This window comes from Mesorhizobium sp. 2RAF45 (assembly GCF_052115225.1).
In the GTDB taxonomy this organism is placed as follows: Bacteria; Pseudomonadota; Alphaproteobacteria; order Rhizobiales; family Rhizobiaceae; genus Mesorhizobium; species Mesorhizobium jarvisii.
Window position 1 is genome coordinate 221,155 of sequence record NZ_JBFRGG010000005.1, and the last position, 111,377, is coordinate 332,531.

Genomic DNA, 111,377 nt, shown 5'->3' on the forward strand with positions numbered 1-111,377 from the left:
CGGTTGCGTCGCCATTGGCGGCGATGGTGCCGACCTGCGCGATCTCGGCCGACGACTTGACCTTCTTGGCTTTCGCCTTGATCTCGACGACAACTGCGGCGACCGCCTGGTCGATGCCGCGCTTCAAGTCCATCGGGTTCATGCCGGCGGCAACCAGCTTGGCGCCTTCGCGCAGGATCGAGGCGGCCAGCACGGTCGCGGTGGTGGTGCCGTCACCGGCGAGGTCGTTGGTCTTCGAGGCCACCTCGCGCACCATCTGCGCGCCCATGTTCTCGAACTTGTCGGCAAGCTCGATTTCCTTGGCGACAGTGACGCCGTCCTTGGTGATGCGTGGCGCGCCATAGGCCTTGTCGATGATGACGTTGCGGCCCTTGGGGCCGAGCGTGACCTTCACCGCATTGGTGAGGATCTCGACGCCGCGCAGCATGCGGTCACGCGCGTCGGTGGCGAATTTGATTTCCTTGGCAGACATTTTTTCAATCCCGTTCGAATTTGGAGTGGACGAACCCCGCGCGGAAGGCGCGGCGCACCAGTCAGGCGGCCTTCTTGGCTTCGACGCTCTTCTCGATGACGCCCATAATGTCGGCTTCCTTCATGATCAGAAGGTCCTCGCCATCGATCTTGACCTCGGTGCCCGACCATTTGCCGAACAGGATCAGGTCGCCGGCCTTGACGTCGAGCGGCACAAGCGCGCCGTTTTCGTCGCGTGCACCGGGTCCGACGGCGATGACTTCGCCTTCCTGCGGCTTTTCCTTGGCATTGTCGGGAATGATGATGCCGCCCTTGGATTTGGTATCGCCTTCGGCGCGCCGGATGACGACGCGGTCGTGGAGTGGCCGAAACTTCATGAAATCTTCTTTCTGGGGCCGGCTTAGGCGGCCGCTTCCCCCATATAGGCGCTTTGGCACTCGATAGATAGGAGTGCCAAAAATTATTCGCGGACCCGATAAATATTGAAAAGTATTATTTCGCCTTGCCGTTTCGTGATATCCGAAGGCTGTCAAATAATTCAAAAAATTGAATTTTGCCGGTCGAGTGCCTATTTATCGGACAAGTTCATTTTCACGATTCCAGCACCAAGGAGATTTATGCGATGGCCGACGGCAACCAGACGATCATGGAAAAAGCTGAAGCCCGCTTCGTCGACAAGCAGAAGAAGACGGCGGAGCGCAACAAGGCAACCGCCGAGTACATGTCCGAGGCGAAGGCCAGGGAGATCAAGACCGCAAAGCTCAGGACATTGCGCCTGGCCAAGGAAGAGGCAGACCGCGTCGCCGAAGCCCTGAACCCGACGCCGAAGAAGAAGCGGGCGACCAAGAAGGCCGCCGCAACGGAGGCAAAAACATGAGCCTGACCTTCCCCAACCGCAGCCGAAGCTATGACGAAGCCGGCAAGCGCATCCGCTTCGTCGGCCATGACGGGATGTTCCAGATTTCCTTCTCGGTCGCCGCCGATGCGATGACCAAGATCCAGCCGCGAACCAGCGCCGATGAAGCGGGCTACCTCGCAACGTTCGACACCGAGAGCAGCGTCATTCGCGATGTTGCGTCGAAGGCCTACGGCCGCACGCGCAAGAGCATGTATGTGCTGACATCAGACGACTTCGGCTGATCAGCCGAGGTCCATGTCCTCGATCATCGTCCGTATCTTCGCGGCTTTTTCGAAATGGTCGAGGCGGTGGGGTCCTGATCCACCATTCCGCTGCTTCCATCAGCAGCTCGGGATCGTCATTCCTGTTGGCGAAAAACGCGTAGAACGACACGCCCACGGCAGGCCCTTTCTCGGAAATCTTGCGGTCGCAGACCTCCAGTATCTTTTGCCTCAGGCTCGCTCTCACGGGAATCCTCTTGGTTTTGGTGTTGCGGGCCTTGGTCCTGTGGGCCGGCGGCCGGAACGTTCAACCCTTGCGCTCCGCCCTCTCCCGACGCCTGATGTCGCCGACATTCATCTGCACGACCATGTCCTCGGCCTCGCGCGGGCTCATGCCAACCATCACCTTTTGCCTGATCACGGCTGGCTGGCCGGTGAACACATCGACGATGGCCCAGCTCTGGGGCAGATCCATGCGCAGCGCGTAGCGGTTTGCCATGATCCTCAGCCCTGCAACATGAAAAACACCGTACCCAGGACCAGAATCGTCCACGCGATCACCGACAGCTTCAGCGCCATGCCGCCATGCGCGGCCACAACCTCCCGCAAGCGCGGCACGATGCCTACCGAGGCGGCTGGCGCCGCCACGACGGCGACGGATGGCTTGACGCCGAGTTTTCCAAAGACCGGCAGCGATGGCGGTTCACGCACGAAAATGACCTCGAATGTCGGGGAAGATCGGAGCGAGCAGGCTCGCGCTCCTGCCATAGCACTCTTTTCGTGAGCGACCTGCATGCCAAATGCAGATGGGTGGTTTTAACGTCGGCCCTACATCTTCGTGGCCATGATCGTCGGATGCGACAATGGCCGCAACCGCGCAAATCGGCCGCGACAAGAGGTCGGGCACCAGGGTCTCGGCGATAAGATTTTTGGAGGCCTCGCCTCGGGATCGAACCGAGGCTTCAGAGATTTGCCGTCTCCAGCGTAGCCGCTCCGCCACGAGGCCATTGCAACCGACCTAACGGGGAAATGCTTGCGGAAACGTTAAGTCCCACGGCTGTTCTGTCGGCACTTTGCAAAATGTCGCCTGGCGTCGCTCTTCGGCAGACTCTGTGGCCCGAAATCCCGAAGGTGCGAGCGGTGCCACTGGGAGGTGAGTATCCAGGTTGCGCGGACAATAAATGACCGACACGCAGTGTGCCGTCAGGCGATTCAGAGCTTCAAATCACAGCCCTATCTCTTTGTTCGCAAACAATTCCAAGGGGAAGCCATCCAGGCCTTCCCTGAAAAACTCAGGCCTTTACGCCGCAGCGCTGCGGCCTTTCCCGCCGGCCTCGGTCTTGAAGATGCGGAACGTGTTGCGCCCTGCCGCCTTTGCGGCGTAGAGCGCGGTGTCGGCCTGCGCGAACAGGTCGCAAGGCGCGCCTTGCCCGGCAAATGCAATGCCGACCGAGGCGCCCAGCCGCAGCGACTGGCCGCGGATCGCGACCGGCTTGCCCATGCTCTCGACGATCTCGCGCGCCACGCCGGAGACGGCAGCCCGGTCGAGATGCGAGCCAAGCAGCACCGCGAACTCGTCGCCGCCGACGCGCGCCACCAGATCTGCCTCGCCGCAGCCTTCGGCGAGGCGCTCGGCCGCCGCCTTCAGGCACTCGTCGCCGACGACATGGCCGAACGTGTCGTTGACCGCCTTGAAGCCGTCGAGATCGATCAGCAGCAGCGCGCCCAGTGGACGGCTGGCATCCACCTGCGCCAGCCGCGCCTGGAAGCGGGCGCGGTTGGCAAGCCCGGTCATGGCGTCGAATTCGGCGAGATAGCGCATCCGGTCCGACTGGATCTTTTCCTCGGTGATGTCCTGCTTCATGCCGAAGATGCGCACCGGCACGCCTTCCTCGCACTCCACGGTCGCGGTGATGCGGATCCATCGGCTGTGGCCGGCGAAGGTGGTGATCTCGGCGTCGAGGGTGAAGCCGCTGCGCTCGGCGATCGCGCGGCTGCGCAAACTGTCCAGCGCCTTGCGCGACTCCGCAGGATAGCACTTGATGATCTCCGAGCGGTCGAGTGCCGTGCCGCGAGGCAGATCGAACAGGTCGTAGACCACATCGGTCCAGTGCAATTGTTCACCGGGCAGGCTGCATTCCCACACGCCGATGCGCGCGGCGACCGAGGCGCGGTCGAAGATCTTGCGGCTGTGCGCCAGCGCAACCTCCTGGCCGGCGATCAGCGCCGCCTGCGCGGCGAGTTCGGCGTTGAGCTTGGAGATGTCGGCATCGCGGCGACGCTCGGCCCGACGCGCATCCTGCCCACCCTCCCCGTTTCGTGCCGAAGCGACGGGCCGCGCCGGACCTTTGGGATTGTAGGGTGTGTCGGACATTGCGGGGCTCTGCTGTCTTGGCGGACAGCCACCATGGCGCAGGAGCGATTAACACTTAGCTGACACTTCCGGAGCGGCAGCGGAATCTCCGGCGAAAATCCGTCGATGCCAAGCTTGCGGTGAAGCGATCGCCGACGTCAACTTTCCCCTTGAACGATCCCCCGATCTGGCTTAGCCTCGACATGAGAAAAGGTTTTTCCAAACAGTTTCGATCGGGCTCGGCCATTGGCCGGGCCTTGTTCCGGCCTGTAAGAGAAAACCTTTTCCCAACTAAGGATCCTCGATGGTATCGGACGATCAGCCTGTTCCGGTTTTCCCCAAGCCCGTCACCTTGCGTGACGTGGCGGCGCGGGCCGGCGTCAGCGTTGCCACCGCATCGAAGGCACTCAACGACCAGGGGCGCATGACCGCCGAGACGCGCGAGCGCATCCGCGAGACGGCGCGCAGCCTGGGCTTCCGCCCCAACAGCCTGGCGCAGAGCCTGCTCAGGCGTCGCTCCTTCACCGTCGGCCTGCTCACCAACGATACTTATGGCCGGTTCTCGCTGCCGCTGATGTCGGGCATTTCGGACGCGCTCGTCGACAATGGCGTCTCGGTTTTCCTGTGCAATGTCGAGGAGGACCCGCGGCTGGGCCAGCTGCATGTCGAGGCCATGCTCGACAAGCGCGTCGACGGCATCATCGCCACGGGAAAACGCATCGACCGCCATCTGCCCGTCGATCTCGCCAATCTGCGCATCCCGGTGATCTATGCCTTCACCCAGCCCGATCCCGACGCCGTCGCCTTCGTCTCGGACGACGCCGGCGGCGCGCGGCTGGCGGTCGAACATTTCTACCGGCTCGGCCGCAGGCGCATCGCCCATGTCAGCGGACCGGCGAGCTTTGCCGTGGTGCACGCCCGCGCCCAGGCCTATCGCGACGTGCTCGCCGAAAACGGGCTGCCGGTCACCGATCCGCTGCTCGGCGCCTGGTCGGAAGCCTGGGGACATGAAGCGGTGGCGCAATTGTTCGACGGCAAAAGCGAACGGCCGGACGCCGTCTTTTGCGGCAACGACCAGATCGCGCGCGGTGTCATCGATGCCTTGCGCGAGCGCGGCCTCGACGTTCCCGGCGATGTCGGCGTCATCGGTTTCGACAATTGGGAGATCGTCGCCGAAGCGACGCGCCCGCCGCTGACCTCGGTCGACATGAACCTGGTCGCCCTCGGGCGCGAGGCCGGGCTGACCCTGCTTTCCCTGGTCGGCGGTCAGCCCGCCGCGCCGGGCATTCGAAAACTGCCGTGCCGGCTGGTGGTGCGTCAGTCCTGCGGCCGCTCACCGGACGGCTGAAAACGAAAGCGCCGCGTGACCGGCGCCAAGCCGCGCACAGCGGCCAACCCTTGGAGGAGGAAAACATGAGGAACCTGATTGCCAAACTGGCCCTGGCCACTGCCGTTCTCGGCAGCGGTCTCGGCACCGCCGCCGCCGACACCGCCAACATATGGGTGCGGGCCGACGGCTCGAATTTCATGCCGCGCATCGTCGACGCCTACAACAAGGCGCATAAGGACCAGATCAAGCTCGACATCATCCCCAATGCCGAGATCATCCCGAAATATGGCGCGGCCGCCGCCGGCGGCACGGCGCCCGACGCGCTGTCGCTCGACCTCATCTACACCCCCTCCTTCGCCGCCGCCGGCCAGCTGGAGGACATCACCGACTGGGCCAAGTCCCTGCCCTATTTCGCCAGCCTGTCGCCGGCGCATGTCAAGACCGGCACCTACAAGGACCACATTTACGGCCTGCCCTTCTCGGCCGACGCCTCGGTGCTGATCTGGAACAAGAAGCTGTTCAAGCAGGCCGGCCTTGACCCTGAAAAAGGCCCCACCAACTGGGCCGAGATCGCCGCCGACGCCGAGAAGGTCAATGCGCTCGGCGGCAACATCAAGGGCTTCTACTTCTCCGGCAATTGCGGCGGCTGCAACATCTTCACCTTCACGCCGCTGATCTGGGCATCTGGTGGCGACATCCTGAGCGCGGACGGCTCCAAGGCGACGCTGGACAGCCCGCAATTGCGCGGCGCCATCGATCTCTACCGCTCGATGGTCAAGAAGGATCTGGTGCCGGCAGGCGCGCAGACCGACACCGGCGCGAACTTCTTTGCCGCCTTCGCCGCCGGCAATATCGGCATCTCGCCCTCCGGCGCCTTCGCCATCGGTGCGCTCAACACCCAGTATCCCAATGTCGATTACGGCGTCACCTTCCTGCCGGGCAAGGATGGCGGCTGGTCGTCCTTCGCCGGCGGCGACAATTTCGTCGTCACCAAGGGCACCAAGAAGCTCGCCGTGGTGAAGGAATTCCTGGATTTCGCCTATTCGCTGGAAGGCCAGACCATCCTCGCCAAATATGGCAGCCTGCCGGTGCGCGGCGACATCGCCAAGGATGCGCTGAAGGATCTCGATCCGCGCTACCAGATCGCCGCCGAGGCCATGGCCAAGGGCAAGACGCCTTATTCGGTGGTGTTCAACGATCTGATCAACTCCGCCAACGGCCCGTGGACGCAGATGATCAACGAGGTCTTCTTCGGCGACGATGTCGATGGCGCCATCGCCAACGCGCAGGAGACCATGCAGTCGATCATCGACCAGGCGCCGCAGAAGTAGCGGCCGCCTGCCGGCCGCCCGCCTTTCTCCCTGGGCGGGTGGCCGGCAATTCCTTACCCTCCCCCTTGTGGGGAGGGTCGCTGCGAAGCAGCGGGGTGGGGGTCAGCGCCAGTCCCGCACCCGGACCTGCGGTCCGACCTCCCCACAAGGGGGAGGTAGGGCGTCCAATTGGATCCGACGTAAGAACAGGCAAAGCATGACCACCATCGCCGCAAGCACCGCCGCCCCGCCCCGCGCCCGAAAACTCGTCGGCGCCGGACGCCGGCAATGGATCGGCCTCATCTATGTCGCGCCGGCCGTGGCGCTGGTCATGGTGTTCTTCGTCATCCCGCTCGGCATGACGGCGTGGATGTCGCTGCACAACTGGCCGCTGATGGGCGAGCATGCCTTCATCGGCCTCGACAATTACTGGGCGATTCTGCGCGACACCAGGTTCTGGAATGCCCTGAAATTCACCGGCTACTACACGGTGATCGTCACCATCGCGATCTTCGCCGTCGCCTTTCCCCTAGCGATCTTCATCGAAAAGCCGCGGCCGCTAACCAACCTCTACCGCACGTTCTTCTTCATGCCGGCGGTGGTTGGTTTCGCTTCGGCGAGCCTGCTCTGGTCATGGCTGCTCAACGTCGATTCCGGCCTGTTCAGCCCGGCCGCCTACGACCTCGGCCTGATCGACAGGAAGTTCAACCTGCTCGCCACCTTCCAGCCGGCCTTCTGGTCGATCATCGCCATGGTGGTGTGGAAAGTCGCCGGCTTCACCATGATCATCCTGATGACCGGCCTGCAATCGATCCCGCAGGACCTGCAGGAGGCCGCCGTGATCGACGGCGCCGGGCCGTTTGCGCGGTTCCGGGCGATCACGCTGCCGCTGATGCGCCGCACGCTGGCGCTGGCGCTGATCCTGTCGGTCGCGGGCTCGATCCTTGCCTTCGACCAGTTCTACATCATCCTGCGCGGCGGGCCGCGCAACCAGACGCTGACGGCGGTCTACTGGATCTTCAACCAGTCCTTCGTGTCGTTCAAGCTGGGCTATGGCGCGGCACTCTCCATGGTGCTGCTGGTCATCCTGGTGGCGCTCAGCCTCATCCAGCTGTGGCTGCTGCGCAAGCCCGAGGGGCTCGACTGATGGCTCAGGCGATTTCAGCCCGGGGCAAGTTTGCCGCCCGCCTCGCCAGGCACTCCACCGGCATCATCGCCTCGGTGTTGTTCGTCGCGCCGATCGTGTGGACGGCGCTGTCGGCCTTCAAGCCGGCGGCCGAGGCGCGCATGCCGCCGCTGCCGCCATGGCCGACCACGGGCTTCTCGCTGGAAAACTATGCCACGCTCAACTCCTTCGGCGACGGGCTCTGGGCCTCGGCGCAAAACAGCATCTATGTCTCGGTGATGACCGTCCTTTTGTCGGTCATCGTCAGCGTGCTGGCCGGCTACGGCTTTTCGCGCTTCCGCTTTCCGTTCAAGGACCTGTTCTTCGTCCTCATCCTGTCGACGATCATGATCCCGTTCCAGTCGATCCTGACGCCGATCTTCCTGGTGCTGACCAAGCTTGGCCTGCACAACACGCTGACCGGCCTGGTCGGCGTCTATGTGACACTGCAATTGCCGTTTTCGATCTTCATGATGCGCAACGCCTTCGACGCCGTGCCGCGCGAAATCGAGGAGGCTGCGCGCATGGACGGCGCCGGCAACGCCACCATGCTTTTGAAGGTGATGCTGCCGCTGGTCTGGCCGGGCGTCGTCACCATCGCGCTGTTCGCCTTCCTCGGCGCCTGGAACGAGTTCCTCGCCGCGCTGGTGCTGATGACCGACCAGTCCAAATTCACGCTGCCGGTGATGATGACGGCACTGCAGTCGGGCCGCTTCGGCGCCATCGACTGGGGCGCCGTGCAGGCGGGCGTCACCGTGATGATGGTGCCGTGCCTCATCCTGTTCCTTGCTTTGCAGCGCTTCTACATCCGCGGCCTGATGGCCGGGGCCGTTAAATAGACAGACTGAATGGAGTGAGTTCATGACCGCATCGCCATCCCCCCGCCCCGCCACGAAGGAAAAGCCGAAACTCGCCTTCCGGCCGCTGCCGGTGCCGCAGGTCGATGTGCACGGCTTCTGGGGCGACCGCGCCGACGCGGTGGCGACCCGCACCGCCGACATCCTTTACGAGCGCTGCGTCGAGGCGCGCATGCTGGAGCAGATCGATCCAGACCGCCCCTCGCCCGGCATCGTCATCCCCTTCCACTCGCCTTCGCCCGATGAAGCGGACCGCCAGGGCGCCGAATTCACCGGCTCGACGGTGACGACGCAGATGTTCTGGGATTCCGATCTCGGCAAGACGATCGAGACCGCAGCCTATTCGCTCTACCGGCGCAAGAACCCCGAACTGGAGAAGAAGATCGACGCCGTCATCGACATGTACGGCAAATTGCAGCAGGAGGACGGCTATCTCTCCAGCTGGTACCAGCGCATCCAGCCCGGCAAGCGCTGGACCAACCTGCGCGACTGCCACGAGCTCTATTGCGCCGGCCACCTGATCGAAGGCGCGGTCGCCTACTACCAGGCGACGGGCAAGCGCAAGCTGCTCGACATTATGTGCCGCTACGCCGACCACATCGCCTCGGTGCTCGGGCCTGAGCCCGGCAAAAAGAAGGGCTATTGCGGCCATGAGGAGATCGAGCTGGCGCTGGTCAAGCTGGCGCGGGTGACGGGCGAGCAGAAATACATGGATCTGGCGAAGTACTTCATCGACCAGCGTGGCCAACAGCCGCATTATTTCGACGAGGAAGCGCGCGCCCGTGGCGCCGACCCCAAGGCCTATCATTTCAAGACCTATGAATACAGCCAGTCGCACAGACCGGTGCGCGAACAGGACAAGGTCGTCGGCCATGCGGTGCGGGCCATGTACCTCTATTCGGGCATGGCCGACATCGCGACCGAATATGGCGACGATAGCCTGCGCGTCGCGCTCGACCGGCTGTGGGACGACCTCACCACGAAAAACCTCTACATCACCGGCGGGCTCGGCCCGTCGGCGCACAATGAGGGCTTCACCAGCGACTACGACCTGCCCAATGAGAGCGCCTATGCCGAGACCTGCGCGGCGGTAGGCCTCGTGTTCTGGGCAAGCCGCATGCTCGGCATGGGGCCGAACGCCCGCTACGCCGACATGATGGAGCGCGCGCTCTACAATGGCTCGATCTCCGGCCTGTCGCTCGACGGCTCGCTGTTCTTCTACGAGAACCCGCTGGAAAGCCGGGGCCGGCACAACAGGTGGAAATGGCACCGCTGCCCCTGCTGCCCGCCCAATGTCGGGCGCATGGTCGCCTCGATCGGCAGCTATTTCTACAGCCTGGCGGACGATGCGCTGGCCGTGCATCTCTACGGCGACTCCACCGCCCGCTTCGACATTGCGGGTACGCCGGTGCAGCTCACGCAGGCGAGCCGCTATCCCTGGGACGGCGCGGTCGAGATCACGGTCGAACCGCAAGCGCCCTTGGAGTTCACGCTGCATCTGCGCATCCCGGCATGGAGCAGCAGCGCGACGCTTGAGATCAATGGCGAGGCGGTCGACCTCGAAGACATGACCAGCGACGGCTATGCCGCGATCCGGCGCAGCTGGAAAAAGGGCGACCGCGTCCGGCTCGACCTCGAAATGCCGATCGAGCGGCTCTACGCCAATCCGGAGGTCCGGCAGGATGCCGGCCGCGTCGCGCTGTCGCGCGGGCCGCTGATCTACTGCGTCGAGGCATCGGACAATGACAGCCGGCTGCATCGCCTGACCCTGCCGCGCACGGCAGGCATCGAGGCGCATGAAGCGCCCGAACTGCTGGGCGGCGTGGTGACGCTTTCAGCCACGGCGCGCGCCGATGCCGGCGACGGCTGGCAGGACGGGCTCTACCGACGTGAGCCGCCGGCCAGCGTCGAGACGCGCCTGACCGCCATCCCCTATTACGCCTGGGACAATCGCGAGCCCGGCGAGATGCTGGTGTGGCTGCGGGACGGCTGAGGCTCTTGTTTTGATGCAATTCCGGACGGAAAACCGCTTCACACTTTTCCTGGAATTGCTCAGGCTCGGCTATGTCCGGCTTGATTGAGCGGCGGCAGCAGGCAGCGCCGCGCTCGGTGCCGCCAGCGGCGCGCTGTTGTCGATATGCGCCCAGGCCGGCCGCTCGAACAGGAACATGCCGAAGCCGACGCGCTGGATGATGAGATAGAGTACGACGGGGCTGATGATCGAGACCATCAGTACCGCCAGGCTGAGCATGCCGGTGTCGGTCAGCAGGCCGCTTGCCAGTGCGGCGCCGCGGAAGAGCGACATCGGAATGGTGAAGGCGACATAGACGACCAGCGAATGTTCGCCGAGCCAGCGCAGCCATTCCATCGAGGCGAATTGCGACAGCACGCCGCCAAGCACGCACAGCGCCACCGCACCGGCGACGGCCAGAGTAAGATGCAGCGGCGGCCACGCCGCCAGCCCCATCTGCATGCCGACCGGTTGCATGGCATAGCCCGGCGAATAGACGAGCAGGCCGTTGACGACAGCCCACAAGAGCAGACCGGCGACGGCCAGCATCGGGCGGGGCTGTGTCCATTCGACGAGCCGGAACACCAGCGGCGCCATGACGAAGCCGACATAGAAGAACACGAAATAGGCCGCGAACTGTTCGACCGCATAGCTGTCCGGATGCGGAGCCCACATCTGCAATGCGCCGGCACACGGGATGACAATCCAGGCGGGCACGCCGAACTGCCGCAAGAGCTTGGCCACAAGGCCGAACACCGCCAGCATGTAGATGAACCACAGCACGCCATAGGGCTGGACGACGGCCATTGCCAGATCGTGCAGCATGCCTGCGGGATCGCGGCTGAAGATGCCGATCTTGAGCCCGATCGAGATGATCGCCCACAGCACGTAGAAATAGAGATAGTGGACGACGCGCCGGTCGATGTAGCGCCGCCACGGCCGGTCGATCACCTGCGACAGGAACAGGCCGGAGATCAGGAAGAATTCCGGCATGCGGAACGGCGTCGCGAAGCCGATGACATAGTGCAGGAAGCCGACGCCGCCAGTGTACTCGCCTGTGTTGTAGGCCGCGTACATCATGACCACGAGGATGATCGAGAGGCCTTTGGCCGTGTCCACCCACGGCATGCGCATCGGGCTGTTCATGGCAAATCCATCCGGGGGCCGGCCAAGGCGGCCAGCCATCATCCGGCGCTATCTAGCACCGTCAAGCTTCCCAGATCGTAAACACGGCTGGTTTGCGGTGTGCGAGGCGATATCAGCAGCTGCCTTCCGGCAGATCCCATGGTCGCGTGGGCGTCGAAATCGCCACAACTTCCAACGCCGGCGCTGCCCCTCACCTGCCTGCCGGCATCCTCTCCCCGTAAACGGGGCGAGGGACGCTGTTGTGGCCGATTTCGCCAATCGCCAGCGTTGCAGAAAATGCGCCGGCGTTGCGGCCAGGCCCTCTCGCCCCGTTTACGGGGAGAGATGTCCGGCAGGACAGTGAGGGGCAGCGCTAACGTCGACCGTAGGATAACTGCCAATGACGCAGTTACTTTCGAGCCTTGGAAGTATTCAGCGCCACGGCGGCCCGCACGAGCGCCTTCAACGCCTCTTCATTGACCTCCTCACCCTTCTGAAAATCGATGGCCCGCCGCGTATTGCCGTCGAGGCTGGAGTTGAACAGGCGCGCGGGATCGGGCAGCGCAGCACCCTTGGCGAAGGTCAGCTTGACGATGCTCTTGTAGGTCTCGCCGGTGCAGATCATGCCGTCATGCTCCCAGACGGGAACCCCGCGCCATTTCCAGGTCTCGATCACATCGGGATCGGCCTGATGGATGAGTGCGCGCAGCCGGGCCAGCATGTCGCCGCGCCAGTCGCCGAGTTCCTTGATCCTGCCGTCGATCAGTTCGGAGGCAGATTTGCTCTCCTGCGATCCGGTCATGCTGTTTCTCCTCAAACCATGAACAACAGCGCGCTCACATGCGCTCGCCAGGCAATTGGCTGGCCTGCTTCACCCAGGCGCTGAATTGCGCCTCGTCGAACGCGCCGTCCTCGTGGATGTCGAGGTAGCGCGTGTCCCGGCTCCGGGATTCGCCCGGCGGCACCGGATCCAGCGACAGGCCGCGAAAGAAGGCCACCTTGATGTATCTGGTGAAGCAATGGAAGCTGACGAACCAACCTTCGCCTTCGACGCCATAGAAGGGCGAATTCCATTTGACTGCCTTATGCACGCCGGGCACGGCGCGCTCGATGAGCGCATCGAGCCGCCCGCCGATCTCGCGCTTCCAGCCCGGCATGGCCGCGATATAGGCCCGCACGGGAGCATCGCCGTAGCCCTTGGCGATCTGCGGATTGCCGCCCGAAAGCAGCTTCGGCTCAGCCTTGGCGGCCGTCGACTTGGCCATGCGCTTCCTCCTATCCGTTGGCCCGCTGTGCGCTACGTCCTTTCGCGACATAGGGCAGCACGAACATATAGAGGCCGCTGAACAGCATAAGGAAGAGCGGCGGCAGTGGCGAATAAACCACCCAGGCGGGCGGCTGTCCAAACGCCATGGTGACGAAATTGGCGACGACGGTCGCCGTGAAGATGATCGACAGCCAGCGATGCGCCTGCCTGATCCATTTGCTCCAGTCCAATTTTACCTCCCGTGAAAATGTGTGAAAACCGGGCGCGCTACCAGCGCGCCAGCTGCGTGATCTGGATGAGATTGCCGCAGCCATCGTTGAGCTTGGCGATGGTCGAGCCGGTCACCTCGGTTGGCGCCATGGCGAAATTGCCGCCGCGCGCCTTGATGCGCTCATGATCGCCCTTGATGTCGTCGGTGAAGAACATCACCGCCGGCTGACCCTGCTCGAACATCGCTTGCTGGTAGGCCTTGGCCGCCGGTTTGTCGTTGAGCGCCAGCTGCAGCTCTGTGCCCTCGGGCTCGTCCGGCGAGGCGACCGTCAGCCAGCGGAACGGCCCCTTGCTGAAATCGGCCTTCTTGGTCAGGCCGAGCACGCCGGTGTAGAAGGCAAGCGCCTTTTCCTGGTCGTCGACATAGATGCTGGTCAGTTTGATCTTCATCGTCTTTCTCCATAGGTTTTGCTGGCGGTGGGCCGCCCGGTGAAGTCAGCTTCGGTTTTTCAAATCGGCCGGTGGATTTCAGTCCGTCCGGTCGAGAAGCTGCTCAAGCTTCTCGAAGAATTGCGGCCAACCCATCTTGGCGCCGCCATAGGCGCGCCGCTGCTCGGGCCGGAAGCCGGATTGTTCCATGCGCAGATGCGTTCCGGTTGGCGTCGGGGTGAGCGTGAAGGTCACCACGCTCCTGAGATCGAAGGCCGGATCCTGGTGCGCAAGGTTCCAGGTGTAGGACAGCGTCTTGTTCGGCTCGACCGCCAGCACCTCGCAGTCGAGCACGCCGCCCCAATCGGCGCTGATGTTGAAGCGGTGGCCGACAGCGGGCTTGAAATCGTTCTTCATCAGCCACTCCTCCATCAGATGCGGTTGCGTCAGCGCGCGCCAAAGTTTTTCCGGCGGATGGGAGATCTGCCGCTCGACGACGACAGTGCGGTTTTCAGTGGCACTATCGTTCACTGGTCCATCCTTTTGAGCAAATCCTCGAGATCATCGAACCGAGCCTCCCAAAACCCGGCCATCTCGCGTGTCCAGTCCATCAGCGGCGCCAGCGCGCCAAGCTGCGCGCTGTAATGCGTCTGGCGACCCTCGTGGCGGTCGCGCACCAGCCCAGCCTGCTTGAGCACGCCCAGATGCTTCGACACGGCCGGCTGCGAGACGCCGGACTGGCTCGTCAGCGCTCCCACCGTCTGCTCGCCCTGGCGGCACAGCCGTTCGAAGATCGCCCGCCTGGTCGGGTCGGCGAGCGTCCTGAAGAGCATGTCATGGGTATCCGGCATGTCAGATCGATAACCCGTTGGCTATTGGTTGACGTATAACCGCAGGGATATATGTTCGTCAAGTGCAAGATTGGACTGGCACAAGACTGGACTGAGCAGAAGATGGAGCACCCTGATGATCCTCGTCACCGGAGCCGCCGGCCATGTCGGACGCGCGGTCGTCTCGAGGCTGGTGTCATCAGGCCACGAGGTGGCCGCGCTGGTCCGCAAGCCTGAGGCCGCGCAAGGGCGCCTGCCCCGGGAAACAGCGCTGCGCGTCGGCGACTATGAGGATGCCTCGGCGCTGAAGACAGCCTTCACCGGCATCGACGAGCTGGTCCTGATTTCAAGCGATGGCGCTGCGGAGGCGGTCATGTGCCATCACGCCAACGCCATCGCGGCCGCAGCGGCCGCCAGTGTCCGCCACATCACCTTCACCAGCATCGTCGATATCGGTGAACCCTCGCCCTTCTACTACGCACCGGTCTACCGTGACGCCGAGCGCCGGCTGGCCACCTGTGGCGTGCCCTCGACCATCCTGCGCTGCGGCCTCTACAGCGATTTCATTCTCGACACCTGGCTTGAGCCCGCCTCGGGGGAATTGGCGCTGCCTGCCGGACAGGGCCTGGTCGCGCCGGTTTCGCGCGACGACGTGGCGGCGGCCGTCGCCGCGGCGGCGGCAAAGACCGACACATCCCGCACCCTCTACACAATCACCGGAGATCGGGCGCAGGGCTTCGACGCGATCGCTGCCTTCTATGCCGAGGCGACAGCACGGCCCCTGCGCTATCGTCCCTGCGCCCTCAGCGACTATCTGGCTTCGGCGTCGGCGCGCCTCGACACCCCCTGGCCACAGGCTTTCGCCACACTATGCGCCTCGATCGCCGAGGGCCGTTACACCTCGACCTCCAGCGATTTCACCACGCTTACGGGTAAGCCGCCGGAAAGCTTTCGGGATTTCCTGGTTCGCACGGTCCCCGGTAGACCCGCGAACGGCTAGACAGCCGCATGGTCGCGCCCAATCTCCTGCGCCACCAGTTCCTGCAACTGCCACAGATTGCGGTCGCGTATGCCGCAGGCGTCGAGGTGGCGGATCGTCTCGAACAGATATTGCGCGCCCGAGCCCCAATGGCCGACGGCCTTGGCCAAAGTCGCCGCGACCGCGGACTTGTCGAGCTTGCCGGCATAGCGCGGATTGGCGGGATCGACGACGAAGCCGAGCGCCTGGCCCACCCCGCTCTCGGTCCTGACTTGCAGCCAGCGCGGCACGTTGACGGCGGGCAGGATGGTCATCTCGCGGCGCAGCAACGCTTCGAGATTGGCGGCAACCGGCTCGGCGATTTCGAACACCATGCCCTGGCATTGGCCCCCGCGGTCGAGCGCCATCATCAGGCCGGGCTGTTCGAGCGTGCCGCGAAAGCGCTGCACCGTGAAGCAGAACGACCGGTGCCAGCCCCGCGCCACCGCGCGTTCGCCACCCCGCACCTCGCCGGCCGGCTTCCACAGCAGCGAGCCATAGGCGAACAGCTTCACCGGTCCGGGCGGCGCCGAGGCCAGGATCTCGTCGCGAAACCGCGCGTAGTCGGCGTCCGTCATGTGGACCATGCCGGGCGTCGGCCCGGCATCCGCGACCACCCGCATGGTCCGCGCCACCAGCGTTTCGGTCAGCGCCATCGGCGCCTTGCGCGGTACGGACTTGCCCGGTGCTGCGGAAATGGCCTTGCTCATTCTTGCGCTCCCAGCCTTGCCGCCATGTTGCCGAAGGCTGGGGGATTCTCAAGGGCGACCGGCGCGAAATCCGCCGGTCAATGCCGGGCGTGCGCGGCACGCGCGCCCGGCAGGTCTGTTCTAGTGCTTGGTGCTCTTGCCGCCGATGGGGATGCGCTTTGCCTTGCTCTGCGCCTTCTCGGACTTCGGCAAGCTCACGGACAGTACGCCGTTGCGGAAGTCGGCGGCGACCTTGTCCTCCGCGACTTCGAAGCCGATCGGGATGCGACGTTCGAAGCGGCCATAGAACCGCTCGGTGAACTGACGCTCCTTGTCGTCGGTCTCGGAGTGTTTTTCGCCGCGCAACGTCAGGACGCCGTCATCGAGCAACACCTCGATGTCCTTCTCCTCCATGCCGGGTATCTCGGCTGTCACGCGGATCTCCTTGTCCGTTTCGGAGATTTCCACGCTGGGCCAACCGGTGCCGGCCAAAGAGAACCTGCCCATGGACGGAAGCCGCGACTCGAAGCCGCGGAACATGTCGTCGACCAGGCGGCTCATCTCGCGATGCAGGCCCATGAACGGGTCCCGATCGCCTTCGCGAAAGAGGGTCGGAGACTGGCTGGTGTCGCGGCTCCACGGCATGAGATCACGAATGGTCATTGCACTTTCTCCTTCTTGATCCTGTTTCTGGCACGTTTGTATGCTGTGGCTGCCATGCTCCGGAGGACAACGCGCCGTCTGAAGCCGGCATCGCTCCCCGCCCCATCTGTGCTGCTTTTTTGGCTCTGCTTCTGGTCCGATCCGCTCAACCTTTGGGAACGCCCTCGCCCGGTCGCGGGTCTCCCGCAATGTCATCGCCTCCGGCACATGATGCCCGAGTTCAACGGTCACAAGACCGCCGCCCATGGAGCTGACGCCCGCGTCTGCACCGGCTCATCTGGCGGCGGCATGGTCGATCTGGGGTTCGTTGCGGAGGGGTCAAGACCTGGTAATGCAAAGTGATCGTCGGCGATGTCGACCGTCATTGCGACTGGTAGAAGGTGCACATCCAGTTGGTCGTCAGCCTCCCTACGACACCAGCGGCATCGGCACCTTCAGCCCGTCGATCAGCGCATCTCGAAACAGCGCGATCGGACGGGCGAGCCGTCCCGCCGGTGGGCGGTGCAGCAGCCAGGCGCGCACTTGCGGTTTGAAGTCGGGGCAGTCGATGACCTCCACCTTATCGCGCCAGCGGCTGTCGGCAAAGGCGCCGGGCGTGACGATGCCGATGCCATGGCCGCGTGCCACCAGCGACATTCTGAGGTCGACGCTGAGCGCCTCTACCCCGACCTGGAACGGCAGTCTGGCCGCCTCGAAACTCTGACGGATGAAGGCACGAAACCCGCAGCCGTTTTCGTTCATCACCCAGGCAAAGCGCGACAGGTCGGCGAGATTCGCCGGCTTCGGCACGCCGAGGCTGGGGGATGCGACCAGCAACACCGATTGCGCGCCGAGATCGTCGCAGACCAGCTCGTCCGGCGGCGCCAGGCCTTCGGCAAGGCACACCGCCACGGCGTCGAGTTCGCTGCGCGCCACCTGCTCCACCAGCCTTGGCGACCAGCCCGAGGTGATGCGCAGCGTCAGTTGCGGAAAGGCGGCGCGCAAAGTGTCGAGCGGCAGCGCAAGTGCCGCGTCGGAGAGATAGGGCATGACGCCCAGGCGGAACTCGCCCTTGACCTCGCCTTGCGGCGACACGCCCGCCCTGAGATCCTCCAGCGAGCGCAGCACGCGCCTTCCATGCTCATAGGCCTCGCGCCCTGACGCCGTCGGCTTCAGCGGCTTCGACTGGCGGTCGAGCAGCGCTGTCGCCAGCCCATCCTCGAGATTCTGGATGCGGCGCGTGACGCCCGGCTGCGTCAGGTTGAGCCTAGCCGAGGCGCCGACGATCGAGCCGGTTTCCACCACGGCGATGAAGGCTTCGAGGTCATGGATGTTCATGCACATCTCGCATAATCATTATCAAATTGATTGAATTGTAGCATGATAATGCTTCGGCATAAAGTCCTCCCATAATATGCAACTTCCTGAGGACTCCATGCCTGATACCAATGATGGCCAGCTGTGCGAGCGGCTGCCCGCCGGCACCATCACCGGCCCGCAGACGCTGCTCTTCGCCGCCTCCACCGGCATCATCGTCACCAATCTGTTCGCGCCGCAGACGCTGGTCGGGCTGATCGGCCGGTCGCTCGGTGCCAGCGCCGCCAGCGTCGGCCTTGTCGCCATGGCCACGCTGCTCGGCTATGCCGCCGGCCTCTTCTTCCTGGTGCCGATGGCAGACCTCGCCGAAAACCGCGCCCTGATCCTGCGCATGCTGGCCGCGGCCGCCCTTGCGGCCGGCGTCGCCGCCTTCGCGCCGACCATAGCCTCGCTGCTGGTCGTCCTGTTTATCCTCGGCGCTGCCTGCTCGGCGATCCAGATCCTGGTGCCGATCGCCGCCTCGATGGCGCCGCCCGGCGAGGCCGGCCGGGTCATCGGCGATGTGATGAGCGGGCTGATGATCGGCATCCTGCTGGCGCGGCCGCTGGCCAGCCTCGTCGCCGACGCGTGGGGTTGGCGCGCCTTCTACGGCCTCAATGCTACCGCGCTCGTCTTGCTCGCCGGCGTGCTCGCCTTCACCTTGCCGCAGCGGCGTCCGGAGGCGAAATCGACCTATGGCGCGCTGATTGCCTCACTGTTCGGGCTGCTGCGCGACGAGCCGGTGCTGCGGCGGCGCGCACTGACCGCGGCGCTGGTGATGGCGGCGTTCAGCCTGTTCTGGACGGCGGTCGCCTTGCGCCTCGCACAGCCGCCCTTCGGCCTTGGCCAGCGCGGCATTGCCCTCTTCGCGCTCGTCGGCGCCGGCGGCGCCGTGGTCACGCCTTTGTTCGGCCGCGCCGGCGACCATGGCTGGACGCGATCCGCCACCATCGTCTGTCACCTCGTGCTGATCGGCGCGATGGCACTCGCCGCCTGGGCCGGCGCCTCTCAGTCCGAAGCGTCATGGCAATCGCTGGCGCTGATGGGCATCAGCGCCGTGCTGCTTGACATCGGCGTCACCGGCGACCAGACGCTCGGCCGCCGTGCCGTCAATCTGCTTCAGCCCGAGGCACGTGGCCGGCTCAACGGCCTGTTCGTCGGCATCTTCTTCATCGGCGGCGCCATCGGCTCCTTGCTGGCCGGAGTTGCCTGGACTTGGGGCGGCTGGACTTGCGTGTGCGCCATCAGCGCAGTCTTTGGCGCCGCCGCCCTGCTGGTCGACTGGATCGGCGGGCCGGAATGACCGGGCGTTCTTACAATCACGCCAGGTGACCCAAGGGAACAATGTTGCCGGCAAACTGTTTTAGTCCTTGCCGGAGGATGCCATGAACGATGCGTCGGCGACGCCCGCGGGTCCCGTCCTTTCATCGACGGAGCGCGTGAACACGCTGTCGCATTTCCATCGCGCCGAAATCGCGCGCATGGCGGGCTGGCGCGATCGGCTCGACAGGACCACGAACTGGGCGATCACCGTGGTGGCAGCGATGCTCTCGGTCTCACTGTCGACGGCCAGCGCCCATCATGGCGTCTTGTTGTTCGCCATGCTGCTGATCCTGCTGCTTTTGTGGATCGAGGCGCGCCGCTACCGCTTCTTCGACTTCTACCGCGCCCGCGTGCGCCAGTTCGAGCGTCACTATTTCGCGCAGATCTTCTCCCCGCAACCCGACTTCGCCTCGGATTGGCTGCTCATCGTCGGCGAAGGCCTGCGCGCGCCGAAATTCCTGCTGTCGCAACGCGCCGCCTTGGCGCGGCGCCTGCGCCGCAATTACATCTACCTCTTCCTGATCCTGCTCTTGGCATGGGTGCTGAAAATATCGACGCCCAGCCTTCAGGTCGGGGGTGCCGGGACCGGCTTCGTCGGCTCGCTCCGCTATGCCGTCGACAGCGCCGCCCTTGGCCCCATTCCTGGCGTGGTGATCGTGGTCGGCGTGGCTGCATTCTATGCCTGGCTGTTCGCCATCGTCCTTTTCGCGTCCGGCGGCGACGGCGAGCTCACCTTCGGTGATGTCCACGTCTGACCTCGATACTTCCAAATGCGGCAACGGGCGGCTGCAACGCAAAGGCCGACCATGCGTTGTCATGGTCAGTCCGCCGCGACGCTTGAGGGAACCCATGAACCGGCAACCGGCAACGACGTCAGGCCGTCTCGCGGCCACCCTCGTGCTGGCTACCCTTGCCCTGGCACCGGCAAGCCGCGCTTTCGCCGCCCAGCCGCCCGGACATGCCTCGGGCATGGGCGGCTCGGCCGAGGGCCTGTTCGTCGCGGAGATCGTGCTTCTCCTGCTGGTCGGCCGCGGCCTCGGCGAAATCTTCCAGCGCTACGGCCAGCCGGCGATCATGGGTCAGCTGATCGGCGGCATTCTGCTCGGCCCCTCGCTGTTCGGCTGGATATGGCCCGACGCCCAGCACCTGATCTTCTCCAGCGATCCGGCGCAGAAGGGCATGATCGATGCGGTGTCCCAGCTCGGCATCCTGCTGCTGCTCCTGCTGACCGGCATGGAGACGGATCTGCGCCTGGTGCGCCGCGTCGGGGCGGCCTGTTTTTCGATCTCGATCACCGGCGTCGTCGTGCCTTTCGCCTTCGGCTTCGCGCTGGCGCATTTCCTGCCGGACTCGTTGCTGCCCGACCCGCGGCAGCGCGTCGTCGCGGGACTGTTCCTCGGCACGGCGCTGTCGATCTCCTCGGTCAAGATCGTCGCCATGGTGGTGCGCGAGATGAACTTCATGCGCCGCAATCTCGGCCAGGTCATCATCTCCTCGGCCATCATCGAGGACACGATCGGCTGGCTGGTCATCGCGATCACCTTCGGCATAGCCACCCATGGCAGCCTGCAGGTCGTGCCGCTCATCACCACCGTGGTCTCGGTGGCGCTGTTCATGGTGTTCTCCTTCACCGTCGGCCGCCGGCTTGTCTTCACGCTGATCCGCTGGAGCAACGACTCTTTCCGCAGCGAACATGCCGTCATCACGGTCATCCTCATCATCATGGGCGTGATGGCGCTGATCACCAACCTGATCGGCGTCCACACGGTGCTCGGCGCCTTCGTCGCCGGCATACTGGTCGGGGAATCGCCGATCCTGTCCGACCACATCGAGAGCCAGCTGCGCGGCGTCATCACCGCGCTGTTCATGCCGGTGTTTTTCGGCATGGCCGGCCTGTCCGCCGACCTCACCGTGCTCACCGATCCGACGCTGGCATTGCTGACGGTGGCACTGGTCGCCATCGCCAGCATCGGCAAGTTCGGCGGCGCCTTCCTCGGCGGCCGGCTGGCCGGCATGTCGCTGAAGGAAGCCACCGCCGTCGGCAGCGCCATGAACGCCCGCGGCTCGACCGAGGTCATCGTCGCCAGCATCGGCCTGTCGATGAACATCCTGTCCCACAATCTGTTCACGATGATCGTCACCATGGCCGTCATCACCACGCTCGCCATGCCGCCCATGCTGCGCTGGGCGCTCGGCCGCCTGCCGGTCGGCCATGCCGAGAAGCAGCGCGTCGAGCGCGAACTGCTCGACGAGCGCGGCTTCGTCTCCAGGCTGGAGCGCCTGCTACTGCTGGTCGACGACAGCCCGGTCGGCAAGTTCACCGCCTATCTCGCAGGCCTGGTCGGCGGCGGCAGCGGCATGCCGACCACACTGCTTCATCTTCAGGACGGCGAGCTCGCCGGGCAGGTCGGCGACAAGGGTTCGGAGCAGGCGTCGAGGGAGGTCAAGAAAGGCGCGGCCAGGAGTGCGAGGGCCGTCAGCAAGGCCGAGGACACGCTTGTCGACAAGGTCCATCTCACCGCCCGCACCGAGCTTCAAGCCAGCGCCGAGACAATCGCCGCGGAAGCCCGCAAGGGCTATGGGCTTCTGCTGGTCGGACTGGAGAACACGCTGACCGACAAAGGCACCTTCAGCGGCGCGCTGAAGGACATCAGCAGTGGTTTCGACGGCCCGCTCTGCCTGGTGCTGAACGGCGCCAAGGCCAATGGAAAGATGTCGGCGCTGCGCGCCGGAACGACGATACTGGTCCCCGTCAACGGCACCGAAGTCGCGCGCCGCGCCGCCGATTTCGCGCTGGCGCTGGCGCGGCCGCACCGGGCCCGCGTCAAGGTGCTCTATGTCTCGCAAGCCAGGCAAGGCAGCGGGCCGGGCACGGTCTCGCACCGGCGGGAGGAAGCCGTGCTCAAGGATGTCGCCGATCTCGCGGACCGCTACGGCGTTGCCGTCGACACCGCGATCCGCACGCGAGCCACGGCGGACAGGGCGATCGCCAGGGAGGTGGCCAAGGGAGCCGCGATGGTGGTCATGGGTGTCACCCAACGGCCGGGCGAAGAGCTGTTCTTCGGCGACACGGCGACAGCCGTGCTCGCCGCGGTCGCCTGCCCGGTCGTGCTGCTGGCCAGCGAACGCGTCAAGCGGGCCGATGCCAATGCCGAGGACGCGGCAGCCGAAATCAGTGGCTGATATTTCGGCCGAGCGATCGGAACCTACAGGCCGAAGAACTGTCGCCCGATCATGTATCCCAGCGCCGCCGCGACGAGCGGAAACAGCGCTGGGGCCACCTTGCCGAAGAAGGAAACCTTCATGTCCTTGGGCGGCACATAACGTGCGTTGCCGAGATTCTTGGTCATTGCGTACCCCGCGCCAAACCAATCAGTTTCGCGCATGCCGTTATCCCAAACCGCTACGCGGTCCCGGCCGGCATGCATTAGCAAACGCTTATTGACAGCATGGCCAAATTAACGGGTTGCAAAGAAATTCGGTAGAATCGCCGACCATTGCGCGGCGAGGCCCTGTATTCCAAGGAAATTTCCGCGCGTCGGGAACCGATCGGCCCCGTCCCGGGTTTTGCAGGTCGGGGCATGCATGGTCACAATCTCATTGAACGCGAGACAGTTCGGCGGCGCGCCGGTGGCGCGAAGTCACGTGGGTGTGACGACCGATGGCGGGCAATCGTTGACGGCGATGCCCGAAATCCTACCGACGACCCGACTGAACCCGAATAAACGCCGACCGATCCACGAGACGCCATGCCAGCGACCAGTACACACGCGATAGGAGATCGTCATCATGCCTTCCTCGCCGGCGGCGGAGAGCTCGGCCGGCTGATCGCGGCTTTCGACTGGGCTCAGACCTCGATCGGACCGATCGAGGTCTGGCCGCAGAGCCTGAAGACGGCGGTCTCGCTGATCCTGCGCTCCAGGGTGCCGATCGTCATGCTGTGGGGTGAGGATGGCGTCATGATCTACAATGACGGCTATTCGGAATTCGCCGGCGGCCGCCATCCGCAATTGCTCGGCTCGAAAGTGCGCGAAGGCTGGCCCGAAGTCGCCGACTTCAACGACAACATCATGAAGGTGTGCCTGGGCGGTGACACGCTGGCCTATCGCGAGCAGGTGCTGACGCTCAACCGCACCGGTAGACCCGAACAGGTCTGGCTCGATCTCGACTATTCGCCGGTGCTCGACGAAAGCGGCGAACCGGCCGGCGTCGTTGCCATCGTCATCGAGACCACCGCCAAGGTTGCCGCCGACCGCTGGCGCGCCGGAGAGCGCGACCGCCAGCGCCAGATGTTCGAACAGGCGCCGGGCTTCATGGCCATGCTGTCTGGCCCGCAGCATGTCGTCGAACTGACCAATGCCGCCTATATGCAGCTCGTCGGCCACCGCGACATCATCGGCCTGCCGATCCGCCAGGCCTTGCCCGAGGTCGAAGGCCAAGGCTTCTTCGAACTGCTCGACCAGGTTTTCAACTCCGGCGAGGCATTCGTCGGCCACGCGCTGAGGGCCGAGTTGCAGCGCACGCCGGGTGCGGCGATCGAAGACCGCTTCATCGACCTCGTCTATCAGCCGGTGCGCAATCCCGCTGGCGAGGTTTTCGGCATCTTCGTGCAAGGTGTCGACGTCACCGACTGGCTGCTTGCCGAACAGGCGCTGCGCCAGAGCGAGACCCAGTTCCGTACCTTCGCCGAGGCGATGCCCAATCACGTCTGGACGGCGACGCCGGAGGGGCTGCTCGACTGGTTCAACCCGCGCGTCTACGATTATTCCGGTGCAACACCGGGCGAGCTCGACGGTCATGACTGGGCCGACATCGTGCACCCCGACGACATCGTCGCGGCCGGTGAAAAGTGGCAGCACGTGCTGGCCGCCGGCACCTTCTACGAAACCGAGTTCCGGCTGCGTCGGCATGACGGCATCTATCGCTGGTTCATTGCCCGCGCCGTCCCGATCCGCGATGCCGATGGCGCCATACTGCGCTGGATCGGCACCAACACCGATATCGACGACCAGAAGCAGGCGGCACAGGCCCTGCTGCAGAGCGAGCGCCGCTTGCAGCTGTCGCAGAATGCCGCCGGCATCGCGGCCCTCGAACTCGACATCGCCAGCGGAACCGTGGTCGGCTCCGAGGGCTTCTGGGGTCTCTGGGGACTGTCGCCGCGCGACAGCGTGCACATCTCGGTGCTGGAAGACATCGTCATTCCGGAGGACAAGGATGTCCGCTCCAACCCGCGTACGCGAGAAGAAGGCACCGCCGTGCCCGCCGTGGAATACCGCATCCGGCGTCCCGACACGGGCGAATTGCGCTGGCTGTCGCGCCACATCGATTTCGTCCATGACGAGACCGGCAAGCCGGTCAAGATGTTCGGCGTCATGCAGGACGTCACCGACCGGCGCGAGGCGCAGGCGCGGCAGGAGCTGCTGACCCACGAGCTCGAACATCGCATCAAGAACATACTGGCGATGGTCGCGGCCATCGCCTCGCAGACGCTGCGCAACACCGATATCGCCACCGCGAGCGCGACGTTCAACGAGCGTTTGCGCGCACTGGCCAATGCCCATGACATACTGAACAAGACCCGCTGGACCAGCGCCTCGATCCGCGAAGTGGTCGACAACACCATCGCCACCTTCCCGCTCGAACAGATCTCGATTTCCGGCCCGGCCCTGCCGATCAACCCGAAGATGGCGCTGACGCTGGCGCTCGCCGTCAACGAGCTGGCCACCAACGCGCTGAAATATGGCGCGCTGTCGACCCCGCAAGGCAAGGTGGTCATCGAATGGTCGCTGCAGCCATCGCACGAGAGTTCGGGCGGCATCAGGCTCATCTGGCGCTGGCGCGAAAGCGGCGGGCCGCCGGTGACGCCGCCGAGCCGGCGCGGTTTCGGCCGGTTCCTGATCGAGCGCGTCTTCGGCACCGACTTCGGCGGATCGGTCAAGATCGACTACCACCGCGACGGCGTCGAATGCGTGCTGAACGCACCTGCACCCCAATTGCCGACAGCACCGTACTGACTACATAAGGCATGCCATGACCATTCAGACGCCTGTCACCGTCCTCGTCGTCGAAGACGAAGCCTTTCTGCTGTTCGCCATCGCCGACGAGCTGCGCGAGGCGGGGTTTGGCGTGCTGGAGGCGAGCAATGCCGACCAGGCGATCCAAATACTGGAAAGCCGTCAGGACATCGCCATCCTGTTCACCGACATCGACATGCCCGGCTCCATGGACGGCCTGCGCTTGTCCGCCGCGGTGCGCGACCGCTGGCCGCCGGTCAAGATCATCATCACCTCAGGCAAGCAACAGCCGACCCGGGACGCCATGCCGAGCGGCGGCGTCTTCCTGCCCAAGCCGTACGCGCCGCAAGCCGTGGCGGCCACCATCCAGGGGCTCCTCGGTTAGGCACAGCGCCTTACTTGTCGGCTTTTTGCGAACGCCCGATCCCGTGCGACGGATAGCTGGCCAAGCCTTACGCCGGCAGCGTCGGCTCGGTGTTCGGCTCCAGCGCCTCTTCCGCCTCATGCTCGTCCGGAAGCACCTCGCCATGCACCCCCAGCGGCCGGCCGATCCAGACCGGATCCACCAGATGGTCGCGCTTGGGGTTCTGCGTATTCGGGTGGATGAGGATGCTCAGGCCGCCATGGTTCAGCATCAGCCACGGAACCAGCGCGCCGAAAATCTCGTTGGCGAAGGAGACCTGGTACATGGCCTGCTCATGCGGGCCGACTTTCCCATCGTGCCAATTGCCCAGGCGCACGCGGAAACGCTCGCCGATGCGCAGACGCAGCCATTCGGCATGCTGCCGTTCGGCCGGCCCGTCGAAATAGATATGAGCATGATAGCTGGCGATCTCGGCAAGTGGTCTTGGACTGTCTTGGGTCATCTCGATACCCTCCCTCGCAGCGTGGCTGCGTTCCGCCATTCAGCCCAAGAACAAGGGTTTAAGCAAGGTCCGCTGCCCGGGGTCGTTTGCGCGGCCGGGAACATGGCTCTCGATAGGCGCTCGAGCGCAGGGGCCGCGAGGTCGGCGCGCTGGAAGGCCTGATCCGCCACCAGCCGGTGCCGGAAAACGACCGCATGACCCAGCGCTACCGAGGGGGGCATTGCGAACCTCGGCCGAGGAACGGCGTCTGCCTTTATTTGCAAGGCAAGCCGTAAACCGCTGAAATCCTTAACACGATTTTCATTCCGCTGTCCTAACCACGATGCCATGGCAAGGCATTTCGAGCGCTTGTTTGCTGGCCCCCCTCCCAAGGGGCAGAGCGAAGCCGTGGCAACGGGGATCCTCCGCGATCAGTTCGCTGATCTGAGGAAAGGAATCTTCATTTCCATGCCTGTGGGCACGGTGCTGTCGGCGCTGGTCCTTCTCGTGCAGTTGCTTTCGCATGGCGGCCTTGACGCGGTGCTGTGGTTCGCGACGGTCAGCATCATCAACGGCGCGCGCCTGGTGCTTGCCGTCTCCCGGCCGAACATTTCCGACGGTGACCCTAGGCGGGTCGGCGCCTGGCTGTCCCTCTACGGCGCATTGGCCCTGCTGTCGGGAATAGCCTGGTCTTTCCTGGCCTTGCTGGCGGACGGATACACCACGGCCCAGGCGCCGCTCTATCTGATCGTGCTCTCGGGGCTGTCGGCGGGCGCGGTCACCTACTCGGCCTCATACGCGCCGGCGCCGATCAATTTCATGACAATGCCGCTCCTGGTCGCCGCCGGATGCGTGGCGGCCAAGGGCGGCATCGAGAATTATGTGCTGGCTTTCACCATCGTGCTTTTCCTCTGCGGAATGGTCAGGAGCGCGCTGATCGGGCAGGCCAGCTTCCGCGAGGCCAGCCGCCTCAAATACGAGGCGACGGAATTAGCCGCCGAGATGGACCGCAATTCCAGGCGCGACCCGCTGACGAACTTGCTCAACCGGTACGGGCTCGAGCAGGCGATCCGTGAGCTCGGGCCTTCCGACGGCCCGTTCGTGACCATGCTGATCGACCTCGACGGCTTCAAATCCGTCAACGACACCTATGGCCACAACATCGGCGACGATCTGCTGGTCAAGGTCGCACGCAGGATCGAGGACCATGCGCCGCAAGGCGCGACGATCGCGCGCATCGGCGGCGACGAGTTCGTGCTCTTGTTCTCCGCCGCGACATCCCGGCAATCGGCCGGCGCGCTCGCCTCCTCCCTCATCGCGGCCATCGCGCAACCGGATCCGCAGTTGAACTCCGTGCGCGTCGGCGCCTCGATCGGCATCTACGTCTCGGAAAAACCGCGGCTGACGGAAATGCTGCTGCGAGCCGATTTCGCGCTCTATGCCGCCAAGCGCAAGGGCAGGAACGAATACTGTCTCTTCGATGCCGGGCTCGACCAGGCGCTGGAGCGCAAGCACTGCATCGAGCGCGACCTGCGCGGCGCCGCCGAGGCCGGCGCGCTCAGCTCATGGTTCCAGCCGCTGGTGCGCCTGGACACCAACGCGGTGGTCGGTTTCGAGGCGCTGCTGCGCTGGCAGCACCCGCTCCATGGCGCGATCGCGCCGCCCGAGATCGTCAACGCGGCGCGCGAGACCGGCCTGCTGCCGCTGCTGACGGAAATGGTGTCCCGCAATTGCTGCGCCATGATCGAGGCCCTGGTGAAGAACGGCCGCGGCGATGTGCGGGTCGCCATGAACCTGTCGCCGCGCGAGCTCGAGGCCGGCAGTGTCGACGACATGATCCTGGACATGCTGAAGGCGAGGAACCTGCCGACGGCGATGCTGGAGATCGAGATCACCGAGGAAGCGCCGGTCGACCGCGAACGGGTCGACGAAAAGATCGGCCGCCTCGCCGACGCCGGCATCTCGATCGTGCTCGACGATTTCGGCACCGGCTTTTCGACCCTGGTGGCGCTGAAGGACAGCCGCATCAGCAAGATCAAGATCGACAAGCATTTCGTGCGCGACCTGGCCAAGTCCGTCGAGGACCAGGCGCTGGTCAAGACGGTCATCGATCTCGGCCGCACGCTGGGCATAGAGGTCATGGCCGAGGGGGTCGAGACGGACGCCGACCGCCTGATCCTGCGCTCGCTCGACTGCATGGTCGCGCAAGGCTTTCTCTTCTCGCCCGCCCTCCCCGCGCCCGAGGCGCTTGCCTACGAAGCGGCCTATTCCAGCCAGACGCTGGCGGCGGAAGCGCTGTTCGACCCCGCCGCAAGACGCCTGAGCGGCGCGGCCTGACCTCGCGTGCCGCAACACCGCTCGCGGCGCGAGGCTTTCGGCCCCGCGCACATCGTGTAGTCTGACGGTCTCCTCGGGGGACATGACACGATGAACACAGCCGAAACCCTGCCCTATCTGTCGTCGGCGGTTCTCGATCGCCTGGCGATCTCCACGCCTGAAATCGTCGACGAGATCGAACGCCAGATCGTCGGCCAGCGGCGGGGCGAAGTCTGGTGCGCGCCGAAGGCCGCCGTGTGGCCGGGCGACGACCGCTACTTCATGGCCACGCTCGGCGTCGCCACCGTGCCGCCGGTTCTGGCCACCAAGTCGCTGGTGGTGAACCCGCGCAACGCCGCGCGCGGACTGGCCACGATCAACTCGCTGATCACCCTGCTCGACGCCGAGACGGGCCTGCCGCTGGCCCTGGTCGACGGCAATTGGGTGACGGCCAAGCGCACGGCGGGCCTCAGCGCCGTCGCCGCCAGGCGCATGGCAAGGCACGATGCGTCGTCCATCGCCTTCATCGGCTGCGGGGTGCAAGCGCGCGGCCACCTCGAAGCGTTCGCCGACCTCTTTCCGCTGCGCGAAATCCGCGCCTTCGGCCGCGGCAAAAGCAATCGCGACGCGCTTTGCGAAATGGCGCGGTCGCGGGGCCTGGAAGCAATCCCCTGCGACACGGCAAGGGCCGCGGTGGAGGGCGCCGACATGGTGGTGTCGACGGTGACCCTGGTGCCCGAACCCGAACCGTTCCTCGACGCCAACTGGCTGAAACCGGGAAGCTTCACCGCCATCACCGACCTCGCTTTGCCCTGGCTGCCGGCAACGATGCGCCGCCTCGACCGCATCGTCGTCGACGATCTGGAGCAGGAGAAGCAGATGCCCAAACCCATGGTCGACGCAGCGCTCGTCGCCGGCGACCTGACGGGCCTGGTCTGCGGCGACTTTGCGGGGCGGGAGGGACCGGGCGAGGCCACGGCGTTCGTGTTCCGGGGGATGGCCGTGGGGGATTTGGCGGTGGCGGGGCTGGCGTTTATGCGGGCGCAGGCGGCGGGGGTGGTCTGCTAGGAAATGGATAGGATCTCGAGTTCGCGCTGCCCGAGCTGGGCAACATCGCCAACGCTTTTGCCGATCAGCGCGATCGCGACCGGCGAACCATGCGAGATGGAAGCTTGCGCCGGGTTGGCCTCATCCTCACCGACGATGCGGAAGGTCTGGGTGCGGCCATCATCGCGCGCGAAGGTAACGGTGTGCCCGAAGGTGATCACGTCATGAGACGTCGGCACCGGCATGAGCTGAGCCGTACGCACGCGTTCGGCATAATAGGTGACATCGCGAACCGGAACCGCCGACTGCCGCCGCCTCTCATTGGCATCCTCCAGCGCGCTGGCCGCCTCCAGCACCTGCCGGGCGCGAGCCAATTCATCATGCAGCATCTTGAGACCCGCCTCGGTGACGAGGTTAATCCGATCGGAAATAGGGCGAGCCGGCAGGATGGTTTCGGACGCCGCCTCCGCACTTTCCTCCTTGGCAAAGGCTACGCTCAATGGGGAGTAACTCCGTGTGGGATGGTGATGGCTACGGATAGACCATGGGCGAAGATAAAGCTTCAACATTCGACGGCGGGCTTTGGGGGAATGTCCACCAAGGGTCGAGTTTCCCTCCCGTGCCTCCAATGCAGGAGCCGGATGGCCCTCTTGCCGCCAAAAGCTGCCGGACGGCAATGCGCCTCAAGTCGGTCTTAAAGGTGAACTCGTCTCCGCCCAGAAGCAGACGTCGTGGATGGCCATGCTGTCGGTAGTAGCCGCGCCATCAGCGGACATTCGACTTGAGGCAACAAATGTTGGATCTAGGCCCGAGCGAGCTATCACGCGTCCAGTGTTGACCAGGAATGAAGCTACGCCAAACCAGCGCGACGGGCGCCTTCTCTGATCGCAGCAATGGCGACAGGATTGGTAACCGGATAGGTGCTGATGAACACCTCAGCCGTGAAGGTCGGGAATTCGTCCTTTAATCGCGCATTGATCCTGGCGACCTGACGCGTTTCATTGAGCATTGCATGAGCCATTGCCAGAAATAGAAGTGTGGCGGGTGAGTCTGGCGCAGATTGACGTAACGCGACCAGCGATTCCCGGTGAAGGCCAAGAACGTAGCTGCATCGCGCAAGCATTCCATAATACCAGGGAACATAAGGATTTAGCCGGACCGCTCGCTTGGCCAATTCGTAGCCCCGCTTCGGATCGCTTCCAACAAGAGCAAGGCTACCTGCAAGAAAGGCAAGTGAGTCAGCGTCATTCGGAGCCGCCGCCAACACTCGGTCATGCTCTTCGACGGCAGCTTCGATATCGCCCTGCAATGCGCGAAGATCAGCAAGCATTATGCGGGCGTAGATATCGGCCGGATCGAGCGCCAGCGCTTGCTTGACACATTTGCTCCAGCTCTCGATCGAGCCGGAAACGTCGTCGGTAAACCCGTTGATGGCGTCCACAGCATGCGCAAGTGCCAACGCGGTCCAGGCTCTTGCAAGACCCGGATCGAGTTCGATTGCGCGCGCCAGCAGTCGTATCGCCTCCTTGTTCGACTCACGGGTGAAAAGGTGTTTCTGCTCGAGCCCAAGCAGGTAGCAATCATAAGCCTGCAAACTTGCTGGTGGCTTCCGCCGAGCCGCATCGCGTCGCAGATTTGCGAGCTGACCGTGACAAGTTGCAAGGACATTGATGACGTTCTCGGTCACGCTGTCCAGCATCGCAAACAGGTTGTTCGCGGACCGATCGTAACGCACGGTCCAGACATCGACCCCTGTGTGGGCGTCGACGAGTTGGACGCGGATGCGCACCATCTGCCCGTCCACTTGAAAACTTCCCTCGATCACATAGTCCGCATTCAACTCTCGTCCGAGGTCTCGCACGTCAACATGCCTTCCCTTGTAGGAAAGCATTGTCTGACAGGCGATCACCGCAAGGTCGCGGTAACGGGCGAGATCAACTATGAGGTCCGCCGACAAACCATCGGCGATACGGGTCCAGCGTTCTTCTCCACTTAGATTGTCGAACGGGAGAACCCCGACGACTGGTGGGCCTGACTCGTCAGTCGAAAGGCTTCCGGGTAGTGCCTGGCTGAGGTCCTGCTGGCGGTGATCGGCAAGGAACGCAGCAAGCGTCACTTTGCTGCGAACATCGAGCTTCCGATAAACGGCCGAGAGATGGGTCCGGACCGTGGTCGGCGCTATGAACAGCGTTTCACCGATTTCGCGATAGGTCATTCCCTCCGCGAACTTTGCCGCGACCACCAACTCCCGATCCGACAAGCCGGCGAGAGGATTGCCTACGGCGCGAAGCATCGTTCCAATTTCCTTCCGCTGCCGACCTGCGGCCAGAACCCGATGACCTTACGTCAGGGTGAAAATACTACAGATGCGACATCGAAAATACTGCATTTGCACGATTCCATCCGACGGGTCAGCATCCTAGCCTCCGCAGGTCGGCAGGATGAGGTCGCTTGGCAGGCCTTGGTCGATTTCAGAACACGGAGTCCTCCATGACAAAGTTGTCTGTCTTGACCGCAGTACTGGTGCTGTCGGTGTCGGCGAGGCCATGCTTGTCCGAAGGCACCCAAACTAACGGCAAACTGATCTCCGAAGAAGCGGTGAAAGCTGCTAGCGCTGAACTGTATTCCGACATCCTCGTGCGAGCATGCAGGAACGGATGGCGGTATCCGCGCAGCTATATCGAAATCGGATTCAGCCGCCACCTGGCGGAGCTGAAACTGCAGCTTGTCGATCAGGGTTACACTGTCGTACCCGACATGACCACGAATGATCCGCAGGTCTACGGAACGATATCGGGGGCCAAACGCCGTCTGGTTGGCTCGCGCCAATTCAGCTGTTCCCACCCATATTGGCGCGATGAATGACCTTCCCACCCGACGATATGGAATCCGAAAGGCTGGTTTCAGTCCGTAGACCGTCATGGAGCGAACGTCCGAATCCGGTCAGATCCTGACGATGCCCACGCCGCCCATTAATGTCCGCTCACGAAAATTCGCAGCCTGAAGCTGCCAGTCTGCTAGCGGCCCCTGACAAGACGTTCAAATGCCAAGCGATGTCAGCGAGCCGCGCCCCCTCACCCCCCAGCCAACCTCGGCAGCAAAAAAATCTCCGCCCCCGGCGGCAGCTTCTTCGACCACGTATCGCGATAGATCGTCCCATCGATCGCCACCGCAATGCCGCGATCGATCCACGGTTCAAACCCGGGATACTGTTCAGCCAGTTTCCTGAACAGTTCCCTGATGTCCTTGGCCTCGACCTCGACCTTGCTCTTGCCGCCGGCGAGCTGGCCGAGCGCGCCCCAGAGGGTGACTTCGACCAGATTTAACCTCCCCGTTCCGCCTCGATGGCCGCCAGGATGCGTGGCGGCGACATCGGGATGTGGGTCATGCGCACGCCGGCGGCGTTCGACACCGCGTTGGCGATCGCCGCCAGCGGCGGCACGATCGAGGTTTCGCCGACGCCGCGCACGCCATAGGGGTGGTTGGGGTTGGGGATTTCCAGGATCTGCGTGTCGATCATCGGCAGGTCGGAGCACACCGGGATGCGGTAGTCGAGGAAGCCGGCGTTCTGCAGCCTTCCGTCCTTGCCGTAAATATACTCCTCGTTGAGCGCCCAGCCGATGCCTTGCGCGGCACCGCCCTGGTACTGGCCCTCGACATAGGTCGGGTGCACCGCCTTGCCGGCATCCTGCACCACCGTGTAGCGGATCACCCGGGTCGAGCCGGTCTCGGGGTCGACCTCGATGTCGCATATATGGGTGGCGAAGGAGACGCCGGCGCCGTCGGCGACGAGCTCGCTGTGGCCGGCGATCGGCCCGCCGGTCTTGCCGGATTCGGCCGCGATCTCCTTCAGCGACAGCTTGCCGAGATTGCCGTGCTTCTCGCCCTTGGCGACAGCGTGGCCCTGTTCCCAGACCACGTCGTCGACGGAAATGTCCCACATCTGCGCGGCACGCTCGCGCAGGATTTTTATCGCGTTGCGGGCGGCCGAGATGGTCGCCATGGAGGACGAGAAGGTGCCGCGGCTGCCGTCGGTCATGTCGTTGTAACCGAGCGAAGACGTGTCGGCGACCACCGCCTTGAGCTGGGCATAGTCGATGCCGAGCTCCTCCGCCGCCACCAGCGACAGCGACGCGCGCGAGCCGCCCACGTCCACCGTGCCGACGGCGAGCGACACCGAGCCGTCCATGCCGATGTTGAGGTCCACGCAGGTCTGGCCGCCGAAATTGAACCAGAAGCCGCAGGCCATGCCCCTGCCCTGGTTCTTCTTGAGCGGCGCCTTCATGTGCGGATGGTGCTTCACCGCTTCCAGCGTCGGGCCGATGCCGATCGGGCCGTAGACCGGGCCGTAGGACGAGCGCGTGCCTTCCTGCGCGGCGTTCTTGATGCGGAAGTCGACCGGATCCATGCCGAGCTCCTTGGCGAGCTCGTCGACCGCGCTTTCCACCGCGAAGGCCGCCATGGGTGCGGAGGGCGCACGATAGGCCGCGGTCTTGGGCCGGTTGACCAGCACTTCGTAGCCCACCGTCTTGACGCTATCGAGCTTGTAGCAGGCGAACGCCGTCATGGCGCCGATCTCGGCCCAGGAGCCGGCATAGGGGCCGGCGCTGTAGCGCAGCGTCGCTTCGGCGGCGGTGATGGTGCCGTCCTTGCGGGCGCCGATCTTGACGTCGATCGAGGTGGCGCTGGTCGGACCCGAGGCGCGAAAGACCTCGTCGCGGGTCATGACAAGCTTCACCGGCCGGCCTGCCTTGCGCGACAGGGCAAGCGCCACCGGCTCGGCCCAGACATGGGTCTTGCCGCCGAAGCCGCCGCCGATCTCGGAGGAGGTGACGCGCAGCTTCGAGGCTTCCATGCCGAGCAGCTGGGCGCAATGCTGGCGATAGACGAAATGGCCCTGCGTGCAGACCCAGAGGTCGGCGGTGCCGTCGGACGAGACGCTCGCCACGCAGGCATGCGGCTCGATATAGCCCTGGTGCGTCTGCTCGGTCTTGAAGGAGCGCTCGACGATGAAATCGGCATGGCCGAAACCCTGATGGACGTCGCCGTGGCCGAACTGGCTGCGCTTGGTGACGTTGGAGGGCTTTACCGGCTTTTCCTCCAGCCCCTCGGTGAAGATCGTGTCGTTGATCAGCGGCGCATGATGCTGCATCGCCTCGTCGACATCGGTGACATGCGGCAGGATCTCGTACTCGACCTCGATCAGCTTCAGCGCCTGCCTTGCCGTGCGGGCATCTATCGCCGCGACGGCGGCCACCGCATGGCCGTCATAGAGCGCCTTGGTGCGCGCCATGCAGTTGTCGAGGATGTCGTACATGGCGGCATCGCCATCGGTGAGGTCGGGCAGGTCTTTCGCCGTGATCACCGCCTTCACGCCGTTCAGCTTTTCCGCCTTCGAAATGTCGATCTTGAGGATTTTCGCATGCGCATGCGGGCTGCGCAGCACGCGCCCGACCAGCTGGCCGGCCATGTTGAAGTCGGCGCCATAGCGGGCGCGGCCCGTCACCTTGTCGACGCCGTCGGGGCGGATGGGGCGCGTGCCGACGGATGCGAATTTACGCCCGGAAAAACGCGGATCGAAATTCATCTTCAGGCTCCCTTCATCACAATTGCGGCGTCCTGGACGGCGCGCACGATCTTGTCATAGCCGGTGCAGCGGCAGAGGTTCCCGGCGAGACCGAAGCGGATTTCCTCCTCGGTCGGGTCGGGGTTTTTCGCCAGCAGATCCTTCGCCGCGATCAAAAAACCAGGCGTGCAGATGCCGCATTGCAGCGCCGCGTGCTCGAGGAATTTCTGCTGCAGCGTATGCAGCTGGTCGCCATGCGCCATGCCTTCGACGGTCTCGATGCGCCGGCCTTCGGCCTCGGCGCCAAGCACCAGGCATGAGCAGACCAGCCGGTCGTCGAGGATGACGCTGCAGGCGCCGCAATCGCCGGTGCCGCAGCCTTCCTTGGCGCCGGTCAGGCCGAGCCGGTCGCGCAGCACGTCGAGCAGCGTCTCGTCAGGCTGGCAGAGATATTCGATATTGTCGCCGTTGATTGTCGTCGAGACTGCAATGCCAGCCATTATTTGCCTCCTGCACGTGCGTAGGCGGTCGTTGCGGCACGTCTGGCCAGCACACCCGCGACTTTCCGTCTGAATTCGATGGTACCGCGCTTGTCGTCGATGGGGCGGCAGGCGCCGGCGCAGACTTTGGCCAGCCGCTCCAGCGCTGCCTCGTCCAGCTTCCTGCCGATGAGCGCCTCGGCGGCCTCTTCGACCAGCAGCACCGTCGGTGCCGCCGCGCCCAGCGCCACGCGGGCGGCTGTGACGACGCCATGCTCGTCGATCGTCAGGTTCACCCCGGCGCTGACCACGGCGATGTCCATCTCGGTGCGCGGAATGAAGCGCAGATAGGCATCGCCCGAGCGCGGCGAGCGCTTGTCGAGCAGGATCGCCTCGATGATCTCGCCCTTGGCGAGCGAGGTCTTGCCCGGCGCGGTCGGCACGGCCTCAACGGCAATGGTGCGCTTGCCCGAGGGTCCGGCGATCACCGCCTTGGCGCCCGCGGCCACCAATGCCGGCACGCTGTCCGCCGCCGGCGAGGCGTTGCACAGATTGCCGGTGATGGTGCAGCGACCCTGCACCTGCTTCGAGCCGATCAGCTTGGCCGCCTCGACGACGCCCGGCCATGATTTCTTCAGGGCGGCATTCTCGCCCAGCACGGCGCAGGGAACGGCAGCACCGATGCTGAAGCCGTCGGCGGTTTCGCGGATGTCGCTCAAGCCGGCGATCGACTTGATGTCGACGATCAGGTCGGGCTCGACGAAGCCCCCCTTCATCCTCACCAGGAGGTCGCTGCCTCCGGCCAGAATGGCTGCCGTGCCAGCCGATCCGGCCAATTGGCCGACGGCATCTTCGATTGAAAGCGGACGTATGTAGCGCATCGTCTCCCCTTGGATATCGCGATTTCAGCGACCGTTATAAACACTCTCCTCATAATGGCTATCGGGTTCGTCGTTTGCGACGATTGGTCCAGCCACCGTAAAATCGAGTCCCAAATCGACCTGTTTTGCCCTACGCCTTCGTGACAGGCCCGTGGCCGGGTTCTCGAAAAATTTGCGAGCCCGTGTCGGATCGGTCAAGCCCCGTTCGTCCTTGGGACATCGAACTGGCATCATGAAAGGACACGATATGCCCGGTACCGTACGTTTGCACCGCGTTCTCACCACCAACCCGCAAAAGGTCTATCGCGCCTTCGTCGAAGCCGACGCGCTGGCGAAATGGCTTCCGCCGAACGGCTTCACCTGCACGGTCGATCATCTCGAGGCCAAGGTCGGCGGCACGTTCAAGATGTCGTTCCGCAACTTCACCACGGGCGGCAGCCATGCCTTCGGCGGCGAATATCTCGAACTCGTCCCGGGCGAGCGCCTGCGCTACACCGACAGGTTCGACGATCCCAATTTGCCCGGCGAGATCCAGGTGACGGTGATCCTGAAAAAAGTCTCGGTCGGCACCGAGATCGACATCACCCAGGCCGGCATTCCCGACGTCATCCCGGTCGAGGCCTGCTATCTCGGCTGGCAGGAGTCGCTGCGGAACCTGGCAAAGCTGGTCGAGCCGGAGATCAATCAGTAAGGCCAGTCCAGAAACTGCGTAGCGCCGCCGCCGATGACATGCCCATCGGCGGCGGTTGTGCGTTGAGGCCTTGACCGTGCGATCGCGTGCGTGAAATCCTCCCGGCCAAAGGGAGGATTTTTCATGCGACGTCTTCTGCTCGTGCTTCCCGCCCTGCTGCTGGCCACCTCTGCCGAAGCCAGGACCATCTACTACGGCAACAAGGTGGGAATGGAACTCACCATCGTCAAAAGGTCGGGCATCGGCTCCGAGCAGGCCAGCATCCTGGCCAAGCACAACAGGCAGAAGGCCGGCGTCTACTGCCGCGAATATGGCCACGATTTCTCCAAGGAGTGCATTGACGCGGAAATGAAGTCGCCGCTGCACTTCGAAATCACGGCCAACTGCAAGACCGGTAAATTCACCACCTTCTATGGCGCCAACATGCTGTTCCAGGGCCGCAACAAGGGCAGTGAGGTGACCACGGATTACCTGATCACATCGATCGATGACAATGTGGTGCTCGATGGCTCCGGCGCCTCGTCATACGATGTGACGCTGGACCAGTTCAAAGCGCTCTGCCCCAATCGCGTGCGCTAGCGGCGTTTGCGACACTGTGCCGATCGGAACAAACGGAGGCGCAAACGCATGACCCTGACCAACCGGGATATCGTCGAGCTGACCGAATGGCGGCGCAAGCTGCACCGGCAGCCGGAAATCTCCAATGAGGAGGAAAAGACGGCGAAGGAAGTCGTCTCCTTCCTCGCCGACACCGGGCCGGACAAGGTCCTGACCGGCCTCGGCGGGCATGGCGTGGCGGCCGTCTACGACAGCGGCAAGGCCGGGCCGACCGTGCTGTTCCGCTCCGAACTCGACGCACTGCCGATCGAGGAACTTTCCGGCGTGCCGCATGCCTCGCAAGTGCCGGGGAAGTCGCATATGTGCGGCCATGACGGGCACACCGCGATCCTGGCCGCCCTTGGCCGCCAGCTCGGGCGCGAGCGCCCGGCCAGCGGCCGCGTCGTGCTGATGTTCCAGCCGGCGGAAGAGACCGGCAATGGTGCTGCCGGCGTCGTCGCCGATCCGCGCTATGGCGAGATCGCGCCGGATTTCGCCTTCTCGCTGCACAATCTGCCCGGCGTGCCGTTCGGCGAGGTGCGGCTCAAGCCCGGCGTGGTCAACTGCGCCTCGCGCGGCATGCGCATCGTGCTCGAGGGCAAGACCGCGCATTCCTCCATGCCCGAGACCGGCATTTCGCCGATGCCGGCGATCTCGGAACTGATGCCGGCGCTGCCCGCGCTCGGCCGCGCCACCTTCGCCGACGACGATTTTTCCATGGTCACCGTCACCCATGCCGCGATGGGCGAAGCCGTGTTCGGCATCGCGCCCGCACATGCCGAGGTGTGGGCGACGCTGCGCACCCGCCGCGACGAGCGCATGGCGGATCTGTGCGCCGCGGCGCAAGCGCTGGTCACCGAGATCGCGGCCCGCCATAGCCTCTCCGCACGCTGGGATTATCACGAAATCTTCGTCGCCAGCGTCAACGCCCCGGACGCGGTGGAGCACCTGCAACGCGCGCTCGATGAGGAAGGCGTCGTGCACGGGCAGGAAGCCCTGCCGATGCGCGCCTCGGAGGATTTCGGCCTGTTCGGCCATAGCGCGAGATCGGCGATGTTCTTCCTCGGTGCCGGCGAACGGCACCCTTCCCTGCACAATCCCGACTATGATTTTCCCGACGACCTGATCCCGATCGGCTCGAGGATCTTCATGCGCACGGCGCGCAATCTGCTGGGGTGAGTTCGCCCGCCTCTGTTATGCGGACCTGAGGAACGGACGCTTCTGGACGCCCCGCCTTGCCTGGAAGCTCGCGGCAGGAACCGGACGGCCAACGCGAAAACCCTGGATCCTGTCGATGCCGAACTCGCGCATCAGCGCGATCTGCTCGTCGGTTTCCACGCCTTCGACCAGGATCTGGTGGCCGCGATTGCGCACCAGCGCGATGATGTCCTGCAGCATGGCCATGCCTTTCGGCGTGCCGCAATCGTGCAGGAACGAGCGGTCGATCTTCACCGTGTCGAAATCGATCAGACGCAGCCACGAAAGGCCGGCGAAGCCGGTGCCGAAATCGTCGAGCCAGATCTTGATGCCAAGCAGCTTCAAGTCGCTGATGCAGCGCAGGATGTCCGAGTGCATCTCCATCTCGAGACCTTCGGTGATCTCGAAGGCCAGCCTGTTGCCGGTCACGCCCGTCTCGCCCAGAATGGTCGCGACGGACGCGGCGAAGCCAGGCGTCTTGAGCTGGATCGGCGAGACGTTGACACTGACGAGAGGGACGTGATCGTCCGCCAGCAGCTCGGTGCACACCGTCCGTATTGCCCAGCGGCCGAGTTCCAGGATCGCGCCGGTGCGTTCCGCCACGGGAATGAACAGGCTCGGTGGAACCAGGGTTCCGTCCAGCATCTTGAGACGCATCAGCGCCTCCACCGCTTCGACGCGGCCCGACACGACATCCTGGATGGGCTGGTAGACGAGTGAAACGAGGCCCTGGCCGATCGCGATCTTCAGCAGCGCCGCGAGGTTCTCGCTCTCGTCGCTGCTCTGCGGATCGGTCGGGTCGAACAGCCTGGCACAATTGCGGCCGCTGGCCTTTGCCAGATAGAGCGCGCGATCCGCCTCGTGGATGATCTTCTCCAGCTTGGCGCCGGCCTGCGTCCTGGTGAACGCAGCACCCACGCTCGCCGTCACGATCGAAATACCGTCGCGCCGCAACTCATGGGTGATCGCCAGGGTCTCCACCGTGCGGCAAATGGCTTCCGCCAGTTCCGCGACCTGATCCTTCTTGTCCATGCGGGCCAGCACGATGAATTCCTCGCCGCCATAGCGCCCGATCGAGCCATTGTAGTCCCTGATCAGGTCGCTCAGCGCGTTGGCGACATGGATCAGGCAGCGGTCGCCTTCCTGGTGGCCGTAGCAGTCGTTGAACTTCTTGAAGAAGTCGACGTCGATGAGGATGGCCGCGAAGCCGTTGCCAAGCTTCTGCCAGTCGCTCCAGTAATCGCGCAGCTTCTCGTCGATGGCGCGCCGGTTTTCCAGGCCGGTGAGCGGATCCGTCCGCGACAGTCTGAGCAGGGCCTTGCCGCGTTCGGTGGCCTCCTTGTGCTGGATCTTGGCTTCCAGCGCGTTCAGGAAGACGTTGTAGCGCTCTTCATTCAGCTTCCAGTTCACATAGGAGGTGAAGGTGAAGCACGAAACATAGAACGTCCCGAACACCATCTTGTATGACAGCGAGGCGGGCAGGAAATAGTTCACCACGTACAGGATGCACAATATGATCGTCGACGTTATGATCGACACTTTGAAGCTGAACGTGAAAAATAGATTGGCACTCATCATGAAAATGGTGCCGAACACCATGTAGTAGGCAACGGTTTCCTTGTTGGCGCCCAGGGATGCCGGGAACAACCAGCCGACATAGCCGAAGATGATCGCCGCGGCGCAGGTCACGTCGAGCCACTCCGTCGCCACGCCCCGGCGAAGCTGTGCTTCCAGGGTCAGCAGAGCGGCCAATCCGACCGCGAAGCGCGCCGTGATCGTGTAGGCCGCCACGTCAGGTATCAGCAGCAGGTCCGATACCGAAAACAGCACGTAGATGACGACGGCGATCCAGAGCCCAGGCCTGGCGTCTTTCCGTCGCTTCGCCAGGGCTTCGGCGCGGTAAAGGATGCGCAGTTCCGCCGCCCCCAGTTCCTGGCGCGGATCATACGGCTCCACATCAACCGTATCGGCCGATCTGGACGACGCGCGTTCGCTCACAAATCCCAGTGTTGGGGGATTTTGCGCTCCGAACTCTTTTCCAGCTTCTGCCCCCACGCAGGACGACTCCTTGGGACGCGACACGATTGCCACGCGGTAAAATGCGATGGCGCCAGACAAGTTTGCGTTAACTCGAACCCAGAATCTTATCTGCAAGATCGCTAATAAATTGAGATGGTTAGCGGGAAATTAATCATAACAATAAAATGCGTCCGAAGCGCCGTTGGCAAATGGAGCATTCTACGCAATAAGTTAACTGACTGTTAACCAAGGAGTCCTGGTGTGCAAACCGTGTTTGATGGCCAAAGCCTGATTACCGCAGAAATCATCGCCGACAGTCTGCGCCGAGGTAAGCTCGAGCATCATGGCGAAGAGTTCGAAACCGCCCGCGCGGAACTGGCACTGATCCTCCACGCCACACAGCAGCAGATCGAGCAGCAAAAGTATCCCGCCGAGATCGTTCGCCGGCTGTTGTCGATGCTCAGCGGGTTGCGGGCCAAGGTGCATTCGGACGTCTGGCAGGCCTTGATACCGGTGGCGCAGAACCACCCGATCCTGGAGTATTTTCTGCAGGATCCGCTGACGCACTGGTCGTTCACCAAGCCCAGGGGCTATTCCGGCGACGCGCAGCTGCTCGACTACATCTATTGCGACCCGCACGTGGCCGAGAGCGTGGCCAGCGCCTCGGAGATCGGCAAGGCGCTTTACAGCCATACCCAGAACGTTCCGTCATGCGTGGCGGCACGCGAACGGCGTAATCTCCTGACCCGCTATGTCGACGAGACGGCGGCCAAGAACGGACCCGAAACCGAGGTGCTCGCCATCGCCGCCGGCCATCTGCGCGAAGCCAACCGCTCCGTCGCCTTGGCCGAGGGCGGTCTCAAGCGCTGGGTCGCGCTCGACCAGGACCCGCAAAGCGTCGGGCTGATCGCACGCGACTTCCAAGGCACCGCGGTCGAAGCCATCGACGGCTCGGTGCGGACCGTGCTGACGCGGGGCCACAAGCTCGGCAAGTTCGATCTCATCTACGCCTCGGGCCTCTACGACTACCTCCAGCACAATGTCGCCGTGAAACTCACCAAGACCTGCCTGCAGATGCTGAAGCCGAACGGCACATTCCTGTTCGCCAACTACGCCGAGGGCACCCCTGACGCCGGCTACCGGGAAACCTTCATGGACTGGGTGCTGCTGCTGCGCTCGGAGGTCGACATGTGGAACATCGTCAACGCCAGCGTCGACCGCAACGCGGTGGAGGCCAAGGTGTTCTTCGGCGAGAACCGCAACGTCCTGTATGCGGTGATTGAGAAGCGCGGGTAAGCAGGCGGCGTGGGCATCTGGGAACGCCTGCGTGACTTGTCGGCTGTATTCGGCTGAGAGGTGACTTTGTCCCCTGGCCGTTTCGCGCCTTCCAGCGGCTATAGGAAAACCCTGAGCGGTTCTGCGGTCAGGCCGAAGGCGATCTACTGTGCACCCGGGAGGGATTGCGGCAGGCCGAATTTGGGCAGGATCGTCTTTTCGAAGGCGGTCATGGCGCAGACTCGGTCGCCGGCGAGAGCCAGCACGAAGAGGCCTGAACCGTGGATACCTGTGGGGGTATGCCGGTAGACGCCGAATGCCGGCTGACAATTGGCGCGCGTCGGCACCAGTTCGTATCTCCGTCCCGAGCCGAAGATGGGCGCGAAGAAGCGGCCCACAGTGTCTCTTCCCTGGTATTCCAGCGGCACCGGCGGCATCGACAGGAAGACGTCGTCGGTCAACAGAGCCACCAACGCATCGATGTCGGCGGATTCGTAGGCGCTGACGAACTTCGCCACGATCGCGTGCTCGCCAGGTGAGTTGCCGGCAGGCGGCGGCTCTCGGTCAGTGGTTACCGGCAGTCGGCGCTGCATTCCCGCACGCGCGCGTTTGAGAGCGCTTTTGACCGATTCAACTGACGTTTCCAGCATGTCGGCGACCTCGTGCGCGTGGAATCCAAGGACATCGCGCAGGATGAGGACGGCGAGCTGGCGAGGCGGCAGGATCTGCAGGGCGGTCACAAAGGCCAGGGAAATGGATTCGGTCTGCTCGTAGCGCGCCTCCGGACCGAGCGGCACGCTGATCGCGCCGTCCAGAAGGGCGTCGGGATAGGGCTCGAGCCAGGGAATTTCGCCGAGTCCAGTGGGTTCGGGCGGTTCGATACCCCGGATATCCCACTGCTTTGCAGGACGTCGGCGAGCGGAACGCAGCACGTCGAGGCAGCGGTTGGTGGCGATGCGGTACAGCCAGGTGCGAAGCGAAGCGCGTCCGTCGAAACGTTCGAGACCTCGCCAGGCAGCGAGCATCGTGTCCTGGAGAGCGTCCTCGGCATCCTGAAACGATCCGAGCATCCGGTAGCAGTGCACCTGCAGCTCGCGACGATGCGGCTCGGTCAGTGCCCGGAATGCCTCGGCGTCGCCGCTCCGCGCTCTCGACATCAGGTCCGTTCTCGCCAACGCCACGCCTCCTTCTGTGCAGTTCCACACTGTATGGACGCCGGCCAGGGCTCAAAAGGGGCGGTCGCGGAGCGCCCCCTTTTGCGATGCCGCGGCGTCTACACCAGCGACAATATCGTCAAAGGAGCACGCAAATGGGAAAGATCGTCATCAGCACAAATGCCACACTCGATGGAGTGGTCCAGGATCCGGACGGCCAGGAAGGCTTCGAGTTGGGCGGCTGGTTCCGCCAGTCCGCGGGGGCCAAGGACCTCGAAGACTGGACCGCCAACGAGACGGAGGAAGTGCTGGGTGCCGAGGCGCTGCTGCTGGGCAGGCGCAGCTTCGAGTGGTTCGCGTCCCGGACGCCCTTTATGGACGTCCGCGTAGGCAGCAAGTGGGCGGCCAGAATGAACGGCATCCCCAAATACGTCGTGTCCTCGACACTCGACCATCCTCAGTGGAGCAACACCACGGTCCTCAATGGCGATGCGGTAAAGGAGATTTCGGCGCTGAAGCGGAAAGTGGACGGGGAAATCCTGGTCTATGCCAGCTATCAGCTGGTGCGCACACTGATAGAACAGAAGCTGGCCGATGAACTGCGGCTGACAGTCTTCCCGGTCGTGCTGGGAACCGGCCAGCGTCTCTTCGACGAGGCCAGCGACAAGCAACCGCTGCAACTGGTCAACACACGAAAGATCGGCGACGGCCTGGTGTCCCAGGCCTACGAATTCGTGCAGGGCTGACGGCTGAAGACGGCGACGAAGTCGCGTTGGTCGGTGTTGAAGCAGTGTCCCCCGTTTTCACGGAATTTGGGGAGACGCTTGGTGGCGGTGCGCGCGGAGAGCGCAAGGCCAGGGCGTGGACGGTGTCTGCGTCCACGCCGACGCCGGAGCGCCTGACAAAGAAGCGCTTGTCGACGGTGACGCCGACCCCGGTCATAGTACGCCAAGAGCATGCCCGCGCGGCCTCATCGCCGATGCACTGGCGCCAGGCCTGGGCGACCGAAGGCCGAAAGCAGGAGACCATGAGCACAGTCATCGTTGTCGGCCACGTCAATCACGACCAGGTCTGGTCGCTGTCATCGCCCCTCGCCTCGGGCTCGCGCATCACCTATTCCGATCGGGTTGTCAGGCTTGGCGGCGGCGGCTTCCACACCGGCACGCAGTTGGCGAAGCTGGGCAACAATGTCCGGCTGATCAGCAATCTGATGGACGACGACCATGGCCGGGAAGCACTCGCCAAATTGCAGGCGAGCGGCATCGACACCGGCTACGTCACCCTATGGCCCGGCGAAACCCGGTTCACTGAAATCCTGCTCGAGCCGAACGGTGAGCGCACCATTTTGAACACCGGCGGCCAGCTGCGTCCTCCCTTCGCCGCGCCGGAGCCTGTCAGGGGCGACGCCGCCTATCTCAACGCCCTGGTGCTCGACGACGGCCTCGTCGCCTCGCTGCGGACGATCCCGCTCGTCATCTCGCAGTTTCCGCTGCGCAGCGCCTCGAACCGCCCGGCCGACATTGTCATCGGATCGCGCGCCGACTTTCCCGGCGAGGACACGCGAGGGATCTGGGAGCGAGCGTCGCTGATTGCCGGGCCTCGCCTGAGGACACTGGTGCTGACCGACGGACTGCGCCCAATCTCGCTTTATGACGGCAAGACACTCAATCACGTCACGCCGCTGAAGCAGGTTTCCGTGCCCGACACGATCGGCGCCGGCGACTGCTTCACCGGGATCTTCCTGCACGGCCTGCTGCACGGGCTGAGTTTGGAGCTTTCCGCCGAACGGGCCAGCCAGCAAACCGCCGAATGGCTGTCGGAACGGGCTTGCACCGGCTGAGGCAGGCACTCCGGGAAACGCCGGCTTTCATGAAAATGTCATAAAAATCAAATGGAAACCGGCATTCGAGTGAACTAGAAAACATGTCCTGGAGAGATCGTGATTGAGGCGTCGGCAAGCCGGTGCATCATCGCCATGATCGGCGTCGTCCATCGCCCCAACGATGTCGCCGACCTTGTCGCCCGCGAAATCCACCTTGAAATCGCTGCCTTGCAAGAGACATGACATGTGGCTGAGTGAATTCGAAATTGTCCTGCGCGACCGCGTCATCCCGAACGGCGCCGTCAGGATCGAGAACGGCCGGATCGCCGAGATCCGCGAGAAGCCTGTCGGGCATGCCGATATCGAGGGTGGCGGCCGCCTGCTGCTGCCCGGCTTCATCGACATGCACGGCGACATGGTCGAGAGGGAAGTCGAGCCGCGCATCGGCGTCCATGTGCCGATGCGGATCGGCATTGCAGAGCTCGACAAGAAGCTCGCCTCCTGCGGCATCACCACGGCCTATGCCGCGCTTTCCTTCATCGGCGCCAGCGTCACCAGCGGCGTGCTGCGCTCGCAAGACCATACGACTGATATCATCGACACCATTGCCGGGATGAAGGACCATTTGTTGGTCGACCACCGCATCCACGCCCGCTTCGAAGTGACCTTCACCCCGGCGATTCCCACGCTGCAGAAGCTGATGGACGCCGGCAGGCTGCATTTGATCTCGCTGATGGACCACACGCCCGGACAGGGCCAGTACCGCGACGTCGAGCTCTACATCGCCCGCATCGCCAAGGAGCGCGGCATGTCCGTTGCCGCGGCCTCCGAGGTCGTCGGCAAGCGCATGGCGGGCCGCAATGGCCAGGGCGATGTGCTGAACGCCCTGCAGGACCTGTCGGCGCGAGCCCAGGCCGCCGGCATCGTGCTCGCCTCGCATGACGACGACACGCTGGAAAAGGTCGAACTGGTGCATGGCCTGGGCGCAGCGCTCTCAGAATTCCCGGTGACCCTGGAAGCGGCGCAGGAAGCCCGCAGGCTCGGCATGCATACCGCCATGGGCGCGCCCAACGCACTGCGCGGCGAGTCCTATTCCGGCAATCTTTCCGCCCGGCAGGCCTATGAAGCCGGGCTGCTCGACATGCTGGCCAGTGACTATCATCCGGCCTCCATCCTGCCAGCCGTGCTCGGCCTGGCGGAACTGCGGGGCGATGGCCTCGCGGCGGCGGCGGCGCTGACAAGCGCCAACCCGGCCAACGCCCTGGGGCTCACCGATCGCGGCGTCATCGAGCCCGGCCTTCTGGCCGATTTCGTGGTGGCCGACCGCCATCCCGTGCCACGCGTCCGCGCCACCTTCCGTGCCGGCCGCATGATCTACGGTGATGGCACGCTTGCACCAGCCGGCAAAGCAGAACGCCTTGGCCCGATCGCGGCTGAACGGCTACCCGCTGCCGCCCGGGAAAGCGCGTAGCGCTTTCCGGTTGGGAATTGCGTCAAAAACAAAGAGACGGAGCCTGAGCAAATTCCAGGAAGAGTGCAGGCCTGCTTTCCCGCAGGAATTGCGTTGGAGGGGTTTGCGCTTTCCGAGACAAGGTTAAGCTCTAAACGTCGAGCACGACCGTCATGCCGCGCACCTCGGCCATTTCCAGCAGCATGTCCTGCAGGGTTTCGATGGTGAGCGCCGCGCCGGTCACTGCCAGCAACTCTGTGATACTCTCTCTCATGGAAATGACCGCGACTCCGGTCTTCTCGGATAACAGCCGTCCGATGGCTGCGCGGATCAGGGCATTCTGGTCAGGCATGATTCCCCTTTCATGCTGGATGACGGTATTAAGTCTTCTCAAACGGCACGCTTTTTTGCACAACCTCTGCGAGCTTTAGCCTGCGCTTGCAAGCCGTTTCGATGTGTCTGATTCCATTATTTTTCTGACAGTTGCTCGGCGACGACAGCGACGGCAGCACCCATAGTTTGCCAATGGAAACCTCACCATCCCCGGGAGCCTTGCAACGCACGCGCCCATCAGAGGTTGCATGAGGGTGGAATTTTTTTGCCGGGGTGAACTTGTGGAGCGCGCGCGCTGCGGCCCAACGAGCGAAAATCGCTTCGCACCATTTTAAATCTTGACGCGTGTCAATTTTTTATAAAACATGCGCAAACGCTGATGGGGCTAGGTCAGCGCTCTGGGAGGAGAAATGCCTGACATGGAAAAGGTCCCGACCGGGGTCCGTCGTCCGCGATACGTTTGGCGTTCGCCGGGCCGCAGGCCGCGTGGCGTTGCCGATGCAAGCATGGCTCTCGCAGCACCGGCCACGGGCGTCCGTGGGCTTGCCGACAAGACACATCCAACAATCAAGAAGCGGAGGAACAAAATGCGCATCTTCAACGGCCTGACGCTTGGCGCGGGCCTGCTGGCAACCATCGTCACGGCGCCGTCCCATGCCGAGGACGCGGCCAAGGTCGCGGCCATCGTCAAGGGCCTCGACAACCCCTTCTTCCAGACCATGCAGAAGGGCATCGAGGAGCAAGGCAAGACCAGTGGCGTCAATGTCAGCGTCCAGGCCGCCGCCAATATGGGCGACGCCACCGGCCAGGCCGACCGCCTGACCGCCATGGCCATGCAGGACTTCGATTGCTACCTGGTCAATCCGATCAGCGTCTCCAACCTCGTCCAGGCTTTGGTGCCGGTCGCCCAGAAGAAGAAGCCGATCGTCAACATCGACTCGACCATCGACGCCGAACAGGCCAAGGCCGCCGGCTTTGCCGTCTCGACCTATATCGGCACCGACAATGTCGCCGCCGGCGCGCTGGCCGGCGAGGAAATGCTGAAGCTGGTGCCCAAGGGCGCCAAGGTGGCGTTGATCGCCGGCATCGTGGGCGATGTCGGCTCCAATGCCCGCATCAAGGGCTTCAAGCAGGCCGTCGAGGGCAAGCTCGAGGTCGTGGTGATGGTGAGCGCCGACTGGGATCGTGAGAAGGCGTTGACCGCCGCCACCGACATCCTCGCGGCGCACCCGGATCTTGCCGGCTTCTTCGCCGCCAACGACATCATGGCGCTCGGCGTCGAACGCGCCGTGCAGACCTCGGGCAAGGACGTCAAGGTGATCGGCCTCGACGGCATCGTCGACGCGCTGAAATCGATCGCGGCAGGCGAACTCACGGCCACCGTCGCCCAATATCCCTATGTCGTCGGCGCCATGGGTGTCGAAGCCTGTGCATTGGCCGCCAAGGGCAAGGAACTGCCCGCCAACGTGCCCGCACCCGTGCTCCTGATCAACAAGGCCAATGCCGACGCCTCGCTGAAGAACTTTCCGCGTCCCGGCGGCGATTATCCCGATCCCTTCCGCGAGATGCTGAAGTGAGCAATCCCACGGACAACGCGCCCGTCGCCCATTCGGCGGGCGCGGCGGAGGAGAGCCGCCCCTCCCTGTCGGCTCTCCTCCTGGATCCTTCCTTCTGGGCCGACTGGGCGTCCGTCGTCGGCCTGGTCGGTCTCGTCATCGTCTTCGGCATCGCCCAGCCGGTCTTTCTCAGCGTCGCCAATCTGCAGGCGCTCTTGCTGGCGGCGGCTATCCTGGTCGTGTTGTCGATCGGCCAGACCTTCGTCGTCGCGACGTCAGGCATCGACCTGTCGCTGGCGGCGGCCGTCATGCTTGGCGCCATCATCCTTGGTCTCGTCAACGCGGCGGGCTACGGCATCTTCATCGCCTGCGTGCTCGCGGTGCTCGCCACCAGCGCCATCGGCTTCCTCAACGGCCTCATCATCACCGCCGGCAAGATCCCCGATTTCGTGGTGACGCTCGGCACGCTGTCTGGCATCACCGGGCTTGGCCTGATCCTGTCGGGCGGTGAACCGACGATGGTCGGCTCGACCTTCCTGCTGAAACTCGCTTCGGGCTCGTTCGGGCCGTTCGGCTATCCGGTCTGGGTGGCGATCGCGGCCGTCATTGTGGCCCATATCGCGCTCTACCACACGCGCTTCGGCGTCCATCTCTTGGCGACCGGCGGCCAGGTCGAAAGCGCCGGCGCGCTCGGCATTCGCACCAACCGCGTCAAGATCGCCGCCTACACCATCTCCGGCTTCTGCGCCGGCATTGCGGCCATCCTGCTGGTTGCCCGCATCGGCTCGGCCGAACCGCAGATCAACACCAGCCTGCTCTTGAATTCCGTGGCGGCGGTGGTGCTGGGCGGCGTCAGCCTGTTCGGCGGCCGCGCCAGCATATTAGGCCCTGCCATCGGCGCGCTGATGCTCACCGCGCTGGTCAACGGGCTGACGCTGCTCAACGTCTCGGCCTTCTACCAACCGCTTGCCGTGGGCGCCATCGTGGTGCTGGCAGCGCTGATCATGCGGTACCAGAAATGAGCGCCGTCAGCCTTTCCTCCGCCTCGGACTCGATCATCGCCTGCAATGGCCTGAGCAAGCATTTCGGCGGCGTGCGCGCCTTCACCGACGTCGCCTTCCAGGCGCGCCGCGGCGAGGTCACCGCCGTCATTGGCGACAATGGCGCCGGCAAGTCGACGCTGATCCGCTGCCTGGTCGGCGTGCATGTGCCGGATGCCGGCTCGATCGTCTTTGACGGTCGCGAGCACCCCTTCTCCAACCCGGACGGGGCGCGCAAGGCCGGCATCGAGACTGTGCACCAGAACCTGGCGCTGATCGACGAACTGACGGTGGCGCAGAACCTGTTCCTCAACCGCGAGCTCGTGCGCCGCATCGGCCCCTTCGCTTTCCTCGACCGCAAGGCGATGAAGCGCGAGGCCCGTTCCATGCTGTCGCGCCTGTCGATCAACGTGCCGTCGATCAATCAACGTGTGCGCCGCCTGTCGGGTGGCCAGCGGCAGGCGATCTCGATCTGCCGCGCCGTCGGCTCCGGCGCCAAGCTGGTGGTGATGGACGAACCGACGGCAGCGCTTGGCGTGCAGGAGACCGCCAATGTCGAGGCGTTGATCCGCCGCCTGCGCGAACAGTCGGTCTCGGTCATCTTGGTCAGCCATAATTTCGATCAGGTGCGGCGCCTGTCCGACCAGATCTGGGTGATGCGGGCGGGAAAGATGGCGGCGACCGTGCGTGCCTCGGAGACGTCAGGCAACGAATTGGTCGCGCTGGTCACCGGAGCGGCGTGATCTGCCCAACCGTGAAATCAATCGTTGGCCGCTTCGGCCAACCCTACAAAATGAAATCAAGGGAGTTTGAGAGTGGCACCACTTCGTGTCGGGCTTGTGGGTCTTGGGGAGGTCGCGCAGTCGATCCATCTGCCTGTTCTGGCTGACCAGCGCGACTGCTGGGCAATCGCGGGCGTCTTCGACGTCTCTCCGAGCCTGGTGGCGCTCGTCACATCCGAATATGCCGCCAGAGCCTTCGACACGGCCGAGGCGCTGATCAATTCACCCGACATCGACGTCGTCTTCGTTCTGTCGTCGGACGACACCCACAGCCGCTTTGTGCGCGCGGCCATGCAAGCCGACAAGCACATTTTGCTGGAAAAACCCGCTTGTCTCACGGTGCGTGAGATCGACGAGTTGCTGGCGCTGATGCCGGCCTACAGGAAGACCCTGTTCGTCGGCTATATGCGCCGCTACGCGCCGGCCTACCTGGCGGCCCGGGACGAATTGCCCGCCCATGCCGACATTACCCATGTCCGCATCTTCGACCTGATCTCGGAGGGGCGGCATTTCCTGAAGAAGAGCCGGAACATCCTCTACCCCAACGACATCGACCCTGCCCTACTGGCGCGCGGCGCCAGGGAGCGCGACGCGCTGATCCGCGAGGTTGTCGGCACCGACGCGCCGGCTGACCTGGTGCGCGCCTATCGCGGGCTGACGGCGTTGTCCTCGCACCACATCTCGGCGATGCGCGGGCTCATTGGCGAGCCCAAGGGCGTGGTCGCCGCGCACCGCACCAATGGCGGCGCCAACACCTCGGTCACCTTCGATTACGGCCATTTCGCTTGCCTCTATGACGCGGTGGTCGACGATCTCGGCCTGTTCGACGCCATGATCGAAGTGCGCTCCAACACCCGGCGCGTGCGCATCATCTACGACACGCCCTACATCCGCAGCCTGCCGACCCGGCTGGAAGTGACCGAAGCCGGCCCGCTCGGCCCGGTGACGAAAAGCTTCGGCCCGCTTTATGGCGATGCTTTCTCCAACGAACTGGAGATTTTCCACCGCCACATCGCTGAAGGCACCAAGCCGTTGACCGACCTCGCCGATTCCCGCCGCGACCTGGCGCTGATGGCCGGGATCATCGAGAGGATGAAGGAGAGCGGCGGGGACGCCTGAGCCCTACCGGCAAGGTACAGGCAGGAACAATACGTTCCGACAAAGACTGCCGATTGGCCCTTGCCGAAGCCGGCGGGCTCGCTCATCCATGGCGTGCGGACAACAGCCTGGAACCAGTGATGACCTATGCCAGCCTTCACCTCGTCGAAGCGACGATCGACCAACTGCGCCGCGCCCTCGATGACGGCACGGTCACCAGTGTCGAGCTGGTCGCGGCGTATCTCAGGCGCATCGCGCATTTCGACCGGCATGGTATCAGCCTCAACGCCGTCCCCGTGCTCAATCCAGCTATGTTCGAAGAAGCCGCCGCTTCCGACCAGCGGCGGCGCGAAGGTGCTGTACTCGGGCCGCTCGACGGCATCCCCTACACCGCCAAGAACAGCTACAAGGTCAAAGGCCTGACGGTCGCGTCCGGCTCGCCGGCCTTCGAACATTTGGTCGCCAATGAGGACGCCTTCACCATCGCCCGGCTGCGCGCCGGCGGGGCGGTGCTGATCGGCCTCACCAACATGCCGCCGATGGCCAATGGCGGCATGCAGCGCGGCATCTATGGCCGCGCCGAAAGCCCCTACAATGCCGATTACCTGACCGCCGCCTTCGCGTCGGGGTCATCGAATGGTTCGGGCACTGCAACGGCCGCCAGCTTCTGCGCCTTCGGTCTAGGCGAGGAGACCTGGTCGTCCGGCCGGGCGCCAGCCACCAACAATGCGCTCGTCGCCTACACCCCGTCGCGCGGGGTCATTTCCGTGCGCGGCAACTGGCCGCTGGTGCCGACGATGGATGTCGTGGTGCCGCACACGCGGACCATGCAAGATATGCTGGAGTTGCTCGACGTGATCGTCGCCGACGACCCGCAGACGCGGGGCGATTTCTGGCGCGCGCAGCCCTGGGTCAAACTGCCGAAAAGCGCCGACCTACGGCCGCAACGCTATACCGATCTGGTATTTGCGGGCTCGCTAAAGGGCAAGCGGCTCGGCGTTCCAAGAATGTATATCGGCCGCGACAGCGAGGCCGACAAACCGATCGAAACCCGCGCCTCGGTGCTTGCCCTGTGGGAGCAGGCGGCGGCCGATCTCAAGCGGCTTGGCGCAGAGGTGGTCGAGGTCGATTTTCCCGTCGTCTCCAATTACGAGCGCGACCGTCCCGGCGCCCGCACCATGGTCGAGCGCGGGCTGGTGCCGCCGGATTTCGCCGACCGCGAAATCTGGGATCTCTGCATGTGGGGCTGGGACGATTTCCTGCGCGCCAACGCCGACCCGAACATCCCCGATCTCGCTTCGGTGGATGGCCCAAGGATTTTCCCGCAGCCGCCGGGCACATTGCCTGATCGCTACGAGGGCGGCTTCGACCTGGCGGAGTATGTCGAGCGCGCCAAATCCGGCGTCACGCCCTTCAGGGATATCCCGACGCTTGAAGAGGGCCTGAAGGGGCTGGAAGCGACACGGCGGATCGATTTCGAGGACTGGCTCGACGCGCAAGGCATCGACGCCGTGGTGCTGCCCGCCGCCGCCGATGTCGGCCCGGCCGACGCCGACATCAACGAGGCGTCGGCGGACCTTGCCTGGCGCAACGGCACCTGGGTCGCCAACGGCAATCTGGTCTGGCGCCATTTCGGCATTCCGACCGTCACCGTGCCGATGGGCACGATGGCCGATATCGGCATGCCGGTCGGCCTGACCTTCGCCGGCAAGGCCTATGACGACGGAGGCCTGCTGCGCATGGCCGGCGACTACGAGACCGCCACCCAGCGCCGCACAAGCCCGCCCCGCACGCCTGAACTCGCCGACGATGTGTTTTCAGGTCGACCCAGCCAAGCTGGCAACGGTGAGGCACGTCCGCTCGCAATCGCGCTTGCCGCAGAGACGCTGACCTCAGGCGATCAGCATGAGATCACCATCACGCTCGACCTGCCGGCCGAGGCGGAGAACGCCAGCATCAAAGTGCATGTCAACGGACAGACGGTCGCGATGCAGCGGAGCGGCCCGCACTTCAGCGGGCGTGTGTTTGTGCCGGCCGCCGAGCATCAGCGGTTCCACAGCGTCTGGTGTGGTTCGTATGGCTCGATCGTAACCGCGGTGGTGCGGCTTGAGGATGGACGCACCGTTGGCGCCTATGTGGTCACGGGCGGAATTGGGTGAGGGCTGGGCTATGATGCACGGTTGGCGGCGATGAAGGCATCAATCGATCCGAAGAACGTCGGCAGTTCGGCCTTGATCTTCTCGTCGCTCCACTCCCACCAGCGAATAGCGAGCAAACTGGCGATCTGGTCATCCGTAAATCTGTTCCGGATCAACCTGGCAGGATTTCCGGCGACCACCGCGTAGGGTGCGACGTCCTTCGTGACGATCGAGCCGGCTCCGACAACGGCACCGTCTCCAATGGTTATTCCCGGCAGGATGATTGCGCGTCGTCCAATCCAGACATCGTTGCCGATTTTTGTCGGCCCGTTGACCACCAGATCATCATAGGCCGCGATCGAATTTGTCATGTGGACTTCGAATGGAAAAGTCGAGACAAAGTGCGTCGGATGATTGGCACGACAAAGGAATAGCGTCTCCTCCGCTATGGAGCAGAACGCTCCTATCTCAAGCGGTGAGGTCTCGTCACAGCCAAAGATATTGCTGGGCTTTGTGTAGAAGAGTGTTCTACGGCCAATCGATGCATGCTGCGGTATGTTTTCCGGCTTTGGAGCTCGTCGAAGGCCGAGCATGGTTCGAAGTTTTCTTGCAAATCCCATTTGTTTCTAAGCCATGGTTGGTCTTGACCGACCGTCACAGAAGGTGGGCGCCGCAGAGCACCACCATTGCCGCTATCCCCGCGCCGCCCAAAGCAAACCACGCTCGACAATCACCGCCATTTCCGGCACCGCGAACTCATCCGCCGTGTGCCCAAGCGAACTGTAGAAAACCTTTCCCGCGCCATACCGACGCTTCCAGACCACCGGCATCACGACCCCGTCAATGCCCGGGAAATGCGCGTCGCTGAAGGTGGTGGTCGCCAGCACCTCGTTGCTAGGGTCGACATGCATGTAATACTGCTCCGACCGGTAGGCGAAATCACCGACGCCTTTGGTGATCGGGTCGTCGGGTTGTGTGATCACCACCCGATAGTCGATGATGTTGCCGGGGTGCGCGACCCATTGGCCGCCGGTCATGAACTGGTAATCGGGCTCGTTGCGGAAACTGTCGCCCATCGTGCCGTGGAAGCCGCCAAGGCCTGTTCCTTCGCGAACCGCGGCAGTCAGGTTCTGCAGCTCGGCCTTTTCGATCGTCGACATGGTGATGGCAGGCACGATGAGATCGAAGGAAGGCAGTTCCGGATCGGCGAACATCGCCGTGCCCTGGCCCAGCGTGACATCGAAGCCGTTGCGCTCAAGCAGCGCGCGAATGACGTTGGCGCTGCGTTCCGGCGTGTGGCCTTCCCAACCGCCCCAGGCAATCAAAGCCTTCTTCCCCATGCCGTAACCTCCTGAATCGCCCGCCGCGATCGATGGTTACATGGCGCGGCCGTCAGCGCCAGCCCAGGGCCGGCGCGACATGGGTCAGGATCGCCTCGATGACATGGGCGTTGTAGTCGACGCCGAGCTGGTTGGGTACGGTGAGCAGCAGCGTGTCGGCCTCCGCGATCGCCTCGTCCTGCGCCAATTCCTTGATCAGCACGTCGGGCTCGGCGGCGTAGCTGCGGCCGAAGATCGCCCGCGTATTCTCCTCGATGAAGCCGATCTGATCGCGGCTCTCATTGCCGCGGCCGAAATAGGCGCGGTCGCGGTCGTCGACCAGCGCGAAGATGCTGCGGCTGACCGAGACGCGCGGCTCGCGCTCGTGCCCGGCCGCTTTCCAGGCCTCGCGATAGATCCGGATCTGCTCGGCCTGCTGGATGTGGAAGGGCTTGCCGCTCTCGTCGAACTTCAGCGTCGAGCTCTGCAGATTCATGCCGAGCTTGGCCGCCCATTCCGAGGTGGCGTTGGTGGCAGCGCCCCACCAGATGCGCTCGCGCAGGCCTTCAGAATGCGGCTCGAGCCGAAGCAGGCCGGGCGGGTTGGGGAACATTGGCCGTGGATTGGGCTGGGCGAAGCCTTGGCCGCGCAGCGTGTCGAGAAAAACCTCGGCGTGATGCCGCGCCATGTCGGCGTCGCTTTTGCCTTCCTGCGGCTGGTAGCCGAAATAGCGCCAGCCATCGATCACCTGTTCGGGCGAGCCACGGCTGATGCCGAGCTGCAGCCGGCCGCCGGCGATGATGTCGGCTGCCCCCGCATCCTCGGCCATGTAGAGCGGATTCTCATAGCGCATGTCGATGACCGCCGTGCCGATCTCGATGCGGCTGGTCTTGGCGCCCACCGCCGCCAGCAGCGGGAACGGCGAAGCGATCTGGCGGGCGAAATGATGCACCCGGAAATAGGCGCCGTCAGCGCCCAATTGCTCGGCCGCGACGGCGAGATCGATGGATTGCAGCAGCGCGTCGGAAGCCGAGCGCACCTGCGATTGCGACGAGGGCGTCCAGTGCCCGAATGACAGAAAACCGATTTTTTTCATGGACCTGAAGTATATGCGGGCGGCACATGCTTCAATGCCAAAACAGCGGGGTTACACACCGTCACCTTGCGCCATACTCTGGGGTTGAAGGCCGTGGAGGGTGGAATGCTGAAGGGGACGCGTATCGTCGAGATCGAGGCGCTCGGGCCGGCGCCCTTCGCCGGCATGTTGCTCGCCGATCTCGGCGCCGATGTCATCGTCGTCCACCGCAAGCAGGCGCCCATGCCGGGCCTGCCCGAACGCTCGCTGCTCGATCGCGGCAAGCGCTCCATCGCGCTCGACCTCAGGGATGCCGGCGATGTCGCCGTGCTGATGCACCTCATCGCCACCGCAGACGGCCTGATCGAGGGATTCCGGCCCGGCGTCATGGAGCGCCTCGGCCTCGGCCCGGATGCCTGCCTGGCGGTCAGCCCAAAGCTGGTCTACGGCCGCATGACCGGCTGGGGCCAGCATGGCCCCCTCGCCCGCACCGCCGGGCATGACATGAACTATACCGGCGTGTCGGGCGCGCTCTGGTACGCCTCCTTGCCGGGCGAGCCGCCCATGGCGCCGCCGACGCTTACCGGCGACATAGGCGGCGGCGCGCTCTATCTGGTGATCGGCATGCTGGCCGGCATCATGAATGCGCGGGCCGGCGGCCCGGGCACCGTGGTCGACGCGGCCATCGTCGACGGCTCGGCCCACATGATGAACCTGCTGATGGTGCTCGGCCAGTCCGGCGGGCTCGTCGCCGAACGCGGCCAAAGCCTTCTCGACGGACCGCATTGGTGCCGCGTCTACCGCACCGCCGATGACGGTTTCATCAGCGTCCAGTGCATCGAGCCGAAATTCTATACGCTGTTTCTCGACCGGCTCGGCCTCGCCGCCGATCCGCACTTCGCCAAGCAATTCGACCGCGATCTCTGGCCGGAGCTCGGCAGCCGGCTGGCGGCGATCTTTGCAGCTAAACCGCGCGACGAATGGACCAGCCTGTTCGAAGGCTCGGATGCCTGCGTCTCCCCGGTGCTCAATCCATGGGAAGCAGCCCAGCATCCGCACATGGCCGCGCGCGGCTCGTGGCTGGCGGTGGACGGCGTCCTGCAGGCAGCCGCCGCTCCGCGCTTTTCCGGATGGGCGCAAAAGAGGCCGGCGAAAGGTCCCGCGCGCGACGAACACGGCGCCGAGATTCGCGCAGAACTGGCGGATCCAGATACAAACCGTTGAAATCAGCCAGTTTCAGGCCGCTGAAAGTTGCCCCAGGTTGCCGGAAATTGGCGACAACTGGCTTGCGCTGCGCGGCCCAGCTATTTCCCGCAATGATGATCGTTGATCTTGTTCAACGCGTTCGCATCCGGCCCGACCCGGTGGTAGGAGCAGGCGCCCGCCGCCGTCGTGAACAGCTGCTGGTCGTAGTAGCGCGGACCGCCGAACAGGAAGCCGATGAAATCGTCATCGGCGGGAACGTAGCGATCCGGCTCGGCCTGGTGGTGGCGATGCCTGGACCCGGCGAATGCCGAAATTGACACGCCGCAGGCCATCGCCACGGCAAGAGCGCAGATCGCAAACCGTTTCGTCGTCATCGGCAACACCCTCCTGGCCGTTCGCATGTCCTATATAGGCAAAAATCACCAACCGAACAAAGGTTCCCTGGCACCGGTTTGCCTGCCCCTCGATTTGCATGCCCGCCGGGGCAAACTGCGCAGCGCATCACCCCCCCACACGCGCCAGGGTGTGTCGATTATTCAGGTCAGGCCGAGTCGAGAAAGGTAGCTTCCGAGAACCGGAGCGGAGCGTACTTACAGTACGTGAGCACCGGAAGCGCAGGAAGCTGCCGTTCGCAGGCCGGCCTCACCTGAATATCAGTCGGTCTGGATCCAGACTGACTTGGTCTCCAGATACTCATGCAGATGCTCCATGCCGCCTTCGCGGCCATAGCCGGACATCTTCATGCCGCCGAACGGCACCGCCGGGTCGATGGCGTGGTACATGTTGACCCAGACCGAGCCGGCTTTGATGCGGCGCGCCAGCTTGTGCGCGGTGCCGAGATGCGTGGTGAAGATGCCTGCGGCGAGCCCATAGGGCGTCGCATTGGCGCGCGCCACGGCCTCATCGAGCGTGTCGAAGGGCATGGCGGAAATGACCGGCCCGAAAATTTCTTCGCGCGCGATGGTCATCTTGTCCGATACAGCACCGAAGACGGTCGGCGCAATGAAGTTGCCGCCATCATAGAGCGCGCCCGTCAGCCGCGAGCCGCCGGCGACCAGTTTCGCGCCCTCGTCGCTGCCGGCCTTGATATAGCCCTCCACCTTGCCGGCCTGCCTGGCATTGATCAGCGGCCCGATTTCGGTCTCCGCCTCGATGCCGTGGCCGATGCGCAGCCTGCCGGCGAATTCCGCGACGCGGCGCACGAACTCGTCGTGGATTTCGCGCGCCACGAACAGGCGCGAGCCGGCGATGCAGATTTGGCCCGAATGCACGAACACCGCCATCGCCGCGACCGGAACGGCCTTGTCGATGTCGGCGTCGCGGCAGACGATGATCGGCGACTTGCCGCCGAGTTCCAGCGAAACCCGTTTGAGGTTGGCCACACCCGCCCGCGCGATCGCTTGTCCGGTCAGCGTCGAGCCGGTGAAGACGATCTTGTTGACGTCGGGATGCTCGGCGAGCCGCGCGCCGGCCTCGGCTCCGGTGCCGGTGACGATGTTGACGACGCCGTCAGGCACGCCGGCTTCCTGCATTAGACGCGCGATCAGCAGCGGCGTCAGCGACGCCTCCTCCGAGGGCTTCAGCACGATGGTGCAGCCAGTGGCGAGCGCCGGCGCGATCTTCCAGATCGAGGCGGCGGTCGGCGCGTTCCAGGGAATGATCGCGCCGACGACACCGACAGGCTCGCGCCGGGTGAAGGAGACGATCTCGCCAGGGATCGAATTGTCGATGGATTCGCCATGCAGCGCCGTCGCCATGCCGCCATAGAAGCGCAGCATGCCGATGACGCGGCGCCGGTTGGCCAGCGTGCGGGTGATCGGCAGCCCCATGTCGAGCGTGTCGGAGACGCTGAGCTCTTCCCAATGCGTCTCGAACAGATCGGCGATGCGCAACAGCACGCATTGCCGCTCATAGGGCGAGAATTTCGACCACGGCCCTTCGAAGGCGGCGCGTGCGGCGGCCACCGCAGCGTCGACATCGGCCGTCCCGCCGCGCGGCACCGTGGCCAGCACCTCTCCTGTCGCGGGGTTCAGCGCCTGCATCTCCTGGCCGGACTGCGCCGCGACCCACTTGCCGCCGATGAACATCGGCCGGAATTCGCCATGGTAAAGCGTCGTGGCCTTCGCCCTCGGGTCGAAGTTCAGCGTCATCCCTTCCTCCTACGAATTCCGCCGCGACTATTACTCCCGGCGCGGTCGACCTCAACAAGGAAAGATGAGCTTGGGCTCCATGCCGGCGGCGACGAGCACCGCAAACGTCGCCCGAGCGGCTGTCGGAAGCCGGCGCCAGGCACCCGCTCGCATGGCGAAAGAAGGAGGTTCAGTCGAAGAAGCCCGCATCCTCTTCGCTGAGATACTTCTTGGCCGCTTCCGCGTCGATATCGAGCCCCAGGCCCGGCGCTTCCAGCAGGTCCACCATGCTATCCCTGACGATCTGCGCCGGTAGGCCGATCACCAGATCCTCCCACCACGGGTCCGAGGCGCTGGGATATTCGAACGCCACATAATTGGCCGGCAAGGTGGCGCAGACATTGATCAGCGCGCCGAGGCCGAGCAGGCCGTTCGCGGTGCCGTGCGGCGCCATCAGGATCGAGTGCATGTAGGCGTGCTCGGCGACCCATTTGAGTTCGGCGATGCCGCCGATATCGGCCGGATCGGGGCCGATGACCCGCACCGCCTGCGTCTCGATCAGTTCCTTGAAATTGTGCCTGAGGTAGATCTGCTCGCCGGTATGGATCGGCGTCGAGGTGGAGGTGGTCAGCTCGCGATAGGCCTGCGGATTGACCCACGGCACATAGTCGCCGGTCAGCATGTCCTCCAGCCACATCAGATTGTACTTCTCGACCGCCCGGGCGAACTTGATCGCATCGGGCAGCATCCAGCCCGGGCCGCAGTCGAGCGCCAGGCTGACCTTGTCGCCCAGCACCTCCTTCATCGCGATCACGCAGTCGAGCATGTGATTGAAGCCGCGCTCGCTGATCACGCCCTGATCCATGGCGCCGTGATAACCGGCCTTCTTCTGCGTCACGCCGTAATGGAAGCCCTCGATGCTGTCCTTCATGTTGGAGTGGAACGAGATTCCCTGCTTGACCATGAAGAAGTTCTGCGGCTGCTCCATCATCCATTTGACGTCGGCGGCGTAATCCTCCGGCCGGTCGCCGGCGCGTTTCCGGCGGATCGAGCCGTTGTAGACGCGCACCTTGTCGCGCACCTTGCCGCCAAGCAGTTTATAGACCGGCACGCCCGCCGCCTTCCCGGCGATATCCCATAAGGCGTGCTCGATGGCGGAGACGGCGGCGCCATAAGGCTTGAACGAGCCGCGCTGGCGGATCTTCAGCATCACCCGCTCGACGTCGGTCGGATCCTCGCCGATCAACGCCTCGCGGAAATGCAGCACAAACGGCTTGAGGTAGGTCTTTGTGAACTCGACCTCGCCAAGGCCATGGAGGCCTTCATCCGTGATGATGCGGACGATCGGGTGCTTGCCGATGACGGCGCAGCGCAGGTCGGTGATCTTCATGGCGCAGTCCTATTTCACAGACGAGAAAGCTGTCGGCGTGAGCAGCTGGCTGCTGATATTGGCAACGATCTGCCCGTCGCGCTCCGACTCGTCGCGGGCCTTGTGCCATGCCGGATCGGTGACGAAAGCCGCCCATTTCGCCTCACGCTCGGCCAGCGATTCCCAGGCGATGAAATAGGTGAGGCGATTGCTGTTTTCGCCGATCGCCGTGGTGAAAAACCCAGCTTGGCGGATGCCATGCCTCTCCCAGATGGCCAGCGTTTGCTCGGAAAAGCGCTTGAGCAAAGCCGGCAGCCTGCCCGGCAGGCAGTCATAGATACGCAGTTCGTAGATCATGGTTTCGTCCGTTCCTTCTTCGCCTCTCCCTTGGGAGAGGTCGACACCAATGGTCGGTCGTAGGCCCTGTGAGCCTGAGGGGAATGATGGCAGGGGGCCTGGGCTAACTCCAGGTCCGGTCCCAGCTATATTCATTGTCCCAATGCTCGGTGGATTGCCATATCCCCGTGACACCGGGCTGCAGATGCTGGCCGATCACCTCGTCGACCACATCATCTATGCCCAGCCCAGGTCTGTCGGACACGGTGATGAAGCCGTCCTTGACGAGCGGCTTGGGCAGGCCGGTGACGATATCGTCCCACCAGTCGACATCGGCGGAGTGGTATTCGAGCGCCATGAAGTTCTCCGTCGCGGTCGCGACATGCGCGGCGGCCATCGCGGCGATCGGACTTTCGGCCATATGGATCGCCATGGCGACACCGTGATCCTGCGCCATGTCGCCGATCTTCTTGGTCTCGAGAATGCCCCCGCTGGTGAGCAGGTCCGGGTGGATGACCGAGAGGCCGCTCTTGAGCAGCGGCTCGAAGCCTTCCTTGAGGTAGATGTCCTCGCCGGTGCAGATCGGCACCGTGGTGGCCTGCTGCAATAGCCGGAACTGTTCGGTATATTGCCAGGGGATCACATCCTCCAGCCAGGCCGGAACGTATTTCTCGATACGGCGCGACAGGCGTATGCCGTCCTGCAGCGAGATGTGGCCGACATGGTCGATGGCGAGCGGGATCTCATACCCGATCACCTCGCGAACCTCGTGGATGTACTCCTCGAGCAGATCGATCCCCTTTTCGGTGAAATGCAGGCCGGTGAACGGGTGCTGCACGTTCTGCGCGTCGTAGGCGAGATTGCGGGCCTTGCGCTCCTCAAGCGTGCCGCCACGGCCGCGTGGATTGGCATGAAACCCGTCGAGCGCTCCGGCTGGCGCGGACACGGCGCCCGGGACATGGGCGATCTGCATCAAGCCCAGATCCATCTTGAGGAAGGTGAAACCGCGATCCATGCGCTGCTTGAGGCGCTTTCCGGTTTCGGTGCCGCTCGGTTTCTCGGCGTCGGTGTCGCAATAGACGCGCACCTGATCGCGGAACTTGCCGCCGAGCATCTGGTAGATGGGGACGCCATAGGCCTTGCCGGCGAGATCCCACAGCGCGATCTCGACCGCCGACACGCCGCCGCCTTGCCGGCCGTGCCCGCCGAACTGCTTGATGCGGCGAAACAGGCGATCGATATCGCAAGGGTTCTCGCCAAGCAGCCGGCTTTTCAGCATCAACGCGAAGGTGGCGCTGGCGCCGTCACGCACCTCGCCGAGCCCGACGATGCCCTGGTTGGTGTAGATCTTGAGCAGCGCCGAGGTGAATGGCGCGCCGACGATTTCGGCCACCCGCATGTCGGTGATGCGAAGGTCGGATGGCTTGGAATTCGTGTTGACCCGATTGAGAGCCTCGCCGGCTCCACCCGTCTTTGGCATGATCTATCCTCGTTCTGGTCGGGGGCTTGCGCCGCGAACGCCGCCCGGCATTGAGCGTTGCTAGCTCAGCTCGATCTCGTGGGCTTGCAGGTAATCGCGGTTCATCTCGACACCGAGACCAGGCTTCGACGTCAGCTTGAGGCTGCCGTTCGAAACGTCGAGCGGTTTGTCGATGAGATGATCGTATTTGCCCAGGTTCCATTCCGACGTTTCGAGCTTGTAGAAGTTCGGAACGGTCATCATCACCTGCGCCCCCGCGACCACGTTGATCGGCCCCGCGGCGTCATGCGGCGAGACCGGGATGTAGTAGGCTTCGCACAGGGCGGAAATCTTCTTGAGTTCGGTAATGCCGCCGGTCCAGGTGACGTCAGGCATGATGTAGTCAGCGAGCTTGTTCTCGAGCACCGGCACGAAATCCCATTTCGTGTGGCCGCGCTCGCCCCATGAGATTGGAGCACTAACCTTGTCACGCACCTGCTTGAGCGCGTTGAGGCTTTCGGGCGGACAGGGCTCCTCGAACCAGTCGATCTGGCCGGCTTCCTCCAGGCTGCGGCAGAGGCGAATGGCGGTGGGAACGTCGAAGCGGCCATGCGCATCGATGAGGATGTCGACGTCAGGACCCGCCGTTTCGCGGATCAGCGCCGTGAGTTCGGCCGCTTCGCGCTCGTCCTTGCGGGTCATGCTGCCATCGAGGTAGCCGTCCCGCTGCTCGCGCGACAGCCCATCGGGGCCGCGGCCCTGATGCGGAAAAGGGTCGAACTTGAGCCCTGTGTGCCCGGACTCGACGATGTCCCTGATTTCGCGGACCACAGCCTCCTTGCTGGTGAACTTGGCCTGGTTGGGATGGGTGTAGAGCGCGATTTCCTCGCGCACCGGACCACCAAGCAACTCGTAGATCGGCTTGCCGAGGACTTTGCCACGGATGTCCCAGAGGGCTATGTCGATGGCGCTCACGCATTCGACGGCGGCGCCGCGGCTGCCCATATAGGTGAAGCTGCGGAAAATCTTGTGCCACAGCTGCTCGATGCGCGCCGGGTCCTCGCCGGTCACGGAGGCACCGATCTGTCGCAGGATCGTGCAGAGCGCACGGTTGGCAAGCTTCGTCGTGGTGGTGATCTCCCCCCAGCCGCTCACGCCTTCGTCGGTCGTCACTTCAACGAACAGGTACTCCCCCCAATAGGAAGCATCGGATTTGATCAGCCACGGCCGAATGCTCGTGATTTTCATCTCTCAACTATCCTCATCTGGATGACCTAAAGAGCGGTGTTCCGGGCCGATTGATCTACCCTGCCCGCGCGGCGTTGCGCGCGCGCATGTGTTCAAGGACATGCCTCCCGGAGCCCTCGACATGGCGCGCAATGAGTTCGGCTGCCTCGTCGGCATTTCCCGCCTTTACATACGCGATGAGCTCGCGGTGCTCGCGGATGATGGCGGCACGCCGGGCGAGCGTGAAATTGAAACGACGGCTCACGGCGCGCAGCACTTCGCGATGTTTCCACCAAAGCTCGGCGGCATGGCGGTTGTAGTGCCTCTGGTACATCACGGTGTGAAAAGCGGTGTCCAGCTCGCTGTGCCTGAACGTGTCGGCAAAATTGTTCTCTTCGATCAGACCTTGAAGACGTTCGAGTTCGGCGATGTCCTCGTCGGTGGCCATGCTCACGAACCATCGCGTCAGGGCCGGCTCGATCAGCACACCGATCTCGTAGATATCGCGGACAAAATCCTGATCTATGGGCCGCACGCGTGCCCCGCGATTGGGCAGAAAGGTGACAAAGCCTTCGCCGCGCAACAGTTGCAGGGCCTCGCGCACGGGATTGGTCGAGGTGCCGTGACGCCGGGCCAGATCGGTGACCACCAGACGCTCGTTGGCGGCGAGCCGGCCCTCGATGATGTCCTCCCTGATCAGCTCATAAAGCGAGGCGCCCTCGCTCGAGGCGCCGAGAGGATCGATCCCCTCGGGTGGCTCTGCTTTAAATTCCCGCGTGTCGGCCAAGGCCGGCTCCCCCTTCCATGAATACACACCTTTCTCGATATCACGCACGATTTCCATAAACAATGTACGATTTGTTGCGTTGACAGCCAATCTGCGATCTGAAAACGTATAAATTGCTCGAAGGGATACATTTGAGGAGATGTCCCCGCGACCGACGAGTAAGGCCGCTCGCCTCGATGCAGAGCGGCATGGGAGAGAAACCTGGAGGATACCTATGACGAGGATCACACTCGGCGGTGCCGTCCTGCGCGGCACTGTCTCCACTGCATTGATCGCATCGTTGATGTCCGCACCGGCTCTGGGCGCGGCGCCGGTCGACTTGAGCAAGTGGTCGCCGGAATATGTGCGCTCCATTGCGGGCACGCAGGAATTTGACACGGCCGCCGATTGCGGCAAGGTCACCCCGCTCGACTACAAAGGGCGACTGACCTTCTGGTATCAGGGCGTGTTCGAGGGCGACCCCGATCTCTTGCGCCAGTACTACAAGGATTTCTTCGAGACCTTCCGCAAGACCTATCCGAACATCCAGCTCGAGGAACAGGCCCTCACCTACAACGATCTCCTGGACAAATTCCGCACGGCGCTCCTTGGCAATGCGGCGCCGATGGCGGTCCGCCTGCAAATCCTGGGTGGCACCGAGTTCGCTTCAAAGGGCTATCTGCAGCCGCTCAAGCCCGAGGATGTAGGGTATTCGGCGGATGATTTCTGGCCCGGCGCCATGAAAGCCGTGACCTGGGACGGCGTGACCTACGGCATTCCAACCAACAATGAGACGATGGCGTTCATCTGGAACGCCGATATCTTCAAGCGCGCGGGCCTCGATCCGGACAAGGCTCCGGCAACCTGGGACGACGTCGTCAAGTATTCCAAGCAGATCCATGACAAGCTCGGCATTGCCGGTTACGGCCTTGTGGCCCGCAAGAATGCCGGCAATACCCCGTACCGCTTCATGCCTCAGTTGTGGGCCTATGGCGGCGGCGTCTTCGACGAAACCTCGGCGAACCCGACCTATCAGCAGATCGAGCTCGACAGCCCGCAGAGCAAGGCCGCGCTGCAAGCCTCTTACGACATGTATGTCCGCGACAAGTCGGTTCCGGTCTCGGCACTCACCAACCAGCAGGCCGACAACCAGCCGCTGTTCCTCGCCGGCCAGCTCGGCATGATGATCTCGCACCCGTCCGACTACAATGTCATGCTCGACCTGCAGAAGAAGGCGACCGGCACCGACAAGGACAAGGCGCAGACCGTCATTGACAACATGCGCTACGGCCTGATCCCGACCGGCCCTGATGGCAGGCGCGCCGTCGTCTTCGGCGGCTCGAACATTCACATCCTGAAGCCCGAATATGTCGAGGGCGGCAAGGTGGACGAACCGGCCGCGAAGGCTATCATCTGCATGTGGACCAGCCCGGAATGGTCGCTGAAGATGGCCTCTGCCGGCTCGAACCCGGGCAATCTCAACGGCTTCAAGACCAAATGGATGAAAGAGCGTCTGGACAGCATCAAGTTCCTCGATGTCACGACCTCGATGTTGCCATACGGCATCCCGTTCCCGGCGCTGCCGCAATCTCCCGAGATCATGAACATCATCATCCCGGACATGCTGCAGAATGCCCTGACTGGAGCGATGACCGTCGATCAGGCAGCGGACGACGCGGCCAAGAAGGTGAAAGACCTGATGGGCGGACTCTAGTCCGAGCCTGACCTGCGATCCTGACCGGCTGCCCCAAGGGTCAGCCGGTTCGTTCCGACGAACAAGGGCACGCCAAAGTGACGATCGTGACCGGCAAGACCGAGGCTCGCCGAAGATTGCAACCCGGTAAATCCGGTGTGCTGCGCAAGATCTGGGAGCATCGCGCTGACTATGCGTACGTGCTGCCCGCGATCGCCGTGATGCTCGTCGTCATCGCCTATCCGATCTACTACACGATCGAGCTGTCGTTCTTTAATACGCCGCCTGGCCTGCAGCTCCGCGACAAGACCTTCGTCGGCTTCAACAATTACACCGCCATCCTCACCAGTGCGGTGTTCTGGAAGGTCACCTGGAACACGCTGATCTGGACGGTGGGGTCCACCGGCATCTCCTTCGTCCTGGGGTTTGCCGCCGCGCTGGCGCTCCACCGTGACTTTTTCGGCCGTGGTGTGCTGCGCGCCATCCTGATCATTCCCTGGGTCATCAGCGCGGTCGCCGCCTCCTATATCTGGAAGTGGATCTACCACTCGGACTTTGGCATCATCGGCGCGGTGCTGGTCGGCCTCGGACTGGCCGACCGGCCGCCGAATTTCATCGACAGCGTCTCGACGGTGCTGCCCTCCCTTATCGTCGTCAACATCTGGCGCGAATTTCCGTTTGCCATGATCATGATGATGGCCGGCCTGCAGACGGTCCCCGACCAGTTGCTGCGCGCCGCCAAAGTCGACGGGGCCAATGCGTGGCAGCGCTTCTGGCACGTCACCTTCCCGCATTTGAGAAACGTCTCGACCGTGACGATCCTGCTGCTGGCGGTCGCCAACTTCAACTCCTTCATCATCCCCTGGATCATGACCGGCGGCGGTCCGTCGAACGCATCGCATATCTGGATCACCCACATCTATGAGCTCGCCTTCGGCCGGCAGCGCTGGGGGGTGGCGTCGGCCTACTCGGTGCTGCTGTTCATCATCCTGATGACGTTCGGCTACTTCTACGTCCGCGCGCTAAGCGGCAACGACAGGAAGGATGGCAGCGCATGAGCACGATTGCCGAGACAGCCGCTCGAGGCCAGGCCCGTCGCCGCCTGCGCTTCGACGGATGGCGGTGGGGCGGACGCATCTTCCTCGTGTTCATGCTGCTTTACACCGCGTTGCCGATGGTCTGGATGCTGCTCACCTCGATCAAGTCCGGCTTCGCCGCGATGCAATTCCCGCCGCAATGGTGGCCTGACCAGCCGACCCTTGCCAGCTACCAGAAGCTGCTCGATCCGCAGAACAGCGTCGGCCAGGACTTCCTCCGCTTCTTCTGGAACAGCCTTTTCGTCTCCACCGCCACCACTGTCCTCTCGGTGATCGTGGCGGTTCCGGCGGCCTACGCGTTTTCGCGCTTCACCTTCCCGGGCCGGAACTTCCTGTTCTTCACCGTCCTGCTGCGCAACATGTTCCCGGCGGTGATCTTTCTCGTGCCGCTGTTCATCCTGATGCGCGCGATCGGGCTGGTGAACACGCATGGCTCGCTCGTTCTCACCTACCTCACCTTCGGCCTTCCGCTGGCGATCTGGCTGCTCAAGGGCTTCTACGACAACATCCCGGTGCAGCTCGAGCAGGCGGCGCGAATCGATGGCGCAACGCGGTTCCAGGCCTTCATCCTGATCGTGATGCCGCTCTCGACGCCGGGCATCATCGCCACGGCGATCTATTCCTTCATCGGTGCGTGGAACGAGTACATCTACGCCTACACCTTCCTCTCCAAGAACGAACAGCTGACGCTGCCGGTCGGCATCCAGCGCTTCTTCTCGGAAAACACGACGGACTTTCCGGGCCTGATGGCGGCCAGTTTCATCATGAGCGTGCCCGTCGTGGTGCTGTTCCTCGTCCTGCAACGATACTTCGTACGCGCCCTTACAGAAGGCGCGGTCAAGCATTAGGGAGTTGCCGATGGCCCATGTGGTCCTCAAAGATCTCGTCAAGACCTATGGCAGCTTCAAAGCCGTCAACGAGGTCTCGCTGACGGTCAATGATGGTGAGTTCGTCGCGCTCGTCGGCCCCTCGGGCTGCGGCAAGACGACAACGCTCAATCTCATTGCCGGGCTGATCCCGATCACATCGGGCGACATCGTCATCGGCGACCAGGTGGTCAACGATCTCGACCCCAAGGACCGGGACATCGCAATGGTGTTCCAGAACTACGCGCTCTATCCGCAAAAGTCGGTCTATATGAACCTCGCCTTCCCGCTGCAGATGCGCAAGCTGCCCAAGGCCGAGATCGACAAGAAGGTCCGCGAAGCGGCGCGTGTGCTCGACATGACGCAGTTGCTCGAGCGCAAGCCGCGCGAACTTTCGGGCGGTCAACAGCAGCGCGTGGCGCTTGGCCGGGCGCTTGTTCGAGACCCCGCGGTGTTCCTGATGGACGAACCGCTGTCCAATCTCGACGCCAAGCTGCGCGTCCAGATGCGCTCCGAAATCAAGCGATTCCATCAGGACCTCAAGGCGACGATCGTCTATGTGACGCACGACCAGCTCGAGGCCGTGACCATGGCGGACAGGATGGCTGTGATGAACGGCGGCTTTCTGCAGCAATATGATTCGCCGGCGCAGGTTTTCGCGCATCCCGCCAACATGTTCGTCGCCAGCTTCGTCGGCAGCCCGGCGATGAGCCTTATTCCGCTGGAAGCATCGACGGCAAACGGCGACACCGTCCTGAAGAGCGCCGAAGGCTGGAGCCTCCAGCTGTCGCAACGCAACGCGCGCAAGGCCCAGAGCGCGACCACCAGGAAGGTCGTGCTCGGTGCGCGACACTCGACGATCAAACTCCACAAAAGCGCGGTCCCCGGCGCCATCCCGGCCAAGGCCTATACGGTGGAACCAACCGGAGACGTCACCTTCGTGCAGGCGCTCCTCTCCGGCGCCATCGTCAACATCAGCGTGTCCCCCAACATTGCCGTCAAACCTGACGAGCAGATCTGGCTCGAGTTCGACCAGGAGCGGATGCACCTGTTCGACGGCGAAACTGAAATGGCACTCGAGGCCGCCTGAGACAGGCGATTGGGATGTGGGCGTGGATGACGACGAAGCTCAAGATCACGGCGATCAAGCCCTACCCGGTGTGGGTGGGAACGCGCAACCAGATGCTGGTGAAGGTCGAGACCGACCAGGGCATATTCGGCTGGGGCGAGAGCGGCTTGAGCGGCCGCGAAAGGGCCGTGACCGGCGCGGTCGAGCACTATCGCGAATTCCTCATCGGCCGCGATCCCCTGCAGATCGGCCGGATCTGGCAAGAGGCCTATCGCAGCCAGTATTTCGAAGGCGGGCGCGTTCTGCAGGCGGCGATTTCCGCCATCGACATCGCGCTTCATGACATCAAGGGCAAGGCGCTGGGGGTGCCGGTCTACGAACTGCTCGGCGGCAAGCAGCGTGACCGCATCCCCACCTTCGCTTCGACCGGTGACGAGGCCGAGGGCGATGTCGCCATCGAACGGGCCCGCGAGCTGTACAAGCAGGGCTGGCAGGCGATCCGCTTCTTCCCCGCCGGGCAAAGCAGCAAGGACATTTTCGAGCCGCGCGAGTCGATCGGCGTGACCGCCCGGATGCTGAACAAGGCCCGCGAGGCGCTGGGCGACGAGGTCGTCCTCGGCATCGACTATCATCATCGGCTGTCGGTGGCCGAGGCGGCGAGCTTCTGCAACAAGCTCGGCCGCGGCGTGCTCGATTTCCTCGAGGAGCCGATACGCGACGAAACCCCGGAAGCCTACGAATCCCTGCGCACGATGACCGACATCCCGTTCGCCATCGGCGAGGAATTTGCCAGCAAGTGGCAGTTCCTGCCCTACATCGAGCGCGGCATCCATCAGTTCAACCGGCTCGATGTCTGCAATGTCGGCGGGCTCACCGAAGCGATGAAGGTCGCCGGCTGGAGCGAGGCGCACTATGTCGACCTGATGCCGCACAATCCGCTGGGCCCGGTGTGCACGGCCGCGACCGTGCATCTCGCCGCCGCGGTCCCCAATTTCGCCTGGCTCGAGACCAGGGTGCCCGAAAGGAAGCTGGGCTTCGACAGTTCCGAGTTCTTCCCCGTGCAACCACAACTCGACGGCCCCGCCTATCCGGTCGGCGATCTGCCGGGGCTCGGCGTCGAGGTCAACGAGGCGGCGATCCAGGCGCAGAGTTTCCGTTTCTGGGAGGCACCCCACCTCAAGCGCCGCGACGGTTCTGTCACCAACTGGTAGTTCAATTTCAACCGGAGTCCACCATGACGCATACCTCCGACATCATTCGGCCGCCCAAGGACCTGATCGAGGGATTGAGGGAGATCGGTGCCGCGACCGTTGCGGGCACGCTCGGCCATATGGGCTTCCGCAATCCCCACATGGTCGGTCCGGTGGCGCAGAATCACGGCAAGTCGATCGTCGGGCCGGCGCTGACGCTGCAATTCCTGCCGCAGCGGCCGGATCTCTTCAACGAGGGCGAATATGCCGACCCGGAGACGCAACTGCACCGGCACGTGCTTTATCATGCCCAGGAAGGCGACGTGGTCGTGGTCGACGCGCGCGGCGATATGAGCTCGGGTGTCTTCGGCGACATGATGTCGACCTACTTCAAGGGCAGAGGCGGCGCGGGCATCGTCATTGACGGATGCATGCGCGACAGGCCCAATGTCGAGAAGCTCGACCTGCCGCTTTGGCTGCGCGGCTGGACGCCCAACTATCATGTTCAGACCAGCATTTACCCCAATGCCGTCAACGTTCCGATTGCCTGCGGCGGTGTCGCGGTGATCCCCGGCGACATCATCGTTGCCGACGATGACGGCGTCGTGGTGGTTCCCGTCGCCATGGCCGCAAAGGTCATCGAAGAAGCAAAGACACATCACGATTGGGAAGAGTTCTCGCGAGAGAAGCTTATGCAGGGCGCTCCTTTGCAACGCTATTATCCGCTGCATGACGACGCCCGCGCAGAATACGAGGCGTGGCGCAAAGCAAACGGCTTGGGGAACCCGAACTAGCGCAGGGATCACCCGCGGCGGGTGGCAGCCCTTTCCGGCGGCGCGATGGCCTCTCGCCGCAGCGTCGCGCGATATTTTGAGCCTGCCTCGGCTACGGGCGGGCTCAAAGAAAACGTGACGAATCGAGCAGCTCGGCCACGCCGTCCAGTTCCTTGTGCAGGCGATGCCAGCGACGGTCGAGATAGACCAGCGAATGCGCCTCCGGAGGGACCTCGTCCGGCTGGACGTCTCCTTCCAGCAGCTCCGCCGCGACCAGCGTCGCGCCCTCGATCGGCAGCAGGCCGAGCCGGCGCGCGCGGAACCAGGTCGAAACGCCGGTATAGCGCGGCTCGCCCGTCGGCAGCCGTGCCCAGGCGCCCCCGGGCGGAAAGCGTTCCGCGCCGCTCGATGCGCAGAGTTGCGCCAGGTCGATATCGGTGAAGCGGAGCAGGTGGATCACCATGGTCTCGGCCCGCAGCAGGGGCTCGGACGAGGTCGATTTCATCGAAAGCGAGAAGGCGACGACCGGCGGCGCCGCACTCACCGAGATCAGCGAGGACACGGTCATCGCCACCGGCCTGTCGCCGGGGTCGGCCGTGATCACGGCGACACCCGCCGGATGGCGGCGAAAGGCTTCGCGGAAGGCGTTGGTCATCGGATGCGGCAAGCTCATCGACGTATCTCAGCTCCACTTTGAAAAGGAGGCCGGGCGGCGTCCCCCGCCCGGCCCTTCGGACTACTTCTTCTCGATCAGGTCGTAGAACTGCCAGACGCGGTCGCTCCACATGCCGCCGATATCGCGGCCGGCCGAGGTGACGATCGACGGCGCGATCGTGAAGTGGTTGGCCGCCACCATCATCTCGCGGAAGGTGCGCTGGATCACGCCGGCGCGCAGCGACGCGCCGCCGCCCGCGCGGTAGGCGAAGTTGCAGATATCGACGCCGACTTCGTGAATCTCGGACTTGGCCAGATGGACAAGGCTGATCTGTCGCGTCGACATCCTGTTGCCTGCCTCGACCGTCGCCTCGACGTCGCGCCAGGTTTCGAAGACAAAGGCGCGGGCGGCACGATAGCGGGCCTCGGCGCGGCCGTAGTCGTGCCAGAACTTCTCGCTCTCGCCGATCAGCCCGGCGCGGCCCGACTTCGAGCGGGCGAACTTGGCGATCTCGTCCAGCATCCGCCGGCCGGCACCCAGCGCCCAGCCGGTATGGCCGATGGCGGCGAGGCCCACGACACCGAGGCTGAAGAACTCCTTCTGGCGCAGCGGCGGCGCGGTCAGGATCGGGAAGACGAGATCATCGGCGATGAAGACGTCATCGGCCGCGTAGTCGATGCTGCCGGTGCCGCCAAGGCCCAGCACGTCCCAATTGCCGAGCTGCTTGTGCTCGGAGATCGGCGCATGGGCGCACATGACGATGACATTGCCGTTCTCGTCCTTGGCGGGCTTGCCGGCGCCGTCGTCGACGAAGGCGGCGCTGTGGCTGTAGGTGGCGTGGCTGAATCCACTGCCATAGCTCCACTTGCCGTTCAGCCGGTAGCCGCCGTCGACCTTCTTCAGCATGCCCAGCGGCGCGCCCTGCCCCGAGAAGCGGTTGTCGGTGCCCGGCGCGAAAAGCCGCGCGACCGCACTGTCAGGCAGGAAGGCCGCCGACATCGCGCCGATGCAGCAATGCACCATCGAAACCCAGCCCGCCGCACCCGAATGCCAGGTGATCGCCTCGATCAGTTCAAGGCCCTGCGTGGGTGGCAACTGCGCGCCGCCAAGGCTTTCGGCGGCGAAGATATGCGACATGCGCAGCGGCTTCAGCGCCTCGAAACTAGCCTGGGTCAGTTCGCCGCTCTCCTCGTCGGCGGCGGCATTGGCTTCCAGGATCGGCCCGATCTCCGCGATCTTCTTCAGCAGGTCGCGATGGTCGACGGTCGTTCCCCAAGAGCCATGCTTGATGGGTTTGTTCATCGTTTTCTCCTCCTTGTTTGAAATGTGATCAGCCGGCGAGGAAGTCGCCGATCTTGCTCAGCGTTTCGGGTTTTTCCTGCATGACGAAATGGCCGGCATCCTCGACCAGGATCAGGCGTGCATCCGGGAGCGCCTCGACGAAGAGTGGCGCCTGGCCGGTGGGCAGCAGGCGGTCCTTGGTGCCCCAGACGACCAGCGCCGGATTGGTGATGCGCGCCAGGAAGCGGCGCAGATTCGGGTGGCCCATGCCGAATGGCGCCAGCAGGCGACCCAGCGTCTCGCCCTCACGGGCGCGATCGGCGCCGAAGGCCTCCGCAAAGGCCGGGTCCGAGCCGTCGGGGAAATAGCGCAACGCCACCGAGACGTCATGCGCCAGAAAGGCCGGCAGCTCCTGCGGCGCCACCGCGCCCAAATCCGTCGCCGGATGCGCGGGATCGTTGAGCCCGGCCGGCGCGACCAGCACCACCTTGTCGAAACGCTCGCGGGCAAGGCCAGCCAGCTCGGTCGCCATCCAGCCACCCATGGAAAAGCCGATGAGATGAGGCTTCTCCGGCAGGTCCAGGGCATCGAGCAGGTTCAGATAATGCAGAACCATGTCGGACATGCCAGCCACATGCGGCGCGGCACCCGAAAAGCCGAAGCCCGGATGGCTGGGGCACAGAACGCGGAAACGGTCGGCGAGACCTGCTGCAAAGTCGAAACCTTCCAGCGTCGAGGCGCCGTGCAGGAACAGCACGGGCTTGCCCTTGCCGATGGCCTTCACCACCGTCTTTACGCCGCCGACATCGTATTCGAGCGTTTCGAACTGGACGGTCATTCTATTCCTCCTCAGACAAGGTCGGGCTGGATCAGCACTTTGCACTGCGTCGTGCGGCGGCGAAGGCTCTCGAAGACCTGCGGAACCGGCGACAGATCGATCCGGTCGGTGATCAGCGCCTGCGGCGCGAAAGGTCCGCCGCGCAGCGCATCGAGGGCGACGCCGAACTCGTTGCGCTGATGGAAGAAGACCGAAAACAGCAGGTTCACTTCTTTGGTCAGCGCGACGAACGGGTCCCATTCGTCGCCGCCGATGCACAGGCCGACGCCGACCACCGTGCCCTGCAGCCGGACGGCCTTGACCGCCGCGTCGATGAGGCCGCGCTTGCCGACGCATTCGAAGACGATATCGGGCGCGCCGCCGCAGAGATCGGCAAGGTTCGCGGCCAGCTTGTTGCCCGATAGCGCGAAACCGGTCGCGCCAAGCGCCAGCGCGCGGTCCCGCTGATGGCTGTGGATATCGGCCACGACCACGCACGACGCCCCCATCCGCCGCGCCCAGAAGGCGACGAGCAGGCCGATTGGTCCGGCGCCCAGGATCGCGACCCGGTCTCCCGGCTTCATGCCCGAGCGCACGATGCAATGCAGCGCGACCGAGAGCGGCTCGGCCAGCGCGCCATCCTCTATCGCCGCCTCTTCGTGCAGGACATGGCATTGGCGCGCGGCGACGGCCGCGTATTGCGCATAGCCGCCGCCAATCAGAACCATGTCGGGGCAGCGGCCTGGATCGCCGCGCCGGCAAGCCTGGCAGTGCCCGCAGCCGCGCATCGGCACGACGGCGACACGGTCACCGATCCGAAGGTCGGCCACCCGTGATCCCAGCGCGACGACGTCGCCGGCGAATTCATGGCCGAGGACGAAGCCTCCACCGATGCCGAAAGGCGCTGGATCCTCGGTGATGTGCAAGTCGCTGCCGCAGATGCCGCAAGCGGCGACACGCAGGACGACCTCGTCGGGCGCCGGGGTCGGGTCCGGCACCGTGCCGACGCGCAGCGGACTGCCGACCGTATCGAAGATGGCTGCTTTCATAGAACCCTCCCTCTCAGCGGTCCGGATCGACGAGCTTGCGTCGGATCGGGAACCATGGCGCATCCCACCGTTTCGAGATCAGGCCCCAGATGCCGGTGCGGGCGTAGAGCGCCACCAGCAGCGTCATCAGGCCGAGGACGACGAAATAGGTTGCGCCGTATTCACCGAACCAGCGGTCAGCGATGAAGAAGATCAGGGATCCGATCAGAACGCCCTCGATGGAGCCGATGCCGCCGACCATGACGATGAAGATCGCCACATTCGCCCACATCGGATCGAAGGCCGAACCCGGCGTGATCCGCAACTGCGCCATGAAGTAGATCGCGCCCGCAAGGCCGCAGCCGACCGCCGACGCGACGTAGACGAGGAAGCGCAGCTTTGCGACATTCACGCCTTGGCTGGCAGCCGCAACCGGATTGTCGCGCATGGCGATCAGCGCAAGGCCGAAGCGCGAGCGAAGCAGCCAGTAGCTGCCGCCCAGCGTGACCAGCAGCATGCCGGCGCAGAGCAGTGACATGGCGACATTGCGCTCGAAGGCCGAATAATCCTTCATCACGCGCAGCGACATGCCCGCGCCGGAATTGACCAGCGGCAGGTTCGAGGCGGTCAGCCGGAAGACCTCGGCCACCACCCATGTGCCGATCGAGAAATACGGACCGTCCAGGCGATGAAGCAAAAGGTAGATCGGCACGGCCAGCGCCGCCGGCACCAGCAGCGACAGGAAGACCGCCGCGAACGGATTGATGCCGTAGGTCTGCGCCAACACGAAAAGCGCGTAGCCGGCCGCGCCCATGAAGGCGTGCTGGCCCACCGAGACAAGGCCGGCATAGCCGGCGAGCAGGTTCCACATCTGCGCGACGGCGATGTAGCAGCATAACACCAGGATCGAGCGGATCGTACCGGTCGAGGCCCACCAAGGCATGGCCGCGACAGCGATCATCGCCAGCACCGCCAGCGTCATCGCGACGCGGCCAGACCGGGTCTGGCGCTGCACCAGCACCTCGGGCGCCTCAGCTTCCGTGTAGGGGATCGCGCTCATGCCAATGCCTTTCCGAACAGGCCCTGCGGGCGGGTCGCCAGCACGATCAGGAAGACGATGTGTCCGGCGAGCACGCCAAAGCCCGGATCGATGCGGAAGCCGATGGCCTGCGAGATGCCGAGGACCATCGAGCCAACGAAGGCGCCCCAAACCGTACCCATGCCGCCGATGATCACCGCCTCGAACGCGTAGATCAGTTGGGCCGGTCCATCGGCCGGCGCGACGGTCGACCGCAGCGCCTGGAAGACGGCTGCAAAGCCCAGGATGCCGACCGCCGCCGCCGTCGCCATCGCATAGACGGCGCGCGGGTTGATGCCGGTCATCGCCGCCGCCTCGACATCGGCCGACGCGGCGCGCAGCGCCCGGCCGAAGCGCGTGCGCTTCAACGTCAGATCGAGGCCCCAGGTCAGACCCGTGGCGACCGCCAGCACGATCAGCGGCAGCAGGCCGATATAGACGCTGCCGATCTCGATGGATTGGCTCTCGATCCCATGGCCGGGCAGCGACCGGCTGTTGGCGGACCAGATTTGCAGCATCAGGTTCTGCAGCGCGATCGACAGTCCGAAGGTCGCGATCAGCGAAGGCAGCGGATCGCTGCCCACAACCCGGTTCAGCACGGCCTTCTGCAGCACCCAGCCCATCAGCACCGCGAGCGGCACCAATACGATCAGCACAGGCAGCGGTCCCAGACCCCAGGCCGAGGCCATCGAGATGCCGATCAGCGACAGCAGGATCACCAGGTCGCCATGGCTGATGTTGACGATGCGCATGACACCGAACATCAGCGCCATGCCGAGCGCATACTGGGCATACATGCCGCCCAGCAGGATCCCCTGCACCAAGGCGTCAAACCACTCCATGGCCCGCTCCAAAATAGGCTTTGCCGATCTGCTCGCGCGTGATTTCGGCCGACCTGCCGGTCAGGGTCACGCGCCCCTCCAGCATGCAGTAGAGGCGATCCGAGGCGCTCCGGGCGAGGCCGACATCCTGTTCGACCACGATCATCGCCGTGCCGGTGGCACGGATTTCAGGCAGAGCGGCATAGATCTCGCGGATCACCTTGGGTGCAAGGCCGAGGCTGATCTCGTCGCAGAGCAGCACGCGCGGCTGGCACAGCAGCGCGCGGCCGATGGCCACCATCTGCTGCTGCCCGCCCGAGAGGCTCTGCACCTGCGTGCGGGCCTTCTCCTTGAGGATCGGGAACAGCTGGTGCAGCCGTGGCAGCGTCCATCCGCCCTTGGCGCCCATGCGCGCGGCCTGGTCGATGGCGACGCGCAGATTGTCCTCGACCGACATGCCGGTGAACAGGCGGCGGCCCTCCGGCACGATGGCGACGCCCTTCTGCACCATGCGGTCGGTCGCGGTGCTGCCGACAGGGTCGCCGTGCAGCCGCACCATCTCGCGTCCGACCGGGAGCAGGCCCATGATCGAACGCAGGAGGGTGGACTTGCCTGCCCCGTTGGCGCCGATCAGGGCCACGGCCTCACCCTGGTGCAGCTCGATGTCGATGCCGTAGAGCGCCTGGAAATCGCCATAGCGGGCCAAGAGCCCGTGGGTGGAAAGAACGGCCGTCATGCCTCGATCCCCATATAGACGCGCTGGACCTCGGGCAGCGCGATCACCTCGGCCGGCACGCCTTCGGCGATCTTCTCGCCGAAGTTCAGCACCAACAGCCGGTCGGCCACCGCCAGCAGCGCATGCAGCACGTGCTCGATCCAGACGATGGTGATGCCGCGGTCGCGGATGCGGCGCACCAGCGCCACCAGCGCTTTCGATTCATCGTCGGTCAGCCCGCCCGCGATCTCGTCCAGCAGCAGCAGCTTCGGATCCGACGCCAGCGCGCGCGCCAGTTCCAGCCGCTTGCGGTCGAGCAGCGTCAGGGCACCGGCCGAGACATTGGCCTTGTCGGAAAGCTCGCAATCGCGCAGCACCTGGGCGCAGAAGGCATAGCTTTGCTTCTCCGACCGGCCGCCGCCGAACGCGGCGGCGACCAGCAGGTTCTCGAAAGTGGTCATGCCGGAATAGGGACGCGGGATCTGATAGGTCCGTCCGATCCCCATCTGGCAGCGACGGAAGGGCGGCTCGCCGCGCAGCGCCGTGTCGCCGAGCTGGATCTCGCCGCCGGACGCCTTCAAATCGCCGCTGATCATGTTGAACAGCGTCGTCTTGCCCGCCCCGTTCGGGCCGAGGATGCCCAGCACCTCGCCCCGACGCACGTCGAAACTCACCTCATGCAGGACGCGGACGGCGCCGAAGGACTTCGACACGCCGCGCGCCGTCAGCAGGATTTCCCTATCCATCGATCCGTCCGCGTCCCTGCTCATGTCACCAGGCGATCGGCTTGATCGCCTGTTGCGGCGCGAAGAGCTGATTGACCGTGTTGTCGACGATCTTCAGGTCGTAGGGCCATTTCTCGCCCTTCACCCACTGGCCGCCGAAGATCGGCGTCTTGCAGATGTTCTTGTGCGCCGAACCGTCGAACTTGATATGGCCGACCAGCGTCTGCAGATCGGTGGCGACCAGCGCGTCGCGGTTGGCCGTCCGGTCGAGCGGATTGGAGGAGCGCTTCAATATGTCCAGCGCGACCTCGAGCAGGGCATGCGAATAACCCAGCGGCTGTGTCCACTGCCGCTTCGAATCAGCTTCCCATTGGCTGGCGATGTCGCTGCTGACCTGGCCAGTCAGCGACGACTTGAACGGGAAGGCGGGCGTCCACCAGACCTCGGAGGACATGCCGTTGCCGAGCGGACCCATCGCCTCGACGCCGCCCGGGAACAAGAGTGCTGCCGCCACCGTGACCGCCTTCGGCTTGAAGCCCTGCTGGTTGCACTGGGTGACGAAGGTCTTGAGATCGTCCGGATAAGTGATGCCGCCGATGATGTCGCAGCCCTGTTTCTTGAATTCGGATATCTGCGCGGAGAAGTCATTGGTGCGCGGCTGGAAATAGCCGGGCACGACGACCTCGTAGCCGGCCTTGCGGGTTGGTGCCGGCAGGCCGTATTCGTCATTGCCCCAGGTCTCGCCGTCGATGTTCTGGGGAAACAGCATCCCGACCTTCTTGTTGGTCTCCAGATGGTTCCAGAGCCCGACAAAGGTGTTCAGCGCTTCGTCGAGACCCCAGAAGAAATGGTAGGTCCAGTCGAAGGTCTGCTTGCCGCCGCCGCGCGGCATGATCACCGCTTGCCAGGGCGCGCCCGAGGAGATGCAGGGCGTCTCATAGAGTTCGGACTGTTCGGCCGCGGGCAGGATCGTATCGGTGGTCGAGGCCGGAACGAGCAGGTGCACCTCGTCGTTCAGAATGAGGTTGCCGGCGATTTCCGATGCCTTGTTCGGATTGGACTGGCTGTCGCGGTCGAGGATCTCGATCTCGTAGGTATTGCCGTTGGCGCATTGCAGCTGGCCGCCGAGCAGGGCGCGGATCTTCTGCAAGGTGTAGCCGTCCGTCTCGCCGAAGAGGGCGAGCGGACCGGTGGTGGGGCTGAGATAACCCAGCTTGATCTTGCCCGCCGTCGCGGCGCGCGCATAGCGCGGCATGGCCAGCGTACTGGCGGCGGCAACACCAGCTCCAAGCCCCTTCAGCACGGTCCGGCGGCTGGGCAAGCCCGATTTCACGAGTTTGTTGTAGTAGGTCATGGTCATTTCCTCCCTTGGTTAAGCCGGCCCGTCCCCTCGACGAGACCGGCGTCAGTTCAAAACTTGTTCAGGTCATCCGCAGCAGCGAGCCGCCATCGATGACGATCAGCGAGCCGGTGACGTAGGACGCGGCGGGCGACGCCAGGTAGAGCGCCAAACCCTTGATCTCCTCCGGATCGCCGATGCGGCCGACGAGCGACTGGGCCTCGAAGGCCTTGCGGTCCGCCGGGTTGCGCAGCCTGCCGCCGGCGATGTTGGTGATGAACGGTCCGGGCAGGATGGCGTTGATGCGGATGTTGTAGGCGCCGAGTTCCATCGCCATGTGGCGAACGAGATGGTTCACCGCGGCCTTGGCCGGCATGTAGGGGGTGCCGACGATGCTCTCGTTGATCAGCGAGGCGATGGACGATGTGACGATGATCTGGCCGCCGCCATTCGGCTTCATGTGCCGCACGGCATGCTTGATGGTGGTGTAGACCGAGGTCAAATTGATCTCGATCACCTTGTCCCAGTGCTCGTCGGGAAGGTTCTCGATGGCGCCCTCGGGGTTCCTCTCGCCGGTCGGGGTGTTGAAGCCCGGGCCGGCGTCGATCCCGGCATTGGCGAACACGACATCGATCGAACCCGCCTTCTCGGCCACCTTGTCGAAGGCTCGAGCCATCGCCGCGCGGTCGCCGACATCGACGACCTGGCCCCAGACCTCGCCGCCCGAAGCCCTGATCGCGGCGACGGTCTTCTCCAGCCCGGCGGGGTTCAGGTCGAAGATGCAGACCTTCGCGCCATGCTCGGCCATGATCTCTGCATAGGCCTGGCCAATGCCGCTGGCGCCGCCGGTGACGATCACCGACTTGCCTCGGACATCGAACATCTTCTCAAGTGCGGCCATCAGTTTCCTCCCATTTGCACGATACCGGCCTGCGTGCGGGCGCCTTCGCGGCACCCGCGGCGCGGCGGTTCACTTCTTCTTTCGCGAAAGCACGAAATCGAATTCCACGTCGTAGAACGGCGCGGCAACCTTGGCCTTCGCCGCGGCGTCGGCATCCTCGACCTTGCGGAATTCGGCGAGCAGGCTCTGCTTCACGCCGAAGACGGCGTCCGTATCGATATACGGGTCGTCCGGATCGAAGATGTGCGTGGTCAGCGCGTCGAAGCCCTCGCCCTCGACGATGTAGTGGAGATGCGCCGGGCGGTAGGGATGGCGTCCCAGCGCGCCGAGCAGCTTGCCGACCGGCCCGTCATCCGGGATCGGGTAGTATTTGGGCTTTGCGCCGCGAAACCAGTAGCGTCCATCCGCACCGGTGCGGAAGACGCCGCGCAGGTTGAAGTCGGGCTGGATGCCCTTCTGCTGGACGTCGTAGAAGCCTTCGTCATTGGCCTGCCAGACATCGATCTTGGCGCCCGCGATCGGCTTGCCCTCGGTGTCGAGGATGCGGCCATGCACGAACATCGGCTCGCCCTTCTGGTCGAGGCAGATGTTCGAGCCCATCGGCAGTTCGGGCGCGTCGGCGACATGGAATGGCCCCAGTACGGTGGATTCCGAGGCGCCCGACGGCTTGCGGTTGTTGATCGCGTCGACCAGCATCGAGACGCCGAGGACATCCGACAAAAGGATGTACTCCTGCCGCCACTCGTTGCAGATCTGGCCCGTCCGCGTCAGGAACATGATCGCCTCGAACCATTCCTCCTGCGTCGGCTCGATCTCCTTCACCGCCTCGTGCAGCTTGCGGGTGATGACCTCCATGACCTGCCCGAGCCGCTGGTCCTTGGCGTTCTTGTTGCGCGCCACGACGACTTCGGCCGAGTTGGCTTCGGTAAAATAGCCGTGTTCGTGGTCGTCGGTCATGGGATCCTCCTCAGCGCGCCAGAACGGATTTGAAGACGCGGCGCAGCTCCGCCGCCGGATCGGCCGCCAGCGTTTCGGCGCGCCAGGCGATGTGGTGGTCGGGACGCACAATCAGGCATCCCGCGTCGCGGATTTCGCGTGCGCGCGCCCAGTCGCCGGTATGGTCCTCGACCGCGCGGCGCGGGCCGATCACATATGTGCGGATCGGCAGACCGAGTTCCGCGCCCACCGCGTCGGCAGCGGCAACCCAGGCCTCGCCGCCAATGCCGGTCAACAGCGTGAACTCGCCATGTCCGCAAAGGTCGAGCGTCGAGATCTTCCGGCCCGAGCGCTCGAACACCCAGACATGCGGCAGACGCGCGCCCGGCCAGGTCGTGGGCGCATAGTGGAGCTCGCGATCCTTCTCGAAGGCCGGCTCGCGCTGGCCGTCGCTTGCGACGGCGCCCGACGCATAGCGCTGGTTCATCTCGACGCCATGGGCGTCGAACTCGTACTTCTTGAAGGCGATGGCCTTGCGCAGCGCCTCGCGTTGCGTTTCGGCGGCTTGTGTGGCGTCGGCGCGGGCCTCCATGTTCTTCTGGATCTTGTCGTGATCCACGCCGCCATCCATGCCGAGCGCCTCGAAGATCGGACCGAATTCGGCGATCGACTGGTTCGCGCGCGTCACGATCTGGCGCGCGATCGGCGCACGCTCGGCCGAATAGCTTTCCAGCAGCCCGATCCCCGCCTGCCCCTTGACGACCTTGGCAAGTTTCCAGGCGAGGTTGAACCCGTCCTGGATCGAGGTGTTGGAGCCAAGCCCGTTCGAGGGCGGATGCCGATGCGCGGCGTCGCCCATGATGAACACTCGCCCCTTCTGCATGTGCGTGGCGAAGCAGTTGTTCACGGTCCAGGTGTTGGCGCCCAGGAGCTCGATCTCGAGCCCGGGATCTCCGACCAGCTGGCGGGCGACCTCAGTGGCCAGTTCCGGCGTCACATCGGGCGGCGGCTGGTTGATGTCGTAGCCCCAGACGATGAGCCACTCGTTCCACGGCCGCACCATGCGAACGAGACCCATGCCGATCCCGCCGACATCGGCGCCGGGCTGCATGACCCAGTAGAGGACGCTTGGCCGGTGCGCGACGTATTTCGAAAGATCGGCCCGGAACAGGATGTTCATCGACCCGCCGACGCCCATCTTGCCCTCGAACGGCAGGCCCAGATGCTCGGCCACCAGCGAGTTGCCGCCATCGGCACCGACGAGGAATTTCGACCGCACGGTGAAGTCCTTGCCCGACAGCCTGTCGCGGCAGGTCGTGGTGACGCCGTCCGCATCCTGGACGTGGCTGACATATTCGGTGCTCATGCGCGCCTGCGTGCCGCGCGCGCACGCCGTCTTGAACAGGATCGGTTCCATGAAGGTCTGGGGCAGATCGTTCATGAAGGACGGCGACGACTGGAGATGTTCAGCCTTGGAGAGCGGGTCGGTGCCCCAGCTCTTCATCCGGCCAAGCTCTTCGCCCGCCAGACTTTCGCAGAACACGTTCTCGCCCATCAGTTCCTGCGGCGAGGCGTGCATCACAGCCTCGGCCTCGACTTCCGGCCCGAGGTCGCGCAGCACCTCCATGGTGCGCTGGTTGGTGATGTGGGCACGCGGCGTATTCGACAGCCAGCGGTAGCGGTTCACGACCATGTTGGCCACGCCGGAGCTGGCGAGAAGTGCCGCCGTGGCCGAGCCGGCCGGGCCCGTGCCCACGACCAGTACGTCGGTTTCGATATCCGCCATCAATTTCCTCCCTCGATCTTCAGACCGGCCAGCCTGCGGCGGACCGGAAACAGGTGCAGGCCGCTGCGGGCTGATATCAGCCCCCACAGCCCCTTCGGTGCGAACAGCATCACCGCGATGGCGGCGAGGCCGAGTGTCATCAGGTACCAGCTGCCGTAGTCGGCCAGCGCCGAACGCAGCGCAAAGAAGACCAGCACCCCGACTATGGGTCCCTCGATGGTGCCGATGCCGCCGATGACGACGATGAAGATCACGTAGGCCGTCCAGTCGGTGACGGCGAAGGCCGCCTCCGGCGAGATGCGGGCCGTCTGCACGAAGATCAGCGCGCCGGTCAGTCCGGTGGCGGCCGCGGCGATCAGAAACACCGCCCATTTGAGCCGCCCGACATCGACGCCGACCGATTGGGCCGCCTCGACATTGTCGCGTACGGCTGCCAGCGCCAGCCCGAGGCGACTGCGCAGCAGCCAGTAGATGCAGCCGGTGACGACCACGACCAGCGCCAGCGCCAGCCAATAGGCGAGAATGTCGCGCGCGGCCGCCTCGCGCACGCCGAACAGCGCCTGGATCGCATCCGTGCCCATGATGTTGCCGGTCGCCTCGCGCGGCAGCGAGGTGCCGGTGCCGCCGCCGAGCGCCTTCCATTGCGCGATCAGCAGCCGCGTCACCTCGGCGATCACCCAGGTGCCGATGGCGAAATAGGCGCCCTGCAGGCGGAAGGCGAAGAAGGCCGTGGGAACGGCCAGGGCCAGCGCCGCAAGGCCGCCCAGCAGGATCGCGGCAACCGGGTTCCAGCCCAGCAGGATCACGCCAGCGAACATCGCATAAGCGCCGATGCCGACAAAGGCCTGCTGGCCCACCGAGATGAGACCGCCATAGCCCGCCAGCAGGTTCCAGATCTGCGCCAGCGTCAGCATGGTGAGAATGAAGAACAGGTCCTGTATGACACCGCGCGAGGTCACGGCGGGCAAGGCGAGCCCGGCCAGGACGAGAACGAACACGGCGATTTCCGTGGCAGTTCCGGCGCGGGTGCGGGTTGTCAGCCGATACATGCCGCCCTCAATCCACTGCGCGCGGGAACAGGCCCCGCGGCTTGAGCAGCATCACGACCAGAAAGGCGATGTGGCCCACCAGGATCTGCCATTCCGGATTCACCGCCGCGCCGGCCGTCTGGGCCACGCCGATGATGATCCCGCCCGCAAGCGTTCCCCACAGGCTGCCGAGGCCGCCGATGATCACCGCCTCGAAGGCATAGATCAGTCGCGCCGGCCCGATCGAGGGATCGAAGTTCGCCCGCATGCCGAGATAGAGCGCCGCCAGCGTCACCACGACCATCGCGATCCCGGTGGCGATGGCGAACACGCACTTCGGCTCGATCCCCATCAGGCCCGCCGTCACGGCGTCGTCCGAAGTGGCGCGGAAGGCACGGCCGAGGGCGGTGTGGTAGAAGAGCCCGTTCAAGGCCACGATGGCGAGGATCGCGGACGCAAAGGTCATCAGCGGCATGACCCCAAAGGTGACCAGCCCGAGATCGAGCGATGCCCCCTCCAATGCGCCTGCCGGAATGCGCCGGCTGTCGGCGGAAAAGGCCTCGAGCAGCCCATTCTGCACGGCAACCGACAGGCCGAACGTGACGAGGAGTGGCGGCAGGATATCCTTGCCAAGCACCCGGTTCAGCACGGCGGCCTGCAGCAGCCAGCCAAGCGTAAACATCACCGGCATGGCGATGAGCGCAGCGACCCAGGGCGACAGGCCAAGCAAGGTGACGCCTATCAGCACCAGATAGGCGGCAAAGACGATCAGGTCGCCATGGGCGAGGTTCACCAGCCGCATGATGCCGAAGACGAGGCTCAGTCCGGCTGCGAACAGCGCATAGAGCCCGCCCAGCAGCATTCCCTGCACGAGGGTGTCCAGCCAGATCATCGCCGCGCCCCCGTCGTCAGGCGGCGGGAAAATTGCCGGGGCATGCGGGGCTGCCTCGTCATGCCGCCACCCCGAAATAGGCGGAATGGATTTCTTCGCGCGTGACCTCGGCCGCCTTGGCGACCAACGTCACCCGGCCCTCCATCATGCAGTAGACGCGATCGGCCACCGCCAGCGCCTTGCCGATATCCTGCTCGACCAGCACGATCGCGGCACCGCCTTCACGGATCTTGGGAAGTGCTGCGTAGATGTCGCGGATGACGACGGGCGCGAGGCCGAGGCTGATCTCGTCGCAGAGCAGCAATTCAGGATTGGACATCAGCGCCCGGCCGATCGCGACCATCTGCTGCTGGCCGCCCGAGAGCGCCGTGCCGGGGTTTTTGCGCCGCTCGCGCAGGATCGGGAAGAGCTCGTAAACCGCCTCCAGACCCCACGGCCCGGGCGCCTTGCGCGCCTGCCCGCCGATCAGCAGGTTTTCCTCGACGCTCAGCGAGGCAAAGAGCCGGCGCCCTTCCGGCACCATGGCTATGCCGCGCTTCATGATCTCGGCCGAGGACAGCGCGCCTATGGGCTCGCCCCGGTGCAGAACCATGGCGGCCTCGTTGCGGATCACGCCCGTGATCGAACGCATCAGCGTGGATTTACCGGCACCGTTGGCGCCGATGATCGCCACGCATTCGCCCGCCGCGACAGTGATATTCACACCGAACAGCGCCCGGAACTGGCCGTGATTCGCGGTGAGGTCGCGCGTCTCCAGCAGCATCAGACCTCGAGCCCCAGATAGATTTCGCGAACCTCTTTCGAGGCGATGATCTGATCCGGCTCACCGATTGCGATCACGCGCCCGAAATCCAGCACGAGAAGCCGTTCGACCACCGATCTCAGGGCGTGCAGCACATGCTCGATCCAGATGATCGTCGTGCCCCTGGCGTGGATCGCCTTGATCGTCGCGACCAGCGCCTTGCATTCGCCCTCGGTCAGCCCGCCGGCGATCTCGTCCAGAAGCAGCAGCTCGGGTCCCGTCGCCAGGGCGCGGGCGAGCTCCAGGCGCTTGCGGTCGAGAAGGCTCAGCGATCCGGCGAGCACATTGGCCTTCCGGAGAAGTTCGGTCTCTTCGAGGATACCGGCGCAATCGTCGACCATTTCGGCCTCGCGGCCGCCCCGGCCGAAAGCGGCGGCGGTCAGGAGGTTCTCGAACACGCTCAGCCCCTCGAAGGGCTGCGGGATCTGGAAGCTGCGGCCGACACCCATGCGCACCCGATCCATGGCTGGGGCGCGGGTGACGTCGCGGCCGAGGAACTCGATGCGTCCCTCATTGGCGAGCAGATTGCCGGTGATCAGGTTGAAGAGCGTCGACTTCCCCGCCCCGTTCGGACCGATGATGCCCAACGCCTCGCCGCGCGGCACCGTGACGGTCACGCCATCGGTAACCTTCAGGGCCCCGAAGGACTTCGAGACGTTTTCCAGCCTGAGTATCATCACTGTCATCCTCGGGTCGCGCCGAACGAGGGCGGCGGCATCCGCCGCCCCGGCGGCGTCAGGCCAGGGCTTCCATCTTGCCTGCGGTGGGGATCTCAGACGCGGTGGCGTTTTCGACGATCACCAGATCGAAGCCGCCCCCGGCCTTCTTGCGCCACTGGCCGCCGACGAGCGGCGTCTTGCAGACGTTCTTTGCCGCGAAAGGCGGCAGCCCCGCACCGCTCCAGGCCACCTTTCCGACCACGGTCGTCATGTCGGTGGCGGCTATCGCCGCCGCGATCGCCTCGGCATTCGTCGGATCCGAAACGCGGCCCATGACATTGGCCGCCACCTCGAACAGCGAATGGACAAAGCCGATCGGCTGGGTCCACGGACGCCCGGTCTTGGCGGTGAAATCCGCCGCAAGGTCAGCCGAGCTCTGGCCCGTCACCGACGACTTGAACGGATGCGAGGCCGACCACCAGACCTCGGACGAGAGGTTGTGGCCGGCATCGCCGAGCGTCTCGACCGATTGCGGGAAGAGGATGGCCTTGGCCACCGTCACCGCCTTGGGCTTGAAGCCTTGCTGGCGGGCCTGGTTCCAGAAAGTGGTGAAGTCGGGCGGGATGACCACGCCGGTGACGATCTCGGCATTTGCCGCCTTGAAGGCGTTGACCTGCGCGGTGAAATCGTCCGAGAGGTTCTGATAGCGGCCGGGATCGCTGAGGCCGAAGCCGGCGGCATCGAGGCCCGGCTTCAGCCCGTTCTTCGGATCGCCCCAGGCATTGCCGTCGGCATCGTTGGGGAACAGCCCGCCCACCTTGCCGTTGGTGGAAAGCTGCTTCCACATGCCGGTGTAGACGGCAATGATGTCTTCGAGACCCCAGAAATAATGATAGGCGAACTTGAAGGGCTTCCATGACGACGGGTCGCCCGGATTGCCCTGTTGGCCAATGAACCAGGGTTGCCACGGCGCCATGGTCGAGATGACCGGCACGCCCTCCGCCTCACAGGTGGTGGCGACCGGGTTGGTGTTCTCGGGCGTCGAGCCGACCAGCATCAGGTTGATCTCGTCGTCGACGATCAGGTTCTTGGCCACTTCGGCCGCGCGATTGGGGTTCGACTGGCTGTCCTTGACAATGACGTCGAAATTCTTGCCCGCCTCGGACGCAAGGAAAGCCTTGATGTTGTAGGCATCGCTTTCGGCGAAGCCGGCGAGCGGCCCCGTCTGCGGCGAAACATAGCCCAGGCGAATCTTGGCGCCCTGCGCCAGCGCCGGCGTCGCCAGCCGGGAACCGGCAAGCGCCAGGCCTGTCGCCGCCGACGCTTTCAGTAAGCTCCGTCTCGTAATCATCTGCTCTTCCTCCCTCTTGCCTCTTTTCAGCTCCCTGGACGGCGTCCCTCAAACGCCGCCTGGAGGAGTTCCCTTATCGATCCCGGATCGATCGGCCTCGGATTCGCATAGGCGTTCTTCACCGCGATCGCCGCCGCGCGGTCGAGATCGGTCTCCTTGATGCCGATCTCCTTCAGGCTCAGCGGAGAGCCGGCGGAGCGCGCGAAATCCCAGAGCCCGCCGCCCGCCGAGCCGCCGCCGAAGGCATCGGCGATCGGGCGCAGCAGATCGGGCACCGCCACTTCGTTGAAGGCTGTCGTGTAGGGCAGCAGGATGGCGTGGGTTTCGGCATGCGGCGTGTCGAACGAGCCGCCGAAGACATGCGCCAGCTTGTGATGCAGCGCCATCGAGACATAGCCGAGCGCGGTCGAGCAGCACCAGGCCGCATAGAGCGCCTGCGTCCGCGCTGCGCGGTCCTGCGGATCGTCGATCAGCCGCGGAATGCCGTCCCGGAACGCAGCCATGGCATCCCTGCACATCAGCACGATCACCGGGTTGCGGTCGGGGGCGTAGAAGGCCTCCATGGCGTGGGCGATCGCATTCATCGCCGAGGTGACGGTGAGACCAACCGGGAGGCTCATTGTCAGATCGACGTCGTAGATCACAGTTTCGGGGCGGATGTCCGGCGAGCGGCGGGTGGTCTTCTCGCCGGCCGCCGTCTCGCCGAGGATGTCGGTCATTTCCGAGCCGGCATAGGTGGTCGGGATCACCACCTGATCGGCGCCGGTGCGCACGGCGATGGCCTTGCCGAGCCCGGTGGTCGAGCCGCCGCCGAGGCTGACGACCGCCGTGGCGCCGCTGGCGCGGAAGGCGTCGACGGCCTTTTCCGTAACCTCGACGGGTGTATGCATGACCGCGCCGGCAAACACCCCGGCGGCGAGGCCGCCAAGGCTTTGAGCCAGCTTGTCCGCATCGGCCTTCTGATGGGGCGTCGACAGCACCAGCGCCTTGTCATGGCCGAGCCGCCGCACCTCCTCCTCCGCGCGGCCCATCGTGCCGGCACCGAAGATCACCCGCGTCGTCAGCCCGGGAAAGGTGAAACTGTCCATCATCGCGCCGCTCCCATGCGTGCACCCCGGCCGGCTTCCAGGTCGGCGATGATGGTGCCCAGCATTGCAATCTCGGCATCCGAAACCTCGTGGCTCCGGCCGGGGAACAGATCGGCCCGCAGGCTCGCGCCACCGCGGCCCAGCGACTGCGCCGTGTCGGCAAAGGCCGAAACCGGAATCCAGGGATCGGAATCGCTGCCGGAAAGATAGACCGGCACGCCGGCCGGCACGGCTTCGGAGCGCCCGTCCGTTGGCACACCGACGCGGCAGCCCGTGAAGGCGGCAAGCGCGTCCGGCGGCGGCAGCCCGGCGCAGAGATATTCGATCGACAGACATGCCCCTTGCGAGAAGCCCGCCAGAAGCAGCGGCAGTCCGGGCAATTCCGCCCGCGCCGCCACGACAGCGGCCGCCAAATGATCGAGCGCGTCGGAAAGGTGGGCGCGGGCGACCGGCGTCAACGGGTCGACGGCGCGCGCCTCCCACCACGCGCCGAATGGCGCGCGCGGCAGGATGAATGCCACGGCCGGCGCGGAAAGCCGCGACAGCACATGGGACTGCATCTCCTCCGGCGATTGGCCGCGGCCGTGGACGAAGACGCAGATCGCCTTCGCTTCCGCGCCCTTTGGCCCGAGCCGGAGTGGACCGCTGCCTGAGCTCACGCGAAATCCGCCTGTTCCAGACCGGCCTGCAATTCGCCCTCGCGGTCCTTGAACCACGGCGGGAAGACCAGCGTCTTGCCGATCTGGCCCGGGGGTTCGTCCTTGGCCCAGCCTTCCGGCGTGGTCCAGGCAAGTTCGAACAGCGCGCCGCCGGGCGAGCGGACATAGCAGGACTTGAAATAGTTGCGGTCCTTCTGCTCCGAGATATCGGTGAAGCCGAGGCCTTCGATATGAGCGCGCAGCTTCAACTGGTTATCTTCATCGCCCGTGTTGAGGGCGAGGTGGTGGATCGTCCCGCCCGCCAGCGTCCAGGTGCCCTGTGCGCTGTCGCGATCGACGATCACCTCGACCCGCTGATTGACGCCGGTCGCGTCCGGCACGCGGAACACCAGCCCTTCGTGATTGTCCGCCTCCTTCTCCAGCGGCAATGCGATGGTCAGGAAGTCGTCCATCGCGGTGCGATCCATCACCGCCACGACGGCGCCGTAGATGCCCTTGATGCCGTGGGCCTTGCCGATGCCCTGCTTCTCGTTGGTGATGGGCGCGCGCGGATCGCTGTCGCTTTCCACCAGTTCATGCGAGATGCCGCAGGGATGCGCCAAAGCCACGCGGTCGGCGCCAAAGCGTGTGATCTTGGTGGCCTTGATGCCGCGCGCGTTCAGCCGGTCCACCCAGAAATCCGCGGCCCCCTTGGGAATGGATTGCATGATGGTGCGCGACTGGTTGGTGCCTCGGCGGCCATAGACGCCCGGCTTGCGGAACGGGAAAGTGGTGATGATCGTCGAGGCATCGCCGTCGGGCGAGCCGTAATAGAGGTGATAGACGGGGATGACGCCGTCGAACAGGACGGTGCGCTTCACCGAATGCAGGCCGAGTGCCTTGGTATAGAAATCAAAATCTTCCTGAGCGCCGTCGGTCGACAGTGTCAGATGGTGGTAGCCGCTGATACGGGCCATCGGTCATCTCCTCCCAGAGGTTTCGGTTTCGCCCGGCCGCTGCGGGCAGAGCACGAGATTGAGGTCGAGTGCGTGCTTGCGCTTTCCTCCATGGGGCGGCAGCGCGCGGAACTCGGCCATGAGTTCGGGTTTGACCCCGAAAATGGCATCCCGGCCGATCGCAGGGTCCGACCGGTCGAAGATGTGGGTCGTCAGCGTTTCGAAGCCCTGTGCCGAAACGCGAAAATGGATGTGGGCCGGTCGCTCGAGGCCAAGACCGAGCGCGGACATCAATTGACCGACCGGACCATCCGCCGGCAGCGTGTAGCCCTTCGGCTTCACCGTCATGAAGCGGAACCGCCCCTGCGGATCGGCACGGAAGCGTCCGCGCAGATTGAATTCCGGTTGCCTGTCCGGTTCCTGGTTCTCGTACAGGCCCTCGGCATTGGCCTGCCAGATCTCGACCATGGCATCGCCGATCCCCGCGCCGCCGAGCGTCACGATCCGCCCCGTAACCTCCAGCGGCTCGCCCTTGTGATCGCGCGAAATGTTCCCGCCGAGCGGCATTTCCGGCACATCGGCCCGGTAGAAAGGTCCCGCCAGGGTGTTGGGGGTCGCCCCGGCGGGGCGCGGGCTGTTTTGATCCTCGATCAGCGAGGACACGCCCAGCACATCGGCGAACAGCACCCACTCCTGGCGCCGCGCATCGGCGTAATGGCCTACCTCGGTCAGAAAATCGATCGCCAGCCGGAATTCCTCGCCGGAGGGTCGCAACTCCACGATCAGTGCGTGCAACCCATCGACCGCGGCCTGTGCCGCCGCCGCCAGGCGGGACTGGCCCATTGCCGCCAGACGCCGCGCGAATTCTTCGGCCTGCGTCGAGATCGCCTTGGGGAGTTCATCCCTCTGGGGGTCGTGCTGGCCGTCCATTTCGCCGGGGCCTCCCTTCCCCTTGCCAAACGGGATAACACGACCCGAGACGATGCTTGATGAGATGTGGTGGCCCTTGTATAGCGTTTTGCTATGAAGCTGAACGAGCGCCACTTGATGCAGCTCGCCGCGGTACTGGATGCAGGCGGCGTGTCGGAAGGAGCCGCCATGCTGGGCCTGACCCAGCCTGCGGTCAGCCGATCGCTGGCCATGCTGGAGGCGCGGGTCGGCGAGCCGCTCTTCCTGAAGGGCCGCCGGCCGCTGCAGCCGACACCGCTCGGTTTCCAGTTGGCGGCGCAGGGCCGCACGATCATCACGGCCTCGCGCAAGGCGTCGGATGCGGTGCAGGGGTTCATGAAAGGCACCAAGGGTGTCGTCCGCGTCGGCGGCGTGCCTTTCTTCATGGATGCGATGATCAGCCGGATGATCGGCGAGTTCCAGAAGCTCGAGCCCGAGGTCACCGTCCAGCAAAGCTATATGAACCTGCCCGAGATGGTCGCGGCGCTGGAGAGCAACCAGATCGACCTCGGGATCGTGCCGATCGGCGTGCTCGACCTCGGACCCGGCTTCGAATTCACCGAGATCCTGCCCGGACGCAATGTCGTGGCTTGCCGGCCGGACCATCCGCTGCTGCGCAATCGCCGCCTCCGGGCGCATGACCTGACCAGCTTTCCCTGGGTGGCGCCCCTGCCCGGCTCTCCGCTGATGTCGGACCTGCAGATGATCCTGATGAGCATCGGCATGTCGGACCTGAACGTGCGCTATTCGGGAGGCTCGCTGATGAGCGTGATCAACTTCCTCGCAGAAACAGATGCATTGGCCGTGCTGCCATTTTCCGTGGTCTTCGCGCAGCGCAAGGAGAACCGGGTGACAGTGCTGCCCTATGAAATCCCGCAGCCCAGCCGCTCACTGGGCATCCTGCGCCGGGTTGGCGGGCCGCGCTCTCCGGCGGCGGAGCGCTTCGCGGGCCACGTCACGACCGCTTTCGAGAATTTGAAACACATCATAAAACGGCACGAGAATGCCGTCATCTGGGGCCGCTAGCCGGCTCGAGCCGGCGGTCTGGAGTGTTTCCGAATACGCATATTCCCGAGACTTGCGATCGCGACGGGAACCGCTATGAGCGTGTTGCACTTCAGGTGACGGCGCGTTGGCATCGGCAGCGCTGAGTCTTTAGACTTGTCATTTCGGCCAAGTTCAGTAATGCGCCAGTTGACCGGCCAGCATGGCATCCGGAAGCATACAACGAAGGATTGAAGAACTTGGTCGATCCCAACACCCACATTGGGCGTGCTGCGCGTGATCGGAACTCCCCGCGAGTCGTCGCGGTCCTTACAACACGGAACGAGGAACGGTTCGTTGCCGGATGTCTCGAGAACCTCTTTCGTCAAGGCGTACAGGTCTACATTTGCGACAATCAGTCGACTGACCGAACGCTTGAGATTGCCCAGCGCTACCGCGGGGCCGGATTGATAGGAATCGAAAGCATCCCGCACAACGGCTGGTATTGCTGGGAGCAGCTTCTTCGTCGCAAAGAGGAACTATTTCAATCGCTCGAGGCTGACTGGTTCATGCATCTTGACGCTGACGAGATCCATCTTCCGCCGACTTCGTACTCATCGTTGGTCTCCGCCATTGCGGCAGCCGACGCACTCGGTTTCAATGCGATCGAGTCTTCCGAGTTCACGTTCATTCCCACCAGGGAAGCCCCCGATCATGACAATCCCAATTATCAACACACGCTGCGCACCTACTACCCGTTCCGGCCGACCTCCCCACACTGCGTCCGTGCGTACCAGAAACAGGACGGCCCCATGGAGATCGCGTGGTCAGGCGGCCATCGCGTACGCTTCGAGGGGCCGGTGAGGCTCTCCCCCGAGCGTTTTCGGATGAAGCATTATCTGTTCCTGAGCGCAGAGCACGCCGCGCGCAAGTATGGCGGCCGGCGGTTCCTGAGCGAGGAGGTCGACGGTCGTGGTTGGCACGGATGGCGACCCCGCTTGCGACCAGGCGATATCCAACTGCCCGACACTACCCAGGTGCGCACCACTGCGACGGACGATGATCTGGACGAGGCCAATCCATGGTTGGCGCACTGGCTTGCGCGGTACGCCTCGTGAGCGATGGACACCTACCCCGCATACTGGCGATCGCGGACCGACCCGGCTGGGCGATCGATAGAAAGGCCCAGAACCTTCGGCGCGTGCTGGCAAGAAGGTTCGAGATCGTCCAACGATTTCAGCATGATGTGACTGAGTCCGACGTGAACGCCGCGGATATCGTGCTCATTTTCTATTGGTTCCAGATCGCGAAGCTGCCCCTGCCGGAATCGGTCCTCGCCCGGCGGTCTGACAGGCTGGTCATCGGGATCTGCAGTCACAGAGAGATGGAGGGCGAATTCCGCGAGCCCGGGCTCGCTATCCTGCAGCGGTTGGCGCGCGCTGTCTTTGTCAACAATCGGAAGCTCGAGCACGAATACGCCCCTCTGCTGCGTATTCCGGTCCACTACACGCCCAATGGAGTCGACACGACATTCTTTTGCCCCCCGCCAGAGCCGCAACCTTATTCTGGCGAGCTCCGCGTCGGATGGGCGGGAAGTCTCGGCAACCATGGTCCGGCACATCGCGGCTTCCACGACGTCATCGAGCCCGCGGTCGCTGCCGTGCCGGGCGTGCGACTGCAGACTGCGATTCGGGAGCAACACTGGCGCAACCATGACGAAATGCTCGACTTCTACCGGGATCTCGACGTTTATGTCTGCGCCAGTCGCAGCGAAGGCACTCCCAATCCTTGCTTGGAGGCGGCGGCGTGCGGTGTCCCCTTGGTGACGACCCGTGTGGGAAACATGCCCGAGCTGGTTCGGGATGGCGACAACGGGCTGTTCTTCGATGGAACCGCGGAAGGGCTTGCGAACAAACTCGCCCTGTTGCAGGACACGCCATCGCTCCGGTCGCGGATGGCCGCCCGTATGATCGAGACGATCCGAGAGTGGGATTGGAGCGTGCAGGCGGAGAACTACGCGCACATGTTTACCTCGTTGCTCATGGCAGCGGAGCGGTCGGGCCGGTGAGACGTGCGGCTTCAGATGTGCCCGGCCAAACCTGACCTTTGGCGGCCGAACTCGATGCCGAAACACATCGCGCCTCTGCTAAAGATCGACAGGATGGCGAGGAGCTTCGGGTATTTCGAGCCTGTGGCGTGCGCCCCCTTGGCCGGCGGTCGATCCAGGGTCATTGTGCGGCGGGTAAGCATTCACTAGTCTTTCGGCCGGGTCGAGGATCGCACGCATGACGCCGAAACTGAACCGCTGGAAGCGCTTCGCCGACTGGGACGAGCGGCCGTTGCGGCTGGACAAGTTTGCGGCGGAAGACCCCGCCAACGGCTTCTCCGCTTTCTCCAGCCCGGCCGATCCGAAACCTGGCATCGGCATCAAGGACGGGCGCGTCGTATCCCTCGATGGGGTGCTCGAACACGACTACGACATGATCGACCGCTTCATCGCCCGCCATCACATCGACCCGGAAGTGGCGCCGGAAGCGATGGCGCTGGACTCGGCGACCGTCGCACGCTGGCTGGTCGACATGAACGTGCCGCGCGAAACGCTGGTACGGCTCGCCCATGGCATGACACCCGCCAAACTCGCCGAAGTGGTGTCGCAGCTCAACGCGCTGGAGATCGCGTTCGCCTACTCGAAGATGCGGGCCCGCAAGACGCCGGGCAACCAGGCGCACGTCACCAACGCCAAGGACGATCCGCTGCAACTCGCCGCCGATGCCGCGACCGCCGTCGCCTTTGGCTTCGACGAGATCGAGACGACGATGCGCGTGTCGCGCAACGCCTGGTCCAACGCGGTGGCGTGCGCGGTAGGCGGCGCGGTCGGTCGCTGGGGAACGCTGTTCCAATGCTCCAGCGAGGAAGCCGAAGAGCTGCGCATCGCCATGGCCGGCTTTACCTCCTACGCCGAAACCGTCTCCGTCTACGGCACTGAAAAGTCGTTCACCGATGGCGACGACACACCGTGGTCCAAGGCATTTCTGGCCGCCGCCTACGCCTCGCGCGGCGTCAAGATGCGCTGTACGTCGGGTGCCGGCTCCGAGTTGCTGATGGGCTTCCACGAAGCCAAATCGCTGCTCTACCTGGAAGCGCGCTGCCTCTGCCTGCAGCGCGGCATGGGGGTGCAAGGCACGCAAAATGGCGGTATCGACGGAGCGCCTTTGACCGCCACCATACCCGGCGGTGTTCGCGAGCTGATGGCCGAGAACCTCATCGCCGTCTGGCTCGATCTCGAATGCGCGTCGGGCAATGACGCGCGCTCGACCGAATCGGAAATTCGCGTCGGCGCCAAGATCCTTCCCTACCTGATTGCCGGCTCGGACCTGATCTGCTCCGGGATGGGATCGATCCTGAAATACGACAATTCGTTCAACCCGTCGCTGATCAACGGCGAGGAGCTGGAAGATTATCTTGTGCTGCAGCGCGATTTCGAGGCCGATGGCGGGCTGACGCCACTGCCCGAGTCGCGCGCGATCGAGCTGCGCGAGCGCGCGGTGGAAGCGATCGCCGCCGTGTTCGAGGAACTCGGCCTTTCCTCACCGACCGAGGACATGAAGAGCAGCGTGGTCTACGCTTCCGGTTCCGACGATACGCGCAGCCTGATGCCGCGTGACGTCAGCTTTATCAGCGAAGCCATCAAGGAGCGCGGCATCACCGTGATCGATGTGGTCAAGGCGCTGGCCAAGCGTGGCTTCCGAGAAGAGGCGGAGAACCTCCTCGACGTGGTCAAGCTGCGCCTTTCCGGTGACTATCTCCAGACATCGGCGATGATCCGCAATGGGCGGATCGTCAGTGCGGTCAACGATCCAAACAACTATCTCGGCCCGGGTTCCGGCTACCGTGTGTCCGAAGAACGGCGCCTGCAGCTCAATGACATCCGCGATGTGCTGGACCAGAAGGAGGTGCTGCGCTCGGAAGCCCTGCACGAGAAGGACGAAGCAAGGCACATCCGCTATCGCAACGTTGGGCCGGCGGCCAACGGATCGGCGAAGGATGATGTGGTCATCGGCATCAGCCCGGCTTTCGGGCTTAAGCTTTATCGGACGACGGCCGGACATCGGCTCTCCGAAGTGCTCGGCGCCATGCTCGATGCAATCCGCGCACGCGGGCTCAAGGCGCGCGTCGTCCGCTTCCGCCATACGGCCGATACCTCCTTCCTCGGCCTGTCCGCCGCCAGGATGGCCGGCAGCGGTATCGGCATCGGCATCCAGGCCAAGGGCACGGCCGTCATCCACCAGCGTGGCCGCCAGCCGCACAACAATCTGGAACTGTTTTCCAATGCGCCGATCACCAGGCTCGAGCACTATCGCGCGCTGGGTGCCAATGCGGCGGCCTATGCGCTGGGTGAAATGCCGGAGCCTGTCGTGGTGCCGCAGCGGGGCGAGGCCATGGGGTCTCGCTACCACGCCCGCGTCGCCCTCATCTACGCCATCGAAACCGGACTGACCGAGGCTGGTGCGGCTCCCGAAGAGGTCGACGTCATCCTGACGGGGGTGAAATCGTGACCCACACACGCGCCGACTATCCGCTCGCCGAAACACAGCCCGGCGCCGTGACGGGCAAGCGCGGCAAGTCGCTTGCCGAGATAACGCTGGATTCGGTGCTTGCGGGCGACGTGACGATGGAAGACCTTCGCATCACCCCACAAGCGCTGCAGGCACAGGCCGATGTGGCGCGCGATGTCGGACGGCCGACACTGGCACTCAACTTCGAGCGTGGGGCAGAGCTTGTCGAGGTGCCGCAGGATTTCATCATGCAGGTCTATGAACTGCTGCGCCCCGGTCGCGCCAAATCCAAGGAAGAATTGCTCCAGGCCGCAGCCACCATGCGCGATACCTACCAGGCCGAACGCATCGCCCGTTTCATCGAGGAAGCCGCCGAGACCTACGCGGCTCGCGGCCTTTTCACGTTCCGCTTCTGAAAGGACCGCATGAGCTGGAAAACCGGATTCCGTTCGCTCTACTATCTCGGCGCACCCGAGCCGGATGATCCGGTGCTGGTGCCGGCGCAAACCGCCATCCTGGTCATCGACGTTCAGAACACCTACCTGGAACGGCCGGATCGCGCATCGTTGTCGCCGCAGGAACAGCAACGCTACGATCTGTGGACGCCGTTCCACGAGCGCATGCACGGCACGGTCATACCGAACACGGCAAGACTGCTGGCGCTGGCACGGCAAAACGGCATCGAATGCCTTTTTGCCCGCATCGCCTGCCACACCAAGGACGGGCGTGACCGCTCGCTCTCTCAGAAAATGCCGGGCTGGAACAATTTGCTGCTGCCAAAGAACGACGCACCGTCGCAGCTGGTCGCCGAGCTTCAGCCGGCCGGCGACGAGATCGTGGTGACCAAGACCACCGATTCCGCGCTGACGGGAACGAATCTGCGCCTGATCCTTCACAATCTCGGCATCCGGAATGTCATCTGCTGCGGTATCTTCACGGACCAGTGCGTGTCCTCGACAGTGCGCAGCCTGGCGGACGAGAGCTATGCGGTCATCGTGCTCGAGGATTGCTGCGCCGCGGCGACCGAGGAGCTTCATCGCAAGGAGCTCGAAATCATCAACATGATCTATTGCCACGTCATGTCGAGCGGCGAGCTATGCAAAATCATGGCCTTGGCAAAGTGACGCTGCGTCCGTAGTGTCATGGTTGCACGAGCAGGCTGGGACACATCGGCCGCCCGGTGCGGGGAACTGCATACAGCTGTCACGAATGGAGAGGGCTTCATGGCGATAGAAACTGCACGCGGGACGATCGACGTCTCGAAGAGTAACAGCATCAATCTTTTGCACTCGAAGGCCGTCGGGCTCGCCGGTGTGCTCTTTCTGGCCGTCACCGGCGCGGCGCCAATGTCGGCGATGCTGGGCAATGTCCCGTTCGCGGCAGGCTACGGCATCGGCAAATATACCCCCGCCGCCTTCCTGATGGCGACGATCGTGCTGACCATCTTCTCGGTCGGCTATGCCGCGATGGCATCGCGCGTATCGTCGGTCGGCGGCTTCTACTCCTTCATCAGCCAGGGGCTCGGCCGCGAGGTCGGCATGTCGGCGGGCATCGGCTCGCTCGCCTGCTACTCGCTGTTCGAGGCTTCCCTCACCGGACTGTTCGCCTTTTTCGGCAATCTTTGGCTTTCCCAGCATTTCGGCATCAACGTCCCGTGGATCGTGCTGGCGCTCGCCATGATCGTGGTCATCGCAGCGCTCGCCTACCGCGACGTGAAAGTGTCGGCACGGCTGCTCGGCATAGCCCTGATTCTTGAAGTGATCATGCTGGTGATCTTTTCGCTCGGCGTGATCTTTGCCCATGGCGGGACGAATTTTTCCGGCGATTCGCTCAATGTGTTCAAGGTGTTCACTCCTGTCGCCGAGCAGAAGGTCGGCACCGTCGCCATACCGGCGGGCGAAGCGGCCGTCGGCATCTTCATGGCGTTCTGGTCGTGGGTCGGCTTCGAGATGGCGCCGAACTATGCCGAGGAATCCCGCGATCCGAAGCGCATCATTCCGCAATCGCTGCTGATTTCGGTCATCGGCCTTGGCTTGTTCTACACCTTCGTCAGCTGGTGCGCGGTGGCGGCCTATCCGACCGAGGCCGATATGGTAGCCAAGGCCTTCTCCGACGGCGTGAACTTCTTCCTGACACCGGTGCAGGCTTTTGTCGGCGGCTGGGGCTACCAGCTGATGTCGCTGCTCATCCTGACCAGTTCCTTCGCCTGCGGCATGGCTTTCCACAACACCGCTTCCCGCTATTTGTATTCGCTGGCGCGCGAAGGCGTCCTGCCGCAGGTGATCGCCGAGACGCATGACCACCACAAGAGCCCACACAAGGCCTCGGCGCTGCAGTCGGTGCTGGCGGCTGTATGGGTGCTGCTCTACGGTCTGGCCTACGGCTTCGACGATCCGTCGGGACAGGCCTGGCTTGGCGTCTATACGCTGTTTGCCGTGCTTGGCACCGGACTGCTTTTGGTGCTGCAGGCCGTTGTCTCGCTGGCCATCTATATGTGGTTCAAGAAGAACGGCGGCGGCAGCATGCTGACGACTGTCATCGCGCCGTTGATCTCGCTGGTTGTGCAGTTGGTCCTCGTCTACACGCTGGTCGCCAATCTGGCGACCTTGGGCGGCACCAATGGTTTTGCCAGGAGCATCCCCTATGTCGGGCTTGCGATCCTTGTCGTCGGCCTGATCTGGGGCTTCGTGCTGAAGTCGGCCAACCCCAAGGCCTATGAGAACATCGGTCACATGGTGAACGAGGGCTAGAGCAATTCCAGGAAAAGTGTGAGCGGTTTTCCGTCCGGAATTGCGTCAAAACAAAGAGTTAGAGCGGGTCGCCGTTTCCATGAAACGGTGAAACGTTCTAAGGCATTCCTCGCCCTGGATTTCTTGCCTCAACGGGGACGGAGCATCACTCTGTCCCCATCTCATTTTGGAGCTTCAAGTCATGACCCAGTCTTTGAGGGGTCGGTCCGTCGTCGTTACCGGCGGGTCGAAAGGCATCGGCAAGGGCATAGCGCGGGTGTTCGCGCTCTCGGGTGCCAAGGTCGCCATCGTTGCGCGCCATATCGACCAGGCCGAAGCCGCGGCCGCCGAGATCGGCCATGGCGCCTTTGGCGTGGTTGGCGACGTTACCGCGCTCGCCAGCATCGAGAGCGCGCTTGCAGTGGCAGCCGCCAGAAACGGTAGTATCGACGTTTTGTGCGCCAATGCCGGCATCTTCCCGCAGGCACGGCTCGAAGACATGACCTCGCAGCAATGGGACGAGGTTGTCGACACCAACCTCAAGGGCACCTTCCACGCGGTCAAGGCAGCGGTTCCCTATCTCAAGGCATCCGACCAGGGCCGCATCGTGCTGACGTCGTCGATCACCGGCCCGATCACCGGTTTTCCCGGGTGGTCGCACTACGGTGCCACCAAGGCGGGACAGCTCGGCTTCATGCGAACAGCCTGCATCGAACTGGCGAGATACGGCATCACCGTCAACGCCGTCATGCCGGGCAACATCGTGACCGAGGGCCTTGTCGGCCTGGGCGAGGACTACCAGAAGACCATGGCCGCCTCGATCCCGCTCAAGCGGCTCGGAACCGTGGAGGACATCGGCTACGCCGCGCTCTACTTTGCGTCGAGGGAAGCCGGCTACGTGACGGGACAGACAATCATTGTCGATGGCGGCCAGATCCTGCCGGAGAGCCTGGAGGCACTGGCATAGAATGGTTCAAAACTTGCTCAGATAGGCCTCGCACAGCCCGACCGTTCCCTCGGTATAGGGAAGGCCCATCGACTTGGCGAGGTCGGTCTCGGCGTGCGAGCCGATCCACGCGACCAGGAGCAGACGGCGCAGCATCACGAAGGTCGGGATCTCATCTTCGTCCGCGCTCGGCAGGTCAAGCACACGGCGATAGCCGGTCGTCCATGACCGGATGAGATCGGCTGCCTGTGGCTCGTGCTCGTAGAAAGAGATGGGCGTCGCCGCGTCGTACATATACCAGCCGAAGCCGCAGTCGTCGAAGTCGATGACCTTCACCGTCTTGCCGTCGATCAAAAGGTTGGCGAGCCGCAGATCGCAGTGAATAAGGCCGAAGCGGCCATGGCCCTTGCCGAAGGCAGCGAGCCTGCGGCCGATCAGCTCCGCGGTGCGGCCAAAAAGCCTGACTTTCGCGGCGTCGACGCCGATGCCGTCACGCCAGCGTCCCCAATGCGGCCTCTCCTCGCCGAGGCTTGTTTCGAAATCCCACACGTGGCGGCTGAACCAGGAAGGGCGCTTCCACTGCCGGGCGTGGATGTGCATGCGTGCCGTCACCTCGCCCAGCAACTCGAAAGGTTCGCCAAGCGCCTCGCCTATGCCCGGCTCCGAACCGGTCTCCCATTGCGACAGCACGACATGGCGTGGTTCTGCCAATCTGGCATGGCCGACACGCTGGATCTGTTCGCCGTCCTTGCCCGCGACCGGCACGGGCGTGGGGACGATCCCGGTCTGGCGCAGATCGGTCAGCCAGGCCAGTTCGGATTGGATGGCCGTCCTTGAATGGTAGCCGTCGCGATGGATGCGGAGCGCCCAGCGCCGGCCGTCGCGAGCCGCAATCTTGTAGGTCGCGTTCTCCGACAGGTTGATCATCTCGACGGAAACGTCCGCCGGCAGATCGTAGTTGGCGGTGGCCGCCTCCGCCGTTTCCTGCAGGATGCCGAGTTGCTGGTCGTGGGTGAGCGCGTCGAAATCCATCACTGTCCGTCCTGCCCCATCCCTGCACACCTGTCCCCTGCCGGAACCCGCGCGATCTCGGCAAGCCCAGCCGCCAGCTCGAACTGGACGCCTGGTAGTTTCAACGAGGGTTGGACCATGTCAACTCGCCTTGCCTGCCTGATGCAGCAACTCCCGGGCGCGCGGCATTGCCGCGTCGAAGCGATCCATAATGTCCCGGCAGGTCTCGTGATCCAGAAGAATCCCGGGCTTCCACTGCAGCACCCGCTTGTCGAGCGATGAGAAGATCGCCCAGACGCCCTGCTCGTAGAGCGCACGCGACACGAAGACGGCGCCTTCCGGGTGATTGCTGAATTCCAGGCCGAGGATCACGCCTTTCTGGCGTACCCCGGTGAAGATGTCGCCGTGACGAACCAGCATCTCGCGCATGGCCTGCGCCATGAACTCGGTCACGGTGCCGACATTGGCCACCAGTTCGGGCCGCTGCAGCATCTCGATGACCTTGTGGCCGACGACGCAGCCGAGCTCGGCCCCGCCGGTGGTCGAAATATGGGCGGCCCCATCCTCGTTGAGCCAGCCGCCGGCTCTGTCGTTCACCAGCGCCGCGCTGATCGGATAGAGGCCGCCGGACAGGCCCTTTGCCGTCACCATGATGTCCGGCTGGACGCCGTAGGCCTGCCAGCCCCACATGCTGCCGGTGCGCATCAGGCCGGTCTGGACCTCGTCGGCGATGTACATCGCGCCATGCTTTTCGCACAGCGCCTTGCAGGCGCTGAGATAGCCATCCTTCGGCATCGGGAAGCCGTAAGTGGCGGGAATTGTCTCCATGATCAGCGCCGCGACGTCTTCGCCCTTGAGCGCCCGTTCCATGGCGTCGATGTCGTTGAAGGGAACCTGGATGAACGTCTCCGGCTGGTCGGAGAGAAAGATCTTGGTGAAGCGATCGTCGCCGGTCGCCACGGCGAGCCCCGAATGCCCGTGATAGCCCTTGATGATCGACACGATCTTGCGCCGCTTGGTGGCATAGCGGGCGCTCTTGATGGCGATGTCCACCGCCTCCGCGCCGCCCGGCGCGAAGATCGCGTATTTCATTCCGGGCGAGACATTGACGAGGGATTCGGCCAGCGCCGTTCGCGCCACGGATGGGAACCAGTGGTTGCCGATGTCGAAATAGTCGAGCGCGCTCTTCAGCGTCTCGACCAGCTCCAGATTGCGGTGACCGAGATTGTAGGTGCCGCCATTGAGGTGCAGGTCGATCAGGCGGCGCCCCGACATGTCGTAGAGGAAATAACCTTCCCGCCTGCCGATCACCAGGTCGATCCCGGCCTTCTGCCAGAACCTGGTCTTGTCGGGATTCCAGAAACGCATTGCCTTGTCGAAAAAATCCTGCTTCGACTCGAACTCGAAGGGGCCGAAGTCGTACATGCCTGTCTTGTCCTCAAAGGTTGATCGGCGCGCACCGGAGCGGGCGAGGCCCGCCCGCCGGATGATGCAGGATTACAAGCCGGCGAGAAAGGGTGAAGAGGGATGATCCTGAAGGACAGGACCGCGATCGTCACCGGCGCGGGATCCGGCATCGGCAGGGCGGCGGCGCTGATCATCGCGCGCGAGGGTGCGGTGGTCGGCGTGGCGGATCGTAGCGCCGACGGCGCCAGCGCGACCGTCGAACAGATTCTTGCCGCCGGTGGCCGGGCAAAGGCACTTGTGTTCGACCTGACCGACGATCAGGCGCTTGAAGCCGGTTTTCACGATTTCATCCACACCCAGGGCAGGATCGACATCCTGCACAATCATGCCGGCGTACAGGTCGAAGGCGACGTGCTCGGTGTGAGCGTGAAAGGCTTCGACACCTCCTGGACGCTCAATGTGCGGGCTCACTTCCTCGGTGCCCGCATCGTCATGCCATTCATGAAGAAGGCAGGCCGCGGCGTCATCCTCAACACGTCGTCGAGTTCCGGCGTGCTCTACGACCGCGAGATGATCGCCTATACGACGACCAAGCACGCGGTGATCGCGATGACCAGGCAGATGGCCGGCGACTATGGCCGCTTCGGCATTCGCGTCAACGCGCTTTGCCCAGGTTGGGTGGACACGCCCTTCAATGCTCCTTTCATCGCCCAGATGGGAGGCCGGGAGGCCATCGAAGCCTACATCCGCGAAAGGGTGCCGCTTGGCCGTTGGGCAAGCGTCGAGGAGATCGCCGAGGCGGTGCTGTTTCTGGTGTCTGACCGGTCCTCGTACATGACGGGTCAGATCCTGGTTGTCGATGGAGGAGAAACGGTGATCTAGAGCAACTCCAGGAGTGCCGGTGCGCCAATGATTGGCCTGACCAGTCATAGGAATGGAATGTTTTTGGTCGGCGCTAGGGCACGAACGGCAAATCCCAACGAGCTCTATTCGAAAGAGTAGGTAAATCCTTCCGACGAGGCACCGACGGTGACTTTTGTCATCTTCTTGCCCTCGAGCGAGCGATTGAGCACGCCGCGGCTGAGTTCCGGCAGCAGCGTGTTGGTGAGGATGGCGTCGATCATGCGTCCGCCGGACTCGATCTCGGTGCAGCGCGCCTTGACCATGTCCATGACGCCGTCGCCGATCACCAGCTCGGCATCGTTGGTTGCCTTGAGGCGCCGCGCGATCTTGCCGAACTGGTGCCTGGTGATCGCCTCGATCATCGCGTCCGAGAGCGGATAGTAAGGGATTGTCACCACGCGGCCGAGGAAAGCAGCCGGAAACACTTTCAGCAGCGGGCCGCGCAAGGCGGTGTCCAGGTCGTCCATGCCGGTGCGCAAGGTGCCGTTCTTCGTGCGATCCATGATGACCTCGGAGCCGACATTCGAGGTGAGCAGAATCAGCGTGTTCTTGAAGTCGATCCGGCGGCCTTCGCTGTCGTCCATCATGCCCTTGTCGAAGACCTGGAAGAAGATCTCGTGTACGTCCGGATGCGCCTTCTCGACCTCGTCGAGCAGGATCACCGAATAGGGCTTGCGCCGCACGGCCTCGGTCAGGATGCCGCCCTTGCCGTAGCCGACATAACCGGGTGGCGCGCCTTTCAGCGTCGAGACCGTGTGCGCCTCCTGGAATTCGGACATGTTGATCGAAATCAGGTTCTGCTCGCCGCCATAAAGCGTTTCGGCAAGCGCCAGGGCTGTCTCGGTCTTGCCGACGCCTGAGGGGCCGCAAAGCAGGAACACGCCGACCGGCTTCTCCGGCGCGCCGAGGCCGGCGCGGCTGGTCTGCACTCGCCTCGCGATCATCTCCATCGCATGGTCCTGACCGACAACGCGCTCAGACAAGGTCGCGGCGAGCTTGAGCGCCTTCTCGGTCTGGCTGGACAGCATCCGTCCCGTCGGGATGCCGGTCCAGTCCTGGACGACGGCAGCCACGGCGTTGCGATCGACCGACGGCAGGATCAGCGGGGTCTCGCCCTGCGCCTCGGCAAGTTCCGCCATCAATTCGCGCAGTCGCGCCAGGTCGGCAGCGGAATCCGGCACGGGCTCGTGCGCAGCAGCAGCCTCCGTCTTTGCCGCCTTTGCTTTCTTGGCCTTGGTGTTCGAGCCCTTGGGTTCGGCTGTCTCGGGTTTCGGCGTTTTGGCCTCAGGTGCCTTGCTTTCATGCGCCGTGGCAGCTGGCGCATCGACGGCCTCGCCCGGAGCGGCTTCCCCGCCCTCCACCGCGTCAAGCGGCACGCCCTCGCCTCGGAGTTTGGCGCGCAGGTCGAGTATCTCGGCGACAAGCGCCTTTTCCCGATCCCAGCGCGCTTGCGCTGCTGCAAGCGTGGTCTCGGTTTCCGCCAACCCGGCCTCCACGCGAGCCTGCCTGTCGGCCACTTCGATGCCGATCGCCGCCTCGCGGCCGATGATGCCTTCCTCGACCTCGAGCGCCTGGCGGCGGCGCAGAATGTCCTCGACCTCCGCGGGCGTAGCGTGCTGAGAGACGGCAACGCGGGCGCAGGCTGTGTCGAGGAGGCTGACCGCCTTGTCCGGCAGCTGCCTGGCCGGAATGTAGCGGTGCGAAAGCGAAACCGAGGCCTCGATCGCCTCGTCGAGGATCTGCACCTTGTGGTGCTGCTCGAGAACGCCGGCGACACCGCGCAACATCAGCACGGCCACCGTTTCGGAAGGCTCTTCGATCTTGACCACCTGGAACCGACGGGTCAGCGCCGGATCCTTCTCGATATGCTGCTTGTATTCGGCCCAGGTCGTGGCGGCGATGGTGCGAAGCTCGCCGCGCGCGAGCGCGGGCTTGAGGAGATTGGCCGCATCGCCGGTTCCCGCCGCGCCGCCGGCGCCGATCAGCGTGTGCGCCTCGTCGATGAAGAGGATGATCGGCGTCTCGGAGGCCTGGACCTCGTCGATGACAGCCTTCAGCCGCTTTTCGAACTCGCCCTTGACGCTGGCGCCCGCCTGCATCAGCCCGACATCGAGCATGCGTACGCTGACATTCTGAAGCGTCGGCGGAACGTCGCCCTGGGCGATGCGCAAGGCAAAGCCCTCGACGACCGCCGTCTTGCCGACACCTGCCTCGCCGGTCAGGATCGGGTTGTTCTGCCGGCGGCGCATCAGGATATCGACAATCTGGCGGATTTCAGGATCGCGGCCGACGACCGGATCGATCTTGCCGTCGCGGGCACGCTGGGTCAGGTCGGTGGCGTATTTGGCGAGCGCCGAATCCCCGCCCGGGCCGCGTTTCATCGGTGTTTCGGTCGCAGCCGCGGCAGGAGGTGGACCGGCTTCGAGCGAGCCCTCGGTGACGTCGGCGAAGCGGGCGATGACCCCGTCCGCGTCGATCTTGTCGAATTCGGCGCTGATTTTCGAAACCAGCCCTTCCAGCGCCGGTGTCTTCAGACAGGCGAGAAGAATATGCGCGCTACGCACCTCCTCGACACCGAATTGCAGTGTGGCCAGGCTCCAACCTTCCTGTATGGCGTGGAAGATGTGATCGGAGAATTCCTCCACCGAGGTCGCGCCGTAGGGCAGCTTGTCGATGGCGCGGGTCATATCGGCCGTCAGCCGGCTGACATCCAGCCCGGCATCGGCGACCATCATCTGCACATCCGAGCGCTCGGACAGCACCAGTTGCTGGACGAAATGCACGAGTTCGACATAGGGATTGCCGCGCATCTTGGCCGTGTCCGCGGCGGCCTTGAAGGCGCGCACCCCCGTGGGATTGAGCTTTGCAACGAGTTCCTTGCGCTTGAAACTCTGCGACGATCGGCGCTGTTCCATTGAACCTGCCCCCGAAATCTGCTGACCGTACCCTGCCATAGAAGCGGCCGCTTGACAAAGCCGCGTGACGAAAGAGGCCTTCCGACCCGGTTCGGGCGGCACCTCGTGGTTACACAAGCCCTGCAAACTCCTCAAACAAACCCGCACCTGGGGTCCAAACCATGCGAGCCATTTCGCATGCGCGGCCCGCCAATCGCGCAATGGGTTTGGTTGAAAGATTGCGGGAGATTCAGCTTCTGTTAGTTTTTGGGGAAGTGCTCAATTGTCGTGGCATGGGACCGATGATAACGTTGCGTCACATGGGTCACAGGGCCCTTTGCTGGGGGTAGGTGTGATTGATCTCGCACTCTGGCTGAATCCTCTGGACGGCGCGAACCCGTCGGGAGAGGACTTACGCAACGACCCGGCTTTTCATGAGCTGGAGCGGCTCACGGAAGCCCAGCTCAAGGTCGTCCACGACGGTGGCAACAAGGCTTCGCAGTCAACCAGCGCTGTCGACTGGGCGGCAGTCCTCGAAAAATCGGAAGAATTGCAGTCGCGCGGCCGGGATTTGCGCCTTCTGGTCATCGTCACGCGCGCGCTGGCCAATGAAGAGAAGCTCGCCGGCCTCGCCCAAGGGCTGACCCTGATCGCGAGGACTCTCGACCAGTACTGGGATACGATGCATCCGGCTTTGCGGACGGGTGCCACGCCGCGCGACGCGGCGCTGCGACGCATCAATGCGCTGCTTGACCTCCAGAACGGCCAGGAAGGCCTGCTGGCGAACCTCAGGCAGACCGTCTTCTTCTCACCGCGCGCCATCGGGCCGATCAGCGGGCGAGACCTGGAACAGGCAGCGCTCGACGAGCGCGTCATGCTCCAGGAAGCTGCCTCGGGCCTCGGAACCGCCGAAAAGGCGGCGCTGGCGGCCGCCCACAACCAGCTGCTGAACCGGGTGCGCACAGCATGCGCGGCGCAGATCGATCAGGCCGCCGACACTGTCACGACACTTTTGGCCGATGCGCGCGCCGCGATTTCGGCGCTGGAGGCGGTGGATACCGCGCTCAATGCCCGCATCGAGGGCAATGGCGCGGCCGTTCCGGATCTGAAGAAGTTCCTGCAGCGCCTGCTGACGACGCTGGAGCGGAACTCCAGCGCCGGCGCCATGGCCAACGGTGCGGCAAAGCCTGCCCAGCAGCCGGCCCAACCGGCATCGACGCCCACCCAAAACGGTCATGGAGCCGAGACGATGGCAAGTGTGGCAAGCTCTGTGGAACCCAGCGCCGGCCTGCCTGACCGGATCAACTCGCGCGACGATGTCGTCAAATGCCTCGATCTCGTTGTCGCCTTCTACGACCGCACTGAACCGTCCAGCCCTATCCCGCACCTCGCCCGGCGCGTGCGCAGGATGGTGCACATGGATTTCGTGGAACTGATGGAAGATCTCGCCCCGTCGGGGCTGAAGGAATTCCGGCTGCTTGCCGGTGTCGCCGATCCCAAGAAGCCGGCCCAGAAGGATGAGAGGTAACCAGCATGCCAGCAGAGAGCAAAGCCAAGGTCATCGAAAGAAACCGCGCCCCGCGCGTGCAGATCGCCTACGACGTCGAAACCTACGGCAGCCCCACGACGATCGAGTTGCCGTTCGTCATGGCTGTCATGGCCGACCTTTCGGGCGCCTCGCAGACCAAGGAAGCGTCGAAGTCGGTTCTGGACCGCAATTTCGTCGAAACCGACGCCAATCGCTTCCCCAAATTCATGGAAGCGATGGGACCGCGCGTGAAGGCGCGCGTGAAGAACACGTTGCCGCAAGCTGAGGGCGCCGAGCGGGACGAGGAACTGGCGATCGATCTCACCTTTTCCAAAATGGGTGATTTCGCGCCGGACAAGATCGCCGAGCAGGTGCCGCAACTGGCCGAGATCCTCAAGATGCGGCGTCAACTCGAGGAACTGCTGGGCTTCATGGATGGCCGGGTCGACGCCGAAAAGCGCATCGCGCAGCTTCTGAACAACGAGCCGCTGCTGAGCAAGATCGCCGGCCAGGCGATTTCTGACGGCAAGGGCGAGGAGTAAGTCATGGCCGAACAGCAAAAGACCGCAGCCGCTACCGCCGAGGCCGAAGCCATCGATCTTGGCGAATTCAGCGGCCTCCTTGAAAAGGATTTCAAGGTCAAGAAGGACGACAGCGAGAAACTGCAGCAGTTGGTGCGCAACCTGGCGCTGGCCGCTCAGTCCCGTTCCGAGACGACGACCATCTCGTCCAACGCGATCAAGTCGATCAAGTCGCTGATCGCGGGCATCGACAAGATGCTGACGACGCAGGTCAACGAGATCCTGCATGCCCCGGAAGTGCGGGAGATGGAAGGGACCTGGCGAGGCCTTTGGTACCTCATCAACAACACCGAGACAGACACCAAGCTGAAGATCCGGGTGATGAACATCTCCAAGGAGCAGTTGGCCGACACGCTCGAAGACTATGAAGGTCAGATGTGGGACCAAAGCCCGATCTTCAAGAAAGTCTACACGGACGAGTATTCGATGCTGGGCGGCGAGCCGATCGGCTGCATCATCGGCGCCTACGAATTCTCCAACCATCCGCGCGACGTCGGCCTGCTGCGCAACATCTCGGGTGTCTGTGCCTCGGCGCACACGCCATTCATCGCGGCCGCCTCGCCGCGGCTGTTCCGCATGGACAGCTGGCAGGAGCTGCCGAACCCGCAAGACCTGCAGATGATCGTGAACAACCCGGCCTATGCCTCATGGCAGTCGCTGCGCGAGAGCGAGGACGCCCGCTATATCGGGCTCACCATGCCGCGCGTGCTGGCACGCCTGCCCTACGGCTCGGAAACCGTTCCGGTGAAGGGCTTCACCTTCGAGGAAGAGGTGGGCGGCGACCACAACAAATATGTCTGGATGAACGCCGCCTTCCCGATGGGCGTCAACATCAACCGCAGCCATAAGCTCTATGGCTGGGGAACGCAGATCCGCGGCGTCGAGAATGGCGGCACGGTGCTCAACCTGCCGGTGCACGCTTTCCCGACGGACGACGGTTCGATCGCAATGAAATGCCCGACCGAGGTCGCCATCGACGACCGGCGCGAGGCGGAATTGGCGAAGCTCGGCCTGATGCCGATCTTGCACCGCAAGAACACCGATCTCGCGGCCTTCATCGGCGCGCACTCGCTCCAGGATGACGAGACGCGCGCCGGGCGCCTCGTCGACCCCGACGCCCAGTCGAACGAACGGCTGAGCGCCAACCTGCCCTACCTCTTCCCGGTGTCGCGTTTCGCGCATTACCTCAAGGCGATCGCGCGCGACAAGATCGGATCGTTCAAGGAACGCACCGATATGGAGATCTGGTTGACCGAATGGATCAACCGGTACGTGCTGGCCAATCCGGCCTTCGCCGACGACAAGGCGCGGGCCAAGCGTCCGCTTGCCGCGGCCGAGGTTCAGGTCGACAGCGTCGAAGGCCGGCCCGGTTACTACAATGCCCGTTTCTATCTGCGTCCGCACTACCAGTTGGAGGGCATCAACGCCTCTCTCCGGCTGGTGTCGGAACTGCCGTCAGTGAAGGGCTGAAGTCGCAGCGAAGTCATCTTGTTTCGTTTGAAAGCGGTGGAGAAAGACAATGCCGACCACAGAGAGAAGCGAGGCTCCTTCCATGAAGATCGATGGTTTTTTGAAAGTCCCGGACATCAAGGGCCCGAGCAAGCGCGACGGCCATGAAGACGAGATCGAAGTGCATGGCGTCGATTACAAGATGATAGCGCCCTACGACCCGAATTCGCTTTCGCGACGCGGCCGTGTGTCGATGGGAATGATCAAGTTCATCAAGCACTACGACAAGTCGTCGCCGTATCTGAAGAAGGCACTGTTCGAGAACAAGGCGCTCGACGAGGTGGTGTTCTCGGCACGCCGCACCATTGACGGCGAGACCAGCGACTATCTGGTCGTGACGCTCACCGACGCCTCGGTCATGGAGTACGATATGCGGCAGGCCGCCGACGAGGCCGATCTTATCGAGGAAGAAGTCAGCTTCGCCTACAAGAAGATCAAGTTCGTCTACGACAAGGACGACGAGATCGAAATGGACGTCTATGTCGGCAAGTGAGGCCAAGCGGCCT

At 64.1% G+C, this 111,377-nt stretch carries 110 protein-coding genes and 1 pseudogene (2 of these 111 only partly in view); 50 read left to right on the forward strand and 61 right to left on the reverse strand.

From position 1 onward, the window contains the following. On the reverse strand, nt 1-472 hold the beginning of the coding sequence (gene groL, locus AB4Z43_RS16770; RefSeq protein ID WP_038648449.1) for a chaperonin GroEL. Its footprint begins 1,157 nt before the window's first position; only the first 472 of its 1,629 coding nucleotides appear in the window; the start codon lies at nt 470-472; the stop codon falls past the left edge of the window. Nucleotides 473-533: 61 nt separating this feature from the next. Continuing rightward, on the reverse strand, nt 534-848 hold the full coding sequence (locus tag AB4Z43_RS16775) for a co-chaperone GroES (RefSeq protein ID WP_019859661.1): 315 nt from the start codon (nt 846-848) through the stop codon (nt 534-536). 245 nt (nt 849-1,093) lie between these two features. On the opposite strand from AB4Z43_RS16775, the gene AB4Z43_RS16780 reads away from it, so the two are divergent. Then, the gene (locus AB4Z43_RS16780) at nt 1,094-1,348 is read left to right on the forward strand and encodes a hypothetical protein (protein WP_010910765.1); all 255 of its coding nucleotides are present in this window, start codon (nt 1,094-1,096) and stop codon (nt 1,346-1,348) included. Continuing rightward, complete coding sequence (locus AB4Z43_RS16785) at nt 1,345-1,611, forward strand: DUF1488 domain-containing protein (RefSeq protein WP_019859662.1); 267 nt, start codon at nt 1,345-1,347, stop codon at nt 1,609-1,611. The genes AB4Z43_RS16780 and AB4Z43_RS16785 overlap by 4 nt, the downstream gene beginning before the upstream one ends. Here the strand turns inward: AB4Z43_RS16785 and AB4Z43_RS16790 are convergent. The 4 genes and pseudogenes from AB4Z43_RS16790 to AB4Z43_RS16805 all read right to left on the reverse strand — a co-directional run bounded on the left by AB4Z43_RS16790 (nt 1,612) and on the right by AB4Z43_RS16805 (nt 3,964). Beyond that, a pseudogene (locus AB4Z43_RS16790) lies at nt 1,612-1,837 on the reverse strand (DUF6500 family protein). 60 nt (nt 1,838-1,897) lie between these two features. Beyond that, nucleotides 1,898-2,089, reverse strand: coding sequence for a hypothetical protein (locus tag AB4Z43_RS16795; protein WP_019859663.1), 192 nt, complete (start codon nt 2,087-2,089; stop codon nt 1,898-1,900). Nucleotides 2,090-2,094: 5 nt separating this feature from the next. Next, complete coding sequence (locus AB4Z43_RS16800) at nt 2,095-2,301, reverse strand: hypothetical protein (protein WP_236952322.1); 207 nt, start codon at nt 2,299-2,301, stop codon at nt 2,095-2,097. Nucleotides 2,302-2,890: 589 nt separating this feature from the next. After that, nucleotides 2,891-3,964: a diguanylate cyclase domain-containing protein gene (locus tag AB4Z43_RS16805; protein WP_441938473.1), complete on the reverse strand. Its 1,074-nt coding sequence runs from the start codon at nt 3,962-3,964 to the stop codon at nt 2,891-2,893. A 283-nt stretch (nt 3,965-4,247) separates the two neighbouring features. Here AB4Z43_RS16805 and AB4Z43_RS16810 point away from each other — a divergent pair, with 283 nt between their 5' ends. The 5 genes from AB4Z43_RS16810 to AB4Z43_RS16830 all read left to right on the forward strand — a co-directional run bounded on the left by AB4Z43_RS16810 (nt 4,248) and on the right by AB4Z43_RS16830 (nt 10,598). Continuing rightward, complete coding sequence (locus tag AB4Z43_RS16810) at nt 4,248-5,291, forward strand: LacI family DNA-binding transcriptional regulator (RefSeq protein WP_038648461.1); 1,044 nt, start codon at nt 4,248-4,250, stop codon at nt 5,289-5,291. Between the two features lie 65 nt (nt 5,292-5,356). Beyond that, entirely contained in the window at nt 5,357-6,604 is a 1,248-nt protein-coding gene (locus AB4Z43_RS16815; protein ID WP_027047123.1) for an ABC transporter substrate-binding protein, read from the forward strand. A gap of 196 nt (nt 6,605-6,800) precedes the next feature. Next, the gene (locus AB4Z43_RS16820) at nt 6,801-7,730 is read left to right on the forward strand and encodes a carbohydrate ABC transporter permease (RefSeq protein WP_064985921.1); all 930 of its coding nucleotides are present in this window, start codon (nt 6,801-6,803) and stop codon (nt 7,728-7,730) included. Then, nucleotides 7,730-8,587 (forward strand): carbohydrate ABC transporter permease, encoded by an 858-nt coding sequence (locus tag AB4Z43_RS16825; RefSeq protein WP_019859670.1) that lies wholly within the window; start codon nt 7,730-7,732, stop codon nt 8,585-8,587. Before AB4Z43_RS16820 ends, AB4Z43_RS16825 begins: the two co-directional genes overlap by 1 nt. 22 nt (nt 8,588-8,609) lie before the next feature. Continuing rightward, nucleotides 8,610-10,598, forward strand: coding sequence for a glycoside hydrolase family 127 protein (locus AB4Z43_RS16830; protein WP_019859671.1), 1,989 nt, complete (start codon nt 8,610-8,612; stop codon nt 10,596-10,598). A gap of 69 nt (nt 10,599-10,667) precedes the next feature. On the opposite strand, the gene AB4Z43_RS16835 is transcribed toward AB4Z43_RS16830, so the two are convergent. The 7 genes from AB4Z43_RS16835 to AB4Z43_RS16865 all read right to left on the reverse strand — a co-directional run bounded on the left by AB4Z43_RS16835 (nt 10,668) and on the right by AB4Z43_RS16865 (nt 14,498). Further along, a complete protein-coding gene (locus tag AB4Z43_RS16835; RefSeq protein ID WP_019859672.1) occupies nt 10,668-11,762 on the reverse strand; it encodes an acyltransferase family protein in 1,095 nt (364 codons plus the stop codon). A gap of 388 nt (nt 11,763-12,150) precedes the next feature. Further along, a complete protein-coding gene (locus AB4Z43_RS16840) occupies nt 12,151-12,543 on the reverse strand; it encodes a DUF1801 domain-containing protein (protein ID WP_019859673.1) in 393 nt (130 codons plus the stop codon). 34 nt (nt 12,544-12,577) lie between these two features. Continuing rightward, complete coding sequence (locus AB4Z43_RS16845; RefSeq protein ID WP_019859675.1) at nt 12,578-13,006, reverse strand: DUF1801 domain-containing protein; 429 nt, start codon at nt 13,004-13,006, stop codon at nt 12,578-12,580. A gap of 10 nt (nt 13,007-13,016) precedes the next feature. Beyond that, nucleotides 13,017-13,238, reverse strand: coding sequence for a hypothetical protein (locus tag AB4Z43_RS16850; RefSeq protein WP_019859676.1), 222 nt, complete (start codon nt 13,236-13,238; stop codon nt 13,017-13,019). A 37-nt stretch (nt 13,239-13,275) separates the two neighbouring features. Continuing rightward, the gene (locus tag AB4Z43_RS16855) at nt 13,276-13,668 is read right to left on the reverse strand and encodes a VOC family protein (RefSeq protein ID WP_019859677.1); all 393 of its coding nucleotides are present in this window, start codon (nt 13,666-13,668) and stop codon (nt 13,276-13,278) included. Between the two features lie 78 nt (nt 13,669-13,746). Continuing rightward, complete coding sequence (locus tag AB4Z43_RS16860) at nt 13,747-14,178, reverse strand: SRPBCC family protein (protein ID WP_069092737.1); 432 nt, start codon at nt 14,176-14,178, stop codon at nt 13,747-13,749. Then, nucleotides 14,175-14,498: an ArsR/SmtB family transcription factor gene (locus AB4Z43_RS16865; protein ID WP_010910781.1), complete on the reverse strand. Its 324-nt coding sequence runs from the start codon at nt 14,496-14,498 to the stop codon at nt 14,175-14,177. Before AB4Z43_RS16865 ends, AB4Z43_RS16860 begins: the two co-directional genes overlap by 4 nt. A gap of 115 nt (nt 14,499-14,613) precedes the next feature. On the opposite strand from AB4Z43_RS16865, the gene AB4Z43_RS16870 reads away from it, so the two are divergent. Then, the gene (locus AB4Z43_RS16870) at nt 14,614-15,477 is read left to right on the forward strand and encodes an NAD(P)H-binding protein (RefSeq protein ID WP_019859679.1); all 864 of its coding nucleotides are present in this window, start codon (nt 14,614-14,616) and stop codon (nt 15,475-15,477) included. Here the strand turns inward: AB4Z43_RS16870 and AB4Z43_RS16875 are convergent. From AB4Z43_RS16875 to AB4Z43_RS16885, 3 genes are all read right to left on the reverse strand, one after another. Further along, the gene (locus AB4Z43_RS16875) at nt 15,474-16,205 is read right to left on the reverse strand and encodes a gamma-glutamylcyclotransferase (RefSeq protein ID WP_019859681.1); all 732 of its coding nucleotides are present in this window, start codon (nt 16,203-16,205) and stop codon (nt 15,474-15,476) included. The genes AB4Z43_RS16870 and AB4Z43_RS16875 overlap by 4 nt on opposite strands. A gap of 120 nt (nt 16,206-16,325) precedes the next feature. After that, nucleotides 16,326-16,847 carry an Hsp20/alpha crystallin family protein gene (locus AB4Z43_RS16880; protein WP_019859684.1) on the reverse strand — a complete coding sequence of 174 codons (522 nt, stop codon included), beginning with the start codon at nt 16,845-16,847 and terminating at the stop codon, nt 16,326-16,328. 408 nt (nt 16,848-17,255) lie between these two features. After that, nucleotides 17,256-18,164, reverse strand: coding sequence for a LysR family transcriptional regulator (locus tag AB4Z43_RS16885; RefSeq protein ID WP_202379868.1), 909 nt, complete (start codon nt 18,162-18,164; stop codon nt 17,256-17,258). 97 nt (nt 18,165-18,261) lie between these two features. On the opposite strand from AB4Z43_RS16885, the gene AB4Z43_RS16890 reads away from it, so the two are divergent. The 3 genes from AB4Z43_RS16890 to AB4Z43_RS16900 all read left to right on the forward strand — a co-directional run bounded on the left by AB4Z43_RS16890 (nt 18,262) and on the right by AB4Z43_RS16900 (nt 22,688). Further along, nucleotides 18,262-19,485, forward strand: a complete 1,224-nt coding sequence (locus tag AB4Z43_RS16890) for an MFS transporter (RefSeq protein ID WP_441938481.1) — start codon at nt 18,262-18,264, stop codon at nt 19,483-19,485. Nucleotides 19,486-19,567: 82 nt separating this feature from the next. Then, nucleotides 19,568-20,260 (forward strand): DUF2270 domain-containing protein, encoded by a 693-nt coding sequence (locus tag AB4Z43_RS16895; RefSeq protein ID WP_441938482.1) that lies wholly within the window; start codon nt 19,568-19,570, stop codon nt 20,258-20,260. 214 nt (nt 20,261-20,474) lie between these two features. After that, complete coding sequence (locus tag AB4Z43_RS16900) at nt 20,475-22,688, forward strand: cation:proton antiporter domain-containing protein (protein ID WP_441938615.1); 2,214 nt, start codon at nt 20,475-20,477, stop codon at nt 22,686-22,688. A 23-nt stretch (nt 22,689-22,711) separates the two neighbouring features. Here AB4Z43_RS16900 and AB4Z43_RS16905 read toward each other — a convergent pair whose 3' ends face one another. Further along, nucleotides 22,712-22,891: a hypothetical protein gene (locus tag AB4Z43_RS16905; protein WP_141700962.1), complete on the reverse strand. Its 180-nt coding sequence runs from the start codon at nt 22,889-22,891 to the stop codon at nt 22,712-22,714. A gap of 363 nt (nt 22,892-23,254) precedes the next feature. Here AB4Z43_RS16905 and AB4Z43_RS16910 point away from each other — a divergent pair, with 363 nt between their 5' ends. Both AB4Z43_RS16910 and AB4Z43_RS16915 read left to right on the forward strand, forming a co-directional pair. Further along, entirely contained in the window at nt 23,255-25,519 is a 2,265-nt protein-coding gene (locus AB4Z43_RS16910; RefSeq protein ID WP_441938485.1) for a PAS domain S-box protein, read from the forward strand. Nucleotides 25,520-25,535: 16 nt separating this feature from the next. Next, entirely contained in the window at nt 25,536-25,904 is a 369-nt protein-coding gene (locus AB4Z43_RS16915) for a response regulator (RefSeq protein ID WP_019859689.1), read from the forward strand. Between the two features lie 67 nt (nt 25,905-25,971). Here AB4Z43_RS16915 and AB4Z43_RS16920 read toward each other — a convergent pair whose 3' ends face one another. Further along, nucleotides 25,972-26,385, reverse strand: coding sequence for a DOPA 4,5-dioxygenase family protein (locus AB4Z43_RS16920; protein ID WP_441938487.1), 414 nt, complete (start codon nt 26,383-26,385; stop codon nt 25,972-25,974). 447 nt (nt 26,386-26,832) lie between these two features. Here AB4Z43_RS16920 and AB4Z43_RS16925 point away from each other — a divergent pair, with 447 nt between their 5' ends. Together AB4Z43_RS16925 and AB4Z43_RS16930 are read left to right on the forward strand one after the other, a co-directional pair. Continuing rightward, a complete protein-coding gene (locus tag AB4Z43_RS16925; protein WP_441938489.1) occupies nt 26,833-28,701 on the forward strand; it encodes a putative bifunctional diguanylate cyclase/phosphodiesterase in 1,869 nt (622 codons plus the stop codon). 90 nt (nt 28,702-28,791) lie between these two features. Next, nucleotides 28,792-29,748 carry an ornithine cyclodeaminase family protein gene (locus tag AB4Z43_RS16930; protein WP_441938491.1) on the forward strand — a complete coding sequence of 319 codons (957 nt, stop codon included), beginning with the start codon at nt 28,792-28,794 and terminating at the stop codon, nt 29,746-29,748. Here AB4Z43_RS16930 and greA read toward each other — a convergent pair. Continuing rightward, nucleotides 29,745-30,227 (reverse strand): transcription elongation factor GreA, encoded by a 483-nt coding sequence (gene greA / locus AB4Z43_RS16935; protein ID WP_441938493.1) that lies wholly within the window; start codon nt 30,225-30,227, stop codon nt 29,745-29,747. The genes AB4Z43_RS16930 and greA overlap by 4 nt on opposite strands. Before the next feature lie 350 nt (nt 30,228-30,577). Further along, on the reverse strand, nt 30,578-32,020 hold the full coding sequence (locus AB4Z43_RS16940; protein WP_441938495.1) for a LuxR C-terminal-related transcriptional regulator: 1,443 nt from the start codon (nt 32,018-32,020) through the stop codon (nt 30,578-30,580). Between the two features lie 197 nt (nt 32,021-32,217). On the opposite strand from AB4Z43_RS16940, the gene AB4Z43_RS16945 reads away from it, so the two are divergent. Continuing rightward, nucleotides 32,218-32,592, forward strand: coding sequence for a hypothetical protein (locus tag AB4Z43_RS16945; RefSeq protein WP_441938497.1), 375 nt, complete (start codon nt 32,218-32,220; stop codon nt 32,590-32,592). Nucleotides 32,593-32,801: 209 nt separating this feature from the next. On the opposite strand, the gene AB4Z43_RS16950 is transcribed toward AB4Z43_RS16945, so the two are convergent. Genes AB4Z43_RS16950 through AB4Z43_RS16965 form a run of 4 tightly spaced genes read right to left on the reverse strand, consistent with a single transcriptional unit; the run spans nt 32,802 to nt 36,653 of the window. Next, nucleotides 32,802-33,047 (reverse strand): MoaD/ThiS family protein, encoded by a 246-nt coding sequence (locus AB4Z43_RS16950; RefSeq protein ID WP_038648544.1) that lies wholly within the window; start codon nt 33,045-33,047, stop codon nt 32,802-32,804. 2 nt (nt 33,048-33,049) lie between these two features. Continuing rightward, nucleotides 33,050-35,314, reverse strand: a complete 2,265-nt coding sequence (locus tag AB4Z43_RS16955; protein WP_441938499.1) for a xanthine dehydrogenase family protein molybdopterin-binding subunit — start codon at nt 35,312-35,314, stop codon at nt 33,050-33,052. A gap of 2 nt (nt 35,315-35,316) precedes the next feature. Beyond that, nucleotides 35,317-35,793, reverse strand: a complete 477-nt coding sequence (locus AB4Z43_RS16960; protein ID WP_064985961.1) for a (2Fe-2S)-binding protein — start codon at nt 35,791-35,793, stop codon at nt 35,317-35,319. Beyond that, a complete protein-coding gene (locus AB4Z43_RS16965) occupies nt 35,793-36,653 on the reverse strand; it encodes an FAD binding domain-containing protein (RefSeq protein ID WP_441938501.1) in 861 nt (286 codons plus the stop codon). Before AB4Z43_RS16965 ends, AB4Z43_RS16960 begins: the two co-directional genes overlap by 1 nt. A gap of 247 nt (nt 36,654-36,900) precedes the next feature. On the opposite strand from AB4Z43_RS16965, the gene AB4Z43_RS16970 reads away from it, so the two are divergent. The 3 genes from AB4Z43_RS16970 (at nt 36,901) to AB4Z43_RS16980 (ending at nt 39,120) form a co-directional block, all read left to right on the forward strand. Then, nucleotides 36,901-37,344, forward strand: coding sequence for an SRPBCC family protein (locus AB4Z43_RS16970; RefSeq protein WP_441938503.1), 444 nt, complete (start codon nt 36,901-36,903; stop codon nt 37,342-37,344). 123 nt (nt 37,345-37,467) lie between these two features. Continuing rightward, a complete protein-coding gene (locus AB4Z43_RS16975; RefSeq protein WP_202362042.1) occupies nt 37,468-37,923 on the forward strand; it encodes a hypothetical protein in 456 nt (151 codons plus the stop codon). Nucleotides 37,924-37,971: 48 nt separating this feature from the next. Continuing rightward, on the forward strand, nt 37,972-39,120 hold the full coding sequence (locus AB4Z43_RS16980) for an amidohydrolase (RefSeq protein WP_202362041.1): 1,149 nt from the start codon (nt 37,972-37,974) through the stop codon (nt 39,118-39,120). Nucleotides 39,121-39,135: 15 nt separating this feature from the next. Here AB4Z43_RS16980 and AB4Z43_RS16985 read toward each other — a convergent pair whose 3' ends face one another. Then, entirely contained in the window at nt 39,136-41,136 is a 2,001-nt protein-coding gene (locus AB4Z43_RS16985; protein ID WP_202362040.1) for a putative bifunctional diguanylate cyclase/phosphodiesterase, read from the reverse strand. A 282-nt stretch (nt 41,137-41,418) separates the two neighbouring features. Here AB4Z43_RS16985 and AB4Z43_RS16990 point away from each other — a divergent pair, with 282 nt between their 5' ends. Further along, nucleotides 41,419-42,453: a class I SAM-dependent methyltransferase gene (locus tag AB4Z43_RS16990; RefSeq protein ID WP_019859708.1), complete on the forward strand. Its 1,035-nt coding sequence runs from the start codon at nt 41,419-41,421 to the stop codon at nt 42,451-42,453. A 143-nt stretch (nt 42,454-42,596) separates the two neighbouring features. On the opposite strand, the gene AB4Z43_RS16995 is transcribed toward AB4Z43_RS16990, so the two are convergent. Further along, a complete protein-coding gene (locus tag AB4Z43_RS16995; protein ID WP_441938506.1) occupies nt 42,597-43,607 on the reverse strand; it encodes a sigma-70 family RNA polymerase sigma factor in 1,011 nt (336 codons plus the stop codon). Between the two features lie 134 nt (nt 43,608-43,741). Between AB4Z43_RS16995 and AB4Z43_RS17000 the strand changes: the two genes are divergently transcribed. The 4 genes from AB4Z43_RS17000 (at nt 43,742) to AB4Z43_RS17015 (ending at nt 46,879) form a co-directional block, all read left to right on the forward strand. Next, a complete protein-coding gene (locus AB4Z43_RS17000) occupies nt 43,742-44,332 on the forward strand; it encodes a dihydrofolate reductase family protein (protein ID WP_019859711.1) in 591 nt (196 codons plus the stop codon). A gap of 281 nt (nt 44,333-44,613) precedes the next feature. Next, nucleotides 44,614-45,426, forward strand: coding sequence for a PfkB family carbohydrate kinase (locus tag AB4Z43_RS17005; RefSeq protein WP_441938509.1), 813 nt, complete (start codon nt 44,614-44,616; stop codon nt 45,424-45,426). A 99-nt stretch (nt 45,427-45,525) separates the two neighbouring features. Next, nucleotides 45,526-45,651, forward strand: a complete 126-nt coding sequence (locus tag AB4Z43_RS17010; protein ID WP_441938511.1) for a hypothetical protein — start codon at nt 45,526-45,528, stop codon at nt 45,649-45,651. A 1-nt stretch (nt 45,652) separates the two neighbouring features. Further along, on the forward strand, nt 45,653-46,879 hold the full coding sequence (locus AB4Z43_RS17015) for an alpha-D-ribose 1-methylphosphonate 5-triphosphate diphosphatase (protein ID WP_441938513.1): 1,227 nt from the start codon (nt 45,653-45,655) through the stop codon (nt 46,877-46,879). 130 nt (nt 46,880-47,009) lie between these two features. On the opposite strand, the gene AB4Z43_RS17020 is transcribed toward AB4Z43_RS17015, so the two are convergent. Beyond that, nucleotides 47,010-47,210, reverse strand: coding sequence for a hypothetical protein (locus tag AB4Z43_RS17020; RefSeq protein ID WP_019859717.1), 201 nt, complete (start codon nt 47,208-47,210; stop codon nt 47,010-47,012). A 568-nt stretch (nt 47,211-47,778) separates the two neighbouring features. Between AB4Z43_RS17020 and AB4Z43_RS17025 the strand changes: the two genes are divergently transcribed. The 5 genes from AB4Z43_RS17025 (at nt 47,779) to AB4Z43_RS17045 (ending at nt 53,826) form a co-directional block, all read left to right on the forward strand. Beyond that, complete coding sequence (locus AB4Z43_RS17025) at nt 47,779-48,768, forward strand: sugar ABC transporter substrate-binding protein (protein ID WP_027047129.1); 990 nt, start codon at nt 47,779-47,781, stop codon at nt 48,766-48,768. Continuing rightward, nucleotides 48,765-49,769, forward strand: coding sequence for an ABC transporter permease (locus AB4Z43_RS17030; RefSeq protein ID WP_019859719.1), 1,005 nt, complete (start codon nt 48,765-48,767; stop codon nt 49,767-49,769). Before AB4Z43_RS17025 ends, AB4Z43_RS17030 begins: the two co-directional genes overlap by 4 nt. Continuing rightward, on the forward strand, nt 49,766-50,530 hold the full coding sequence (locus AB4Z43_RS17035; RefSeq protein ID WP_038648565.1) for an ATP-binding cassette domain-containing protein: 765 nt from the start codon (nt 49,766-49,768) through the stop codon (nt 50,528-50,530). The genes AB4Z43_RS17030 and AB4Z43_RS17035 overlap by 4 nt, the downstream gene beginning before the upstream one ends. A gap of 72 nt (nt 50,531-50,602) precedes the next feature. Next, nucleotides 50,603-51,688 (forward strand): Gfo/Idh/MocA family protein, encoded by a 1,086-nt coding sequence (locus AB4Z43_RS17040; RefSeq protein WP_038648567.1) that lies wholly within the window; start codon nt 50,603-50,605, stop codon nt 51,686-51,688. A 119-nt stretch (nt 51,689-51,807) separates the two neighbouring features. Continuing rightward, nucleotides 51,808-53,826, forward strand: a complete 2,019-nt coding sequence (locus AB4Z43_RS17045; protein ID WP_441938516.1) for an amidase — start codon at nt 51,808-51,810, stop codon at nt 53,824-53,826. 8 nt (nt 53,827-53,834) lie between these two features. Here AB4Z43_RS17045 and AB4Z43_RS17050 read toward each other — a convergent pair whose 3' ends face one another. The 3 genes from AB4Z43_RS17050 to AB4Z43_RS17060 all read right to left on the reverse strand — a co-directional run bounded on the left by AB4Z43_RS17050 (nt 53,835) and on the right by AB4Z43_RS17060 (nt 56,220). Next, nucleotides 53,835-54,176 (reverse strand): CatB-related O-acetyltransferase, encoded by a 342-nt coding sequence (locus AB4Z43_RS17050; protein WP_019859723.1) that lies wholly within the window; start codon nt 54,174-54,176, stop codon nt 53,835-53,837. Nucleotides 54,177-54,497: 321 nt separating this feature from the next. Next, nucleotides 54,498-55,145: a ThuA domain-containing protein gene (locus AB4Z43_RS17055; protein WP_019859725.1), complete on the reverse strand. Its 648-nt coding sequence runs from the start codon at nt 55,143-55,145 to the stop codon at nt 54,498-54,500. Nucleotides 55,146-55,197: 52 nt separating this feature from the next. Further along, on the reverse strand, nt 55,198-56,220 hold the full coding sequence (locus AB4Z43_RS17060) for an LLM class flavin-dependent oxidoreductase (RefSeq protein ID WP_441938519.1): 1,023 nt from the start codon (nt 56,218-56,220) through the stop codon (nt 55,198-55,200). A 105-nt stretch (nt 56,221-56,325) separates the two neighbouring features. On the opposite strand from AB4Z43_RS17060, the gene AB4Z43_RS17065 reads away from it, so the two are divergent. Next, complete coding sequence (locus AB4Z43_RS17065; protein WP_441938521.1) at nt 56,326-57,423, forward strand: CaiB/BaiF CoA transferase family protein; 1,098 nt, start codon at nt 56,326-56,328, stop codon at nt 57,421-57,423. Between the two features lie 80 nt (nt 57,424-57,503). Here the strand turns inward: AB4Z43_RS17065 and AB4Z43_RS17070 are convergent, their stop codons facing one another. The 7 genes from AB4Z43_RS17070 to AB4Z43_RS17100 form a co-directional block, all read right to left on the reverse strand. Beyond that, nucleotides 57,504-57,779, reverse strand: coding sequence for a hypothetical protein (locus AB4Z43_RS17070; RefSeq protein WP_441938523.1), 276 nt, complete (start codon nt 57,777-57,779; stop codon nt 57,504-57,506). A 279-nt stretch (nt 57,780-58,058) separates the two neighbouring features. Continuing rightward, nucleotides 58,059-59,555 (reverse strand): aldehyde dehydrogenase family protein, encoded by a 1,497-nt coding sequence (locus AB4Z43_RS17075; RefSeq protein ID WP_441938525.1) that lies wholly within the window; start codon nt 59,553-59,555, stop codon nt 58,059-58,061. Nucleotides 59,556-59,724: 169 nt separating this feature from the next. Then, on the reverse strand, nt 59,725-60,924 hold the full coding sequence (locus AB4Z43_RS17080; protein ID WP_441938527.1) for a mandelate racemase/muconate lactonizing enzyme family protein: 1,200 nt from the start codon (nt 60,922-60,924) through the stop codon (nt 59,725-59,727). Nucleotides 60,925-60,933: 9 nt separating this feature from the next. Further along, nucleotides 60,934-61,260, reverse strand: a complete 327-nt coding sequence (locus AB4Z43_RS17085) for an NIPSNAP family protein (RefSeq protein ID WP_019859733.1) — start codon at nt 61,258-61,260, stop codon at nt 60,934-60,936. A gap of 103 nt (nt 61,261-61,363) precedes the next feature. Further along, nucleotides 61,364-62,719, reverse strand: a complete 1,356-nt coding sequence (locus AB4Z43_RS17090; protein ID WP_441938528.1) for a mandelate racemase/muconate lactonizing enzyme family protein — start codon at nt 62,717-62,719, stop codon at nt 61,364-61,366. 60 nt (nt 62,720-62,779) lie between these two features. Continuing rightward, nucleotides 62,780-63,946, reverse strand: coding sequence for a mandelate racemase/muconate lactonizing enzyme family protein (locus AB4Z43_RS17095; protein WP_441938530.1), 1,167 nt, complete (start codon nt 63,944-63,946; stop codon nt 62,780-62,782). Nucleotides 63,947-64,001: 55 nt separating this feature from the next. Further along, nucleotides 64,002-64,712 (reverse strand): GntR family transcriptional regulator, encoded by a 711-nt coding sequence (locus tag AB4Z43_RS17100; protein WP_038653101.1) that lies wholly within the window; start codon nt 64,710-64,712, stop codon nt 64,002-64,004. A 214-nt stretch (nt 64,713-64,926) separates the two neighbouring features. Between AB4Z43_RS17100 and AB4Z43_RS17105 the strand changes: the two genes are divergently transcribed. The 6 genes from AB4Z43_RS17105 to AB4Z43_RS17130 all read left to right on the forward strand — a co-directional run bounded on the left by AB4Z43_RS17105 (nt 64,927) and on the right by AB4Z43_RS17130 (nt 71,400). Then, on the forward strand, nt 64,927-66,405 hold the full coding sequence (locus AB4Z43_RS17105; RefSeq protein ID WP_441938532.1) for an ABC transporter substrate-binding protein: 1,479 nt from the start codon (nt 64,927-64,929) through the stop codon (nt 66,403-66,405). Between the two features lie 77 nt (nt 66,406-66,482). Beyond that, nucleotides 66,483-67,442, forward strand: a complete 960-nt coding sequence (locus tag AB4Z43_RS17110; RefSeq protein WP_019859738.1) for a carbohydrate ABC transporter permease — start codon at nt 66,483-66,485, stop codon at nt 67,440-67,442. Continuing rightward, nucleotides 67,439-68,329 carry a carbohydrate ABC transporter permease gene (locus tag AB4Z43_RS17115; RefSeq protein ID WP_019859740.1) on the forward strand — a complete coding sequence of 297 codons (891 nt, stop codon included), beginning with the start codon at nt 67,439-67,441 and terminating at the stop codon, nt 68,327-68,329. Before AB4Z43_RS17110 ends, AB4Z43_RS17115 begins: the two co-directional genes overlap by 4 nt. A gap of 10 nt (nt 68,330-68,339) precedes the next feature. Next, nucleotides 68,340-69,437 (forward strand): ABC transporter ATP-binding protein, encoded by a 1,098-nt coding sequence (locus AB4Z43_RS17120; protein WP_038648582.1) that lies wholly within the window; start codon nt 68,340-68,342, stop codon nt 69,435-69,437. Nucleotides 69,438-69,463: 26 nt separating this feature from the next. Then, on the forward strand, nt 69,464-70,627 hold the full coding sequence (locus AB4Z43_RS17125) for a mandelate racemase/muconate lactonizing enzyme family protein (protein WP_441938535.1): 1,164 nt from the start codon (nt 69,464-69,466) through the stop codon (nt 70,625-70,627). A 23-nt stretch (nt 70,628-70,650) separates the two neighbouring features. Then, a complete protein-coding gene (locus AB4Z43_RS17130) occupies nt 70,651-71,400 on the forward strand; it encodes a ribonuclease activity regulator RraA (protein ID WP_069092763.1) in 750 nt (249 codons plus the stop codon). A 103-nt stretch (nt 71,401-71,503) separates the two neighbouring features. Here the strand turns inward: AB4Z43_RS17130 and AB4Z43_RS17135 are convergent, their stop codons facing one another. The 21 genes from AB4Z43_RS17135 to AB4Z43_RS17235 form a co-directional block, all read right to left on the reverse strand. Beyond that, nucleotides 71,504-72,052, reverse strand: a complete 549-nt coding sequence (locus tag AB4Z43_RS17135) for a flavin reductase family protein (protein WP_019859745.1) — start codon at nt 72,050-72,052, stop codon at nt 71,504-71,506. 63 nt (nt 72,053-72,115) lie between these two features. Next, nucleotides 72,116-73,336: an acyl-CoA dehydrogenase family protein gene (locus AB4Z43_RS17140; protein WP_441938537.1), complete on the reverse strand. Its 1,221-nt coding sequence runs from the start codon at nt 73,334-73,336 to the stop codon at nt 72,116-72,118. A 28-nt stretch (nt 73,337-73,364) separates the two neighbouring features. Next, nucleotides 73,365-74,153, reverse strand: a complete 789-nt coding sequence (locus AB4Z43_RS17145; protein ID WP_441938539.1) for an alpha/beta fold hydrolase — start codon at nt 74,151-74,153, stop codon at nt 73,365-73,367. An 11-nt stretch (nt 74,154-74,164) separates the two neighbouring features. Continuing rightward, entirely contained in the window at nt 74,165-75,181 is a 1,017-nt protein-coding gene (locus AB4Z43_RS17150) for a zinc-dependent alcohol dehydrogenase (protein ID WP_064985989.1), read from the reverse strand. Between the two features lie 13 nt (nt 75,182-75,194). After that, nucleotides 75,195-76,220, reverse strand: a complete 1,026-nt coding sequence (locus AB4Z43_RS17155; protein ID WP_202362029.1) for a branched-chain amino acid ABC transporter permease — start codon at nt 76,218-76,220, stop codon at nt 75,195-75,197. Further along, on the reverse strand, nt 76,217-77,080 hold the full coding sequence (locus AB4Z43_RS17160) for a branched-chain amino acid ABC transporter permease (protein WP_019859751.1): 864 nt from the start codon (nt 77,078-77,080) through the stop codon (nt 76,217-76,219). The genes AB4Z43_RS17155 and AB4Z43_RS17160 overlap by 4 nt, the downstream gene beginning before the upstream one ends. Beyond that, nucleotides 77,067-77,795 (reverse strand): ABC transporter ATP-binding protein, encoded by a 729-nt coding sequence (locus AB4Z43_RS17165; RefSeq protein ID WP_441938542.1) that lies wholly within the window; start codon nt 77,793-77,795, stop codon nt 77,067-77,069. Before AB4Z43_RS17165 ends, AB4Z43_RS17160 begins: the two co-directional genes overlap by 14 nt. After that, entirely contained in the window at nt 77,792-78,520 is a 729-nt protein-coding gene (locus AB4Z43_RS17170) for an ABC transporter ATP-binding protein (RefSeq protein WP_019859754.1), read from the reverse strand. The genes AB4Z43_RS17165 and AB4Z43_RS17170 overlap by 4 nt, the downstream gene beginning before the upstream one ends. A 25-nt stretch (nt 78,521-78,545) precedes the next feature. Continuing rightward, nucleotides 78,546-79,853 carry an ABC transporter substrate-binding protein gene (locus tag AB4Z43_RS17175; protein WP_019859755.1) on the reverse strand — a complete coding sequence of 436 codons (1,308 nt, stop codon included), beginning with the start codon at nt 79,851-79,853 and terminating at the stop codon, nt 78,546-78,548. 67 nt (nt 79,854-79,920) lie between these two features. Beyond that, a complete protein-coding gene (locus tag AB4Z43_RS17180) occupies nt 79,921-80,739 on the reverse strand; it encodes an SDR family NAD(P)-dependent oxidoreductase (protein ID WP_019859757.1) in 819 nt (272 codons plus the stop codon). Between the two features lie 69 nt (nt 80,740-80,808). Next, nucleotides 80,809-81,696: an intradiol ring-cleavage dioxygenase gene (locus tag AB4Z43_RS17185; protein WP_441938545.1), complete on the reverse strand. Its 888-nt coding sequence runs from the start codon at nt 81,694-81,696 to the stop codon at nt 80,809-80,811. A 10-nt stretch (nt 81,697-81,706) separates the two neighbouring features. After that, complete coding sequence (locus tag AB4Z43_RS17190) at nt 81,707-83,461, reverse strand: FAD-dependent oxidoreductase (RefSeq protein WP_064985999.1); 1,755 nt, start codon at nt 83,459-83,461, stop codon at nt 81,707-81,709. Beyond that, complete coding sequence (locus tag AB4Z43_RS17195; RefSeq protein ID WP_441938548.1) at nt 83,461-84,510, reverse strand: branched-chain amino acid ABC transporter permease; 1,050 nt, start codon at nt 84,508-84,510, stop codon at nt 83,461-83,463. Before AB4Z43_RS17195 ends, AB4Z43_RS17190 begins: the two co-directional genes overlap by 1 nt. Nucleotides 84,511-84,517: 7 nt before the next feature. Beyond that, nucleotides 84,518-85,381, reverse strand: a complete 864-nt coding sequence (locus AB4Z43_RS17200; RefSeq protein WP_441938550.1) for a branched-chain amino acid ABC transporter permease — start codon at nt 85,379-85,381, stop codon at nt 84,518-84,520. Nucleotides 85,382-85,439: 58 nt separating this feature from the next. Then, nucleotides 85,440-86,147, reverse strand: a complete 708-nt coding sequence (locus tag AB4Z43_RS17205; protein ID WP_441938616.1) for an ABC transporter ATP-binding protein — start codon at nt 86,145-86,147, stop codon at nt 85,440-85,442. After that, nucleotides 86,144-86,860, reverse strand: a complete 717-nt coding sequence (locus AB4Z43_RS17210; RefSeq protein WP_069092772.1) for an ABC transporter ATP-binding protein — start codon at nt 86,858-86,860, stop codon at nt 86,144-86,146. The genes AB4Z43_RS17205 and AB4Z43_RS17210 overlap by 4 nt, the downstream gene beginning before the upstream one ends. 58 nt (nt 86,861-86,918) lie before the next feature. Continuing rightward, complete coding sequence (locus AB4Z43_RS17215; RefSeq protein WP_019859766.1) at nt 86,919-88,193, reverse strand: ABC transporter substrate-binding protein; 1,275 nt, start codon at nt 88,191-88,193, stop codon at nt 86,919-86,921. A gap of 26 nt (nt 88,194-88,219) precedes the next feature. Then, nucleotides 88,220-89,284 carry a maleylacetate reductase gene (locus AB4Z43_RS17220; protein WP_441938552.1) on the reverse strand — a complete coding sequence of 355 codons (1,065 nt, stop codon included), beginning with the start codon at nt 89,282-89,284 and terminating at the stop codon, nt 88,220-88,222. Further along, nucleotides 89,281-89,940 carry an alpha/beta hydrolase gene (locus AB4Z43_RS17225; protein ID WP_069092775.1) on the reverse strand — a complete coding sequence of 220 codons (660 nt, stop codon included), beginning with the start codon at nt 89,938-89,940 and terminating at the stop codon, nt 89,281-89,283. The genes AB4Z43_RS17220 and AB4Z43_RS17225 overlap by 4 nt, the downstream gene beginning before the upstream one ends. Then, complete coding sequence (locus AB4Z43_RS17230) at nt 89,937-90,896, reverse strand: VOC family protein (protein ID WP_019859769.1); 960 nt, start codon at nt 90,894-90,896, stop codon at nt 89,937-89,939. The genes AB4Z43_RS17225 and AB4Z43_RS17230 overlap by 4 nt, the downstream gene beginning before the upstream one ends. A gap of 3 nt (nt 90,897-90,899) precedes the next feature. Continuing rightward, complete coding sequence (locus tag AB4Z43_RS17235; protein ID WP_019859770.1) at nt 90,900-91,805, reverse strand: dioxygenase family protein; 906 nt, start codon at nt 91,803-91,805, stop codon at nt 90,900-90,902. Between the two features lie 93 nt (nt 91,806-91,898). Between AB4Z43_RS17235 and AB4Z43_RS17240 the strand changes: the two genes are divergently transcribed. The 8 genes from AB4Z43_RS17240 to fabG all read left to right on the forward strand — a co-directional run bounded on the left by AB4Z43_RS17240 (nt 91,899) and on the right by fabG (nt 101,059). Continuing rightward, complete coding sequence (locus AB4Z43_RS17240; RefSeq protein ID WP_019859771.1) at nt 91,899-92,849, forward strand: LysR family transcriptional regulator; 951 nt, start codon at nt 91,899-91,901, stop codon at nt 92,847-92,849. A 218-nt stretch (nt 92,850-93,067) separates the two neighbouring features. Then, nucleotides 93,068-93,925, forward strand: a complete 858-nt coding sequence (locus AB4Z43_RS17245; RefSeq protein WP_441938556.1) for a glycosyltransferase family 2 protein — start codon at nt 93,068-93,070, stop codon at nt 93,923-93,925. Next, nucleotides 93,889-94,875 carry a glycosyltransferase family 4 protein gene (locus AB4Z43_RS17250; RefSeq protein ID WP_441938557.1) on the forward strand — a complete coding sequence of 329 codons (987 nt, stop codon included), beginning with the start codon at nt 93,889-93,891 and terminating at the stop codon, nt 94,873-94,875. Before AB4Z43_RS17245 ends, AB4Z43_RS17250 begins: the two co-directional genes overlap by 37 nt. 217 nt (nt 94,876-95,092) lie before the next feature. Next, the gene (locus AB4Z43_RS17255) at nt 95,093-97,363 is read left to right on the forward strand and encodes a propanediol/glycerol family dehydratase large subunit (protein ID WP_441938559.1); all 2,271 of its coding nucleotides are present in this window, start codon (nt 95,093-95,095) and stop codon (nt 97,361-97,363) included. Further along, complete coding sequence (locus AB4Z43_RS17260; RefSeq protein WP_019859776.1) at nt 97,360-97,779, forward strand: diol dehydratase small subunit; 420 nt, start codon at nt 97,360-97,362, stop codon at nt 97,777-97,779. The genes AB4Z43_RS17255 and AB4Z43_RS17260 overlap by 4 nt, the downstream gene beginning before the upstream one ends. A 9-nt stretch (nt 97,780-97,788) precedes the next feature. Next, entirely contained in the window at nt 97,789-98,487 is a 699-nt protein-coding gene (locus tag AB4Z43_RS17265) for a cysteine hydrolase family protein (RefSeq protein WP_019859777.1), read from the forward strand. A 99-nt stretch (nt 98,488-98,586) separates the two neighbouring features. Beyond that, nucleotides 98,587-100,113: an APC family permease gene (locus tag AB4Z43_RS17270; RefSeq protein WP_019859778.1), complete on the forward strand. Its 1,527-nt coding sequence runs from the start codon at nt 98,587-98,589 to the stop codon at nt 100,111-100,113. Between the two features lie 181 nt (nt 100,114-100,294). Next, nucleotides 100,295-101,059 (forward strand): 3-oxoacyl-ACP reductase FabG, encoded by a 765-nt coding sequence (gene fabG / locus AB4Z43_RS17275; RefSeq protein WP_441938560.1) that lies wholly within the window; start codon nt 100,295-100,297, stop codon nt 101,057-101,059. A gap of 6 nt (nt 101,060-101,065) precedes the next feature. Here the strand turns inward: fabG and AB4Z43_RS17280 are convergent, their stop codons facing one another. Further along, nucleotides 101,066-102,070: a phosphotransferase enzyme family protein gene (locus AB4Z43_RS17280; RefSeq protein ID WP_441938561.1), complete on the reverse strand. Its 1,005-nt coding sequence runs from the start codon at nt 102,068-102,070 to the stop codon at nt 101,066-101,068. Between the two features lie 120 nt (nt 102,071-102,190). Next, on the reverse strand, nt 102,191-103,474 hold the full coding sequence (locus tag AB4Z43_RS17285; protein WP_441938562.1) for a class-III pyridoxal-phosphate-dependent aminotransferase: 1,284 nt from the start codon (nt 103,472-103,474) through the stop codon (nt 102,191-102,193). 102 nt (nt 103,475-103,576) lie between these two features. Here AB4Z43_RS17285 and AB4Z43_RS17290 point away from each other — a divergent pair, with 102 nt between their 5' ends. Further along, the gene (locus AB4Z43_RS17290) at nt 103,577-104,338 is read left to right on the forward strand and encodes an SDR family NAD(P)-dependent oxidoreductase (RefSeq protein WP_019859784.1); all 762 of its coding nucleotides are present in this window, start codon (nt 103,577-103,579) and stop codon (nt 104,336-104,338) included. Between the two features lie 104 nt (nt 104,339-104,442). On the opposite strand, the gene tssH is transcribed toward AB4Z43_RS17290, so the two are convergent. Then, nucleotides 104,443-107,274 carry a type VI secretion system ATPase TssH gene (gene tssH, locus AB4Z43_RS17295; RefSeq protein WP_441938563.1) on the reverse strand — a complete coding sequence of 944 codons (2,832 nt, stop codon included), beginning with the start codon at nt 107,272-107,274 and terminating at the stop codon, nt 104,443-104,445. Between the two features lie 331 nt (nt 107,275-107,605). Here tssH and tssA point away from each other — a divergent pair, with 331 nt between their 5' ends. From tssA to tssE, 5 genes are all read left to right on the forward strand, one after another. Then, on the forward strand, nt 107,606-108,781 hold the full coding sequence (tssA, locus tag AB4Z43_RS17300) for a type VI secretion system protein TssA (protein WP_019859786.1): 1,176 nt from the start codon (nt 107,606-107,608) through the stop codon (nt 108,779-108,781). A 5-nt stretch (nt 108,782-108,786) separates the two neighbouring features. After that, nucleotides 108,787-109,323 (forward strand): type VI secretion system contractile sheath small subunit, encoded by a 537-nt coding sequence (gene tssB / locus AB4Z43_RS17305; protein ID WP_019859789.1) that lies wholly within the window; start codon nt 108,787-108,789, stop codon nt 109,321-109,323. A 3-nt stretch (nt 109,324-109,326) separates the two neighbouring features. After that, complete coding sequence (gene tssC / locus AB4Z43_RS17310; protein ID WP_010910844.1) at nt 109,327-110,832, forward strand: type VI secretion system contractile sheath large subunit; 1,506 nt, start codon at nt 109,327-109,329, stop codon at nt 110,830-110,832. Nucleotides 110,833-110,914: 82 nt separating this feature from the next. Further along, complete coding sequence (locus AB4Z43_RS17315) at nt 110,915-111,364, forward strand: Hcp family type VI secretion system effector (protein ID WP_027047140.1); 450 nt, start codon at nt 110,915-110,917, stop codon at nt 111,362-111,364. Further along, nucleotides 111,351-111,377 carry the 5' end (the start) of a type VI secretion system baseplate subunit TssE gene (gene tssE / locus AB4Z43_RS17320; RefSeq protein ID WP_019859791.1) on the forward strand. Its footprint extends 726 nt past the window's final position, so only the first 27 of its 753 coding nucleotides appear in the window; it begins with the start codon at nt 111,351-111,353; its stop codon lies off the right edge, out of view. The genes AB4Z43_RS17315 and tssE overlap by 14 nt, the downstream gene beginning before the upstream one ends.

What these genes read in the sequence shown, in the direction of transcription:
- AB4Z43_RS17075 (WP_441938525.1), bottom strand. Translation starts at nt 59,555, where the DNA reads ATGACGCTGAACTTCGACCCGAGGGCGAAGGCCACGACGCTTTACCAT.
- AB4Z43_RS17090 (WP_441938528.1), bottom strand. Translation starts at nt 62,719, where the DNA reads ATGCCAAAGACGGGTGGAGCCGGCGAGGCTCTCAATCGGGTCAACACG.
- AB4Z43_RS17085 (WP_019859733.1), bottom strand. Translation starts at nt 61,260, where the DNA reads ATGATCTACGAACTGCGTATCTATGACTGCCTGCCGGGCAGGCTGCCG.
- AB4Z43_RS17060 (WP_441938519.1), bottom strand. Translation starts at nt 56,220, where the DNA reads ATGAAAAAAATCGGTTTTCTGTCATTCGGGCACTGGACGCCCTCGTCG.
- AB4Z43_RS16905 (WP_141700962.1), bottom strand. Translation starts at nt 22,891, where the DNA reads ATGCGCGAAACTGATTGGTTTGGCGCGGGGTACGCAATGACCAAGAAT.
- AB4Z43_RS17240 (WP_019859771.1), top strand. Translation starts at nt 91,899, where the DNA reads ATGAAGCTGAACGAGCGCCACTTGATGCAGCTCGCCGCGGTACTGGAT.
- tssH (WP_441938563.1), bottom strand. Translation starts at nt 107,274, where the DNA reads ATGGAACAGCGCCGATCGTCGCAGAGTTTCAAGCGCAAGGAACTCGTT.
- AB4Z43_RS17210 (WP_069092772.1), bottom strand. Translation starts at nt 86,860, where the DNA reads ATGATACTCAGGCTGGAAAACGTCTCGAAGTCCTTCGGGGCCCTGAAG.
- AB4Z43_RS16945 (WP_441938497.1), top strand. Translation starts at nt 32,218, where the DNA reads ATGACAAAGTTGTCTGTCTTGACCGCAGTACTGGTGCTGTCGGTGTCG.
- AB4Z43_RS17145 (WP_441938539.1), bottom strand. Translation starts at nt 74,153, where the DNA reads ATGACCGTCCAGTTCGAAACGCTCGAATACGATGTCGGCGGCGTAAAG.
- AB4Z43_RS17200 (WP_441938550.1), bottom strand. Translation starts at nt 85,381, where the DNA reads ATGATCTGGCTGGACACCCTCGTGCAGGGAATGCTGCTGGGCGGGCTC.
- AB4Z43_RS16960 (WP_064985961.1), bottom strand. Translation starts at nt 35,793, where the DNA reads ATGGCTGGCATTGCAGTCTCGACGACAATCAACGGCGACAATATCGAA.
- AB4Z43_RS16915 (WP_019859689.1), top strand. Translation starts at nt 25,536, where the DNA reads ATGACCATTCAGACGCCTGTCACCGTCCTCGTCGTCGAAGACGAAGCC.
- AB4Z43_RS16880 (WP_019859684.1), bottom strand. Translation starts at nt 16,847, where the DNA reads ATGACCATTCGTGATCTCATGCCGTGGAGCCGCGACACCAGCCAGTCT.
- AB4Z43_RS17265 (WP_019859777.1), top strand. Translation starts at nt 97,789, where the DNA reads ATGAGCTGGAAAACCGGATTCCGTTCGCTCTACTATCTCGGCGCACCC.
- AB4Z43_RS16830 (WP_019859671.1), top strand. Translation starts at nt 8,610, where the DNA reads ATGACCGCATCGCCATCCCCCCGCCCCGCCACGAAGGAAAAGCCGAAA.
- AB4Z43_RS17290 (WP_019859784.1), top strand. Translation starts at nt 103,577, where the DNA reads ATGATCCTGAAGGACAGGACCGCGATCGTCACCGGCGCGGGATCCGGC.
- AB4Z43_RS17185 (WP_441938545.1), bottom strand. Translation starts at nt 81,696, where the DNA reads ATGACCGACGACCACGAACACGGCTATTTTACCGAAGCCAACTCGGCC.
- AB4Z43_RS16895 (WP_441938482.1), top strand. Translation starts at nt 19,568, where the DNA reads ATGAACGATGCGTCGGCGACGCCCGCGGGTCCCGTCCTTTCATCGACG.
- AB4Z43_RS17170 (WP_019859754.1), bottom strand. Translation starts at nt 78,520, where the DNA reads ATGGATAGGGAAATCCTGCTGACGGCGCGCGGCGTGTCGAAGTCCTTC.
- AB4Z43_RS16940 (WP_441938495.1), bottom strand. Translation starts at nt 32,020, where the DNA reads ATGCTTCGCGCCGTAGGCAATCCTCTCGCCGGCTTGTCGGATCGGGAG.
- AB4Z43_RS17165 (WP_441938542.1), bottom strand. Translation starts at nt 77,795, where the DNA reads ATGACGGCCGTTCTTTCCACCCACGGGCTCTTGGCCCGCTATGGCGAT.
- AB4Z43_RS17130 (WP_069092763.1), top strand. Translation starts at nt 70,651, where the DNA reads ATGACGCATACCTCCGACATCATTCGGCCGCCCAAGGACCTGATCGAG.
- AB4Z43_RS17175 (WP_019859755.1), bottom strand. Translation starts at nt 79,853, where the DNA reads ATGACCTACTACAACAAACTCGTGAAATCGGGCTTGCCCAGCCGCCGG.
- AB4Z43_RS16780 (WP_010910765.1), top strand. Translation starts at nt 1,094, where the DNA reads ATGGCCGACGGCAACCAGACGATCATGGAAAAAGCTGAAGCCCGCTTC.
- AB4Z43_RS17250 (WP_441938557.1), top strand. Translation starts at nt 93,889, where the DNA reads ATGGTTGGCGCACTGGCTTGCGCGGTACGCCTCGTGAGCGATGGACAC.
- AB4Z43_RS16890 (WP_441938481.1), top strand. Translation starts at nt 18,262, where the DNA reads ATGCCTGATACCAATGATGGCCAGCTGTGCGAGCGGCTGCCCGCCGGC.
- AB4Z43_RS17150 (WP_064985989.1), bottom strand. Translation starts at nt 75,181, where the DNA reads ATGAAAGCAGCCATCTTCGATACGGTCGGCAGTCCGCTGCGCGTCGGC.
- AB4Z43_RS17125 (WP_441938535.1), top strand. Translation starts at nt 69,464, where the DNA reads ATGACGACGAAGCTCAAGATCACGGCGATCAAGCCCTACCCGGTGTGG.
- AB4Z43_RS17120 (WP_038648582.1), top strand. Translation starts at nt 68,340, where the DNA reads ATGGCCCATGTGGTCCTCAAAGATCTCGTCAAGACCTATGGCAGCTTC.
- AB4Z43_RS17025 (WP_027047129.1), top strand. Translation starts at nt 47,779, where the DNA reads ATGCGCATCTTCAACGGCCTGACGCTTGGCGCGGGCCTGCTGGCAACC.
- AB4Z43_RS17220 (WP_441938552.1), bottom strand. Translation starts at nt 89,284, where the DNA reads ATGATGGACAGTTTCACCTTTCCCGGGCTGACGACGCGGGTGATCTTC.
- AB4Z43_RS17285 (WP_441938562.1), bottom strand. Translation starts at nt 103,474, where the DNA reads ATGTACGACTTCGGCCCCTTCGAGTTCGAGTCGAAGCAGGATTTTTTC.
- AB4Z43_RS17035 (WP_038648565.1), top strand. Translation starts at nt 49,766, where the DNA reads ATGAGCGCCGTCAGCCTTTCCTCCGCCTCGGACTCGATCATCGCCTGC.
- AB4Z43_RS16870 (WP_019859679.1), top strand. Translation starts at nt 14,614, where the DNA reads ATGATCCTCGTCACCGGAGCCGCCGGCCATGTCGGACGCGCGGTCGTC.
- AB4Z43_RS17155 (WP_202362029.1), bottom strand. Translation starts at nt 76,220, where the DNA reads ATGAGCGCGATCCCCTACACGGAAGCTGAGGCGCCCGAGGTGCTGGTG.
- AB4Z43_RS16805 (WP_441938473.1), bottom strand. Translation starts at nt 3,964, where the DNA reads ATGTCCGACACACCCTACAATCCCAAAGGTCCGGCGCGGCCCGTCGCT.
- AB4Z43_RS17005 (WP_441938509.1), top strand. Translation starts at nt 44,614, where the DNA reads ATGAGCACAGTCATCGTTGTCGGCCACGTCAATCACGACCAGGTCTGG.
- AB4Z43_RS16900 (WP_441938615.1), top strand. Translation starts at nt 20,475, where the DNA reads ATGGGCGGCTCGGCCGAGGGCCTGTTCGTCGCGGAGATCGTGCTTCTC.
- AB4Z43_RS16920 (WP_441938487.1), bottom strand. Translation starts at nt 26,385, where the DNA reads ATGACCCAAGACAGTCCAAGACCACTTGCCGAGATCGCCAGCTATCAT.
- AB4Z43_RS17105 (WP_441938532.1), top strand. Translation starts at nt 64,927, where the DNA reads ATGACGAGGATCACACTCGGCGGTGCCGTCCTGCGCGGCACTGTCTCC.
- AB4Z43_RS17065 (WP_441938521.1), top strand. Translation starts at nt 56,326, where the DNA reads ATGCTGAAGGGGACGCGTATCGTCGAGATCGAGGCGCTCGGGCCGGCG.
- AB4Z43_RS17255 (WP_441938559.1), top strand. Translation starts at nt 95,093, where the DNA reads ATGACGCCGAAACTGAACCGCTGGAAGCGCTTCGCCGACTGGGACGAG.
- AB4Z43_RS16970 (WP_441938503.1), top strand. Translation starts at nt 36,901, where the DNA reads ATGCCCGGTACCGTACGTTTGCACCGCGTTCTCACCACCAACCCGCAA.
- AB4Z43_RS16810 (WP_038648461.1), top strand. Translation starts at nt 4,248, where the DNA reads ATGGTATCGGACGATCAGCCTGTTCCGGTTTTCCCCAAGCCCGTCACC.
- AB4Z43_RS16795 (WP_019859663.1), bottom strand. Translation starts at nt 2,089, where the DNA reads ATGGCAAACCGCTACGCGCTGCGCATGGATCTGCCCCAGAGCTGGGCC.
- AB4Z43_RS17160 (WP_019859751.1), bottom strand. Translation starts at nt 77,080, where the DNA reads ATGGAGTGGTTTGACGCCTTGGTGCAGGGGATCCTGCTGGGCGGCATG.
- AB4Z43_RS17190 (WP_064985999.1), bottom strand. Translation starts at nt 83,461, where the DNA reads ATGGCGGATATCGAAACCGACGTACTGGTCGTGGGCACGGGCCCGGCC.
- AB4Z43_RS17195 (WP_441938548.1), bottom strand. Translation starts at nt 84,510, where the DNA reads ATGTATCGGCTGACAACCCGCACCCGCGCCGGAACTGCCACGGAAATC.
- AB4Z43_RS17015 (WP_441938513.1), top strand. Translation starts at nt 45,653, where the DNA reads ATGTGGCTGAGTGAATTCGAAATTGTCCTGCGCGACCGCGTCATCCCG.
- AB4Z43_RS16975 (WP_202362042.1), top strand. Translation starts at nt 37,468, where the DNA reads ATGCGACGTCTTCTGCTCGTGCTTCCCGCCCTGCTGCTGGCCACCTCT.
- AB4Z43_RS16875 (WP_019859681.1), bottom strand. Translation starts at nt 16,205, where the DNA reads ATGAGCAAGGCCATTTCCGCAGCACCGGGCAAGTCCGTACCGCGCAAG.
- AB4Z43_RS17270 (WP_019859778.1), top strand. Translation starts at nt 98,587, where the DNA reads ATGGCGATAGAAACTGCACGCGGGACGATCGACGTCTCGAAGAGTAAC.
- AB4Z43_RS16885 (WP_202379868.1), bottom strand. Translation starts at nt 18,164, where the DNA reads ATGAACATCCATGACCTCGAAGCCTTCATCGCCGTGGTGGAAACCGGC.
- AB4Z43_RS17050 (WP_019859723.1), bottom strand. Translation starts at nt 54,176, where the DNA reads ATGACAAATTCGATCGCGGCCTATGATGATCTGGTGGTCAACGGGCCG.
- AB4Z43_RS17180 (WP_019859757.1), bottom strand. Translation starts at nt 80,739, where the DNA reads ATGGCCGCACTTGAGAAGATGTTCGATGTCCGAGGCAAGTCGGTGATC.
- AB4Z43_RS17315 (WP_027047140.1), top strand. Translation starts at nt 110,915, where the DNA reads ATGAAGATCGATGGTTTTTTGAAAGTCCCGGACATCAAGGGCCCGAGC.
- AB4Z43_RS16965 (WP_441938501.1), bottom strand. Translation starts at nt 36,653, where the DNA reads ATGCGCTACATACGTCCGCTTTCAATCGAAGATGCCGTCGGCCAATTG.
- AB4Z43_RS16980 (WP_202362041.1), top strand. Translation starts at nt 37,972, where the DNA reads ATGACCCTGACCAACCGGGATATCGTCGAGCTGACCGAATGGCGGCGC.
- AB4Z43_RS16820 (WP_064985921.1), top strand. Translation starts at nt 6,801, where the DNA reads ATGACCACCATCGCCGCAAGCACCGCCGCCCCGCCCCGCGCCCGAAAA.
- fabG (WP_441938560.1), top strand. Translation starts at nt 100,295, where the DNA reads ATGACCCAGTCTTTGAGGGGTCGGTCCGTCGTCGTTACCGGCGGGTCG.
- AB4Z43_RS16925 (WP_441938489.1), top strand. Translation starts at nt 26,833, where the DNA reads ATGCCTGTGGGCACGGTGCTGTCGGCGCTGGTCCTTCTCGTGCAGTTG.
- AB4Z43_RS16955 (WP_441938499.1), bottom strand. Translation starts at nt 35,314, where the DNA reads ATGAATTTCGATCCGCGTTTTTCCGGGCGTAAATTCGCATCCGTCGGC.
- AB4Z43_RS16785 (WP_019859662.1), top strand. Translation starts at nt 1,345, where the DNA reads ATGAGCCTGACCTTCCCCAACCGCAGCCGAAGCTATGACGAAGCCGGC.
- AB4Z43_RS17055 (WP_019859725.1), bottom strand. Translation starts at nt 55,145, where the DNA reads ATGGGGAAGAAGGCTTTGATTGCCTGGGGCGGTTGGGAAGGCCACACG.
- AB4Z43_RS17070 (WP_441938523.1), bottom strand. Translation starts at nt 57,779, where the DNA reads ATGACGACGAAACGGTTTGCGATCTGCGCTCTTGCCGTGGCGATGGCC.
- AB4Z43_RS17080 (WP_441938527.1), bottom strand. Translation starts at nt 60,924, where the DNA reads ATGAAGATCACCGACCTGCGCTGCGCCGTCATCGGCAAGCACCCGATC.
- AB4Z43_RS17235 (WP_019859770.1), bottom strand. Translation starts at nt 91,805, where the DNA reads ATGGACGGCCAGCACGACCCCCAGAGGGATGAACTCCCCAAGGCGATC.
- AB4Z43_RS16775 (WP_019859661.1), bottom strand. Translation starts at nt 848, where the DNA reads ATGAAGTTTCGGCCACTCCACGACCGCGTCGTCATCCGGCGCGCCGAA.
- AB4Z43_RS17280 (WP_441938561.1), bottom strand. Translation starts at nt 102,070, where the DNA reads ATGGATTTCGACGCGCTCACCCACGACCAGCAACTCGGCATCCTGCAG.
- AB4Z43_RS16930 (WP_441938491.1), top strand. Translation starts at nt 28,792, where the DNA reads ATGAACACAGCCGAAACCCTGCCCTATCTGTCGTCGGCGGTTCTCGAT.
- AB4Z43_RS17215 (WP_019859766.1), bottom strand. Translation starts at nt 88,193, where the DNA reads ATGATTACGAGACGGAGCTTACTGAAAGCGTCGGCGGCGACAGGCCTG.
- AB4Z43_RS16835 (WP_019859672.1), bottom strand. Translation starts at nt 11,762, where the DNA reads ATGAACAGCCCGATGCGCATGCCGTGGGTGGACACGGCCAAAGGCCTC.
- AB4Z43_RS17140 (WP_441938537.1), bottom strand. Translation starts at nt 73,336, where the DNA reads ATGAACAAACCCATCAAGCATGGCTCTTGGGGAACGACCGTCGACCAT.
- AB4Z43_RS16865 (WP_010910781.1), bottom strand. Translation starts at nt 14,498, where the DNA reads ATGCCGGATACCCATGACATGCTCTTCAGGACGCTCGCCGACCCGACC.
- AB4Z43_RS16855 (WP_019859677.1), bottom strand. Translation starts at nt 13,668, where the DNA reads ATGAAGATCAAACTGACCAGCATCTATGTCGACGACCAGGAAAAGGCG.
- AB4Z43_RS16815 (WP_027047123.1), top strand. Translation starts at nt 5,357, where the DNA reads ATGAGGAACCTGATTGCCAAACTGGCCCTGGCCACTGCCGTTCTCGGC.
- AB4Z43_RS17020 (WP_019859717.1), bottom strand. Translation starts at nt 47,210, where the DNA reads ATGCCTGACCAGAATGCCCTGATCCGCGCAGCCATCGGACGGCTGTTA.
- AB4Z43_RS16910 (WP_441938485.1), top strand. Translation starts at nt 23,255, where the DNA reads ATGCCAGCGACCAGTACACACGCGATAGGAGATCGTCATCATGCCTTC.
- AB4Z43_RS17135 (WP_019859745.1), bottom strand. Translation starts at nt 72,052, where the DNA reads ATGAGCTTGCCGCATCCGATGACCAACGCCTTCCGCGAAGCCTTTCGC.
- AB4Z43_RS17000 (WP_019859711.1), top strand. Translation starts at nt 43,742, where the DNA reads ATGGGAAAGATCGTCATCAGCACAAATGCCACACTCGATGGAGTGGTC.
- tssB (WP_019859789.1), top strand. Translation starts at nt 108,787, where the DNA reads ATGCCAGCAGAGAGCAAAGCCAAGGTCATCGAAAGAAACCGCGCCCCG.
- tssC (WP_010910844.1), top strand. Translation starts at nt 109,327, where the DNA reads ATGGCCGAACAGCAAAAGACCGCAGCCGCTACCGCCGAGGCCGAAGCC.
- AB4Z43_RS17045 (WP_441938516.1), top strand. Translation starts at nt 51,808, where the DNA reads ATGACCTATGCCAGCCTTCACCTCGTCGAAGCGACGATCGACCAACTG.
- AB4Z43_RS16840 (WP_019859673.1), bottom strand. Translation starts at nt 12,543, where the DNA reads ATGACCGGATCGCAGGAGAGCAAATCTGCCTCCGAACTGATCGACGGC.
- AB4Z43_RS17230 (WP_019859769.1), bottom strand. Translation starts at nt 90,896, where the DNA reads ATGGCCCGTATCAGCGGCTACCACCATCTGACACTGTCGACCGACGGC.
- AB4Z43_RS17115 (WP_019859740.1), top strand. Translation starts at nt 67,439, where the DNA reads ATGAGCACGATTGCCGAGACAGCCGCTCGAGGCCAGGCCCGTCGCCGC.
- AB4Z43_RS16845 (WP_019859675.1), bottom strand. Translation starts at nt 13,006, where the DNA reads ATGGCCAAGTCGACGGCCGCCAAGGCTGAGCCGAAGCTGCTTTCGGGC.
- AB4Z43_RS17095 (WP_441938530.1), bottom strand. Translation starts at nt 63,946, where the DNA reads ATGAAAATCACGAGCATTCGGCCGTGGCTGATCAAATCCGATGCTTCC.
- AB4Z43_RS16825 (WP_019859670.1), top strand. Translation starts at nt 7,730, where the DNA reads ATGGCTCAGGCGATTTCAGCCCGGGGCAAGTTTGCCGCCCGCCTCGCC.